Origin of the sequence: Burkholderia sp. BCC1999 (assembly GCF_905339975.1) — a bacterium.
In the GTDB taxonomy this organism is placed as follows: Bacteria; Pseudomonadota; Gammaproteobacteria; order Burkholderiales; family Burkholderiaceae; genus Burkholderia.
Window position 1 is genome coordinate 1 of the sequence record NZ_CAJPHP010000021.1, and the last position, 115,343, is coordinate 115,343.

98 protein-coding genes (1 of these 98 running past the window's edge) are annotated in these 115,343 nt (G+C 66.5%); 61 read left to right on the forward strand and 37 right to left on the reverse strand.

Translation table 11 applies throughout. The features are described from left to right. Positions 1–180, forward strand: a 180-nt coding sequence (locus tag U5809_RS26345) for a hypothetical protein (RefSeq protein WP_322088667.1), incomplete at its 5' end; no start/stop codon positions are given. A 45-nt stretch (positions 181–225) separates the two neighbouring features. On the opposite strand, the gene U5809_RS26350 is transcribed toward U5809_RS26345, so the two are convergent. The 4 genes from U5809_RS26350 to U5809_RS34690 all read right to left on the reverse strand — a co-directional run bounded on the left by U5809_RS26350 (position 226) and on the right by U5809_RS34690 (position 1,777). After that, positions 226–1,089, reverse strand: a complete 864-nt coding sequence (locus U5809_RS26350) for an alkene reductase (protein WP_322088739.1) — start codon at positions 1,087–1,089, stop codon at positions 226–228. Beyond that, a complete protein-coding gene (locus U5809_RS26355) occupies positions 971–1,300 on the reverse strand; it encodes a hypothetical protein (protein WP_322088668.1) in 330 nt (109 codons plus the stop codon). The genes U5809_RS26350 and U5809_RS26355 overlap by 119 nt, the downstream gene beginning before the upstream one ends. A gap of 126 nt (positions 1,301–1,426) precedes the next feature. Next, positions 1,427–1,639, reverse strand: coding sequence for a hypothetical protein (locus tag U5809_RS26360; RefSeq protein WP_322088740.1), 213 nt, complete (start codon positions 1,637–1,639; stop codon positions 1,427–1,429). 39 nt (positions 1,640–1,678) lie between these two features. Continuing rightward, the gene (locus tag U5809_RS34690) at positions 1,679–1,777 is read right to left on the reverse strand and encodes a Rieske 2Fe-2S domain-containing protein (RefSeq protein ID WP_415877962.1); all 99 of its coding nucleotides are present in this window, start codon (positions 1,775–1,777) and stop codon (positions 1,679–1,681) included. A 163-nt stretch (positions 1,778–1,940) separates the two neighbouring features. Between U5809_RS34690 and U5809_RS26365 the strand changes: the two genes are divergently transcribed. From U5809_RS26365 to U5809_RS26375, 3 genes are all read left to right on the forward strand, one after another. Beyond that, the gene (locus U5809_RS26365) at positions 1,941–4,949 is read left to right on the forward strand and encodes an ATP-binding protein (protein ID WP_322088669.1); all 3,009 of its coding nucleotides are present in this window, start codon (positions 1,941–1,943) and stop codon (positions 4,947–4,949) included. A gap of 223 nt (positions 4,950–5,172) precedes the next feature. Further along, positions 5,173–5,943, forward strand: coding sequence for an alpha/beta hydrolase (locus tag U5809_RS26370; RefSeq protein WP_322088670.1), 771 nt, complete (start codon positions 5,173–5,175; stop codon positions 5,941–5,943). 371 nt (positions 5,944–6,314) lie between these two features. Further along, positions 6,315–7,865, forward strand: a complete 1,551-nt coding sequence (locus U5809_RS26375; protein WP_322088671.1) for a phospholipase D family protein — start codon at positions 6,315–6,317, stop codon at positions 7,863–7,865. 7 nt (positions 7,866–7,872) lie between these two features. On the opposite strand, the gene U5809_RS26380 is transcribed toward U5809_RS26375, so the two are convergent. Beyond that, a complete protein-coding gene (locus U5809_RS26380) occupies positions 7,873–9,339 on the reverse strand; it encodes a PLP-dependent aminotransferase family protein (RefSeq protein WP_322088672.1) in 1,467 nt (488 codons plus the stop codon). A gap of 235 nt (positions 9,340–9,574) precedes the next feature. On the opposite strand from U5809_RS26380, the gene U5809_RS26385 reads away from it, so the two are divergent. Then, positions 9,575–10,225 (forward strand): pyridoxamine 5'-phosphate oxidase family protein, encoded by a 651-nt coding sequence (locus U5809_RS26385; RefSeq protein ID WP_322088673.1) that lies wholly within the window; start codon positions 9,575–9,577, stop codon positions 10,223–10,225. A gap of 57 nt (positions 10,226–10,282) precedes the next feature. On the opposite strand, the gene U5809_RS26390 is transcribed toward U5809_RS26385, so the two are convergent. The 7 genes from U5809_RS26390 to U5809_RS26420 all read right to left on the reverse strand — a co-directional run bounded on the left by U5809_RS26390 (position 10,283) and on the right by U5809_RS26420 (position 22,462). Beyond that, entirely contained in the window at positions 10,283–11,980 is a 1,698-nt protein-coding gene (locus tag U5809_RS26390) for a DUF3300 domain-containing protein (protein ID WP_322088674.1), read from the reverse strand. 450 nt (positions 11,981–12,430) lie between these two features. Beyond that, on the reverse strand, positions 12,431–14,263 hold the full coding sequence (locus tag U5809_RS26395; protein ID WP_322088675.1) for a S53 family peptidase: 1,833 nt from the start codon (positions 14,261–14,263) through the stop codon (positions 12,431–12,433). 626 nt (positions 14,264–14,889) lie between these two features. Then, on the reverse strand, positions 14,890–15,912 hold the full coding sequence (locus tag U5809_RS26400) for a HAMP domain-containing sensor histidine kinase (protein WP_322088676.1): 1,023 nt from the start codon (positions 15,910–15,912) through the stop codon (positions 14,890–14,892). Continuing rightward, entirely contained in the window at positions 15,909–16,601 is a 693-nt protein-coding gene (locus tag U5809_RS26405; RefSeq protein WP_322088677.1) for a response regulator, read from the reverse strand. Before U5809_RS26405 ends, U5809_RS26400 begins: the two co-directional genes overlap by 4 nt. Before the next feature lie 101 nt (positions 16,602–16,702). Next, a complete protein-coding gene (locus U5809_RS26410; protein ID WP_282511019.1) occupies positions 16,703–18,133 on the reverse strand; it encodes an efflux transporter outer membrane subunit in 1,431 nt (476 codons plus the stop codon). A 4-nt stretch (positions 18,134–18,137) separates the two neighbouring features. After that, on the reverse strand, positions 18,138–21,281 hold the full coding sequence (locus U5809_RS26415; protein ID WP_322088678.1) for a multidrug efflux RND transporter permease subunit: 3,144 nt from the start codon (positions 21,279–21,281) through the stop codon (positions 18,138–18,140). 20 nt (positions 21,282–21,301) lie between these two features. Then, positions 21,302–22,462 carry an efflux RND transporter periplasmic adaptor subunit gene (locus U5809_RS26420; protein WP_322088679.1) on the reverse strand — a complete coding sequence of 387 codons (1,161 nt, stop codon included), beginning with the start codon at positions 22,460–22,462 and terminating at the stop codon, positions 21,302–21,304. A 237-nt stretch (positions 22,463–22,699) separates the two neighbouring features. Between U5809_RS26420 and U5809_RS34695 the strand changes: the two genes are divergently transcribed. After that, positions 22,700–23,110 carry a hypothetical protein gene (locus tag U5809_RS34695; protein WP_415877963.1) on the forward strand — a complete coding sequence of 137 codons (411 nt, stop codon included), beginning with the start codon at positions 22,700–22,702 and terminating at the stop codon, positions 23,108–23,110. A 5-nt stretch (positions 23,111–23,115) separates the two neighbouring features. On the opposite strand, the gene U5809_RS26430 is transcribed toward U5809_RS34695, so the two are convergent. The 5 genes from U5809_RS26430 to U5809_RS26450 form a co-directional block, all read right to left on the reverse strand. After that, positions 23,116–23,727 (reverse strand): ankyrin repeat domain-containing protein, encoded by a 612-nt coding sequence (locus U5809_RS26430; protein ID WP_322088680.1) that lies wholly within the window; start codon positions 23,725–23,727, stop codon positions 23,116–23,118. A gap of 77 nt (positions 23,728–23,804) precedes the next feature. After that, positions 23,805–25,340 carry a catalase gene (locus U5809_RS26435; RefSeq protein ID WP_282511009.1) on the reverse strand — a complete coding sequence of 512 codons (1,536 nt, stop codon included), beginning with the start codon at positions 25,338–25,340 and terminating at the stop codon, positions 23,805–23,807. A 225-nt stretch (positions 25,341–25,565) separates the two neighbouring features. After that, the gene (locus U5809_RS26440) at positions 25,566–27,053 is read right to left on the reverse strand and encodes an efflux transporter outer membrane subunit (protein ID WP_322088681.1); all 1,488 of its coding nucleotides are present in this window, start codon (positions 27,051–27,053) and stop codon (positions 25,566–25,568) included. Between the two features lie 13 nt (positions 27,054–27,066). Then, the gene (locus U5809_RS26445; protein ID WP_282511003.1) at positions 27,067–28,653 is read right to left on the reverse strand and encodes an MDR family MFS transporter; all 1,587 of its coding nucleotides are present in this window, start codon (positions 28,651–28,653) and stop codon (positions 27,067–27,069) included. After that, complete coding sequence (locus tag U5809_RS26450; RefSeq protein ID WP_322088682.1) at positions 28,646–29,770, reverse strand: HlyD family secretion protein; 1,125 nt, start codon at positions 29,768–29,770, stop codon at positions 28,646–28,648. Before U5809_RS26450 ends, U5809_RS26445 begins: the two co-directional genes overlap by 8 nt. Positions 29,771–29,862: 92 nt before the next feature. Here U5809_RS26450 and U5809_RS26455 point away from each other — a divergent pair, with 92 nt between their 5' ends. Further along, positions 29,863–30,696 carry a CerR family C-terminal domain-containing protein gene (locus U5809_RS26455; RefSeq protein ID WP_322088683.1) on the forward strand — a complete coding sequence of 278 codons (834 nt, stop codon included), beginning with the start codon at positions 29,863–29,865 and terminating at the stop codon, positions 30,694–30,696. 26 nt (positions 30,697–30,722) lie between these two features. Here the strand turns inward: U5809_RS26455 and U5809_RS26460 are convergent, their stop codons facing one another. Beyond that, entirely contained in the window at positions 30,723–33,179 is a 2,457-nt protein-coding gene (locus U5809_RS26460) for a mechanosensitive ion channel family protein (RefSeq protein ID WP_322088684.1), read from the reverse strand. 327 nt (positions 33,180–33,506) lie between these two features. After that, positions 33,507–34,466 (reverse strand): LLM class oxidoreductase, encoded by a 960-nt coding sequence (locus U5809_RS26465; protein ID WP_322088685.1) that lies wholly within the window; start codon positions 34,464–34,466, stop codon positions 33,507–33,509. A gap of 1,178 nt (positions 34,467–35,644) precedes the next feature. On the opposite strand from U5809_RS26465, the gene U5809_RS26470 reads away from it, so the two are divergent. The 4 genes from U5809_RS26470 (at position 35,645) to U5809_RS26485 (ending at position 39,234) form a co-directional block, all read left to right on the forward strand. Then, a complete protein-coding gene (locus tag U5809_RS26470) occupies positions 35,645–36,541 on the forward strand; it encodes an NAD-dependent protein deacetylase (RefSeq protein ID WP_322088686.1) in 897 nt (298 codons plus the stop codon). Further along, positions 36,538–37,179, forward strand: a complete 642-nt coding sequence (locus U5809_RS26475) for a DUF938 domain-containing protein (RefSeq protein ID WP_322088687.1) — start codon at positions 36,538–36,540, stop codon at positions 37,177–37,179. The genes U5809_RS26470 and U5809_RS26475 overlap by 4 nt, the downstream gene beginning before the upstream one ends. A gap of 97 nt (positions 37,180–37,276) precedes the next feature. Further along, positions 37,277–38,689, forward strand: a complete 1,413-nt coding sequence (gene gndA / locus U5809_RS26480) for an NADP-dependent phosphogluconate dehydrogenase (protein ID WP_021160879.1) — start codon at positions 37,277–37,279, stop codon at positions 38,687–38,689. A gap of 200 nt (positions 38,690–38,889) precedes the next feature. Next, a complete protein-coding gene (locus U5809_RS26485) occupies positions 38,890–39,234 on the forward strand; it encodes a DUF4148 domain-containing protein (protein ID WP_011355774.1) in 345 nt (114 codons plus the stop codon). Positions 39,235–39,346: 112 nt separating this feature from the next. Here U5809_RS26485 and U5809_RS26490 read toward each other — a convergent pair whose 3' ends face one another. After that, positions 39,347–39,667: a hypothetical protein gene (locus tag U5809_RS26490; protein WP_322088741.1), complete on the reverse strand. Its 321-nt coding sequence runs from the start codon at positions 39,665–39,667 to the stop codon at positions 39,347–39,349. Positions 39,668–40,102: 435 nt separating this feature from the next. On the opposite strand from U5809_RS26490, the gene U5809_RS26495 reads away from it, so the two are divergent. Further along, the gene (locus tag U5809_RS26495) at positions 40,103–40,834 is read left to right on the forward strand and encodes a peptidoglycan DD-metalloendopeptidase family protein (RefSeq protein WP_322088688.1); all 732 of its coding nucleotides are present in this window, start codon (positions 40,103–40,105) and stop codon (positions 40,832–40,834) included. Between the two features lie 48 nt (positions 40,835–40,882). On the opposite strand, the gene U5809_RS26500 is transcribed toward U5809_RS26495, so the two are convergent. After that, entirely contained in the window at positions 40,883–41,521 is a 639-nt protein-coding gene (locus tag U5809_RS26500) for a Pr6Pr family membrane protein (RefSeq protein ID WP_322088689.1), read from the reverse strand. A gap of 227 nt (positions 41,522–41,748) precedes the next feature. Here U5809_RS26500 and U5809_RS26505 point away from each other — a divergent pair, with 227 nt between their 5' ends. The 5 genes from U5809_RS26505 (at position 41,749) to U5809_RS26525 (ending at position 47,378) form a co-directional block, all read left to right on the forward strand. Beyond that, the gene (locus U5809_RS26505; RefSeq protein ID WP_282510981.1) at positions 41,749–42,285 is read left to right on the forward strand and encodes a cytochrome b; all 537 of its coding nucleotides are present in this window, start codon (positions 41,749–41,751) and stop codon (positions 42,283–42,285) included. Between the two features lie 156 nt (positions 42,286–42,441). After that, the gene (locus U5809_RS26510) at positions 42,442–42,810 is read left to right on the forward strand and encodes a DUF2946 domain-containing protein (RefSeq protein ID WP_322088690.1); all 369 of its coding nucleotides are present in this window, start codon (positions 42,442–42,444) and stop codon (positions 42,808–42,810) included. Positions 42,811–42,893: 83 nt separating this feature from the next. Beyond that, complete coding sequence (locus U5809_RS26515; RefSeq protein ID WP_322088691.1) at positions 42,894–45,026, forward strand: TonB-dependent copper receptor; 2,133 nt, start codon at positions 42,894–42,896, stop codon at positions 45,024–45,026. Between the two features lie 219 nt (positions 45,027–45,245). Beyond that, a complete protein-coding gene (locus tag U5809_RS26520; protein ID WP_282510975.1) occupies positions 45,246–46,340 on the forward strand; it encodes a triacylglycerol lipase in 1,095 nt (364 codons plus the stop codon). Positions 46,341–46,343: 3 nt separating this feature from the next. Continuing rightward, entirely contained in the window at positions 46,344–47,378 is a 1,035-nt protein-coding gene (locus U5809_RS26525; RefSeq protein WP_322088692.1) for a lipase secretion chaperone, read from the forward strand. A 37-nt stretch (positions 47,379–47,415) separates the two neighbouring features. Here U5809_RS26525 and U5809_RS26530 read toward each other — a convergent pair whose 3' ends face one another. Further along, positions 47,416–48,936 carry a PLP-dependent aminotransferase family protein gene (locus U5809_RS26530; RefSeq protein ID WP_322088693.1) on the reverse strand — a complete coding sequence of 507 codons (1,521 nt, stop codon included), beginning with the start codon at positions 48,934–48,936 and terminating at the stop codon, positions 47,416–47,418. A gap of 108 nt (positions 48,937–49,044) precedes the next feature. Here U5809_RS26530 and U5809_RS26535 point away from each other — a divergent pair, with 108 nt between their 5' ends. The 5 genes from U5809_RS26535 (at position 49,045) to U5809_RS26555 (ending at position 55,150) form a co-directional block, all read left to right on the forward strand. Continuing rightward, positions 49,045–50,142 carry an ABC transporter ATP-binding protein gene (locus U5809_RS26535; protein WP_176045950.1) on the forward strand — a complete coding sequence of 366 codons (1,098 nt, stop codon included), beginning with the start codon at positions 49,045–49,047 and terminating at the stop codon, positions 50,140–50,142. A 77-nt stretch (positions 50,143–50,219) separates the two neighbouring features. Then, a complete protein-coding gene (locus U5809_RS26540) occupies positions 50,220–51,266 on the forward strand; it encodes an ABC transporter substrate-binding protein (RefSeq protein ID WP_282510965.1) in 1,047 nt (348 codons plus the stop codon). A 110-nt stretch (positions 51,267–51,376) separates the two neighbouring features. Next, positions 51,377–52,633 (forward strand): ABC transporter permease, encoded by a 1,257-nt coding sequence (locus U5809_RS26545; protein ID WP_322088742.1) that lies wholly within the window; start codon positions 51,377–51,379, stop codon positions 52,631–52,633. Between the two features lie 46 nt (positions 52,634–52,679). Continuing rightward, positions 52,680–53,516: an ABC transporter permease gene (locus tag U5809_RS26550; protein WP_282510962.1), complete on the forward strand. Its 837-nt coding sequence runs from the start codon at positions 52,680–52,682 to the stop codon at positions 53,514–53,516. A gap of 215 nt (positions 53,517–53,731) precedes the next feature. Next, positions 53,732–55,150, forward strand: coding sequence for an MFS transporter (locus U5809_RS26555; RefSeq protein WP_282510960.1), 1,419 nt, complete (start codon positions 53,732–53,734; stop codon positions 55,148–55,150). Positions 55,151–55,205: 55 nt separating this feature from the next. Here the strand turns inward: U5809_RS26555 and U5809_RS26560 are convergent, their stop codons facing one another. Next, on the reverse strand, positions 55,206–56,939 hold the full coding sequence (locus tag U5809_RS26560; protein WP_322088694.1) for a S53 family peptidase: 1,734 nt from the start codon (positions 56,937–56,939) through the stop codon (positions 55,206–55,208). A gap of 648 nt (positions 56,940–57,587) precedes the next feature. Between U5809_RS26560 and U5809_RS26565 the strand changes: the two genes are divergently transcribed. Genes U5809_RS26565 through U5809_RS26575 form a run of 3 tightly spaced genes read left to right on the forward strand, consistent with a single transcriptional unit; the run spans position 57,588 to position 58,770 of the window. Next, positions 57,588–57,911, forward strand: a complete 324-nt coding sequence (locus U5809_RS26565) for an ArsR/SmtB family transcription factor (protein ID WP_176046339.1) — start codon at positions 57,588–57,590, stop codon at positions 57,909–57,911. After that, positions 57,911–58,342 (forward strand): SRPBCC domain-containing protein, encoded by a 432-nt coding sequence (locus tag U5809_RS26570; RefSeq protein WP_322088695.1) that lies wholly within the window; start codon positions 57,911–57,913, stop codon positions 58,340–58,342. The genes U5809_RS26565 and U5809_RS26570 overlap by 1 nt, the downstream gene beginning before the upstream one ends. Further along, on the forward strand, positions 58,339–58,770 hold the full coding sequence (locus U5809_RS26575; protein WP_322088696.1) for a DUF1801 domain-containing protein: 432 nt from the start codon (positions 58,339–58,341) through the stop codon (positions 58,768–58,770). Before U5809_RS26570 ends, U5809_RS26575 begins: the two co-directional genes overlap by 4 nt. A 103-nt stretch (positions 58,771–58,873) precedes the next feature. Here the strand turns inward: U5809_RS26575 and acnA are convergent, their stop codons facing one another. From acnA to U5809_RS26600, 5 genes are all read right to left on the reverse strand, one after another. Further along, on the reverse strand, positions 58,874–61,591 hold the full coding sequence (gene acnA / locus U5809_RS26580; protein ID WP_322088697.1) for an aconitate hydratase AcnA: 2,718 nt from the start codon (positions 61,589–61,591) through the stop codon (positions 58,874–58,876). A gap of 52 nt (positions 61,592–61,643) precedes the next feature. Continuing rightward, the gene (locus U5809_RS26585) at positions 61,644–63,095 is read right to left on the reverse strand and encodes a bifunctional 2-methylcitrate dehydratase/aconitate hydratase (protein WP_322088698.1); all 1,452 of its coding nucleotides are present in this window, start codon (positions 63,093–63,095) and stop codon (positions 61,644–61,646) included. A gap of 23 nt (positions 63,096–63,118) precedes the next feature. Continuing rightward, positions 63,119–63,634 (reverse strand): hypothetical protein, encoded by a 516-nt coding sequence (locus U5809_RS26590; RefSeq protein ID WP_050011294.1) that lies wholly within the window; start codon positions 63,632–63,634, stop codon positions 63,119–63,121. Between the two features lie 239 nt (positions 63,635–63,873). Beyond that, positions 63,874–64,881, reverse strand: coding sequence for an HpcH/HpaI aldolase/citrate lyase family protein (locus U5809_RS26595; protein ID WP_322088699.1), 1,008 nt, complete (start codon positions 64,879–64,881; stop codon positions 63,874–63,876). Positions 64,882–65,068: 187 nt separating this feature from the next. Beyond that, positions 65,069–66,055, reverse strand: a complete 987-nt coding sequence (locus U5809_RS26600) for a malate dehydrogenase (protein WP_175841728.1) — start codon at positions 66,053–66,055, stop codon at positions 65,069–65,071. Between the two features lie 288 nt (positions 66,056–66,343). Here U5809_RS26600 and U5809_RS26605 point away from each other — a divergent pair, with 288 nt between their 5' ends. From U5809_RS26605 to gltA, 7 genes are all read left to right on the forward strand, one after another. Next, positions 66,344–67,168, forward strand: coding sequence for a GntR family transcriptional regulator (locus U5809_RS26605; protein WP_081051930.1), 825 nt, complete (start codon positions 66,344–66,346; stop codon positions 67,166–67,168). Between the two features lie 168 nt (positions 67,169–67,336). After that, the gene (gene sdhC, locus U5809_RS26610; protein ID WP_034185792.1) at positions 67,337–67,753 is read left to right on the forward strand and encodes a succinate dehydrogenase, cytochrome b556 subunit; all 417 of its coding nucleotides are present in this window, start codon (positions 67,337–67,339) and stop codon (positions 67,751–67,753) included. A 4-nt stretch (positions 67,754–67,757) separates the two neighbouring features. After that, entirely contained in the window at positions 67,758–68,126 is a 369-nt protein-coding gene (gene sdhD, locus U5809_RS26615) for a succinate dehydrogenase, hydrophobic membrane anchor protein (protein WP_174911332.1), read from the forward strand. Positions 68,127–68,129: 3 nt separating this feature from the next. After that, a complete protein-coding gene (sdhA, locus tag U5809_RS26620; protein ID WP_322088700.1) occupies positions 68,130–69,905 on the forward strand; it encodes a succinate dehydrogenase flavoprotein subunit in 1,776 nt (591 codons plus the stop codon). Between the two features lie 21 nt (positions 69,906–69,926). After that, positions 69,927–70,628, forward strand: a complete 702-nt coding sequence (locus U5809_RS26625; protein ID WP_006479352.1) for a succinate dehydrogenase iron-sulfur subunit — start codon at positions 69,927–69,929, stop codon at positions 70,626–70,628. A 12-nt stretch (positions 70,629–70,640) separates the two neighbouring features. Next, entirely contained in the window at positions 70,641–70,913 is a 273-nt protein-coding gene (locus tag U5809_RS26630) for a succinate dehydrogenase assembly factor 2 (protein WP_011355742.1), read from the forward strand. A 66-nt stretch (positions 70,914–70,979) separates the two neighbouring features. Then, positions 70,980–72,281, forward strand: a complete 1,302-nt coding sequence (gltA, locus tag U5809_RS26635; RefSeq protein WP_176045940.1) for a citrate synthase — start codon at positions 70,980–70,982, stop codon at positions 72,279–72,281. Positions 72,282–72,372: 91 nt separating this feature from the next. Here the strand turns inward: gltA and U5809_RS26640 are convergent, their stop codons facing one another. After that, on the reverse strand, positions 72,373–73,338 hold the full coding sequence (locus U5809_RS26640; protein WP_322088701.1) for an AraC family transcriptional regulator: 966 nt from the start codon (positions 73,336–73,338) through the stop codon (positions 72,373–72,375). A gap of 72 nt (positions 73,339–73,410) precedes the next feature. Here U5809_RS26640 and U5809_RS26645 point away from each other — a divergent pair, with 72 nt between their 5' ends. The 5 genes from U5809_RS26645 (at position 73,411) to U5809_RS26665 (ending at position 78,327) form a co-directional block, all read left to right on the forward strand. After that, positions 73,411–73,800, forward strand: coding sequence for a VOC family protein (locus U5809_RS26645; protein WP_322088702.1), 390 nt, complete (start codon positions 73,411–73,413; stop codon positions 73,798–73,800). Between the two features lie 110 nt (positions 73,801–73,910). Beyond that, positions 73,911–75,161, forward strand: coding sequence for a DUF1479 domain-containing protein (locus U5809_RS26650; protein WP_322088703.1), 1,251 nt, complete (start codon positions 73,911–73,913; stop codon positions 75,159–75,161). A gap of 209 nt (positions 75,162–75,370) precedes the next feature. Continuing rightward, positions 75,371–76,129: a dimethylarginine dimethylaminohydrolase family protein gene (locus tag U5809_RS26655; RefSeq protein ID WP_322088704.1), complete on the forward strand. Its 759-nt coding sequence runs from the start codon at positions 75,371–75,373 to the stop codon at positions 76,127–76,129. Positions 76,130–76,227: 98 nt separating this feature from the next. Beyond that, positions 76,228–76,692: an Lrp/AsnC family transcriptional regulator gene (locus U5809_RS26660; RefSeq protein ID WP_021158710.1), complete on the forward strand. Its 465-nt coding sequence runs from the start codon at positions 76,228–76,230 to the stop codon at positions 76,690–76,692. Between the two features lie 102 nt (positions 76,693–76,794). After that, positions 76,795–78,327, forward strand: coding sequence for an amino acid permease (locus tag U5809_RS26665; protein ID WP_322088705.1), 1,533 nt, complete (start codon positions 76,795–76,797; stop codon positions 78,325–78,327). A gap of 105 nt (positions 78,328–78,432) precedes the next feature. On the opposite strand, the gene U5809_RS26670 is transcribed toward U5809_RS26665, so the two are convergent. Beyond that, positions 78,433–79,347, reverse strand: a complete 915-nt coding sequence (locus tag U5809_RS26670; protein ID WP_322088706.1) for a LysR family transcriptional regulator — start codon at positions 79,345–79,347, stop codon at positions 78,433–78,435. A gap of 186 nt (positions 79,348–79,533) precedes the next feature. On the opposite strand from U5809_RS26670, the gene U5809_RS26675 reads away from it, so the two are divergent. Together U5809_RS26675 and U5809_RS26680 are read left to right on the forward strand one after the other, a co-directional pair. Further along, a complete protein-coding gene (locus U5809_RS26675; protein ID WP_322088707.1) occupies positions 79,534–80,919 on the forward strand; it encodes an MFS transporter in 1,386 nt (461 codons plus the stop codon). 15 nt (positions 80,920–80,934) lie between these two features. Next, positions 80,935–81,339 carry a DUF4440 domain-containing protein gene (locus U5809_RS26680; protein ID WP_322088708.1) on the forward strand — a complete coding sequence of 135 codons (405 nt, stop codon included), beginning with the start codon at positions 80,935–80,937 and terminating at the stop codon, positions 81,337–81,339. A gap of 15 nt (positions 81,340–81,354) precedes the next feature. Here U5809_RS26680 and U5809_RS26685 read toward each other — a convergent pair whose 3' ends face one another. Both U5809_RS26685 and U5809_RS26690 read right to left on the reverse strand, forming a co-directional pair. After that, complete coding sequence (locus tag U5809_RS26685) at positions 81,355–82,080, reverse strand: glutathione S-transferase (protein WP_322088709.1); 726 nt, start codon at positions 82,078–82,080, stop codon at positions 81,355–81,357. A gap of 121 nt (positions 82,081–82,201) precedes the next feature. After that, on the reverse strand, positions 82,202–82,522 hold the full coding sequence (locus tag U5809_RS26690) for a cupin domain-containing protein (RefSeq protein WP_322088710.1): 321 nt from the start codon (positions 82,520–82,522) through the stop codon (positions 82,202–82,204). Positions 82,523–82,887: 365 nt separating this feature from the next. On the opposite strand from U5809_RS26690, the gene U5809_RS26695 reads away from it, so the two are divergent. From U5809_RS26695 to asd, 7 genes are all read left to right on the forward strand, one after another. Then, positions 82,888–83,709, forward strand: a complete 822-nt coding sequence (locus U5809_RS26695) for a hypothetical protein (protein ID WP_322088711.1) — start codon at positions 82,888–82,890, stop codon at positions 83,707–83,709. Positions 83,710–83,741: 32 nt separating this feature from the next. Next, positions 83,742–84,500 carry a Tat pathway signal protein gene (locus U5809_RS26700; protein ID WP_322088712.1) on the forward strand — a complete coding sequence of 253 codons (759 nt, stop codon included), beginning with the start codon at positions 83,742–83,744 and terminating at the stop codon, positions 84,498–84,500. A 236-nt stretch (positions 84,501–84,736) separates the two neighbouring features. Next, a complete protein-coding gene (gene leuC, locus U5809_RS26705) occupies positions 84,737–86,146 on the forward strand; it encodes a 3-isopropylmalate dehydratase large subunit (RefSeq protein ID WP_282510881.1) in 1,410 nt (469 codons plus the stop codon). A gap of 3 nt (positions 86,147–86,149) precedes the next feature. After that, positions 86,150–86,296, forward strand: a complete 147-nt coding sequence (locus tag U5809_RS26710) for an entericidin A/B family lipoprotein (protein WP_282510878.1) — start codon at positions 86,150–86,152, stop codon at positions 86,294–86,296. 68 nt (positions 86,297–86,364) lie between these two features. Then, a complete protein-coding gene (leuD, locus tag U5809_RS26715; protein ID WP_175841754.1) occupies positions 86,365–87,015 on the forward strand; it encodes a 3-isopropylmalate dehydratase small subunit in 651 nt (216 codons plus the stop codon). 77 nt (positions 87,016–87,092) lie between these two features. Further along, a complete protein-coding gene (gene leuB, locus U5809_RS26720; RefSeq protein ID WP_282510873.1) occupies positions 87,093–88,160 on the forward strand; it encodes a 3-isopropylmalate dehydrogenase in 1,068 nt (355 codons plus the stop codon). A gap of 300 nt (positions 88,161–88,460) precedes the next feature. Further along, positions 88,461–89,582, forward strand: coding sequence for an aspartate-semialdehyde dehydrogenase (gene asd, locus U5809_RS26730; RefSeq protein WP_282510844.1), 1,122 nt, complete (start codon positions 88,461–88,463; stop codon positions 89,580–89,582). Between the two features lie 99 nt (positions 89,583–89,681). Here asd and flgE read toward each other — a convergent pair whose 3' ends face one another. Beyond that, positions 89,682–90,926: a flagellar hook protein FlgE gene (gene flgE, locus U5809_RS26735; RefSeq protein WP_322088714.1), complete on the reverse strand. Its 1,245-nt coding sequence runs from the start codon at positions 90,924–90,926 to the stop codon at positions 89,682–89,684. A gap of 837 nt (positions 90,927–91,763) precedes the next feature. Here flgE and U5809_RS26740 point away from each other — a divergent pair. The 12 genes from U5809_RS26740 to U5809_RS26795 all read left to right on the forward strand — a co-directional run bounded on the left by U5809_RS26740 (position 91,764) and on the right by U5809_RS26795 (position 105,046). Further along, positions 91,764–93,845 carry a FimV/HubP family polar landmark protein gene (locus tag U5809_RS26740; RefSeq protein WP_322088715.1) on the forward strand — a complete coding sequence of 694 codons (2,082 nt, stop codon included), beginning with the start codon at positions 91,764–91,766 and terminating at the stop codon, positions 93,843–93,845. Then, positions 93,845–94,657, forward strand: a complete 813-nt coding sequence (gene truA, locus U5809_RS26745; RefSeq protein WP_322088716.1) for a tRNA pseudouridine(38-40) synthase TruA — start codon at positions 93,845–93,847, stop codon at positions 94,655–94,657. The genes U5809_RS26740 and truA overlap by 1 nt, the downstream gene beginning before the upstream one ends. Then, positions 94,654–95,355 (forward strand): phosphoribosylanthranilate isomerase, encoded by a 702-nt coding sequence (locus U5809_RS26750; RefSeq protein ID WP_322088717.1) that lies wholly within the window; start codon positions 94,654–94,656, stop codon positions 95,353–95,355. The genes truA and U5809_RS26750 overlap by 4 nt, the downstream gene beginning before the upstream one ends. Before the next feature lie 54 nt (positions 95,356–95,409). Continuing rightward, positions 95,410–96,603: a tryptophan synthase subunit beta gene (trpB, locus tag U5809_RS26755; RefSeq protein ID WP_282510829.1), complete on the forward strand. Its 1,194-nt coding sequence runs from the start codon at positions 95,410–95,412 to the stop codon at positions 96,601–96,603. Between the two features lie 9 nt (positions 96,604–96,612). Beyond that, positions 96,613–97,464, forward strand: coding sequence for a DNA-methyltransferase (locus U5809_RS26760; protein WP_282510826.1), 852 nt, complete (start codon positions 96,613–96,615; stop codon positions 97,462–97,464). Positions 97,465–97,504: 40 nt separating this feature from the next. Beyond that, on the forward strand, positions 97,505–98,320 hold the full coding sequence (gene trpA / locus U5809_RS26765) for a tryptophan synthase subunit alpha (protein WP_322088718.1): 816 nt from the start codon (positions 97,505–97,507) through the stop codon (positions 98,318–98,320). Positions 98,321–98,382: 62 nt separating this feature from the next. Beyond that, positions 98,383–99,255, forward strand: coding sequence for an acetyl-CoA carboxylase, carboxyltransferase subunit beta (gene accD, locus U5809_RS26770; RefSeq protein ID WP_322088719.1), 873 nt, complete (start codon positions 98,383–98,385; stop codon positions 99,253–99,255). 99 nt (positions 99,256–99,354) lie between these two features. Then, positions 99,355–100,665: a bifunctional tetrahydrofolate synthase/dihydrofolate synthase gene (folC, locus tag U5809_RS26775; RefSeq protein ID WP_322088720.1), complete on the forward strand. Its 1,311-nt coding sequence runs from the start codon at positions 99,355–99,357 to the stop codon at positions 100,663–100,665. 29 nt (positions 100,666–100,694) lie between these two features. After that, entirely contained in the window at positions 100,695–101,522 is an 828-nt protein-coding gene (locus tag U5809_RS26780) for an SPOR domain-containing protein (RefSeq protein ID WP_282510818.1), read from the forward strand. Positions 101,523–101,528: 6 nt separating this feature from the next. Then, positions 101,529–102,023 (forward strand): CvpA family protein, encoded by a 495-nt coding sequence (locus U5809_RS26785; RefSeq protein ID WP_027782633.1) that lies wholly within the window; start codon positions 101,529–101,531, stop codon positions 102,021–102,023. A 51-nt stretch (positions 102,024–102,074) separates the two neighbouring features. Further along, on the forward strand, positions 102,075–103,607 hold the full coding sequence (gene purF, locus U5809_RS26790; protein ID WP_322088721.1) for an amidophosphoribosyltransferase: 1,533 nt from the start codon (positions 102,075–102,077) through the stop codon (positions 103,605–103,607). A 248-nt stretch (positions 103,608–103,855) separates the two neighbouring features. Next, positions 103,856–105,046 (forward strand): O-succinylhomoserine sulfhydrylase, encoded by a 1,191-nt coding sequence (locus U5809_RS26795; RefSeq protein WP_176045913.1) that lies wholly within the window; start codon positions 103,856–103,858, stop codon positions 105,044–105,046. Between the two features lie 122 nt (positions 105,047–105,168). Here U5809_RS26795 and U5809_RS26800 read toward each other — a convergent pair whose 3' ends face one another. The 3 genes from U5809_RS26800 to U5809_RS26810 are packed head-to-tail and all read right to left on the reverse strand — an operon-like array spanning position 105,169 to position 108,258. Beyond that, complete coding sequence (locus tag U5809_RS26800) at positions 105,169–106,125, reverse strand: NAD-dependent epimerase/dehydratase family protein (RefSeq protein WP_322088722.1); 957 nt, start codon at positions 106,123–106,125, stop codon at positions 105,169–105,171. Continuing rightward, the gene (gene gmd / locus U5809_RS26805; protein ID WP_282510812.1) at positions 106,112–107,158 is read right to left on the reverse strand and encodes a GDP-mannose 4,6-dehydratase; all 1,047 of its coding nucleotides are present in this window, start codon (positions 107,156–107,158) and stop codon (positions 106,112–106,114) included. The genes U5809_RS26800 and gmd overlap by 14 nt, the downstream gene beginning before the upstream one ends. 35 nt (positions 107,159–107,193) lie before the next feature. Next, on the reverse strand, positions 107,194–108,258 hold the full coding sequence (locus U5809_RS26810) for an acyltransferase (protein WP_322088723.1): 1,065 nt from the start codon (positions 108,256–108,258) through the stop codon (positions 107,194–107,196). Positions 108,259–108,750: 492 nt separating this feature from the next. Here U5809_RS26810 and U5809_RS26815 point away from each other — a divergent pair, with 492 nt between their 5' ends. From U5809_RS26815 to U5809_RS26825, 3 genes are read left to right on the forward strand one after another with little or no spacing between them, the layout of a single operon-like run. After that, positions 108,751–110,943 carry a hypothetical protein gene (locus tag U5809_RS26815; RefSeq protein WP_322088743.1) on the forward strand — a complete coding sequence of 731 codons (2,193 nt, stop codon included), beginning with the start codon at positions 108,751–108,753 and terminating at the stop codon, positions 110,941–110,943. Positions 110,944–110,969: 26 nt separating this feature from the next. Then, positions 110,970–112,436, forward strand: a complete 1,467-nt coding sequence (locus tag U5809_RS26820) for a flippase (protein ID WP_282510808.1) — start codon at positions 110,970–110,972, stop codon at positions 112,434–112,436. Further along, positions 112,433–114,907: a glycosyltransferase family 4 protein gene (locus U5809_RS26825; RefSeq protein ID WP_322088724.1), complete on the forward strand. Its 2,475-nt coding sequence runs from the start codon at positions 112,433–112,435 to the stop codon at positions 114,905–114,907. Before U5809_RS26820 ends, U5809_RS26825 begins: the two co-directional genes overlap by 4 nt. Positions 114,908–115,285: 378 nt before the next feature. Here U5809_RS26825 and U5809_RS26830 read toward each other — a convergent pair whose 3' ends face one another. After that, a protein-coding gene (locus tag U5809_RS26830; RefSeq protein WP_322088725.1) for an acyltransferase crosses the window boundary here: on the reverse strand, positions 115,286–115,343 show its end. It continues 1,121 nt past the right edge of the window; the window shows 58 of its 1,179 coding nt (coding positions 1,122–1,179); its start codon lies beyond the right edge, outside the window; its stop codon occupies positions 115,286–115,288.

Sequence of the window (115,343 nt, forward strand, 5' to 3'; positions counted from 1 at the left end):
GTCTGCGAATTCCGCTCCATGAGATATTTGATCGAGGCGATTGCCAGACGTGATGTCGACGGCGCCGCGACATTGATGGGCGCCCATGTCGTTAAGGCGAGACGTACACCGCTCGCGCTGATGGAGCAAGAGGCGCGACGCACACAAGCAGATTCGCCGGAAAACGTGACCTATCCATGATCTCGTGCGCGAGGCCTACGATGAGGTGTGAAACCTAAAATGCGGTTACATCGCGGAACGCGGTACCAACGGCGGATAGTCAGTGTAGCCGACGGCGCCTGGCGTGTAGACCGTCTGCGGATTGAAGTCCGCCAGCGGCGCATCGTCAAAGAACCGACGCACGAGATCCGGGTTTGCGATAAATGCGCGGCCGAAGGACACCGCTTCCCCGATGCCGTCGGTCAGCGCTTGTTGCGCCCGTGTTCGGTCGAATTCAACGTTGACAGTCAGCGGCCCGGAAAAATGACGCCGGCCGAGTGCATATGCATCGAGTCCGACAATCGGCGAACGGATGACATGAAGGTATGCGAGCCGCAACGGCGATACCGCGTCGAGAAGCGCGGCATATGTCTGCGCAGGATTCTCGTCGTGAGTATCGTTGAACGGGTGTCCCGGACAAATGCGGAACCCGACCTTGCCGCTGCCGATAGTCGACGCAATCTCTTCGGGCGTTTCGACCACGAAGCGCAGACGGCCATGCAACGCACCACCATAGCCATCGCGACGTCGATTGGTTCCAGTGGACAGAAACTGCATTGGCAGGTACCCACTGGTGCAATGCAGTTCAACACCATCGAAACCCGCGGATACCGCGTTGAGTGCAGCTTGTCTGTACTCCGCGATCACGCCCGGGATTTCGGCTGTCTCGAGTTCGCGCGGCGTCTCTACGTCGACCATGCCGTTTGAGTCCGAGTAGAGTTGCACGTCGGCACGGATGCTTGACGGTGCAACTGTTTCTGCATCTGTATCCTTATTGTAACGGGGCGCGATCCGGCCGACGTGCATCAGCTGCAGAACGATCTTTCCACCGACAAGATGAACGGCATCGGTGACGGTTCGCCAGCCGGTGATTTGCTCGGGCGTATGGATGCCGGCGTTCTGCAGTGGCCCTTGCCGTGCTTGCTCGGATGCGTACCTTCGCGATTATCAACCCGGTGCTCGCACGCTGTGCGTAAGAGGTGGCGTGCAATTCATGCGGAACGTCGCCGGCCCCTGCACGGCTGCGCGTCATCGGAGCCATGACGATTCGGTTGGCGAGTACCATGTCACCGAGACTCACGGGGGCGAAGAGAGTGGACATCAAAACGGTTCCTGTCAAGTTGACGGTCGACAGACGGCGGGTTGCGCGTTCGCATTCCGCTGTCCGTTGTGGCGATAGATGGCCTCGTTAGCCGGTCTCAGGCGAGGCGCGCAGCCCGAGCGCCGGCTATAGGTCGAACAGACGCGTCTTGGCTTGCTCCGGTACCGCATGCCAGATCCGCTTTTCCACGTCGAACTCGAAGATCGAGCGGTGGCGCCTGGATTCATGCAGGTCAGCGACGTTCGTATAAAACTGGTGGTACCACTCACGCAATTGCATGATCGGGCCGTCGGCGGCACAAAGAACGGGATTGTCGACGCGGGTCTTTCTAGCCCAGATGCGGACGTCGTCGTCGAAGGACCCGTCACCACGCCACTCTCAGTTGTGGAACGGACAGTCGATCGCGCTGCCCTTCACGTATCCATAGCTCAGGTCGGCGCCCATATGCGGGCAGTACCCCCCCGACTGGAAGGCCATGTTGAACTGCGCTACGATCCATTTCGACGAGAGACGTACCTGTGGCGGCACCTGAAATCGCAGGTGCCCGAAATTCTGCACACGCTTCACTTTCCGCGAAACGCCAATGCACGAGTTTTCCCCATTTCGTCTCGATGCGGCAAACCAGTCGTTGCTGCGCAATATGCCTGACGGGGAAACGCGGCGGATTCAACTTCGGCCCAAGGCCTTTTCAATCCTTCAATACTTGCTGGATAACGCCGGTCGGCTGGTCACGCACGACGAGCTGATGGAGCAGCTTTGGCGGAATACGCATGTCCAGCCCGAAGTGCTGGCAAGCCATATCCGCGATATCCGGGCGGCGCTTGGCGATGACGCGAGACGACCGACGTTCATCGAAACGGTTGCGCGCCGCGGGTATCGCTTCATCGCGAAGATCGGCGCGGCCGGACCCGCGACGACGAGTGACGCCAACGGCGCGGCCGTCCCTGCGCTTATCGGCAGGGACGCCCAGCTGCTGAAGCTGCAGCAGGCTTACGATGCCGCCGCCGCTGGCAAGCGGCAACTGGTGTTCGTCACCGGCGAGCCGGGTATCGGCAAGACCGCGCTCTGCCTGGCGTTCGCCCGCCGGCTTCGCGATCGTGAGTCGGTACCGCATGTCGCGTGGGGCCAGTGCATCGAGGGGTATGGCGTCACGGAACCGTATTTCCCGGTGTTCAAGGCCATTCACCAGCTGTGCCGGGCCGGCGGCGAGCCGGTCACGCAGCTGTTCGTCGACAACGCACCGACCTGCATCGTCCAGTTCCCGGATCTGGTCGGCAGGGAGCAGCGTCACGCGCTCGAGCGCGACGTCACGGGCGCGACCAGCGGGCGCATCCTGCGCGAGATGCTCGCGGCACTGGAAGCACTCGGGCAGTCGCGGCCGGTCGTTCTGATCATGGACGATCTTCAGTGGGTCGATCATGCGACCGTCGACGTGATCTCCGAATTCGCACGCAGGCATCATGCGGCGCGCATCCTGCTGATCTGCACGTTCCGGCCGCTGGAAGCGTTGCTGAACGAGCATCCGATCAAGCGGCTGAAAGAGGAACTCTTCGCGCACCGGTTATGTGACGAGATCGGCCTGACGGGGCTGACGGAAGGCGACATCGTCGAGTACCTCGGCCAGGTGGCGACGGACAACGGGCTGCGGCAACCGCTCGCGAACCTGCTGTTCCGGCGCACGGAAGGCAATCCGTTGTTCATGGTCGCTGCGCTCGAACACAGCGTCGAGCGCGGGCTGCTGGAAGATCGCGACGGGCGGTTGCGCCTGGGGCAGCCGGTCGACAAGCTGGCGCTGGATATTCCGCGAAGCTTGCGGACGGTCATCGAAGCGCAGCTCGACCACCTCGGCGTCGAGGGCTGGCGCGTGCTGGAAGCGGCCAGTGTCGCGGGTGCGGAGTTCACGCCCGCGATCGTGGCCTCCGCGGCGGGATATCCGGTCGAGCAGGTCGAGGAGGTGTGTCACCACCTCGCGCGTCGGCACCAGGTCATTCGCGTGGCGGGCACCGCGCATCGCGTGCGCGGCCCGGAGTCGCCGCGCTATGCATTCGTGCATGCGCTGTATCGCGAAACGTTGTACGAGCGGCAGGTGCCGGGACGGCGCGCGGCGCAACACCAGCTTGTCGGTCAGGCGCTCGAACGTCTTTACGACGGGCATCTCGAAGAACTCGCGGCCGAGCTGGCGATGCATTTCGAACAGGCCGCGGACTGGGCGTGTGCCGTCCGGTATCTGCGCATCGCCGCGGAGAATTCGGAGCGGCGCCATGCTCACCGCGAGGCGATCGCGCTGCTGTCGCACGCACTCGAACTGGTGAACTGGATCGCGCCGGAACCGCGGCGCGATGTCGAGCTGCAACTGCTCGAGAAGCTGGCGACCATCTACGTGGCGTCGTTCGATGCGCGGTGCGTCGACACCTACGAGCAATTGGCCGAGACGGCCTTGGCGTATGGACTGCCGGAGACTGGCGCGACGGCGCTGCTGAATCTCGCGACGTGCCTCTCGTGGGACGATGCGGAGCGGGCGCTGAAGGTCGCGGAGCGCGTGTATCGCATCGCGGAGCGTCTGCCCGATGCGTTCGCGCGACAGCGCTTTCAGATGAGCTGCCATTTCTGGCGCGTCTGGGCCGGCGGATGGAACGACCCGGAAGTCCGTCAGGTGCGGTGGATCTTCCGGGATCTGCAGCAGCATGACCGTACTGCGCTGGCGCGCGAGTCGATGGAGTACGGGATGATCCAGTGGGCGTCGTCCGAATACGACGAATCGTATCGATGCATCGCGGAAGGGCTGAACATGCTGACCGCGTCGCTCGAGGGGCAGAACCCGTACTTGAGCATTGCGTATCAGAAGGGGCAGTTCTATCTGCCGCGCGCGCTCTTGTTTCGCGGCGAGTGGGGCAAGGCGCTGGACGCCGTGGATGCGTCGATCGAGCTGGCCGACAGGAACGGCGACTCCTTCCCGGCGCAGATGCTTCGCCTGAGCCGATCGTGGATTCACTTCCATGCGATGGACTTCGACGAAGTCCTGGCGACCAGTGAACGGGTGGAGCACATCGGCGACAGTTTCGGCGGTAGCTACCTCGTTCGCCTTGGGCGGCTGCTGTCGGGCTCGGCCGATGTCTGCTCGGGAAACGGCGAGCGCGCGGCACGGACCCTTATCGCGGCGCGCGACGAAATGAACAGTCACCGCATCGTGCTCGACTGGTGTTTCCGCCTTCCGCTGCATGCGGCACTCGCGGAACTCTGGCTCTTGCGCGGGGATGTGCCGCATGCGCGTGAAGAGGCGAGCGACTACCTGGCACTCGCGCTGTCGACCGACGACTACGCGAATCAGGCGCTCGCGCTCGAAGTGAACGCGCGCGTGGCGCTGGCCGGTGGCGCACCATCGACCGCGCATGCATTCATCGTGCGGGCGATCGAGGCCGTGGAAGAACACGAGATTCCGCTGGCGACCTGGCGTGTCCACGCCACGGCCGCATCGCTGATCGCGGCCTCCGGGCAGCCTGTCGTCGCGCAGCGGCACCGCGAGCTCGCCCGGACCGCGATTCTGGCGCTTGCCGATTCGCTGGGGTCCCGGCCGGCGCTTCGGCAGACGTTCCTTTCGTCTCCGTTCATTGCCGGCGTCCTGGGCGAGGACGCGGTCGACGCCGCCTGACGGTCCGGTCCCGTCGGTCACGCCGGTTTTCAGAACTTCTCCATGGTAAGGACAGGACTTGCGGCCGACGCACGCCTAACGTTGTCGCAAGTGCGGCGGAGCGATGTCGCGCAATGGCAGTCATGCCATGTGCGATTGCCGGACTAGCGTTTCGTAGGAAGAAAACGCCGGTGTCGCGATTGCCGGCCGATGTTCGTCATCCCCAACCTGTTGGAGCACGAAAATGAAAACGACCTCGTCCGTAATGCGTGCCGCCGCCGTGCTGGTCCTTTCTGGTGCCGCGCTGGGTTCTCCTGCCGCGATGGCTGCGCCGGTCAAGAATGTCGTCCTCGTCCACGGCTTTTTCGCCGATGGTTCGGGCTGGCAGGCGGTATCGAAAATCCTGGCGCGCGACGGCTACAGGGTGTCCGTGGTGCAGGAGCCGGAGACGTCGTTCGAAGAAGACGTCAAGGCGACGACACGGGTGATCGACGCGCAGGACGGGCCGAGCATCCTGGTCGGCCACAGCTACGGCGGCGCGGTGGTGACGGAAGCTGGCAACGACGACAAGGTCGCCGGCCTCGTTTATGTGGCTGCATTCCAGCCCGATACGGGAGAAAGCCCGCTCGACCTGACCAAGAAGATGCCGCCGGCCTCGAAGTCGATCAAGCCGACCGCGGATGGCCACCTGTATATCGAGCAGGCGAGGTTCCATGAGGACTTCTGCGCCGATCTGCCGGCGGCCGAAGCGAATTTCATGGCGATCTCGCAGGTGACGCCTGCCGCGCAGGCGTTCGGCGTGCCGATCCAGCACGCGGCGTGGCGGACCAAGCCGAGCTGGGCCGTCGTCGCGATGGCGGACCGCGCGATCAATCCCGACCTGGAGCGCTTCATGACCAAGCGCGCGGGGAGTACGACGGTTGCGCTCGACTCGAGCCATGTGGCCTACATGTCGCATCCCGCCGAAGTCGCCAGGCTGATCGAACAGGCCGCAACGACGGCCGGCAAGCAGTGACGGGACGCGGTGCGCCGCCCGTGTCGTGACCGGGCGGAAGAGCAACGCATTCATCCGCGGCGCGCCGTGGCGCGCCGGAAACCCGCGGTGGCAACGTGCGTCGCGGGTTTTTCCTTGCATGTGTCCGCTTCAATCTCGCCGCGAGCGCTTCCGCCGCGTATGACGGCGGTATGTCGCGCGCCGGCCGGACATGTTGCAGCACCGCCACCGGGAAAACGCGGAAACGGTGCAGTGCCGATGGCAATCGAAGTATGCTGTGGCGCGGCACGGCCCGAGCGCGCTATGCGTCGCGCGCCGGGACTGCCGACCCGCGCCGCGCTCAATCCGGCGCCCAGAATAAACAGACTTCGCCGGGAGTGGGGGCGGTCATCATGACCATGCTGCGTTCGTGGGGTGCGATTCTCTCGTTGCTGGCGCTCGTTGCGTGCGTCAGCCTTCCGCCGCAGGCCGATCGCGCGCCGACGCATGCGTTCACCGATACGGAACACACGCGGCTGGGCGCCGCGTTCCGGCAGCAGGCCGCCGAGCATCCCGGACAGGACGCGTTTCACTTGCTGACCGATCCGGTCGACGCGCTGGACGCACGCGTGCTGCTGGCCGACCGGGCAGACCGGTCGCTGGACCTTCAGTACTACATCTGGCACGACGACCTGACCGGGCACGAACTGGCCGATGCGGTCATTCGCGCGGCCGATCGCGGCGTGCGCGTGCGCGCGCTGCTCGACGATCTCGGCACGAACGCGGACGACCGCAAGCTGCTCGAGATCAGCTCGCATCCGAACATCGAGATCCGGCTGTTCAATCCGGTGGCGACGCGCCGGTTCAAGAAGATCGGCACGGTGTTCGAGTTCGCGCGCGTCAACCGGCGCATGCACAACAAGGCGTTGATCGCGGACAACCAGGTGGCGATCGTCGGTGGCCGCAATATCGGCGACGAGTACTTCGGCGCCTCGTCGATGCTGGAGTTCGGCGATCTCGATGTCGTCGTCCATGGCCCGGCGGTGAAGGACATCTCGACCGAATTCGATACGTTCTGGAATTCGCCGTATGCGTATCCGATCGATACGCTGGTCGGGCACGATGCGGCGCCGGGCGGGCTCGATCGCGAGCGAGAGCGGCTGCGCGACTACCTGAGGGCCATGGAGGACAATCCGTACGTGCTCGAAGCACGGCAGCGGCTCGACCGGATCGTGCACGGGCAGGGCACCGAACTGTCGTGGGGGCACGCGACGGTGCTGTACGACGATCCGTCGAAGATCGCGCATGCGCCGAAGGACAGCGACGGGCACCTGTTGCCGAAGTTGCGTGCACTTGCGTTGCAGCCTCAGCATGACCTGCTGATCGTGTCGCCGTATTTCGTGCCGGGCAAGGACTTCGTCGAGCGGCTGCGCGCGTATTCGGCGCGCGGCGTGCGCGTGACGGTGCTCACCAATTCGCTCGCCTCGACCGACGTGGCGGCCGTGCATGCCGGCTATCGCCGCTACCGGAGCGACCTCGTCGCGGCCGGCGTGCGGCTCTACGAGCGGCGGCCATCGGGCGACAAGAGCATTTCGAAGGACGTCATCATCGGGTCGTCGCGTGCGTCGCTGCATGCGAAAACCTACGTGTTCGACCACCAGCGCATTTTCATCGGGTCGATGAATTTCGATCCGCGCTCGCTGAACCTCAATACCGAGATCGGTGTTTTCTGCGAGAGTCCGGCGATCGCATCGCAGGTTGCGAACGATCTGGAGTCGCGACTCGACCGGATCGCGTGGCGTGTCGAGCCGAGGACCGATGCGGCCGGGAAAGGGCGGCTCAAGTGGATTCAGACCGATGCGGACGGGAAGGTCACCGAAATCGATCACGAACCGGAAGTGTCGGCGGCGCGGCGGATGGAAGTCTGGTTTCTGGGGCTGTTTCCGATCGAATCGCAGCTGTGAGCGACGCTCAGCGGCGCGTGCGGCCGAGCCGTTCGATGACGGCTGCGAACTGCGTCGTTGCCGTCTCGATCGTCGCGTCGTCCAGCCCGGAATAGCCGAGCACGAAGCCGTTGTACGCGCGGCCGTCGCCGACGCGATAGTTGCTCAGCGGCTGCAGCAGCAGGCCATGCGCGGACGCGGCGCGCGCGACGTCGGTGTCGTGCAGCGGCGCCGCGAGGTCCGCGGACAGATGCATGCCGCCGGGGCTGTCACGCACGCTCAACGCGGTGCCGAAATGGCGGGCGAGGGCCGCTTCGAGGCTGCTGCGCCGGTCGGCGTAGAGTGACCTCATCTTGCGCAGGTGCCGTGCAAAGAGACCGGTGTCGATGAATTCGGCCATCGCGAGCTGGTCGGCCGAATGTCCGCGATGGACGAGTTCGCGCAGCGTTCGCGTGAAGCGTTCGACCAGGGCAGGCGGTACCACCATGAAGCCGAGCCGAAGGGCGGGAAACATCGTCTTGCTGAACGTGCCGAGATAGCAGACCGGCGCGTCGGGATCCAGGCCCTGGATCGCGGGCAACGGCTGGCCGCCGTGTCGGAACTCGCTGTCGTAATCGTCCTCGATGATCCATGCACCGCACGCGCGCGCATGCTCGACGAGCGCTGCTCGCCGTTCCGGGCTCATCAGCGCGCCGAGCGGGTATTGATGCGATGGCGTCGTATAGATCAACCGGGGCGGCTGGGTACGCCACTGTTCGCCCGTGGGCGCCATTCCTTCGTGATCGACCTCGATCGGCACGAGGTTCAGGCCGGTCGACTGGAAAGCCGTCCGGGCGCCGTTGTAGCAGGGATTCTCGAGCCAGCCGTATTCGCCGGGATTCGCGAGCATGCGCGCGCACAACTCGAGGCTGCCTTGCGTGCCGTCGGTGATGAATACCTGATTCGTGTCGCAGCGCACGCCTCGCGATACGCGGATGTATGCGGCGACCGCACGCCTGAGTTCGGGCAGCCCTTCGGCCGGGCCATACGCAAGGTGGGCAGGCTTGATGGTTTTCCACGCGCGCTCGATGCAACGACGCCACTGCGCAACAGGGAATTCGTCGAGCGAGGGCAGGCCGGGGACGAACGGCAGCATGCGTTCGGGCTCGGGATCGGCGTTCTCCAGCCCGTGCACGCGCGCCGACAGCTGAACCGCGGGCGGGCCGTCTTCATTCGTGGTGCTCGCGCTGCCGGATCCGCCCCATCGCGTGATCGTGCCGTTGCGCGTGGCGGCCACGAAGCCTTCTTCCGCCAGGCGTTCGTACGCATAGACCGCCGAATTGCGTGCAATGCCCAGCTCGGCCGCGAGCACGCGCGTCGACACGAGCCGCGTGCCGGGCGGAAGGTGCCCGTCGAGCAGCAGGCTGCGCAGGCTGCGGTACAGCGCTTCCTGCTGGCTGTGTCGGGTCGTGCCGTCCTGTCGGGAAAGCGACGAGATGAGCAGCGCGAGATCCATAGGCTGGTTCCAGAAATTTGCGTTGTGCTGGTTCTTTTGAAGATGCCACGCGCATCGTATCGTTCACATGTTCGCGGTACAGGCCAGAGCGCAAGGCGTTCCGGCGATCGTCGCGGCGCATTGCACGCGCGTATTTTGATCGATTTGACGCGCGACTGTCGACGAGCCCGGCGGCGGCGCGTTCGGCCGAGAATGCAGCGCGATACCGATTCAATTCATTTCGCAGTACATAAATATGAAAGACCAGACTGAAATTTCGCCGACACCACGTACAACCATTCGACGGCTCCCCGAGCTGGCCAGTCACGATCGCGCGATGCTCCACCGCATCGTGGACGAGGCCTACGTCTGTCACATCGCGTTCGGCGACGGACAGAACACGCACTGCATCCCGACCGCGCACTGGCGGCGGGGCGACGTCCTCTATATCCACGGATCCAACGGCAGCCGGATGATCAAGGCACTGGCGGCGGGCGCGCAGGCTTCGATCGCGATCACGTTGCTGGACGGTCTCGTGCTGGCCAGGTCAGCCTTCAACCATTCGATGAATTACCGATCCGCGGTGATCTACGGGCAGTTCGGTGGAGTGGATGGCAGTGAGGAAAAACTCGCGGCGCTGGATGCATTGATGGACAAGATCGCACTGGGCCGCAGGCATGAAGCGCGGCCGGGCAATGCGAAGGAACTCAATGCGACCAGCGTGCTGCGGATTTCGATGGACGAGGCGGCCGTGAAAGTCAGCGATTCGCTGCCGTCCGACAAGGAGGAAGATCTGGAACTCGTCGCCTGGGCCGGAATCCTGCCGCTGAAGATGACACGCGGTGCGCCGGTGCATGCCGACGGCAACGTGCCCGTGCCCGACTACGTGCGGAACTGGGCCGATTGAGTCGTGCATCGACGGCCGGCAGCGCGCATGCGGCGCTGCCGTGCCGCGGGGGGATGGCTACTCCGGACGATGTTCGTGCGATTCGTGCTCCGGGTGAGACTGGGCAGGGTGCGGATGCGCAGCCCCCGCGTGCTCGGGTGCCGGCTGCCGGGGTTGCGGTGCCGCATGTTCCTGCCGCGGCGCTTCGGCGTGTGGCTGCATTTCCTTGCGCTGTTGCTGCTGTGCCTCTTCGCGCTGCTGTTGCTGTTGCGCCTCGCTGCGTTGCTGCGCTTCCAAGCGTTGCTGCTGCTGGGCTTCGTTACGCTGCTGGGCCGCCGCGCGCTCCTGCTGTTGTTGCACCGCATTGCGTTGCTGCATCGCTTCGCGTTGCTGTTGCTGCGCGGCGTCGTGCTGCTGCGTTTCCTCGCGTTGTTGCTGTTGTTGCTGTGCCGCCATGCGATTTTCCTGCGCGGTACGCTCCTGCTGCATCGCCTGCTGCCGCTCGTCGTGCATCGCGCCGGGCGGATGCTGCGCCGCTGCCTCGGGATGCGGCGCGCTCGCGCGGTTCTGCGCGAATGCTTCAGGCGTGGGGCGTGTGCCGGGGCGCGCGTCGTTTGCGCCGAAATGCGGCATCGTCATCGGCGCGGCGCCCGCGCGCTGCTCGATGGCCTGTCCTCGCATCGGTTCGGCACCCGGCTGTACGGTGTTGCGTTCGATCGTCGTGTTGTTGGTGGTGACGTTGCCGCCGTAGTTGTTCGTGATGCGCGTGTTGCGGATGTTGGTGATGTTGTTGATCACGGTGGTCGACTTCGTCACGTACGTGGTGTGGTTGTACACCACGGCCGGGCGCTGCCAGCCGCCGTTCCACCGCGGGCCTTCCGGACGCGGCGCACCCCAGTTCATGCCCCATGCATGCCAGCCCCAGTCGTGGTGCCCGAAGATCGCGGCGCCGACGGCGATGCCGACGCCGAACGTGATCACGCTGGCCGCAACGACTTCGCCGGTGCTGTATGCGGGCGGACGGTACACGTAGCCAGGGTAGGCCGACACCGGCTCGCCGTAGACGACGGTCGGGTTGTACGACGGCACGTACACGACATCCGGCTGCGCGGACTCGATCTCGATCGCCTGCACGGGCGGCGGCACGATCGCCGGCCCGGCGTACACCACGGGCGCGTCGGTGGCCGGCGTATAACCGGTCGGCGCGGCCTGCGCGACTTGCGTGACGCGCATCTGGCCGCCCGAGCGCAGATGACCGGACGTCTGCGCGCGCTGGCGCATTACCTGGATCGCGTTCATCACGTCGGTCGGATCGTTGTAGTACGCCTGGCCGAGCGACGTGGTCCAGGCCGGGTTCGACGCCATTTGCGCCAGTACCGCGGGGAAGGCGGTCAGCGCCTTGACGGACGGGTCCCACGGCTGCGTATCGGCTGCGCTCGCGAGTGCCTGCCCCTTCAATGCCGGATTCTGCGTGACCCAGTTGTTGGCGGCCGTCACCTGGTCCGGATACGTTGCACCTGCAAGCACCAGTGCGACGAGCTTGTCGGGGAACAGCGCGATCGGCGCGACCATCTGGTAGAGCTGGTCGGCGCTCGGCGGCGTGTAGGCGACGGGCGTCGAGGCCGGCTGCGCCGCGGCGGCCGCGCTCGCATCGCTCGCCGGTGCGGCGGTGCTGCTGTCGCCGTTCTTGTTGCAGGCCGACAGGCCGAGCAGCGACACGATGAGGGACGACGCGATCAGCGTCCTGACGGGCCGGTAGGCGCGGTTGTTGTTCATGAGGTTCGTTCGGTGTGGTGGCAGCGTTGGCAGGCACGCGGGCTGTGCGATCGGCTTGGGCACTGTGCCGCGACCGTGCGCGCATGCGCCGACGGCATCGGCCGGAGCGGGCGGCAAGATCGTGTTCGCATGGTGGAAGTCTCGCGACGAATCGTCATATTCAGTTAAACGCACGACACGCGCGGAAGTGTCGGGGTGTTGTGTAACAGTGTGTGTACCTTGCAGTCCGTAAGCGGGCGGGCACCCGACGGGTAATCGATCTGAAAGTTGCTGGCGCAACGATTGCAAGGTCGGCGCGCGTATCGTGTCGCCGGATGCTCGCTTCGCGAGATTGCGCGGAATGCAGAAAGCCCGCGACGGCTTGCACCTGTCGCGGGCTTTTACGCGGTTGCGTGCGTTCCCGGGCGCACGCATTCGCGCGCACCCGGAACCGGGTCGGTCATCGGCTCATCAGCGCGCGAAATCCGACGTGCTCTGGATGAACGCGTTCAGCTTCGAGATGTTCACGCTGCCGAAGCCCGTCGTCGCGTCCCAGCCGGCCTTCGCCTTGTAGCCGTAGGTGCCGCTGCCGTTGTTGCCGGACGTGACGTCGTGCAGCAGTGCCGCGTTCGACGGGAAGTACTTGTAGATGCTCGAGGCGGGGAAACCCAGCGCATTGTTGTTGGCCGACTGCAGCCGCGCCCAGATGCCCGTGAAGATCGGCGCGGCGAGGCTCGTGCCGCCTTCGTTGTTCAGGTAGCCCGAGCCCCACAGCGTGTCGGACGTCTGGCCGTTCACCACGAGAATCGCGCCGGTGCGCAGGTCGGCGTCGAAGCCGACGTCGGGCAGTGCGCGCTTGGTCGATCCGGTCAGGGTTGACGACTGCCACGTCGGCGCGGCCTCGTACTTGCTGTACCCGCCGCCTGTCGACCACACGGTGCCCGGTTGCCAGCTCGGGTCGTTCCAGACGATCTCGCTGTTGTACGCGTTGGTCGACGTATTCGTGAACAGCGTCGTGCCGCCTACCGCGATCACGTACGGCGACGTGGCCGGTTCGCTCACCGTGTAGGTCGAGCGCGACGGCGTGCCGCTTGCGCATTCGTACGCGCCGTGGTCGCCGGCCGAAACGGAGAAGGTCTGCCCCTGCGCGACCGCCTGTTTGAAGATGGTGTCGTCGGTTGCCTGTGAGCCGGTGCTGTACGCCGACGATTCGCACACGCCGAGCGACACGTTGATCACCTTCGCGACGTTGTCGGTCACGACCCGGTTGTACGCGGCCGTGATGGCGGTGAGCGTCATCGACGGTGCGGCATAGAACACGACCTGCTTCACGCTGCCGCCAGCCGAGCCGACGATCGACTGGCTGTCGAGGTTCCACTCGACGGTGCCCGACGTATCGGTGTACGAACTGCCTGCCGGGCCCGTCTGCACGATGGTACTGCTGATCGTGCCGAGGCCGTTGTTCGCGGCGAACGTATTGAGGTCGCTCACGGTCTGTGACAGGTCGCCTTCGGAGATGATGCCGACCGTGGTCTGCGAGGCCGTCGGCGTGCCGTCGCCGCCGTAGATCGACGAGAACTCGGTCGGGTTGTGCGGCACCGCCGATGCGCCGGCCGGGATCGTCAGGTTACTGGTGTTGCCTTGCGGCTTGCTGCCGGCGCCGGTATGCATCAACTCGACGTTCTGCAGCCCGAGCACCGCGCCCACGATATTGCCGATCGCGTTCGGCACTTGCGCGGCGTCGGTATTCGCATAGACGTTGCGGCCGTTGCGCGTGAAGCGCTTGAGCGTCGTGCGGAACGCGGACTTGATGGTCGCCGCCGTGCCGGACGCGGATACCAACAGGCGGTTCGGTGCGACCACGATGTTCACGAAACCTTCCTTGCGCAGGTGCGAGACGACGGACGCGACCTGCTGGTCGGTCGGCGCATATTGCGCGGCGAACTGCGCGGGCGTGAGGAACTGCTTGTAGTGCGGCGAGCCGGGCGTATGCAGGTCGCGCAGGTATTGGTCGAGTTGCGTCTCGTTGCGCAGGTTCAGCCCGAGCACGATGTCGACCGATTCGCCGGGCGCCAGTTCGACGGCGGCCGTTGCAGCTGCCGCCGTGCTCGCGGCGGGCGCGCCGGCGGTACCGGCTTCGTTCTGCTGCACGAGCGGCAGGAATCCCTTGGTGCGCGTTTCCGTCCAGCCGGCCACTGGCGTGGCATGGGCGGTCGCCATGCCGAACGACGCGACGGCTGCGGCGGCGGATGCGAGCTTGACGATGCGAATGTGCTTTTGTTTCTTGTCTGCAACCTGATTCATTTGAATTACCCCTCCGGTTGAACATCGAACGGCACGAACAACAACGGTCGACGGCGATGCGGGTCATGCACCGCCGTGTTCTGTCGCGTGCATGCGGATGGCGCGGACGCGACAGGGCCTTTCGCCCGATCCGGAGAGATGGGTTTGCTCCGGGGGCGAAATACGGAAAACGTGATAACGGGAAGGCTGCGCTGCGAGGCAGCCGCGCCGGACTGGACGCGGGCGGGATTGCTAGAGCAACAGTTTCGTTGTCCTGCTCATTTGTTTCGGTCCTTCGGCCCGCTGCCGGATGACAGCTGTCCAATGATATGCATCGGGAAATTGCATGCGCCGGCGCGCGAAAGAATCAACCGGCGGCGAGCACTGCGGTGCGGCGGAAGCGAAAAAACGTAGGGCGGAATCGATTGCGTGGTGGGCAATCCGTCAGATTGCTTGCATCGGACGGTATCAAGAACGAAAGCGAAGTGTCAAACTTTTTTTGATTATATGAAACAAAATTAAATCGAATAAAGCGCAATGATTTTGAAAAGATCGACGGCATTTTGTAATGCTCGAAACCGACAAGAAGGGTAATGCCGGAATCGATTCGCCGATCCTTTCCGATTCGTTTCGTAATGGGTCGGTTGCTATCGAGGAAATGCTCGAATCGCCGGCGCGTGCCGCGGGATGTCGAATTCGAGGACGGCGTCTCCACCAAGCGATGCGAGTTGGCGGATCTGCCCGCCGTGGGCCTGGACAACCGCGCGCACGACGGACAGGCCGAGCCCGTTTTCGACGAATCGTCGCGAGCCTTCGTCTTCGATTCGGACGACGGCGCCCGCAGGGCGGTCCTCGACGAAGAGCTTCAGCCTCGCCGGTGCGGAATGGCGCCGCATGTCGTCGAGCAGCGCGAGAACGGCCTGGCGGATGCGCGCGCCGTCGCAAGTCACGACGGTCGCGGCGGTCGTCAGGTCGATGGCGAACCCCGCTTCACGAAACGCTTCGCGAACCGAGTCGATGGCGCTGGCGATTTCGCGGTCGAGCGCCGTCGAGCGCAGGTCGAGTATCAGCGCCTCGGGCTGTTCGGCAACCTGAAGGTCATCGACGAACCGGAACAGGCCGTCGACCTGGTGAAGCAGCGCGTCGCGTGACGAAGTGCCGGTTTCGTTGGCGAGCGCCTTGATAGCTTCGAGCCGGGATTCGAGTTCCGCGAGCGGCGTGCGCATCGAGCGACTGCTGCTTCCGGCGGCGGTTGCCGGACGGGAGGGAGTCCTATGTTTCAGTTGAAAGGTCATCGCATTGAAGTCCTCGATGAAGCGCGACAGGTCGGCCGTGCAGCCGTCGCGGGAAACCACGCGCACCGACATGTCGCCGGCGGCGATGCGGCCGGTGTTGTCGGCAATCGCGTCGAGCGCCGCGAGCGTGCGGCGCATCTGCCGGAGCAGATCGAACGCGGCTGCCAGCAGGCACACGAACAGCACCGTCGCGAGCACCAGGTAAGTGGACGCATTGCGGATCATGGCGCCGGCCGGTGCGTCGTGCGGCAACACGACCGGGTGACGCAACACGTCAAGGAGGAAGGCAACGGTACAGGCGGTCAGCACGGCGACGGTCGCGCCCAGGCCGATCGTCTGCCCGATGTGCCGGCCGGGTCTCGCCGGCAGCGTCATTGCACGCCCCGCAGCCGGTAGCCGACACCACGCATCACTTCGGGCATGCCCGGCGCGCCGGCCTGTTCGAGCTTCCTGCGCAGCCTGCAGATGTGGCTGTCGACCGTGCGCTCCAGCGCGCTCACGTCGGCCATGCACGCATCGAGCAGTTCGCCGCGCGTGAACACGCGGCTCGGCGATCGCGCCATGTGTGCGAGCAGCCGGAATTCGGTCAGCGTCAGCGTGATCGGTATCTCGGCGGAGTCCGTTCGCACGCGGGCCAGATAGCTGTCGGTGTCGATCTCCAGGGCACCGACGCGCAGCATGCGCGTGGTCGGCGGCGCGGCCGACCGGCGCAGGATCGCGCGCAGCCGTGCGACGACTTCAGCCGGGTTGAACGGCTTGACGATGTAGTCGTCCGCGCCGGCATGCAGTGCCTGCAGCCGGTCGAGGTCGCGGTCGAACGCGGTGAGGACGACGACGGGCGTATTGCCGCGCCGCCGCAGTTCGGTGAGCACGTCCCAGCCGTTCTTCTGCGGCATCTTCACGTCGAGCAGGATCAGGTCGGGCTTCAGATGCGGTTGCACGTCGAGCACCGCTTGCCCGTCGGCGACGCGGTAGGTGCGAAAGCCGTCGTGGGTCAGGTACACATCGAGGATCTCGGAGATGTCGGGCTCGTCTTCTGCAATCAGTATCAGGGAATTCGTCATGGAGTTTGCCGTGCGATGTCGAACAATCGGGGCAGCCCGTTGCCGGGCTGAATCGCGCCGCTCCGTCGCGCTGCTGCGCGGGGCGGAACGGCGCCGTTCGTTCAGTTCTGCACCACGCTCTGCGACGGCGCGACGTCCTTGTCCGTCAGCCCGCCACCGAGCGCCTTGTACAGCGCAACGGCGTTGCCGAGCTCGCTGCGACGCAGGTCGAGCAGCGCCTGCCGTGCCGAGTAGAGCTGCCGCTGCGAATCGAGCAGTTCCAGCCGTCCCTCGATACCCGCGCGATAGCGCAGGTTCGACAGGTCGGTGCGGCGTTCGGCCGAGCCGACCACGCGTGTTTGCGCTTCGATCTGGCGGCCGAAGGTTTCGCGTCCGGCGAGACCGTCGGCCACTTCACGGAATGCAGTCTGGATCGAGCGTTCGTACTCGGCGACCGCGCTCGACTTGCGCACTTCCGCGAGACGCAGCTCGGAACGCAGCCGGCCGCCCTGGAAGATCGGCACCGTGACCTGCGGCGCGAAGCTCCACGTGCGCTGGCCGCCGTCGAACAGGCTGCCCATCGCTGGGCTGAGGAAGCCGATCGACGACGTCAGCGACAGGCGCGGGAAGAACGCGGCGCGCGCGGCGCCGATATCGGCATTCGCGGCGACGAGATTCTGTTCGGCCTGCTGGATATCCGGGCGACGGAACAGCAGTTCGGACGGCAGGCCGGCCGGCAGTTGCGTCATCACCGGTTGCTGCCGAAGCGGCACCGGATCGGGCAGATCCTTCGGCAGCTCGGTGCCGACCAGCAGGCGCAACGCATTGCGTGCCTGCTCGACGGCGCGCGTGCGCGCCTCGAGATCGGCCGTGGCGCTTGCGACCTGGCCTTCGGCTTGCGCGATGTCGACGCCGCTCGCCTGATGTGCTTCCTTCAGGCGGCGCGCGAGATCGAGTGACTGCTGCCAGTCGGCGAGCGTGCGCTCGGACAACTGGCGCTGCTCCAGCGCGAGGCGTTCCGCGAAGTACGCGTCGGCGACGCCGCCGACCAGCGAGATCTGCACCGCGCGGCGGCCATGATCGGTCGCGAGGTAACGCGCGAAGGCCGCATCCGACTGCGACTTCACGCGGCCGAACAGGTCGATCTCGAACGCGCTGATACCGACGTTCACGCCGTACTGGTTCTGCGTCGTGCCGAACAACGGCGGACTCGACTGCGTGTCGTCCGACGTGCGCTGGCGCGTGAAGTTCGCGCCGGCGCCGATCGACGGCAGGCGCGCGGAGCGCTGGATGCCGTACTGCGCTTCGGCAGCCTCGACGTTCAGCGCCGCGAGGCGCAGGTCGCGGTTGTGCTCGAGCGCAATCTCGATCAGGCGCTGCAGGCGGCGATCGCCGAACATCGTGCGCCAGCCGAGATCGGCGGCGTTTGCCTTGAGGTCGGCGGCTGCGGCGGCCGTGTAGGCCGTCGGCACCGGCATCGAGGGCTTGACCAGCGTCGGCGCGAGCGAGCAGGCCGACAGGGCGAGGACGAGGGGAAGAATAAGCAATCGCATGGCATCAACCTTCCTGTCCGTGAGCCGGGGCAGCCGGCTGCTTGCGGGAGGCCCGCCATGCGCCGATACGCTCCTGGATACTCATCACGAACACAAAGAAAACAGGGACGAAGAAAATGGCCAGTACCGTGGCGGTCACCATGCCGCCGAACACGCCGGTACCGATCGCGTGCTGCGTTTCGGCGCTGGCGCCGGTCGCGATCATCAGCGGCACGACACCGAGGCCGAATGCGAGCGAGGTCATCAGGATCGGGCGCAGGCGCAGCTTCGATGCCTGCACGGCCGCTTCGATCAGCCCCTTGCCTTCCTCGCGCAACTGCTTCGCGAACTCGACGATCAGGATCGCGTTCTTCGCGGACAAGCCGATCACGGTGATCATCCCGACCTTGAAGAACACGTCGTTCGGCATGCCACGCAGCAGCACCGCACCGATCGCGCCAATCAGGCCGAGCGGCACCACCAGCATCACCGACAGCGGGATCGACCAGCTTTCGTACAGCGCGGCGAGCACCAGGAACACGACGATCATCGACAGCGCCATCAGCATCGGCGCTTGCGACGCCGACTGGCGTTCCTGCAGCGACTGGCCGGTCCACTCGACCGCGAAGCCCGGCGGCAGTTGCGCGGCGAGACGCTCCATCTCGGCCATGGCGGCGCCGCTCGACTGGCCGGGGGCGGCCGTGCCCGAGATACGCGCGGACGGGTAGCCCTTGAAGCGCACCATCTGCAGCGGCGTGTCGGCCCATACCGGGCGAACCACTTCGGACAGCGGCACCATGCCGCCGGCCGCGTTGCGCACATACAGCTTCATCACGTTGTCGATCTGCATGCGCGCCGGCGCATCGGCCTGGATGATCACCTGCTGCATGCGGCCCGCGTTCGGGAAGTCGTTCACGTAGGTCGAACCCATCGCGGTCGACAGCGTGTCGCTGAGCGTCGTGAACGACACGCCGAGCGCCTGCGCCTTCGCGCGGTCGATCTCGAGGCGGATGCTCGTGCCGGCGGGGAGGCTGTCCGGGTACACGCCGGTCACGACCTTGCTTTGCGCGGCGAGTTCGAGCAGCTTCGCTTCCGCTGCCTTGAGCGCTGCCGTGCCCTGGTTGGCGCGGTCTTCCAGGCGCATCGAGAAGCCCGAGCTGTTGCCGAGTTCGTCGATTGCCGGCGGCAGCAGGCTCATCACCGTGCCTTCGGTCACGCCGGCCATCGCCTGCTGCGCGAGCATGCCTTCCTCGAGCGTCGACGAGCCGCCGCGGTTCTTCCAGTCCTTCATCACGGACCAGTTGATCGCTGCGTTCGAACCCTGGCCCGAGAAGCCGTAGCCGATCACGGAAATGCTCGACTGGATTGCCGGACGCGAAGCAAGATGCTTCTCCAGCGTGTTGACCACGTCATGCGTACGCTCGGCGGTAGAGTCCGCGGGCAGCAGAAAGCTGGTGATGAAGTAGCCCTGGTCCTCGTCCGGCAGGAACGACGACGGCAGGCTGCGGAAGCCGAACACGAGCGCACCCGAGATCGCGACGAACACCAGCATCACGCGGCCCGTGCGGCCGACCAGGCGGCCGACGCGCGTCTCGTACCATTTCGTCAGGCGATCGAAGCGGCGGTTGAACCAGCCGAAGAAGCCGCGCTTCTCGTGGTGGCCCGGTTCGAGCGGCTTGAGCATCGTCGCGCACAGAGCCGGCGTGAGCGTCAGCGCCAGCAGCGCCGAGAACAGGATCGACACGGCCATCGACATCGTGAACTGCTTGTAGATCACGCCGACCGAGCCGCTCGCCATCGCCATCGGCAGGAACACCGCGGTCAGCACCAGCGTGACGCCGACGATCGCGCCGGTGATTTCCTTCATCGCCTTCGAGGTTGCGTCCTTCGGCGACAGTCCTTCCTCGGCCATCAGGCGCTCGACGTTCTCGACGACGACGATCGCATCGTCGACGATGATGCCGATCGCGAGCACCATGCCGAACATCGTCAGCACGTTGATCGAGAAGCCGGTCATCAGCATCACCGTGAACGTGCCGAGCATCGCGACCGGCGCGACGATGGCTGGAATCAGCGTATAGCGCACGTTCTGCAGGAACAGGTACATCACGAGGAACACGAGCACCATCGCTTCGAGCAGCGTGTGCAGCACTTTCTCGATCGAGATCTTCACGAACGGCGACGTGTCGAGCGGGATCGAGTAGGTCATGCCCGACGGCATCGACTTGCTCAGTTCGGCCATGCGCGCACGGATCGCGTCCGCGGTCTTCACCGCGTTGGCGCCCGGTGCGAGCTGCACGCCGGCGAGGGTGGCAGGCTTGTTGTTCTCGCGGCTCACGAACGTGTAGTTTTGCGAGCCGAGTTCGATGCGTGCGACATCGCCGAGCACGACCTTCGAGCCGTCCGCGTTCGCACGCAGTACGACCTTCGCGAACTCTTCCGGCGTCGTGAGCTGGCCCTGCGCGGTGAGCGGCACGGTCACGCGCTGGCCCGGCAGCGCAGGCAGCGCACCGAGGCTGCCCGGCGCGATCTGCACGTTCTGCTGGCCGATCGCGGTCGTCAGGTCGCTCATCGACAGGCCGAAATTGATCAGCTTCTGCGGATCGACCCAGATGCGCATCGCGCGTTCGGAGCCGAACTGCAGCACACGCCCGACGCCGTCGATTCGCCGCAGCTCCTCGGACACGCTGCGCGCCATGTAGTCGGCGAGCGCGCCTTCGTCGAAGCGGCCGTTGTCGGAGCGCAGCCCGATCAGCATCAGGAAGCCGGACGACGCGGATTCGACGATCAGCCCGTTCTGGCGTACCGCCGCCGGCAGGCGCGGCTCGACCGACTTGATCTTGTTCTGCACGTCGACCTGCGCCATCTCCGGATTGGTGCCGGGCTTGAACGTCACGGTGATCTGCGCGGAGCCGGACGTATCGGCCGACGATTCGAAGTACAGCAGGTTCTTGACGCCGGACAGTTCACGCTCGATGAGACTCAGCACGCCGTCGTTCATCGTCTGCGGCGTGGCGCCCGGGTAGCTCGCGGTGATCGTGACGGACGGCGGCGCGACCGACGGGTAGCGCGCGACCGGCAGTTGCGGGATCGCGATCAACCCGGTCAGGATGATGAAGAGTGCGATCACCCACGCAAACACCGGGCGACGGATAAAGAATTCAGCCATGACTGGAGGCTCCTCGTGACTCAGTGTGCGGACGCGGTGGCGGCCGCGTCAGGCGACTTCCAGTCGGTCGCGGCGGCCGGCGCGCCGTCGATCAGGCGTTCCATGCCTTCGACGACGATCTTCTGGCCGGCCTGCAGGCCCGACTTGATGCGGTAGCTGCGGTTCGTCAGTTCGCCGACCTCGACAGCCTTCAGATGCGCGGTACCCTTCGCGTCGAGCACCCACACCTGCGGCTTGCCGCCGGCGCGTACGACCGCCTGTTGCGGCACCATCACCGCGTCGGCGTAGTGCGCGCGCGGAACGCGGGCACGCACGTACATGCCCGGCAGCAACTGGCGTTTCGGGTTGTCGACCAGCACGCGCAGCAGCACGTCGCCGGTGCCCGGATCGACGTTGACGCCCGAGAACAGCATGCGGCCGCGCGCGTCGTAACGCGTGTCGTCGTCGCGCAGCACGTCGACCGGCAGGCCGTTGCCGTCCGGCGTTTGCGGTTGCGCCGCGAGGGCGCCGCGCAGCGATTCGAGCGACGCGGCCGGCTGGCGTACGTCGACGTAGACCTGGTCGATCTGCTGGATGCGCGCCATCGGCTGGCTGTCGCCGCTCGACACCAGCGCGCCTTCGGTCACGAGCGCCTGGTCGATGCGGCCGGCGATCGGCGCTTCCACGGTCGCGAATTTCAGGTCGAGCTGGCGGCGCGCAAGCGTCGCGCGGGCCTGCGCGACATCGGCGGCGGCCTGGTCGCGTTGCGAGACGGCGTCGTCGTACACCTGGCGGCTGATCGCATCGGCTTCGACGAGCGGCTTGAAGCGCGCCGTCTGTACCTTCGCGCGTTCGAGCGCGGCCTGCGCGCGCTGCAGCGATGCGGCGGCCGTGTCCATCTCGGCCTTGAACGGCGCGGGATTGATCTGGAACAGCGGCTGGCCCACGCGTACTTCGGTGCCTTGCTCGAACAGCCGGCGCTGCACGATGCCGCTCACCTGCGGGCGGATCTCGGCGACCCGCACGGCCGCGACGCGGCCCGGCAGGTCTTCCGTCACGTCGAGGCGCGTGGCGGCCACGGTCATGGCCGCGACCGGCGTGGCCGGTGCGGCGGCCTGCTGTTCGGAGGGCCCGCAACCCGCCAGCATCGCCGCCACCAGCGCGCATACGGCGCCGTAGCAGCATCGTTTCTGATTCTTCATAGCGACTCCAGGAAACGCAGGCAGCCCACTGCCTGCTTTGACGGGGCGGAGTTTGCGTGGATTAGTTGGCGTCTTTTATGCGGAAAGATGGAGATTCGATGGAGCTGGCGAAAGGAACCGAAATGAGGGTGTCAGCCGGCGTCGCAATGGTCGGGGGAAGGGGGGCGGCGCTGGATCGTGCGCGCGGTGTCGTCGGCATTCCGCCCGTCGGCCAGGTCAACGGGGATCGACTGCGACGTGACCGATAACGACCCGCTCGGCAAGGAAGTGCCCGCGATGTGGCGGGCCACGCTGGCCGGCTGCCGATGGACGCGACAGACGGACGGCCAGGCGGACGCCGCGGTGTTCCGGCTCGACGCGCGCGACGGCTCGCGCCGGCTTGGTGTCGCCGATCGCTATCAGGATCTGGCGCTGGCTGCGCGCGATATCGAAGCGGATCTGGGTAGCGAATGGGTTGCGCCATTGTTCGCGCGGTATGGAATCGCGCACCCCGATCCACAGCGGATCACCTTCTACCGGCTGCTCGACGAGTTTTTCCGAGCAACAAGAACAACGGCGAAGCGACTCGGCATTTTCCTGTCTCCGTGCGATGAAACCGACGGCACGATGGCACGGTGCATTCGCGTTGTTCAGACGGTTGATGCGTAGTCGCGCTACTGCGTGGCGCCGGCTTGCCGCAGTGCATCCGCGGCGTAGGTGTTGTCGTGCGTCAGCGCAAGCTGCAGCAGCGACTGCCCGCGCCGATCGACATGGTTCGGGTTCGCGCCGTGCGCGACGAGCAGCGGAATCAGCTCGAAGCGATTGAACAGCGTCGCGAACCCCAGCGCGGTTTCGCCGGCGCCGTTCGTCTGGTCGATCGGGCAATGCGTGTCGATCAGGCGACGTGCGATATCGGGTTCGTTCTTGAAGAGCGCACCCATCAGCGCCGTGTTGCCGTGACGATCGCCGGCGCATGCGTTGGCGCCGGCCGACAACAGGTAGTCCAGCGCGGCAGGCTGGCCGTCGTACGACGCGAGTATCACGGCCGTATAGCCTCGGCTGTCGGTGGCATCGACGGGATACCCGGCGTCGTGCAATGCACGCAGGATGTCGACGCGACCGACGCGTGCGGCATCGAACCAGTCGCCGTCATAGCGGCGCAGTGCGGCGGGATCGGCCTTGCCGTACGCCGGCCGGTCGGGCAGGTGCGCGCAGCCGGCGGTCGTGGCCAGCACCACGGTCATGGCGGCCGCGCGGATCGCGCGCGTGAAGCGTTCTGAGCGCATGGGAATGTCCTGATGAAGAGGTCGGGCCGACGTGCGCGGCACAAAGACGCACGTCGGCGGCGACCGGTGTCGCGCGATCAGTTCTCGCTCAGCTTCGCCGCGAGCGACTGCACTTGCTGAACGTTCGCGTGAACGGCCTGCGCGAGCCGCGTGCCGTAGTCGGCATCGGCCTTGTAGAAGTACGACAGCATCGCGTACTGGTTTTGCGCGTTCTTCACCTGGCCGAGATCGCCGGACAGCGCGGTGACGAGGTCGTCCTTGTCCTGCTGCGACAGGCCGCGGTAGTACTCGCCGGCCTGACGGAACAGCAGCTTCTTGCGGATCGCCTCCTGCTGCGTCGTGCCGCCGAGCGCCATACGCACGGACTTGTACTGCGGATCCTGCGCGAGCTCGTGTTGCGTCGACGGTTCGTAGTTCACCTCGCCCTTGCGGTCGCCCGCATTCATCTTGCCGTCCTGGTTGTTGTTGACCACCGGCACGACGGGGCGGTTGATCGGCAGGTCCATGTAGTTCGCGCCGAGGCGGTACATCTGCGTGTCGGCATACGCGAACAGGCGATCCTGCAGCATCCGGTCCTCGGACGGTTCGATGCCCGGCACGAGCCGCGACGGCGCGAACGCCGATTCCTCGGTCGACTGGAAGTAGTTGTCGGGCACGCGATTGAGCGTCATCGTGCCGATCTTGCGTTCGGGTACGCCGGTCCACACCTTCGTATCGTCCAGCGCATCGAAGTCGAAGCGATTCAGCTCCTTCGGCGTAAGCACCTGCACGTACAGATCCCATTTCGGGAAATCGCCTTGTTTGAGCGCGCCGTACAGGTCGTTCGTCATCATGTTCCAGTCGCGCCCGATCGATGCGGCAATCTCTTGCGGACGCAGGCCATGCACGCCTTGCTGGCTCTTCCAGTGGAACTTCACGTAATGCACGTCGCCTTGCGCATTGACGAACTTGAACGCATGCACCGCAAAGCCGTCCATGCGGCGATACGAATCGGGCATGCCCGCGTTCGTGTACAGCATCGTCAGCATGTGGGTCGCTTCGGGCGTGTGCGCGAAGAAGTCGAAGGCGAGGTTCGGGTCCTGCACGCCGGTCACGGCGCTCGGCTTGTTCGCGTGAACGAAGTCGGGGAACTTGATGCCGTCGCGAATGAAGAACACGGGCCAGTTGATGCCGACCATGTCCCAGTTGCCCTGCTGCGTATAGAACTTCACCGCGAAGCCGCGCGGATCGCGCGCCTGTTCGGGCGAGCCGCGATAGCCCATCACGGTCGAGAAGCGCACGAACACCGGCGTGCGGGTGCCCGGCGTGAAGACCTTCGCTTTCGTCAGGTCGGAGATGTCGGCGCTCGGCACGAACTCGCCGAAGGCGCCGGTGCCGCGCGCATGCACGACGCGTTCAGGAATGCGCTCGCGATCGAAGCGCTGCAGCTTCTCGATGAGCGCGGAGTCCTGCAGCAGCACGGGGCCGGCAGGGCCGGCCGTCTGCGAATTCTGGTTGTCGCCGACGGGGGCGCCGGTGTCGCGCGTGAGCTCGGCGGCGTATGGGGAAGCTGAGAGGGCAACGCAGATCGCGGCGACTGCGTGCCGCAGCACGCGATGGGAGGATGGGGACATGACGATGGAACTCCTTGAATCCGATCGGTGGTGGGGAAGCCGACTGAATTAGAAGAGATCGTCAGATGATTGGCTAATTGATATTCGATATGTTTTCGATAGCCGAAGTGTCGAAGCTGCGCGGGCCCGCTCGTTGCGGACGAAACGAATCGGTATTGTTGCGCTCGCAATGAGTTGTTGCGGCGTGCGCGATGCGGCGATCGTGCATCATGCGCGCCGGCGCCATCACCCCGCGTTCGCTTGCCAGCCGAGCCCGAGGCTCTTCTGCACCGACACGTAGTCCTTGATCAGCTCGGCTTGCCCCGCGATCACGTTCTGCTGTGCGGACAGCGCTTCGCGTTGCGTATCGAGCAGGTCGATCATCGACGCGACGCCCGCACGGTAGCGCTCGTCCATCAGCGAGCGCGAATGCACGGCCGACGTCTGCACCTTCGTCAATGCGACGACGTGCTCGCGCTGGTGCCCGTAGCGCTGCAATGCCGTGTTGGCATCCTGTAATGCGCCGAGCACGGCCTTCTGGTAATTCGCTTCCGCTTCGTCGCGCGACGCTTCGGCTGCTCGTACCGCGCCGCGCGTACGCCCGAAGTCGAGGATATTCCATTGCAGGTACGGCGCACCGACCCACGTGAAATTCTGCTTGCGGAACAGGTGGCCGGGGTCCGTCGCGCTGAAGCCGAGATCGCCGAGTAGCGTCACCTTCGGGAAATAGTCGGCCACATGCTCGCCGATCTGCGCGTTGCTCGACGCGAGCCGGCGTTCGGCCGCGCGAATGTCGGGGCGCTGCTTCAGCAGCGCGGCCGGATCGCCGATCGCGACGCTGCCGGGCAACGTCGGCAGCGGGGCGTCCGTTGCCGACAGCGCGGCGTCGAGCGCACCCGGCGCGCGGCCTGTCAGGATCGCGAGCCGGTCGAGCGATTCCGTCACCTGCGCATCGAGCGGGATCAGCGACGCGCGCGTGGTCTCGACCTGCGTCGTCAGGCGTTCGATGTCTACATCGGCCGCGACGCCGCGCGCGCGGCGCTGCTGCGTGAGTTCGAGCATCGTCTGCTGCAGCTCGGCCGTGCGCTGCGACAGCGCAAGCCGCTGCTGCTGGTCGCGCAGGTCGACATACGCGTTCGCGACTTCGGCTGCGATCGACACCTGCGTATCGGCGAGATCGGCGTCGACGGCTTCGGCCTGCGCGGATGCCGCTTCGACCGCACGACGTGTGCCGCCGAACAGGTCGACTTCCCAGGTCGCGTCGAAGCCCGCCGAATAGAGTTGCAGCGGCCCCGAGCCGCCCAGCGACGGCGACGTGCCGCCCGACTGGCTCGACCCGTTCGACGGCAGCAGCGAGCCGAGCGCGCTGACATCCGGTTCGCGCATGCGGATGGCCGCGGCGGTGGCCGACGCTTTCGGCAACTGGGCCGCGCGCTGTTGCGAGAGCTGCGCGCGCGATGCGCGCAAGCGTGCCTGTGCCGCGTGCAGATCGGGGTTGTAGACGAGTGCGGCGGTGATCAGGTCGTCGAGCTGGCGATCGTTGAGCGCGTGCCACCACGCGCTCGGTGCGGGCGCGGTGGTGTCGATGCCGGTGGCAGGCGCGCGCACGAAGGTCGGCGCATCGGGTGCGGCGGGCGCGCCGCGATAGTCGGGGCCGACCGTGCAGCCGGCGAGCAGGCACGCGGCCGCGCACAGCGTGAGCGCAGGGCGGCGGGGCAGGGGGAAGGGTTTCATCGCGTAAGACGGTTCAATGGCCGGACGACATCGGCTGCGGCCCGCGCGGCGTTCTCAGCAGCAATGCGAGCGGTACGCAGGCGAGCAGTGCGAGGCCCAGCAGGTAGAAGGTTTCGGAGTAGGTCATCACGACGGCCTGGATCTGGATCTGCTGCGCGAGTTGGCCGAGCGCGCGCATGTTCGAATACGCGAGGTCGCCCGTGTGGGCGAACCAGTTGGCCGCATAGGCCGACAAGCGTTCCTGCCCGATCAGCGAGTTCGCGGTCACCGATTCGCGGAGCGCGGCCGTATGGAAGGTCGTGCGCCGGTCGATCACGGTGCCGATGATCGCGAGCCCGATCGAGCCGCCGAGGTTGCGCGCCATGTTGTAGAGCCCTGCCGCATCGCCCGAGTCTTCGCGCGCGACGGCCGCCATCGACGCCTGGTTGAGCGGCATCATCGCGAGCATCTGCGCGACGCCGCGGATCAGTTGCGACCACACGAAATCGTGGCCGACGCTCTGCGCGGTCAGGCTGATGTCGAGCATGCAGCTCAGGCAGAACAGCAGCAGCCCCGAGATCACGAGGATGCGGAAATCGACCTTGCCGAGCAGGCGCGGCAGGATCGGCATCACGAGAAAGGCCGGCAGCCCTGACAGCAGCATGATCGCGCCGGCCTGCTCGGCGTTGTAGCCGGCGACGATCGCGAGGAACTGCGGCAGCAGGTAGGACACGCCGTAAAGGCCGGCGCCTACGGCTGACACGATTACGATCACGCTTGCGTAGCGCGGGTTGCGCATCAGCGACAGCCGCATGATCGGCCGCTTCGCGAAGCGCTGCGACAGCGCGATCAGGATCATCCCGGCGAGCGACACGAGGCTCAACGTGACGATCATCTGCGATTCGAACCAGCGTTCGCGCTGGCCTTCCTCGAGCACGACGGTGAGCGAGCTCAGCCCGATCGCGAGGCCGGCGATCCCGAGCCAGTCCGCGTTGAAGAACGAACCCCATTGCGGGCGGTCCGACGGCAGCCCGAACACCAGCAGCGCCATCAGCAGCAGGCACACGGGCAGGTTCAGGAAAAAGCACCAGCTCCAGTTCACGTTTTCCGCAAGCCAGCCGCCGAGCACGGGGCCGAACAGCGGCCCGAGCAGCACGATCAGGCCGAACAGCGTCATCCCGACCGGCAACTGCGACAACGGCAGCCGCGTGCGGATGATGGTCTGCGCGGTCGGGATCAGCGCACCGCCGGTGAAGCCCTGGCCGATCCGGCCGGCGATCATCATCGGAAGCGAATGCGACCAGCCGCACATCATCGAGAACGCGATGAAGAGCGCGGAGTTGGTCAGCAGGAAATTGCGCAGCCCGAACACACGCGTGAGCCACGCGGCGAGCGGGATCATCACGATTTCCGACATCAGGTAGCCGGTCGAGATCCACGTGCCTTCGGTGCCGGTCGCGCCGATTTCGCCCTGGATCTGCGGCAGTGCGGAGTTCGTGATCGAGATGTCGAGCGTCGCCATCAGCGCACCGAGCGCGCCGGCCGCGACCGCGATCCAGTCGGTCACGCTCGCGCGGCCTTCGTGCGGCGGCGCGGGCATCGTGGCGGGCGTATCAGCCATGGCGCTGCTCGTCGCGGGCCGAACGCGTATCGACGTCGACCGTCACCGACAGGCCCGGCAGCAGCATGCGCTGCGCACGCGCGTCCGCGGCGAGGCGGATGCGTACCGGCACGCGCTGGACGATCTTCGTGAAGTTGCCGGTCGCGTTCTCGGGCGGCAGTAGCGCGAACTGTGCGCCCGTGCCCGGCGCGAAGCTGTCGACGACGCCGGACAGCGCGCCGTCCGGCAGCGCATCGACGTGCAGTTCGACGGGCTGGCCGATGCGCATCTGGCCGATCTGCGTTTCCTTGAAATTCGCGACGAGGTAGATCGCATCGACAGGCACGACGGTCAGCAGGCGCGTGCCGGGCTGCACATATTGACCGACGCGCACCGTGCGATCGCCGACGCGGCCGGCGAGCGTGCTGCGCACGACCGTGTTGTCGAGGTCGAGCTGCGCCTGCGCGGCGCTGGCCTGGGCGGCCTCGAGCTGCGCGCGCGCCTGCTGGAGCTGCGCGGTAAACGATGCGATCTGCGTGCGGGCGGCGGCGATCGATGCCTCGTTCGCGGCGAGCGTCGCGGCCGCCTGGTCGCGCGTGCTCTTCAGGTCGGCCACGCGTTCGTGCGTTTCGGCGCCGGTCGCCGCGAGCGGTGCATAACGTGCGTATTCGTCGTTCGCGTGGCGTGCGTTGATCTGCGACACCTTCGCCTGCGCGTCGGCCTGTTCGAGATTCGCATGCTGCTGGCTGATATCGGCCTCGGCGCGCGCGATATCCGCGCGGCGGGCGTCGACGGTCGCGAGCGATTGCGCGAGCGCGACCTGGTACTGGCGGACGTCGAGCCGCACGAGCGGATCGCCGGCCTTCACGGCCTGATTGTCGCGCACATACACGTCGGTCACGTAGCCGGCGACCTTCGGCGCGGCGGTCATGCTGTCCGCCTGCAGGTAAGCATCGTTGGTGCTTTCGATGAAGCGGCCGACCGTCCACCAGCGGCCGAGCCAGACGGCGCCGCCGATGACCGCGAGCACGGCGACCACGAGCAGGATGCGCCGCTTCGATCCGACCTTTTCGTTGCGCGGCGTTGTTCCGGTTTCCTGACGATTTGCTTTCTGCGGCGGGTCTTGCAGCGTCGACATGCTGGCATCCAATTTATTCCGAGTGGAAGAATTATTCCAGTTGCTAGAATTGTGTCAAGTAGAATGTCGATCGATCGAATGACGAGGAAGGCATGAACGAAGCGAAGAAGCTGCGTCGCACGTCCGCGAGCGGCTACGCGCGCGGCGACGAAACGCGCCAGCGGATCATCGAAGCGGCGATCGAACTGTTCGGCGAACGCGGGTTCGCGGGCGCATCGACGCGCGAGATTGCCGCGATGGCCGGCGTGAACGCACCGGCGCTCCAGTACTACTTCGAGAACAAGGAAGGCGTTTACCGCGCGTGCGTGGAGACGATCGCCGAGAACGGCTGGGAGGTGTTCGCGCCGTCGGTCGGCCATGCGTGGGCGATGCTCGACGCGGACGCGGACGTCGATGTGCTGATCGATGCGTTCATCGGGCTGCTGCGTGCGTTGTCGGACCGGATGTTCACGGCGCCGAAGACGCTGAACCAGCGGTTGTTCTTCGCGCGCGAGCAGGTCGGCCAGGAGCCGGCGAGCGCGAGCGAAATCCTGATGAAGCGCATGCGCAAGCCGCTCAACGACGTGAGCGCCGAGCTGATCGGCCGCATCTCGGGGCGGCCGGCCGACGATCCCGTCACACGCTTGCGCGCGATGAGCCTGTTCGGGCAGATCACGGTGTTCCACATCGCGGAGCGTTCCGCGCTGCAGGTGCTCGAATGGGATGCGTTCGATGGCGAGCGAGCGGCGCTGCTGATCGAGACGATCGCCGACCAGACGCGCGTGCTGCTCGAACAATGGCACGCGCAGTGCGATGCGTCTGCCGCCGGCCCCGAGGCTGCCGCGAAGCGCAGGCCGCGTGCTGCGGCGAAACGCACGGCGAAGCCGGGCGCATCAACCTCCGCGGCGAACAACGCGCGGCGCGCGACCAAGCCCGCCGCACGTTGAGCGCGACGGGCCGCTAACCCTTCAAGTCAGTTCGGCTTGCGCGCCGGCTCGTCGTTTGACGGTGGCCGGGGCGCCGTTTCGGCGGCATTGCCGTTGCCGTCATGGCTGCCGTTCTCGCCGTTGCCGACCGGCCGCGATCCATCCGCATACGCGACGACGCTACGCTGCGGATTGGCGATCCGGATGCCGCGTTCGCGGAACGTTTCCGCGATCCGCCGGTTGAATTCGCGCTGCACGCTCCAGCGCGTCGAGTCCGTGCACTGCATCTGTCCGGCCAGCGCGAGCGCCGCGCCGTCGACCTGGTCGATACCCCAGTAGCTGAAGTCCGACAGGATGCCGTCATGGTATTTCGGATCGTCGCGCAATGCGGCGCCGATCTCCTTGAGCGTCGCGATCGCGCGATCGATGTCCTCGCCATAAGCGATGCTGACCTTGACGGCCGCGTTGCCGAGCCCGCGATTCGTGTTGTTGACGGTCGTCACCGAGCTGAACGGGATCGTATACAGCGACCCGTCGCCCGCGCGCAGCCGCACGGTGCGGATCGACAGGTATTCGACCGTGCCTGACACGCCGGCGAGCGTGACCCAGTCGCCGACCTGCATGGCGTTTTCCATCAGCAGGAAGATCCCGGTGATGAAATCCTGCACGAGCTTCTGCGAGCCGAAGCCGAGCGCGACGCCGAAGATGCTCGCGCCGGCCAGCAGCGGGCCGACGTTCACGCCGAGCTGGCTGAGACCCGTCAGCACGACGACGAGCGCGATCATCACGAACAGCAGCGAGCGCAGCATCGGCAGCAGCGTGCGCAACCGCGCCGCGCGCACCAGGTTGCCTTCGCGTGTCCAGCGCTGCAGGCGGCGCTCGATCGCGATGTTCGCGGCTTCCCATACGACGAGCGCGATGATCGCCGCGATCGCGATCGTCACCAGCGCCGATGCGAGCCGGTGGCCGATCGTGCCGGTCTCGAACGCGCGGAAGACCGGCACGCCCCAGATCTGCAGCAGCAGCACGAGCGTCACGATGCCGATCGCGCCCGATACGATCTGGCGCAGCAGCGGGTAGTAGCGGTACGCGTGCAGATGGACGAGCGTGCGGTCTTCGTCGCGGCCCTGGAACAGCCGCGCGAGCGCGCCGAACACGACGATCGACACCATCCGCATGCCGATCATCACGGCGATCGAGCGGCCGCCGAGCGTGATCAGCACGCGATAGCCGTTGTGGACGTCGAGCGCCCACACGAACCACAGCGCCATCACGACGAAGACCGACACGGGGGCCCAGGCATCCGCGAGCGCGTTGCCGATCACGGCGAAGCTCGGACGGTCCGCGCCGGCCGCGCGAATCCGCGCGGCGACCGGCTGGCGGCACTGCAGGATCAGCACCGAGATCATCACGTGCCCGACGAGCGCGACGGCTTTCAACAGTGCGACGTGACCGGCTTCGCTGAGGCCGAAGCTGGCGGCGATCTCGACCGCGGCCGTGCACGCGCCGACCACGATCACGATTCGTGCGATCGAGCGCTGCGCGAAATCGGCCCACGCGTCGCTGATATGCAGCAGCCGCAACTGCCGTGCGTCGGGCTGGAAGAACAGCCGGCTGACGATCGTGACGAGCCGGCAGATCACGTAGATGTCGATCAGCGCTTCGAGCGCGGATTCGATCGGTGTGCCCGCATCGCCGATCAGCGACATCGTCAGGCTCGCGACGCCGACGAACACGAGCAGCGGCACCACGCGCAGCGCGAGGCTGACGAGCGCGCGCGGCATCCGGTACAGCAGCGTGGTATGACGGCGCGCGTGGCCTTGACCCTGGGATGACGCCGGCGCGGCTTCGGCAGCATCGGTGGCGTCGGGCGGCGCGGATGGGTCCGGCGGCGCGTTGTCGTCTGGGGTGACGGAATCGGGCACGGTGGGGCGCGATGTGCCGGCGCGCCGTGCGGCCACTGCGGCCAGCGCACGTCGCAACAGCCGCTTCGCGAACCATTCGACGACGAGCGCGGGTACGAGCACGGCGAGCATGACCCAGATCGCGTGTGTGAGATCGGCGCGCTCGTCGGCGCGCACCAGCCTGTCATGCCACCAGCTGCCGACCGAACCGACATCGAGCAGCGAGCGCAGCGATTCCTTCAGCGCGCCGCCGATTTCGATGCTCCAGCGCGACCCCTGGCGGACGAGCATCGACGCGAGCCCGTTCGACGTGAGCGCGGTCGGGGCCGAGGTGGCCGATGCGCTGCTGGCCGCGGCCGCTTCGCTGGCGGCGACCGCGGGCGCACTCAATGCGCCGACGGCCGCGATCGCGCGCAGCGTCGTTTCGACCTGCGCGCGCTCGCGCGGATTTTCGAGCACATCGAGTGCCTGCTGGGCCTGTTGCGGCGTCAGCGCGGGCTTGGTGCCGGAGGCGGCCGATGCAGCGGCCGGAACGGGGGCGGCCGCATGGGCGGCCGACACGACGGCGGCAAGCAGCCAGCCGAGGAGGAAATGTCGCATGGAGTAGGCATGCGGGTGCGCATCGGCGCGCGGCCCGCCAGGCTGAACGATGGACGGAAGTTAACATGATCGCGATCGGAGCCGAATAGTTCCGTCGACGACTATTCGAATCGGGCATGCGCTAGGCGGCGCGGGCGTTTGCGTCGCGCTTGCGCAGGCAAATGTCTGACGCAGGCTCCGGCTGGTCCGACAGTCGGGAGGGCCCTGCTTGCTGAATCGTAAGGTGCTTGTCACGTCCGTTTGCAGTGGAAGGCGAGCAGTGCGTTGCAACGTGAGCAATCGCCCGGGCGTGTCCGATGCATCGGATAAATCTGGATTCCTGAAGAATCACGAATGTTCGCCGTGAAAGACCGGCAGCACGTACTCGGCGATTTCCTCGATGACCTCGCGCACGGGCCGGTCGGATCCCGGGTTCAGCGTGACATGATGCGTGCCCGCCGCACGCATGTCCTGCAGGATGTCGACCAGGGCGCGGCGCCCGGTTGCGTAGCCGAGCGAGAGTGCGCTGGCCGGTGCGTCGGGGTCCGTGGCGAGGTCGAGTCGCATCGATACGCCGAACGCGCGGAACTCGGGCGACGCGAGCCGATCGACCGCCGCACGCCACATCGAGTGGCGTGCGCGCTGCGTGTCCGGATCACGGTGGTACGTCATCCAGCCGATCGAGTGCCGCGCGATCCAGTCGACACTCTGTCCGCCCGAGCCGACCGCGAGCATCGGCACCGCGTCGTCGCCGCGCGGCAGCAGCATGAACTCGGGCGCGTCGGCCGGTGCTTCGTCGGGCAGTACGCGTGACGGCACGCCCAGTGCGGCTGCGACGACGTCCCAGTGCGCGCGATAGCGGTCGCGACGCGTTTCCGCATCGACGCCGAACGCCGCATATTCGGGTGGCCGGTCGCCGGAGCCGAGCCCGAGGATGAAGCGTCCGCCTGAGAGCGTTGCGACCGACAGCGCGCCTTTTGCGATGTGCAGCGGATGACGCAGCGGCAGCACGATCGCGCCGCTGGCCAGCGCGATCCGGCGCGTGCGCGCCGCCAGGGCGCCGAGCAGCACCCACGGGTCGAGATGGCCGACCGGGTCGGGGTAATCGGCGCTGTTCAACGGCACGTCGCGAATCCACAGCGCGCGAAAGCCGAGCGTATCGGCCAGTTCGGCGAGTTCGAGCTGCTCGTTGAAGTCGGCGACTATGTGGCCGCCGCGAAGCAGCGGCAGCGTGAGGCCGATCGACAGCTGTCCGTCCGAAAAGACGCGATGGGCGACGTCGGGGCGGGCAGGGGCTGGCGTGGTCATGTCGGATCCTTGGAGGCGATGCAAAGCGGATGCGCGGTGTTCCGTGTCCGAATGCTAGCGTGTTTGCGCAAGGCGCGAGCCGCGAGGCATGCGTTGTCCCCGGCGCTACGCGACCCGTATAGTCACGCCGCGCGATTGTCGCTGTCGTGTGTCGGACATGCGTCGGGAGGGGGTTCCGGTCAGGAGGTGACGGTCTGCCCGGCACCGGCAAGTCCGGTCGCGGCGGGCTGTCACTGTGGGGCGATTGTAAGACGATTGTCCGTGGCGCGCAGACGCAACGCGCCGATTTCGGCCGCAACGGGCCACTGCAGCCCGACGCCACGCATGGCCGGCCATCGCCGTGCCGGCGGGCGTTTCAGTTTCGAAACGTTCGCGCTTCCTGACGGTGCGCGATCCCTTCCGAGGACCTTGCGGGCGCCCGCGCGGCCTTGCGGCGCGACGCATGGTGCGCTCCTTGCATATCTGTACGGGCCGTGAGTGCGATCGCAGGGCGCAGTCGGCCCGACAATCGCTTCAGTGGGTCGGACGTATCGGAGACGGGGACAAGAGAATGAAAAGAGACCGAATCGCAACGTGGCGTGTTGCAAACATGAATCGCCGACCTGCCAGGGTATTCGCGTCGCCGTTGATTGCGGCGACGTGAGCGCGCGGCTTTCCGTTCCATCCGAGCAATCGGGTTCGTTCTGAACGACAACGTGCACGTTTGACGCACGAGGCCGACCGGCAACGGTCGGCCGTCGGGGATGAGCCCCGAATGCATGCGGATGGCTCCGGCCTGGATCCCGGATCGTCATGCCGTGGCGCAACGCGAGTCGTCGCGCAGCGGATGCGTTCGCGCGCCGCGCGTTGCGGCGTGGCGGACATGATCGGGATCGCACGGAAGCGCCGGCGTCGCAACGCAGCGCGCAGCATCGTGGAACACGCGTAGTCCAGGGGAAGCGTTCACCGGTGGCCGCATGGTGGACGTCGCAACTTTGTGCTGTCAGTTGATCCACTACCCCGATGGATCAATTGTTGAAGCGCCCATCGCCGAGTGGTGAATGGGCGTCTTTTTTTGTGCGCCGGTTTTGCGCGGGGGCCGCCGGCCGGATCGTGCGGCGTTCTGTATCATGTGTTGGCGCGCGGGCCGCTCGTGCGGTCGCACGGCCTGCCGGCGCGCCCGATCACGCGTTGCCAACATGAACGACAAAGCCTTGCACGACCCCTCAACCGCTGGCGTCGACCCGGCCGCGCTCGATGCGCTGCATGCGTTCGTCGAGCGTCATCCGCGCCTGCTCGTGCTCACCGGCGCGGGCATCAGTACCGATTCCGGCATTCCGGGCTATCGCGACCGCAACGGTCAGTGGATGCGCTCGCCGCCGATCCAGCTTCACGAATTCCTCGGCTCCGATGCCGCGCGGCGACGCTACTGGGCGCGCAGCATGATCGGCTGGCCCGTCGTCGGCCGCGCGCGGCCGAACGGGTCGCACGTCGCGTTGGCGCGGCTCGGCGGCGCGGGCCGGATCGAGCGCCTCGTCACGCAGAACGTCGACGGCCTGCACCAGCGGGCGGGCAGCGACGACGTGATCGAACTGCACGGCGGGATCAACGGCGTGACCTGCCTCGAATGCGGCGCGCACCATGCACGTGCGACGATCCAGGACGTGCTCGAAGCCGACAATCCCGAATTGCTGGGCGCGCAGGCCGAGCCGGCCGCGGACGGCGACGCGCACCTCGAATGGGCCGCGCTCGACACGTTCCGGATCCCGGCGTGCCCCGCATGCGGCGGCCTGCTGAAGCCGGCAGTCGTGTTCTTCGGCGAGAACGTGCCGCGCGAACGCGTGGCGCTGGCGTCGCAGGCGCTCGACGCGGCCGATGTGCTGCTCGTCGTCGGTTCGTCGCTGATGGTGTATTCCGGCTACCGCTTCTGCGTGTGGGCGCAGGCGCAGCAGAAGCCGGTCGCCGCGCTCAATCTCGGCCATACGCGCGCCGATCCGATACTGACACTGAAGGTCGAGGCGCGTTGCGCACCGGCGCTCGACGCACTGACGACCCGTCTGGGTCTTGGCGGCAACACCATGGAGCATGCATCGTGACCGGCGCTACCGCTTCACCCGATCCTTCCGCGCGGCTGTTGGCGCCGGCGGCCGAACGCAACCGCGGGCCGATCCTCGACGTGTTGCGCCGTGTGCTGCCGGCGAGCGGCAGCGTGCTCGAGATCGCGAGCGGCACCGGCCAGCATGTCGTTCATTTCGCGCAGGCATTGCCGGGCCTGCGCTGGCAGCCGAGCGATCCCGACGAACAGGCGCGGCACTCGGTCGCCGCGTGGATCGCGCATGCGGGCCTCGCGAACGTCGCCGGGCCGCTGGCGTTCGACGTGCGCGATGCATCGTGGCCGGTCGCGGCACTCGATGCGATCGTCTGCATCAACATGATTCATATCTCGCCGTGGGCCTGCACGGAAGCGCTGTTCGCGGGCGCGGCACGGGTGCTGCGGCCGGGCGGCGTACTGTTCCTGTACGGCCCGTACCGTCGCGAAGGCCGGCACACGGCGCCGTCGAACGAGGCATTCGACCTGCAGCTGCGCAGCCGCGACCCGTCGTGGGGCGTGCGCGATCTCGAGACCGTCGTCGCGCTCGGCCTCGATCGCGGGCTCGACTGCATCGAGGTCGTCGAGATGCCGGCGAACAACCTGAGCGTCGTGTTCCGGCTGCTGCCGCACGCGGAGCAATGACACGCAAGCGCGCATCGACGCCGGGTTTCCACTATCCTTTCGCCTGTGCGCGCGGCCCGGGTCGGGTCGCGCCCCGTTTTTTCCGGAGAATTGACTAATGGGCAAACAAGCAATCGGTGTGATCGGGCTCGCGGTGATGGGCCGCAATCTCGCACTCAATATCGAGAGCCGCGGTTACGCGGTGTCGGTGTACAACCGCAGCCGCGAGAAAACCGACGAACTGATCGCCGAATTCCCCGGCCGCAACCTGGTGCCGACCTATACGCTCGAGGAGTTCGTCGCGTCGCTCGAAACGCCGCGCCGGATCCTGATGATGGTGAAGGCCGGTGAAGCGACCGATGCGACGATCGCATCGCTCAAGCCGCTGCTCGAGAAGGGCGACGTGCTGATCGACGGCGGCAATACGCACTTCACCGACACGATCCGCCGCAACCAGGAACTTGCGCAATCGGGCCTGCACTTCATCGGCACCGGCGTGTCGGGCGGCGAAGAGGGCGCACTGCGCGGCCCGTCGATCATGCCCGGCGGTCAGCGCGACGCGTACGACCTCGTCGAGCCGATCCTCAAGCAGATCGCCGCGAAGGCACCGTCGGACGGCGAGCCGTGCGTCGCGTACATGGGACCGGACGGTGCGGGCCACTACGTGAAGATGGTCCACAACGGCATCGAATACGGCGACATGCAGCTGATCGCCGAAAGCTACTCGGTGCTGAAGGACGTCGCGGGCCTGACCAACGACGAGCTCGGCGCGGTGTACACCGAATGGAACCAGGGCGAACTCGACAGCTACCTGATCGAGATCACGTCGAAGATCTTCGGCAAGAAGGACGAAGAGACCGGCAAGCACCTCGTCGACGTGATCCTCGATCGCGCCGCGCAGAAGGGCACCGGCAAGTGGACGAGCCAGAACGCGCTGGATCTCGGCGTGCCGCTGCCGCTCATCACCGAATCGGTGTTCGCGCGCGTGCTGTCGTCGCTGAAGACCGAGCGCGTCGCGGCCAGCAAGATCCTGTCGGGCCCGGCCGCCGCGCCGTTCGACGGCGATCGCGCCGCGTTCGTCGAAGCCGTGCGCCGCGCGCTGTACCTGAGCAAGGTGATCTCGTACGCACAGGGCTTCGCGCAACTGCGCACGGCATCGGAAGAGTACGGCTGGAACCTCGATCTCGGGACGATCGCGAAGATCTTCCGCGCGGGCTGCATCATCCGCGCGCGCTTCCTGCAGAAGATCACGGACGCCTATGCGAAGGATCCGGCGCTCGCGAACCTGTTGCTCGATCCGTACTTCAAGGACATCGCCGCGAACTACCAGGCGTCGCTGCGCGATGTCGTGGTCGCCGCGGTGAAGGCCGGCGTGCCGGTACCGGCGTTCGCGTCGGCGGTCGCGTACTTCGACAGCTACCGTTCCGAGCGGCTGCCGGCGAACCTGGTGCAGGCGCAGCGCGACTTCTTCGGCGCGCACACGTTCGAGCGCACCGACAAGCCGGGCAGCTTCCACGCGAACTGGTCGTAACCGGCCCGCGGGAGCAGCATTGTTGCGAAAATCTATTCTCTGAATAGGGTTTTTCTATCCCGGATGCCGACATTGTTGGCTCCGGGGAAACAGTGTTTTCGTTCTTTCATGGTTTTCCCTAGGTGCTGCCGGGACTAAACTCTGTTCCATCGCTGCAGACATGGTGTGTGCGGCGGAGCAAAAAAATCCCGGAGGTAATCATGAAATCGCTGATCGCAACGTTCGCTGCAGCTGCCGTCCTCGCCGTTCCCGCCGTCTCGTTCGCCCAACAGAACGCGCCCGTCACCCGTGCACAGGTGAAGGCCGAACTCGTCGCCGTCCAGCAGGCCGGCTACAAGCTGGGCAGCGACCGCACGAACTACCCGGAAGGCATCCAGGCTGCTGAAGCCCGTCTGAACCCGCAACAAAACGTCGCTGCTGCCGACACGACCGGTTACGGCGCACAACCGGCCGCCGCGCAAGAATCCGGCGCACCGGCCAAGGCCAAGACCGGCTGGCAAGTCAAGCGTATCGCTGACGACGCCCCGATCTACAAGGGTCGTTAATGGTGCGGCCGCTTCGGCGGCCGGATCCGACCCCATGCAGTACAAACAGCCCGTCGTTCCGTTATGCGGAACCACGGGCTGTTTTCATTGGCGGCGCGTGATGCGCCGGCGCTCAATGCAGCGGGCGGCGGCCGCGCCCGATATCGCGGAACAGCGCTTCGGCCGGTTCCAGCACCTGCAGCCACGTTTCGTCGTAGCCGCTCAGCGTGTCGAGTGCGTCGCGCAGCCGTTCGATCGCGAGGACCGGCAGCTCGACGCTGTGGCGCGTGGCGCCCGTCATGTGCGCGACGCTCGCCAGCTGGACGAGCGCGTCGGCCGCTTCAGCGACATCGGTCGCGAACAGCAGGTGCCGGTTGAGCAATTCGATCAGGCTGCTGGAACCGGCGAAATCGTCGGCGTCGAGCTGCACGGAAAGAAACGTCGCGTTGTTCATTGTCATGCTCCTCGTTGTCATTGGATCGCGCGCTGCATCCCCGAGTATAGGCGGCGATCGAAGAGGGGAATGTGACGTGGACGAGATGGCCGGCGCGCGCGGCGGCGCGGGTGGAAAACCCGCGCCAGGCCCGCCGGACGGCCCGTGCGGCGCGGCTCGCAGGCCGTCGCCACACCCGTGCGGCGGTGCAAGATTGTTGCCGGAACGGGCAGCTGACGCAGTCCCGACCGCGACAAATGGTATCTTTGCCGGTCGGGACGACACTGAAAAGTGCGAAAAAGGGGCCGGTGAGCCCATTCGCACCGACGTTCCGCTGTGGAAACTGACGGCCGCGAGAGCGGTCGGATACTGGTTGGTCCGGCCGTTCGGCCGGACATCGTGCGGCGCACACCGGGGGGCGGTGGGCGCCGCCACGACGCAAATCCGGGAGGACCCTTGAGAGAAACTATTCCCATCCACGATGCGCTGACGCGCTGGTTGCCGCAGGCGGCGCTCATCGCCGCAGCCGTCGCGCTGTCGGGCTGTACGCTGACACCGTGGACTGACAGCTGGCAACCGGCGCGCCAGCCGACCTCGATGTCGGCTGCGACGCCGGGCGTGATCGCCGGCTATTACCGCGTGAACCCGGGCGATACGCTCGCGGGCATCGCGAGTGCCTACGGGCAACGCGTGCAGGACGTGGCCAGCTGGAACCACATGGCGCCGACCGACGCCGTATCGCCCGGCCAGGTGCTGCGCGTGGCGCCGCCGTCCGCCGCGCCGTCGCCCGGGCAGCCGCTCGCCGCGGCCGCGCCGGGCTCGCTCGCGTGGCCGGCAACGGGTATCGTCGCGACGCCGTTCGCGACTGGCAAGACGCGCGGCGTCGTGATCGCCGCATCCGGGCCCGACCATTCGGTGCGGGCCGCGGCGAACGGGCGCGTGGTCTACGCCGGGTCCGGCGTCAAGGCGTACGGTCCGCTCGTGATCCTGAAGCACGACAACGGCCTCATCACGGCCTACGGGCACAACGGCAAGCTGCTCGTCAACGAAGGCGACGCGGTGCGCCAGGGGCAGCCGGTCGCCGAAATGGGCACCGACGCGAACGGCCGCTCGACGTTCGAGTTCGAAGTCCGTCAGAACGGCAAGGTCGTCGATCCGATGAACTTCCTGCCGCGCAACGGCGGCTGACGGCCCGCAGTATTCCGTGTGCGCCGGGCGGCGCACACGCTCCCGCCTTCATCTCCCCTTGAGTGTCGCCGTACCGGACTGTCTCGCGTGATTGCCGAGCCAGCGGATGCCCAATGCGAGCGCCGCCGCGCCAAGCGCGATCAGCGAACACTGGATCGCGACCGGCAGGTAGCCGTGCGGCCGCGGATCGACGAACGGATAGGGATACCAGTTCTCCAGCGCACCGCGCACGAGCGTATAGCCGAGATAGACGACCGGAAAACCGAGCCAGGCGAACGCACTGCTGCGCGCGATCGGCCGGCGCGGCTCCACGTACAGCCAGTCGCACAGCATCACGAGCGGCACGATCCGGTGCAGCACCCAGTTGTTGAACGCCGGCGTGACATGGCGCAGCGCATCGAGCCGCGCCAGCAGGAGTTCGTAGACGATCGCGGTAATCAGCACGTACAGCACGGCCGCGCCACGCATCGATTCGTAGCGGGCCGACCCGGGGCGCGCGATGCGCCAGAGCCCCGCGGCCAGCATTGCAGCCGCGTAGAGGCTGCTCAGTTGCGTGAAGTAGCTGAGATAGTTGCCGAGATGGAAGTTCGGCAGGCGCCAGTAGTCGGCGACGCTGTGCAGCGTGGTGGACACCGCGAGCAACGCGGCGGTCAGCCGATAGGCCGCAACGAAGAACGCTTTGCTCATGATGCCCGCGCGCCGTCGCACCAAAGCTTCATCGTGCCACAGCCGTTTGCGCGCGCGATGCGGACTTTCCATATGAGGGACGCGCGCGGTGCGCGTCGACGATTCGTCAGATATTTGACCGTGTCGCGTAAAACCGGACGCCCGTGCGGCTACAATCCTGAAAGCTTGGCCGGGCGCAGAGCCGGTTGCCGCCCGCGCGCCACCCCGCATACCACACGAGACGAAGCATGAGAAACATCCTCGCGAAACAGACGCGCTACAGCTCGCCCGCGATCTTCTTCCACTGGGCCATCTTCGTGCTGGTGGCGCTGGCCTATCTCGCCATCGAGATTCGCGGCCCGAAGGGCAGCGACAGCCGCGTGTTCTGGATGAACGTGCACCTCACCGCGGGCACGTTCGTGCTGGTGCTGTCGGTGCTGCGCGTGCTGTGGCGCATCGTCAGCCGCGTGCCGGAAGCCATTCCGCAGGCGGCGCTGCTGCGCTGGCTGTCGAGGCTCGCGCATGTCGCGCTCTACGTGTTCATCATCGCGCAGCCGCTGCTCGGCATCATGATGATCAACCTGGGCGGCAAGCCGGTGTCGCTCGACTGGCTCGGCGTGTCGTTCACGCTGTTCGGCCCCGACAAGGCGCTGCGGCCGACGATCAAGGAAGCGCACGAGCTGATCGGTAACGCGTTCTACTTCGTGATCGGCCTGCATGCGCTGGCCGCGTTGTACCACCATTTCATCCGGCGCGACGACGTGCTGCGGCGCATGGCGCCCTGATCGCCACGTGCTTGGCATGCCTCACAGGCGGGGGCGCATGGTTGTGCTGACAACCATGCGCCCCCGGTCCGTTTACCGGCATGGGTGACTGTTCATCGCGTTGAACATTCGGTAACATCTCGGCTGTTTTTACATTCCGCTTACTCGTCGCCACGCATGCTGCACCGACATCGTCACCTGACCGCCTGGCTTGGCGTGCTCGCGATCTGGATCGCGATCGCGGCGCCGCTGGTGTCGCAGTGGCGCATCGCGCAGGCGGCCACGCCCGACGCCATCGTCTGCAGTACGGAGCATGGCGCGCATCGGTCGGCCGATGCGGGCCGCATGCACGATCACGCGCTGCATCTCGACGCGTGCGGCTACTGCGGCTTCTTCGCCCACAGCCCCGCGATCGGTGCACCTGTGGCTGCGTCGTTCGCTTCCATCCCCGCCGTTTCCGCGTCCACCGCCGCGCCGCCTGCCGTCGCGGTGCACGCCGACCGCTATCCGCGCGCGTATCCACGCGCACCGCCCGAGCGCGCCTGACGCGCTGTTATCCGTTCTTATTACCGCCGATATCCGTGCGGCCCGTCGCGGCCACGTGGAGGGCGTCACTCGGGCTTTCGATCATGACCAATTTCCAGTTGCGTGCGCCGCGGGCGCCACGCAATGTCTGTGCGCGGCGCGTGCCGCGAATGTTGAAACTTACCGTTCCCGCGCTCGCTGCGGGCGCGCTGGCAGCGAGTGCTGCGGCGGCTGAAACGGCGCGCGCGGACGTCGCGCCCGCGAACGAGTCGGCCGCGCTGCTGCCGCCCGTCGAGGTCGTCGCGGCGCCGCTGTCGACGCGGCTCGTCGTCGTCACGAATCCGAAGGCGCCGCGCCAGCCGCTGCCCGCCAGCGACGGTGCGGATTACCTGAAGACGATCCCCGGCTTCACGTCGATCCGCAGCGGCGGCACGAACGGCGACCCCGTGTTGCGCGGGATGTTCGGTTCGCGGTTGAACATCCTGGCGAACGGAATGCCGACGCTTGGCGCATGCCCGAACCGGATGGATGCGCCGACGTCGTACATTGCACCGGAAAGCTATGACAAGGTTACCGTCGTGAAGGGGCCGCAGTCGGTGCTGTACGGTCCCGGCGCGTCGGCCGGCACCGTGCTGTTCGAGCGCGTGACGCCGCGATTCGAGCGTCCGGGCATGCGTTTCGACGGCAGCCTGGTCGGCGGATCGTTCGGCCGCAACGACCAGAGCATCGACCTGACGGCGGGCACGCCCGACGTCTACGGCCGTGTGACCGCGAACCACGCGCATTCGCAGGACTACAAGGACGGCAACGGCAACACGGTGCCGTCGCAGTGGGACAAGTGGAACGCCGATGCGGCGCTCGGCTGGACCCCCGACGACCACACGCGCGTCGAGCTGACCGCCGGCACCGGCGACGGTTATGCGCGCTACGCGGGCCGCGGGATGGACGGGGCGCATTTCCGCCGCGAGACGGTCGGGCTGTCGTTCGACAAGCGGCACCTCGGCGACGTGCTCGACCGGATCGAGGCGCGCGTGTACTACAACGAGGCCGATCACGTGATGGACAACTACACGTTGCGGCAGCCCGACCCGACCAGCAGCATGCCGATGCGGATGGCGGCCGACGTGCGGCGCCGCACGGTCGGTGCGCGCGCGGCCGCGACGTTTCGTTTCGGCGACGACTTCAAGCTCGTGACGGGTATCGACGCGCAATCGAACCGGCTCGATTCGCGCTCGTCGATGGGGCAGCAGAACTACCGCGACCAACCGTGGGATGCGCAGGCGACGATGTGGAACGCGGGCGTGTTCGGCGAGCTGACGTGGTATGCGAGCGAAGTGTCGCGCGTGATCGGCGGCGCGCGCGTCGACTATGCGAGCGCTCGCGACAAGCGCGCGATGAAGAGCGGGATGATGATGAGCAAGCCGAACCCGACCTTCGACGACGATCGCTCGCGCGTGTTGCCGAGCGGCTTCGTGCGCTACGAGCGCGATCTCGCGTCGCTGCCCGTCACGTGGTACGCGGGGATCGGCCACGCGGAACGCTATCCCGACTACTGGGAACTGTTCTCCGCGACGCGCGGCCCGGCCGGTTCGGTCAACGCGTTCTCGGCGGTGCAGCCGGAGAAGACCACGCAGATCGACATCGGCGCGCAGTACAAGAGCGACCGGTTCGATGCGTGGGTGTCGGCGTATGCCGGCTATGTGCAGGACTTCATCCTGTTCAACTACGCGGCCGGCATGATGGGTCCGACCACGCAGGCGACCAACGTCAACGCGCAGATCATGGGCGGCGAAGCGGGCGTGTCGTGGCGGCCGGTGGCGCCGCTGCGTGTCGAGACGTCGCTCGCGTATGCATGGGGGCGCAACGTGGCAAGCGGCGATCCGCTGCCGCAGATGCCGCCGCTCGAGGCACGCATCGGGCTCGAATACACGCGCGGCGCATGGTCGGCCGGCGGCCTGTGGCGGATCGTTGCGCCGCAGCATCGCTATGCACTGAACGAGGGCAACGTGGTCGGCAAGGACTTCGGCCCGAGCGCCGGATTCGGCGTGCTGTCGCTGCATACGCAATACAACGTCAGCAAGACCGTGCAGATCTCGGTCGGCGTCGACAACGTGCTGAACAAGGCCTACACCGAGCACCTGAACCTCGCCGGCAACGCGGGCTTCGGCTATCCGGCGAACGCGCCGGTGATGGAGCCGGGCCGGACCGCATGGGTGCGCGTGAGCGCGAAGCTGTAGCGCGCGGCGCGTGTGCATTGCAGCATGCGCGCGTGTGAATGCAGCCCCGCCCGAACGGGCGGGGTACGTCAACCGATTAGAGAACCGTATCTAGTCAGGGCGCAAACGTTCGCGACTCGTGATTCACTCCCGCATTCGACGCACACGGTGCGCGCGATGCAGCGTGCGCGTCGATCCGGTGTCATTCGCACCGGCAGCACAATAATCAGGAGAACATGCATGGCCAGATCGATGCGTTCCAGGGTAATGGCAGGGGCAGTGGCATGTGCGATGAGCGTCGCACCGTTCGCGGGGACGACCGCGCTGATGACGCTCGCGACGACACACGCGGCGATGGCGGCGACCGCGCCCGCCGACAACTACGCGGCGACGCGTTATCCGATCATCCTCGTGCACGGGCTCACGGGCACCGACAAGTACGCCGGCGTGCTCGAGTACTGGTACGGCATCCAGGAGGATCTGCAGCAGCATGGCGCGACCGTCTACGTCGCGAACCTGTCGGGCTTCCAGAGCGACGACGGCCCGAACGGGCGCGGCGAACAGTTGCTCGCCTACGTGAAGACGGTACTCGCCGCGACGGGCGCGACCAAGGTCAATCTCGTCGGTCACAGCCAGGGCGGGCTGACGTCGCGCTATGTCGCGGCCGTCGCGCCCGATCTCGTCGCGTCGGTGACGACGATCGGCACGCCGCATCGCGGCTCCGAGTTCGCGGACTTCGTGCAGAGCGTGCTCGCGTACGATCCGACCGGGCTGTCGTCGACGGTGATCGCGGCGTTTGTCAATGTGTTCGGAATCCTGACGAGCAGCAGCCACAACACGAACCAGGATGCGCTCGCATCGCTGAAGACGCTGACGACCGCTCAGGCGGCGACCTACAACCAGAACTATCCGAGCGCGGGCCTTGGCGCACCGGGCAGCTGCCAGACCGGTGCACCGACGGAAACGGTCGGCGGCAACACGCATCTGCTGTATTCGTGGGCCGGCACGGCGATCCAGCCGACGCTTTCGCTGTTCGGCGTGACGGGTGCGAAGGACACGAGCACCATTCCGCTCGTCGATCCCGCAAACGCGCTCGACCCGTCGACGCTCGCGCTGTTCGGCACCGGCACGGTGATGATCAACCGTGGCTCGGGTCAGAACGACGGGCTCGTGTCGAAGTGCAGCGCGCTGTACGGCAAGGTGCTGAGCACGAGCTACAAGTGGAATCACATCGACGAGATCAACCAGCTGCTCGGCGTGCGCGGCGCGTATGCGGAAGATCCGGTCGCGGTGATCCGCACGCATGCGAACCGGCTGCAGCTCGCGGGCGTGTAATCGATGACGGCACGTGAAGGGCGCGCGCCGCTGGCGCGGCGCGCAGCAGTCTATGGTGTCGTGGGGCTGGCGGCGGTTGCTGGCGTCGCGACGTGGAGCGGGGCGGGGTGGCATCGCGGGTCGGGTGCCGCCGGTGACGCACCGGACGCGGCAGCGGCGGGCGGCGTGACGGCCGCCGCACCGCAGGCCGCCGTGCCGGCGAGCGCGGGTTTGCCGCCGTCGCTGGCCGGTTCCAGCGCGCCGCGGCTGCCGCTCGATGCCGGCGGCCATCTCGCGAAGTCGCGCGCGGTACGCGATTTCTTCGACTATTGCCTGACCGCGCAGAGCGACCTGAGCGCGGCCGCGCTCGATGCGTTCGTCGTGCGCGAGATTGCCGCGCAGCTCGACGGTACGGCTGCGCAGGCTGAGGCGCTCGACGTGTGGCACCGGTATCGCGCGTATCTCGATGCGCTCGCGAAACTGCGCGATGCCGGCGCGGTCGACAAGTCCGATCTGGGCGCGTTGCAGCTCGCACTCGATCAGCGCGCGTCGATCGCGTACCGCACGCTCGGCGACTGGAGCCAGCCGTTCTTCGGTGCGGAGCAGTGGCGGCAGCGCTACGACCTCGCACGGCTGAAGATCACTCAGGATCGCTCATTGACCGATGCCCAGAAGGCCGAGCGGCTCGCGGCGCTGGCGCAGCAGATGCCGGCCGACGAGCGGGCGGCGCAGCAGCGCATCGACCAGCAGCGTGCCGCGATCGACCAGATCGCGCAATTGCAGAAGAGCGGGGCGACACCCGATGCGATGCGCGCGCAGCTGACGCAGACGCTCGGCCCCGACGCCGCCGCACGCGTCGCGCAGATGCAGCAGGACGATGCGTCGTGGCAGCGTCGCTATGCGGACTACGCGGCGCAGCGTGCGCAGATCGAATCGGCCGGCCTGTCTCAGCAGGAGCGCGACGCGCAAATCGCCGGGTTGCGTCAGCGTGTGTTCACGAAGCCCGGCGAAGCCGTGCGCGCGGCATCGCTCGATCGCGCGGCCGGCGGCACGCAATGACGCGGGCGTCGCCGCGTGCGGCCGGTCTCGCGAGGCCTCATGCGGCGCGGGTGATGTCGCGCGGCAGATGCTGCTCGATGGTATCGGCGAGCGTGTCGAACGCGGGCCCGATGCCTTCGTGCGCGACGCACGCATAGCCGAGCAGCAGGCCCTGTCGCGCGGTGTCGAGGCTGCTGTAGTAGCTGGTCAGCGGGCGGACGATCACGCCCGCATCGAACGCGCTCTGCGTGACCGCGCGATCGTCGCACGCGTCAGGCAGGCCGAGCACCAGATGCAGGCCGGCCTCGTCGCCCATCACCGGGAGCGCATCGCCGAAGCGCGCGCGGATCGCGTCGATCATCAGTTGCCGGCGCTCGCCGTACAGCGTGCGCATTCGTCTGACATGTGAAGTGAGGTGGCCGTCCATGATGAATTCGGCGAGCACGGCCTGCTGCATCAGCTGGCCTTCGCGGTACAGCTCCGACAACCCGGTGCGGAACGTATCGACCAGATGCTCGGGCACGACCATGTAGCCCATCCGCAGCCCCGGGAACAGCATCTTGCCGAGGCTGCCGACGTAGATCACGCGGCCGCCGTCGTCGAGCCCCTGCAGCGACGCGAGCGGCCGGCTGCCGTAGCGGAATTCGCTGTCGTAGTCGTCTTCGATGATCCAGCAGCGGTGCTGGCGCGCGTATTCGAGCAGCATCCGGCGCCGCGCGAGGCTCATCACCATCCCGAGCGGGTACTGATGCGATGGCGTGACGAGCACGAGCCGCGGCGGATGCTGCATGTCGCTCGCACGCGGGTCGAGCCCTTCCTGGTCGACCGGCACCGGTGCAAGCGTGAGGCCGGCCGCCTGCAGGACGCTGCGCACGCCCCAGTAGCACGGCTCCTCGACCCACGCGCGATCGCCGATATCGGACAGCAGCCGCACCGCGAGATCGATCGACTGGTGGATGCCCGTCGTGATGATCACCTGGTCCGGCGAGCATTTGACCGAGCGCGCGACGCGCAGGTAATCGGCAAGCGCGCGCCGCAACGGCCGGTAGCCGCCGCCCGGCGCGTAGGTCAGCAGTTCGGGATTGGCTTCCTTCCACAGCCGCGCCTGCAGGCGGCTCCACGTGCGGCTCGGAAATTCCGACACGTCCGGCACGCCCGGCATGAAAGCACCCCACTGGCGTCGCGATACACCCGCGTGCTCGATCAGCTGCCGGCCGCGCGTCGACAGGCTGCCCTGCGCATCCGGCGGCGGTTCGTCGGCGGCTGACGGTGCCGGCGCGCTGCCCGGTGCGTGGATCGCCGCGGCGTCCGGCCGCGTATCGGCCACGTAGGTGCCGCTGCCGGTTGTCGTCAGCACGTAGCCCTCGGCCGTCAACTGGTCGTACACATGCAGCACGGTATTGCGCGCGATCGACAGGTCGCCCGCGAGCGTGCGCGAGCTCGGCAGTTTCGTCCCTGGCCCCAATTCCCCGGTCAGGATGGCTTGCTGCATCAGCTGCAGCAACTGCCGGTACATCGGCTCCGGCGAGCTGCGGTCGAGACGGGCGGAGAGCCAGTCGGCGACGATCACGGTATCCAAAGTGGTCCTACTTGGAATATTGAAATGGTTCCCTAGTATAGAACCGTGCGCGCCGTATAGTGGCTCGCATCTCATAATCAATTGTCGCGAAGCAAGGGGACAGCCACGATGAAGTCCGATGATGTGATCGTCAGCTTTCGCGGCGTGCGGAAGACCTACGACGGCGAAACGCTGGTCGTCAAATCGCTCGACCTCGATATCCACCGCGGGGAATTCCTGACGCTGCTCGGGCCGTCGGGTTCGGGCAAGACCACCTGCCTGATGATGCTTGCCGGCTTCGAATTCCCGACCGGCGGCGAGATCCGCCTCGACGGCGAGCTGCTGAACAACGTGCCGCCGCACAAACGCAACATCGGCATGGTGTTTCAGAACTACGCGCTGTTCCCGCACCTGACGGTCGAGCAGAACGTCGCGTATCCGCTGACCGTGCGCAAGTTGCCGGCCGGCGAGCGCGCGGAACGCGTTGCGCATGCGCTGAAGATGGTGCAGATGGAGCGCTTCGCGAAACGCTATCCGGCGCAGTTGTCGGGCGGCCAGCAGCAGCGCATTGCGCTGGCGCGCGCTCTCGTGTTCGAGCCGAAGCTGGTGCTGATGGACGAGCCGCTCGGCGCGCTCGACAAGCAGTTGCGCGAACACATGCAGTACGAACTCAAGGCACTGCACGAGAAGCTCGGCGTGACCTTCGTGTACGTGACGCACGACCAGGGCGAGGCGCTGACGATGTCCGACCGCGTCGCGGTGTTCGACAAGGGCATCGTGCAGCAGCTCGACACCGTGGACCGCCTGTACGAATCGCCGTGCAACGAATTCGTTGCCAACTTCATCGGCGACAGCAACCGGCTGCGCGGCACCATCGCGCGTGTCGACGGCGAATTCTGCGAGTTCCGGCTCGACGACGGCACGAAGCTCGTCGGCCGCCACATCGGCGAAGCCGCCGAAGGCGCGTCGGCTGTCGCGTGCATCCGCCCCGAACGCATGAGCCTCGCGGCCAACGGCCACGCGAACGGTGCCGCCGCGAACCGCCTGAGCGGCGAAGCGCGCAGCCTCATCTATTTCGGCGATCACGTGCGCATGCGCTGCGCGCTGCCCGGCCAGGACGAATGCTTCGTGAAGGTGCCGCTCGGCACCGGCGCGCTCGACGCGTTCTCGCCCGGCGCGCCGGTCTCGCTTGCATTCGCACCCGAACACCTGCGCGTGTTCGCGTGACCCCGGTTTTCCCGCTTTTTCCGCAGCACGTCGTCAACAACAAAGCCCACTTCCACCACGAGAGGAGAGGAACCATCATGAAACGAGCAAGCTTTACTGCGCGCCGCACGGCACTCGCGCTGGCACTGATCGCGTTCGGTGCATCGGCATCGGCTGCGGAACTCACGGTCGTCAACTTCGGCGGCGCGAACGGCGACGCACAGAAGGCCGCGTTCAACCAGCCGTTCGAAAAGGCAACCGGCAACAAGGTCACGGCCGTCGAGTACAACGGCGAGCAGGCGAAGGTGAAGGCGATGGTCGAGGCGAAGCACGTCAACTGGGACGTGGTCGAAGTCGAATCGGGCGACCTGAACCGCGGCTGCGACGAAGGGCTGTACGAGAAGCTCGACTGGTCGAAGATCGCGAAGAAGTCCGACCTGATTCCGGAGTCGCCGCAGGTGTGCGGCGTCGGCTTCTTCGTGTGGTCGACCGCGCTGTCGTACAACGCGGACAAGCTGAAGTCTGCGCCGACCGGCTGGGCCGATTTCTGGAACGTGAAGAAATTCCCCGGCAAGCGCGGGATGCGCAAGGGCGCGCGCTATAACCTCGAATTCGCGCTGATGGCCGACGGCGTCGCGACGAAGGACGTCTACAAGGTGCTCGGCACGAAGGCCGGCCAGGACCGCGCGTTCAAGAAGCTCGACGAGCTGAAACCGTACATCCAGTGGTGGGAAGCGGGCGCGCAGCCGCCGCAGTTCCTCGTCGCCGGCGACGTCGTGATGTCGACCGCGTACAACGGCCGCATCGATGCCGCGCAGAAGGAAGGCAAGAACCTGAAGGTCGTGTGGAACGGCAGCATCTACGATCTCGACTACTGGGCTATTCCGAAGGGTTCGCCGAACAAGGCGCTGGCCGAGCAGTACATCGCGTATTCGCTGACGCCGAAGCCGCAGCAGGCGTATGCGCAGCACATCGCGTACGGCCCCGCGAACATCGCGGCAATCAAGTCGCTCGACGCGAAGACGCTCTCGAACCTGCCGAACTCGCCGGCCAACGGCAAGAACGCGGTGCTGGAAGACATCGGCTTCTGGACCGACCACAGCGACGAGCTCGAGCAGCGCTTCACCGCATGGGCGACGAAGTAACCGGTCAGGCATCCTGAAGGTGTCCTGATGCAACCGGCCGCGCGACGCGTCGATCGTGTCGCGCGGCATTCCGCCGGAACGTGCCCGGCCGGAGAGAACCGTTGAATACGATGACGATCGCGCCTTCCTCGCCGTCGACCGCCGCGCTCAAGCGCGAGCTGAAGGCTGCCGAGGCCCGCAAGCGCACGATGGCGCTGCTGCTGGTCGCGCCGCTCGCGACTTTCCTGCTGCTGATCTTCGTCGTGCCGATCGGCACGCTGCTCACGCGCGCAGTGCAGAACCCCGAGATCGCAACCGCGTTGCCGAATACGGTCGCCGCGCTGTCGGGCTGGGACCGCAAGGCGCCGCCGGCCGACGCCGCGTATGTCGCGCTCGCGGCGGACATGACGAAGGTGGCCGACAGCGAGGCGATGGGTGCGCTCGCGCGGCGGCTGAACACCGAGATTCCCGGCTATCGCTCGCTCGTCGCGAAGACGGCGCGTGCGATGCCGCTGAAGGGCGACAACGACGCGGCGCTGACGCCCGCGCAGACGCGCGAGAAAATCGTCGATCTCGATTCGCGCTGGGGCGACGCCGCGTACTGGCAGGCGATCGCGAAGAACGGCAGCCAGGTATCGCCGTTCTACCTGCTTGCCGCGCTCGACCACAAGCAGGACGGCTTCGGCCACATCGTGCAGGCCGATCCCGACCAGTCGATCTATCTCGCGATCTTCGGCCGCACGTTCGTGATCGGCATCGCCGTCACGCTGTTCGCGCTGCTGCTCGGCTATCCGCTCGCGTACTGGATCTCGACGCTGTCGGAACGGCGCGCGAACCTCGTGATGATTCTCGTGCTGATTCCGTTCTGGACGTCGGTGCTCGTGCGCGTCGCCGCGTGGATCGTGCTGCTGCAGAGCGAAGGGCTGATCAACAAGGCGCTGATCGGTAGCGGGCTGATCTCGCATCCGCTGACGCTGCTGTTCAACCGCGTCGGCGTGTACATCTCGATGACGCACATCCTGCTGCCGTTCATGATCCTGCCGCTATACAGCGTGATGAAGTCGATCCCGCCGACCTACCAGCGTGCGGCCGTGTCGCTCGGCAGCCATCCGTTCGCCGCGTTCTGGCGCGTGTACGTGCCGCAGACCTATCCGGGCGTCGGTGCGGGCGCGCTGCTCGTGTTCATCCTCGCGATCGGCTACTACATCACGCCCGCGCTGCTCGGCGGGCCGAACGACCAGATGGTCAGCTACTACGTCGCGTACTTCACGAATGTGACGATCAACTGGGGCATGGCGTGTGCGCTCGGCGGGCTGCTGCTGGCGGCGACGCTCGTGCTATACGCGGTGTACGGGCGCTTCACGCGCACCAACGTGAGCCTCGGCTGAGCGCCCGGGCAGAAATACGTCACGAAACGGGAAGGGGATTCGGACCATGAAACTCGCCAGGCCGGTGTTCGCGCCGCATATGTCGTTCGTCGAGCGCGCGTGGTACGTCGCGTTGCGCGTGCTCGTCGTGCTGACGCTGCTGTACCTGATCCTGCCGGTGCTCGCGATCGTGCCGCTGTCGTTTTCGTCGAGCACGTTCCTCGTCTATCCGATCCCGGGCTTCTCGACGCGCTGGTACGAGAACCTGATCGCATCGGACGAGTGGCGGATGGCCGCGAAGAACAGCTTCATCGTCGCGCCGTCGGCGACCATCGTCGCGACCGTGCTCGGCACGCTCGCCGCGATCGGTCTCACGAAAGCCGACTTCCGCGGCAAGGGGTTGCTGATGGCCGTGCTGCTGTCGCCGATGATCGTGCCGGTTGTCGTCGTCGGCGTCGGCATGTACCTGTTCTTCGCGCCGCTCGGGCTCGCGAACACCTACACGGGGCTGATCGCCGCGCACGCCGCGCTTGGCGTGCCGTTCGTCGTGACGACGGTCGCCGCGACGCTGCAGGGCTTCAACCAGAACCTCGTGCGTGCGAGCCTGTCGCTCGGCGCGAACCCGGTGTCGACCTTCTTCCGCGTGACGCTGCCGGTGATCGCGCCGGGCGTGATGTCGGGTGCGCTGTTTGCGTTCGCGACGTCGTTCGACGAAGTGGTCGTCACGCTGTTCCTCGCGGGAGCGGACCAGACGACGCTGCCGCGCCAGATGTTCACGGGTATCCGCGAGAACATCAGCCCGACGATCGCTGCGCTCGCAACGATCCTGATCATCTTCTCGACGAGCCTGCTGCTGGCGCTCGAATGGCTGCGCGGGCGCAATGCGCGGCGCGCGGTGAGCTGATCCGTCACGCCCGGCACGAGGCGCCGCCGCGCATGGGGCGCGCGGCGCATTTTCTTTCATTTTGCTGACCGACGACGCGGCCGCCTGCACGTTCGATGCGGCTCTGCAACAATACGGGGCGCGGCGGCGCGCGTTCCGTGCGGTGCGACCGGAACGCCGCCGCGAGTCCAATCCGCGACGTGGCGCAACGCGTCGCTCGTCAGCCGAGCCTCATCTTGTCCGAATTCGCTACCCCCGCCGGCGCCCATGAGCCGGCCGTCAACTGGCGCGCGATGTCCGCGGTGCTGCTGGCCGTCGCGCTCGCGACGCTCGACACTGCGATCGCGAACACCGCGCTGCCCGCGATCGCCGCCGACCTGCATGCGTCGCCGGCCGCTTCCGTGTGGATCATCAACGCATACCAGCTCGCGATGGTCGCGACGCTGCTGCCGTTCGCGTCGCTTGGCGACATCGTCGGCCACAAGCGCGTGTATATCGCCGGGCTCGCGGTGTTCACGCTCGCATCGCTCGGCTGTTCGCTCGCGTCGACGCTGCCGATGCTGACGGCCGCACGGATCGTGCAGGGCTTCGGCGCGAGCGCGATCATGAGCGTCAACGTCGCGCTGATCCGCGGCCTGTTTCCCGCGCACCGGCTCGGACGCGGCGTCGGCTTCAACGCGCTCGTCGTCGGCGTGTCGTTTGCGGTGGGGCCGACCATTGCGTCGCTGATCCTGTCGGTCGCCGCATGGCCGTGGCTGTTCGCGGTGAACGTGCCGCTCGGCGTGATTGCGCTCGCCGTGGCGATTCCGTCGCTGCCGCAGACGGCGCGCGGCAAGCATGCGTTCGATCCGGTCGCCGCGCTGTTCAACGTGATCACGTTCGCGTCGCTGATCTTCGCGCTCGGCGAATTCGCGCAGCGCGGGCCGCTTTCGATCGTGTTCGCATCGGCCGCGGTTGCGCTCGCATTCGGCTGGCTGCTGATCCGCCGCCAGGCCGGGCACCCGGCGCCGATGCTGCCGGTCGACCTGTTTCGCCGGCCGGTGTTCACGCTGTCCGCGCTGACGGCCGTGTGCGCGTTCGCCGCGCAGGGGCTCGCGTTCGTGTCGCTGCCGTTCTATTTCGAAACCGTCCTGCATCGCAGCGCGGTCGAAACGGGCTTCCTGATGACGCCGTGGTCGGCGATCGTCGCGTTCGCCGCGCCGATCGCGGGGCGGTTGTCGGATCGTTATCCGCCCGGCCTGCTCGGCGCGATCGGGCTCGCGTTGCTGAGCGCGGGCATGGTGTCGCTCGCCGCGCTGCCGGTGTCGCCGAGCGTCGTCGACATCGGCTGGCGGATGATGCTGTGCGGCGCGGGCTTCGGTTTCTTCCAGTCGCCGAACCTGAAGGCGCTGATGTCGAGTGCGCCGCCCGAGCGCAGCGGTGGCGCGAGCGGGATCATTGCGACCGCGCGGCTGATCGGGCAGGCGACGGGTGCGGCGCTCGTTGCGCTGTCGTTCGGGATCGCGGGGCGCCACGGGCCGACGCTTGCGTTGATGCTCGGCGCAGGGTTCGCCGGGGCCGCGAGCGTTGCGAGCGGGCTGAGGCTGTTCGCGCCGTCGCATCGGGCCGGTGTGCCGGCCGCACCGGAACGCGCGAAGGAGCGGGCGGTGGAGTAGGCGTTATAAACCGGCGCGCGGCAAACGCTGCCGCGCGCCGGCCTTCATGCATCGATCAGAACCCGCCCGACTTGATCAGCTGGTTGAGGTTCGCGATGTTCAGGCTCCCGAAGCCGGTCGTCAGATCCCAGCCGGTGCCGGCCGTATAGCCATACCCCTGATATCCGTTGTTGCCCGACACGACGTCATAGCGCACGAGCGACGGGTTCGACGGAATGTCCGCATAGAAGTTGCCGGCCGGGAAGCCGAGGCCCGTGCCGTTCGCCGCGAGCAGGCGCGCCCAGAAGCCCGTGAAGATCGGCGCGGCGAGGCTGGTGCCGCCGATCTGCTGCAACTGGCCGTAGTTGTAGATGTACGCGCCGGTGCTTTGCGCGGCGTCGAACGACACGTCCGGCAACTGGCGGTTGCTGCCCGATTGCCACGACGGCGCCGGCAGGATCGTGCTGACGCCGCCGCCCGTCGCCCACAGCTTGCCGTTGCCGTCGAGGCCTTCGTTCCACACCGTTTCGTTCGAGAACGCGCCTGCCGACGTCGTGTAGAGCGTCGTGCCGCCGATCGCGAGCACGTGCGGCGACGCGGCCGGCCACGATACCGTGTAGTTCGCGCCGTCCGGATAGCCGCGATTGTTGCACTCGTACACGCCTTCGTCGCCCGACGACACCGAGAACGTCTGGCCCTGGGCGGCTGCCGTCGTGAAGATCTGCTCCTCGGCGTCGATCGTGCCGTCCGCATTCGCGTCGGTCTCGCACCAGCCGAGCGACACGTTGATCACCTTCGCGGTGTTGTCCGACACCGCGCGGTTGAACGCCTGCGTGAGCCCCGTGTTGCCGCTGGCGTTGAGGTCGGCCATGTAGAACACGAGCTTGCCGACCTGGCCGCCGGCCGAGCCGACGATCGACTGGCTGTCGAGATCCCATTCGCCCTGGCCGTCCTGGTCGTCGGTGTAGCTGCCGCCCGAGCCGTTGGTCTGGACGGTCTGCGTCGAGACCGCGCCGTAACCGTTGCTCGACGTGAACTGCTTCAGGTCCTGCAGCGTTTGCGACACGCCGCCGATCGTGATGATGCCGACGGTCACGCCGGCCGCGGTCGGCACGCCGGTCGCGTTGTAGAGGCCGGGGAATTCCTTCGGATAGTGGCCCGTCGCCGTGCCGGCCGCGAGCGCCTGCGGCTTCGCCACGTTGCCGATGCGCAGCATCGGATGCGCACGCGCGACGCTCTGCAGCCCGAGCACCGAGCCGACGACGTTGCCGAGCGCGCTCGGGACCTGCGCGGTCGATGCGTTCGCGAAGCCCGAGCGGCCCGCGTACTCGAAATGCACGAGCGACGTGTTGAATGCGGTCTTCACGGTGCCGGCAGTGCCGCGCGCGGAGACCAGCAGGCGGTTAGGCGCGACTTCGACGTTCACGAAGCCGCTCTTGTGCAGATAGTCGACGACCGACTTCACCTGCGCATCGGTCGGCGCGTAGTTGGCGAGGAACTGCTCGTGCGTCAGGTAATGACGGTAATGCGCGCTGCCGGGCCGGTTCACGTCGCGCGCCAGTTGCTTGAGTTGCGCCGCATTGCGCAGCTTCAGGCTGACGACGACGTTGGTCGTTTCACCGGCTGCCAGTTCGAGCGACGGCGCCGCACTGCGCGCCATCAACTGCGGGCCGGTCAGAAAGGCCTTCGTATGGGTATCGACCCAATCCGTCGTCGCATGCGCCGCAGCGGCAGCGAACACGAACGGTGCCACGCACGCCAAGCGGCGGGGCGACGGAAGGGGCAGGGCGAACCAGGCATTCCTTTTCATCGGGAGTCCTTTTTTAGGAGAGGCGACGTTACTGGAACCCCCGGCCCTTGTGGGGCCGCGAGCGGTGACGAGCGTAGGGCGTCGGTGTCGTTCGGGTAGCTGCCAGTTTCCACAGCTGTCAGTTCTGACATCGACGCGTGCCGATGCAGGCGTGGTGCCGGACACGGCTGCGATATCGCGTGCGGCGAACGGAACCGGTTCGTGGCACGACAGCGTGGCAACGCGTGACGTTGGTACGCACGAGTTGATCGTCGCGACGTCGAAACGCGCGCGATCGCGGAGCGGAAGGACGCGCGAATACGTGGCGTTTGCGTGTCCGTTGCCGCGCACCGAGTCGCACTATGTGGTCAAGCGAAGCGATGCGGCAGGAACGGATCCGCGCGTGCACAAAAAAGGGGCCGGTCAAACGCAAGCGTTTCCCGAACTGTGGAACGGCCCACCGGGCAGTCTTGCAGGCGGCTTTCGGATCGCGTGTCGCGATTGTGGATTAGAGGGAATGCTCGAATTCCGCGGCGGGCGCGAGCCGGCGCGACGCACACCTTTACCGCTCAGGATCGGACGATACCGTCCATGAAATTCCGCCTTGACGTGCGCCGTTCAGCAGATATTCTTCAATCCATAACCAACGGGTTATGGATTTTGGACGACATGCAGAACGCTCACGACATGCTTTTCAGGACGCTTGCCGATCCGACGCGCCGCGCGCTCTTCGAGCGGCTGTGCGCGGACGGCGAGTTGACGGTTGCCGCGCTGACGGCCCATGCGGGCGTCTCGCAACCGGCCGTGTCGAAGCACCTCGGTGTACTGAAGCAGGCCGGGCTCGTGAATGACCGTCACGAAGGCCGGCAGACGCACTACAGCGCGCAGCCGCAAGCGCTGGCCCCGCTGATCGACTGGACGAGCCAGATGGCAGGCTTCTGGCAGAACCGGTTCGATGCCCTCGAAGATCTGCTCAAAAGGATGGATCAATAATGAACCAAGCCACGACCGAAACGTGCTCCGTCGTCGTCGAACGGGACCTGTCCCATCCGCCGGAGAAGATCTGGCGCGCGCTCACGCAACCGCACCTGATCGAGGCATGGCTGATGCAGAGCGACTTCGAGCCCGTCGCGGGCCGTGCGTTCAGCTTCCGTGCGGACTGGGGCTCGGTCGACTGCACGGTGCTGGCGATCGAGCCGCCGCACACGCTGTCGTACACGTGGGCCGCGTACGGCCTGGAGAGCGTCGTCACGTGGACGCTCACGCCGACGCCGGCCGGCACGCACCTGCGCATGGAGCAGGTCGGTTTCCGCGCGGATCAGGAACAGGCGTACCGCGGTGCGCAGCACGGCTGGGTACGGTTCTTCGAGTCGCTCGAACAGGTGCTGGCGCGCCCCGATGAAGGCACGGAGGCCCGCGCATGAGCACAACGGACCTCACGCCGTCGGAGCGCATCGATGCGCTGATTGCAGGCATTGCCGACTGGCGCGGCAAGACGTTCGCCGACCTGCGTCAGACGATCCTCGCTGCGCAAGAGGGCATCGTCGAGGAATGGAAGTGGATGGGCAGCCCCGTCTGGTCATGCGACGGGATGATCGCGGTGGCGAACGCGCACAAGGGCAAGGTGAAAGTGACCTTCATGCACGGCGCGCAGCTCCCCGATCCCGACCAGCTGTTCAACGACGGCCTGGACGGCAATGCGCGACGCGCGATCGATTTCTTCGAGGGCGACCGGATCGACAAGCGGGCCCTGAAGACGCTCGTGCGGGCGGCGATCGAATACAACCGCACGCATCTGAAGAAGAACGCGCGAGGGGCGGCGGCGAAGGCGCGCGGAGAGAAGGCGGCGTAGGGCGACGTAAGGCGCAGGCAAAAAAAGCCCGACACGAGGTCGGGCATCCAAATCGGCCGCAACCGCCCGCGAGGCGGCTGCGGCACCTGCAAAAGCAGGGCGCTTACGCTGCGAGCAGCGAGCGCAGCACGAACGGCAGGATACCGCCGTGCTTGTAGTAGTCGACTTCGATCGGCGTATCGATGCGCAGCAGCACCTGCACGCGCTGCGATTCGCCGTTCTTGCGGTTGATCACGAGCGTGACGTCCTGCTGCGGCTTGAAGTCGTCGCCGAGGCCTTCGATGTCGTACGTCTCTTCACCGGTGATGCCGAGCGACTGGATGCTGTCCGAGCCCTTGAACTGCAGCGGCAGCACGCCCATGCCGACCAGGTTCGAGCGGTGGATCCGCTCGAAGCTGCGTGCGATCACGGCCTTCACGCCGAGCAGCTGCGTGCCCTTCGCGGCCCAGTCGCGCGACGAGCCCGTGCCGTACTCTTCACCCGCGAACACGACGGTCGGCGTGTCTGCGCCCACATACTGCATCGCCGCGTCGTAGATCGACTGCTGTTCGCCGCTCGGCTGATGGATCGTCAGGCCGCCTTCGACGCGCGAGCCGTCCGCCTTCGCCGGGATCATCAGGTTCTTGATCCGCACGTTCGCGAACGTGCCGCGCATCATCACGTCGTGGTTGCCGCGGCGCGAGCCGTAGCTGTTGAAGTCGGCCTTCTGCACGCCGTTTTCCTTCAGCCACTTGCCTGCCGGCGAGTCTTCCTTGATCGAGCCTGCCGGGCTGATGTGGTCGGTCGTGACCGAGTCACCGAAGATGCCCAGTGCGCGCGCGCCCTTGACCGTCGGGATCGACGCAGCCGGTTCCATCGAGAAGTCGTTGCCGAAGAACGGCGGCTCGGCGATGTAGGTCGACTTCGGCCAGTCGTAGACCTGGCCCGATTCGCCCTCGATCTTGCTCCAGAGGTCGCCCTTCTTGGTCAGCTTCGAGTAGTTGTCCTCGAACTTCTTCGGATCGAGCGCGAACTTGAGCAGCGCGTGGATTTCGTCGCTCGTCGGCCAGATGTCGCCGAGGTAGATGTCGCGGCCGCCCTTGCCCTTGCCGACCGGTTCCGTCATCAGGTCGCGCGTGATGTTGCCGGCGATCGCGTACGCGACGACCAGCGGCGGCGACGCGAGGAAGTTCGCGCGGATGTTCGGGTGGATACGCGCTTCGAAGTTACGGTTGCCCGACAGTACGGCCGCCGCGACGATGTCGTTCTTCGTGATCGCTTCGTTCAGTTCCGGCGTCAGGTCACCCGCGTTGCCGATACAGGTCGTGCAGCCATAGGCCGCGACTTCGAAGCCGAGCTTCGACAGGTAGGGCAGCAGGCCCGTCTTCGTCAGGTACTCGGTGACGATGCGCGATCCCGGCGCGAGCGAGGTCTTGATCTTCGGATCGACCGTGAGGCCGGCTTCGACGGCCTTCTTCGCGAGCAGGCCGGCGGCCAGCAGCACGCTCGGGTTCGACGTGTTCGTGCACGACGTGATCGCGGCGATCAGCACGTCGCCGTTCTTGACGTCGACGTTGTTGCTCGTCGTGTACTGCGTGTTCAGGTCGTCCGCCTTCTTCGCGAAGCCGTTTTCCGCGACCGGCTTCGAGAACAGGTCGGTGAACGTCGACTTGACGTTGCCGATCTCGATGCGGTCCTGCGGGCGCTTCGGGCCGGCCAGCGACGGGGCGACCGTCGCGAGATCGAGCGTCACGACCTTCGTGTAGTCGATGTCGCCGGCCTTCGGGATGCCGAACAGCTTCTGTGCCTTGAAGTAGTTTTCGAACGCGGCGATTTCCGCCTTCGTGCGGCCCGTGCCTTCGAAGTAGTCGATCGTCTTTTCGTCGACCGGGAAGAAGCCCATCGTCGCGCCGTATTCCGGCGCCATGTTGCCGATCGTCGCGCGGTCCGGCAGCGACAGCGACTTCGTGCCTTCGCCGAAGAACTCGACGAACTTGCCGACGACCTTCTCCTTGCGCAGCATTTCCGTGATCGTCAGCACCAGGTCGGTAGCCGTCACGCCTTCGCGCAGCCTGCCCTTCAGCTCGACGCCGACGACGTCCGGCGTCAGGAAGTACACCGGCTGGCCGAGCATGCCGGCTTCCGCCTCGATGCCGCCCACGCCCCAGCCGACCACGCCGATGCCGTTGATCATCGTCGTGTGGCTGTCAGTGCCGACGAGGGTGTCCGGGTAGTACACGGTGTCGCCGCCGTCCGCCTTCTTGTGGACGCCGCGCGCGAGGTATTCGAGGTTCACCTGGTGGACGATGCCGACGCCCGGCGGCACGACCTTGAACGTGTCGAAGGCCTGCATGCCCCACTTCATGAACTGGTAGCGCTCGTTGTTGCGCTGGAATTCCAGTTTCATGTTCAGGTCGAGCGCGTCCTTCTGGCGGAAGTAGTCGATCTGGACCGAGTGATCGACGACGAGATCGACCGGGACCAGCGGCTCGATCTTCTTCGGGTTCTTGCCCGTGCGCTCGGCGACGCCGCGCATGGCCGCGATGTCGGCAAGCAGCGGCACGCCCGTGAAGTCCTGCAGCACGACGCGCGACACGACGAACGGAATCTCGTCGACGCGCTTCGCGGTCGGCTTCCAGTTCGCGAGCTGCTCGATGTGCTCTTCGGTGATTTTCTTGCCGTCGTAGTTGCGCAGCACGGACTCGAGCACGATACGGATCGACACCGGCAGGCGTTCGATCTTCGTCTTCAGTTCCTTGCCGAGCTGCGGCAGCGAGTAGAACTTGCCTTTGCCGGAACCGCTGTCGAATTCCTTGAGGGTCTTGTGGAGATTGTGGGCCATGGTGATTTTCCTGGGTTTAAGGCTAGGAAACAAAGAGTCCTGTAGATGACGGCTATATCACATACAAGTCGACGTACTCATCGACCGGCATCGCTTCGAGCTTTGCCTGGTCCAGCGACACGTCGAGAATCGCTTGTTGCTGCTTTGCCGGGAAACGGCGGGCGAGGTTGGTCCGGAACTTCTCGACCAGGAGCGGGATGCCGTCGGTGCGGCGCCGCCGGTGGCCGAGCGGATATTCGACCGCCACTTCGGCAAGCTTCGATCCGTCCGTGAACTCGATCGTCAGCGCATTCGCGATCGATCGCTTGTCCGGATCGTGATAATCCTTCGTGAATTGCGGATCCTCGACGCATACGGTCTTCGCGCGCAGCGCGTCGATGCGGGGATCGGCGGCGGCCGAATCTTCATAGTCGGCCGCGGTCAGCCGGCCGAACAGCAGCGGCACGGCGACCATGTACTGGATGCAGTGGTCGCGGTCGGCCGGATTGGCGAGCGGGCCCTGCTTGTCGATGATGCGGATCGCGGCCGCATGCGTGCGGATCGTGATCTTGCTGATGTCGTCGGTCGTGCGGCCGGCGGCGGCGAGCTGCGCGTGCAGCTGCAGCGCGGCCTCGGCGGCCGTCTGCGCATGGAATTCGGCGGGGAACGCGATCTTGAACAGCACGTTTTCCATCACGTACGTGCCGTACGGGCGCTGGAAGCGGAACGGCTTGCCGTCGAACAGCACGTCGTAGAAGCCCCAGGTCTTTGCGGTCAGCGCCGACGGGTAGCCCATTTCACCCGTTTTCGCGATCAGCGCGAGGCGCACCGCGCGGGACGTGGCATCGCCGGCCGCCCACGACTTGCGTGAGCCCGTATTCGGTGCGTGGCGGTAGGTGCGCAGCGCCTGGCCGTCGACGAACGCGTTGGATACCGCGTTGATCAGCTCGTCGCGCGTGAGCCCGAGCAGCCGGCCGACGACGGCCGTCGACGCAACCTTCACGAGCAGCACGTGATCGAGCCCGACCGCGTTGAATGAATTCTCGAGTGCGAGGCAGCCCTGGATCTCATGGGCCTGGATCATCGCGACCAGGACGTCGCGCATCGGGAGCGGCTTCCGGCCGGCCGCGACGGCCGTACGGGAGAGCCAGTCGGCTGTCGCCAGGATCCCGCCGAGATTGTCGGACGGATGACCCCATTCGGCGGCGAGCCAGGTGTCGTTGAAGTCCAGCCAGCGGATCATCGCGCCGATGCCGAACGCGGCCTGGACGGGATCGAGCTGGAAGGACGTGCCGGGCACCTTCGCGCCGTTCGGCACGATCGTGCCGGGCACGACGGGGCCGAGCAGCTTGGTGCAGGCAGGGTAGGACAGCGCCTCGAGTCCACATCCGAGCGTGTCGATCAGGCAATGACGCGCCGTCTCCAGCGCGAGCGCGCTGTCGATGCCGGCGTTCAGCACGTAGTCGACGATATCGACGAGTACCGTATCCGGAGCAGGGCGGACGTTGGAGACCGGGGCGGACATCGAGGGGCCGAGGGGGAACGCGCTTAGTTCGTTGCCGGCTTCAGCTCGTTCGATTGCGTCGGCGCTGCCGTGCCTTGTGCCATTTCCGGCGTCACGCATTCGTCCGCGAGGCGCTCGCCGCCGTTTGCGTCCGAGAACAGCATGGCCTTGGTCGGGATCACGACCAGCTTGAAGCCAGCTGCCGGATCGTAGAACGTGTCGGCGCCCGTCGTCGTGGCCTGACGCGGCAGCTTGTAGTTTTTCTTCGCCCAGTGAACCGTGACCACCTGGTCGCGCTTCATGTCACCGGCGAGGTCGAACGACAGACCTTCCTTGCAGGACCACTTGACCGCGCCGTCCGGTACCGGATCGACCTTGGCGGCCGCACGTGCCTGTGCCTTCTTGCTGCGCGGGATGATGCGCTTGGCCGGCGCCGGGCGCTTGGCGGTTGCCTTCTTCGCGGTCGTCGTGGCCGTACCCTGGGCAAACGCGCTCGGAGCCGACACCAGCATCGTGGCGGACAAGGCGCCGATAGCGGTAGCGATCAGGAGTTTCTTCATGGAGTCAGAACCTTTCGATAATCAGTTGACAAGGGCCGGCAATCGAAACTGCCGGCCGGTTTGAAACTGCACGCGCCCCGAAAGCGCGCAGCGGCCGCTATTTTCACCTATTTGGCCGCGTACATATCAGGTTTTCGGGCTCCGTTACGTTTTTTGTCGTTTCGCAAACCTCTGTCCGGTTTGCGCATCGGCGAATGCATGAAATTCGTGTATCTGGCGTATCGGCCGGCGGCGCGCGCTTACGGTGCGGTGCCTGCGGCGGCCGGGCCGAACAGCGGCGCGGCCTCGGCCGGTACGGGCTGGCCGGTGGCGCGCGCGCGGCGCAGCACCGACCAGTAATAGCGATAACTCGCGCGATCGTGCAGCGTATCACCGTGGCGCGTCGGGCCCCAGTCGGCGGCCTGCGCGGCCAGCAGGATCTCGGCGGCCAGCGCGACCTCGTCGGTGCGCGGTGCGAACGCGTCGACGATCGGGCGGATCTGCGCGGGATGGATGCTCCACATGCGCGTGAACGCGAATTCGTCGCGCGCGCGGCGCGCATCGCCGGCCACGACGCTCATGTCGCGCACTTCGGTCGTCACGTTGTGCGACGGCGTCTTGCCGTGCGCGTGGCAGGCCGCGGCGATTTCCAGCTTCGCGCGGCGCACGAGCGGGTGTTCGAACTGGCCGGGCGAGCGCATCGCGGAATCGGGAATCGCGCCATGGTGCGCGGAGACGAAATCCATCAGCCCGAAGCTCAGCGTGCCGACCGTCGGCAGCGCGGCGAGGGCGGCGGCCTGCGCGAGCGCGCCGTGCGTCTCGACCAGCACGTCGACCGGGATCGGCTGCGCGATGCCGAGCTCGCGGCGCGCGCCTTCGATGAACGCGGTCATTTCGGCGGCGTCGGCCGCGTTCGCGATCTTCGGGAGCGTGATGTAGGCCGGTGCGCGCGCGGCGCGCAGCACGATGCGGACGTCGTCGCGCCAGTGCGGGTGGGAAAAGTCGTGGATCCGGACGCCGACGCGGCCGAAGCGGTTCTCGTCGCTGCCGAGCAGGTCGGCGACGAGGGCCGCATGCGCGGCTTCCTGGCCGACGGCCGCGCCGTCCTCGCAGTCGAACGTGATGTCGAATACGGGACCCAGTTCGGCTTGCAGCGCGAGCGATTTGCGCATCAGCTTTTCGCTGCCCGCGTAATGATCGCAGCAGGGCAGGATCGCGGGCGGGGACGCCCCGTCGTACAGCACTTGTGCAGGAGTGAGCGCGGCCATCTCTTCGACGTCAGGGGAGCGTGTCAGCGTGGAGAAAATCGGATTCGGGCAGGTTCTGGGCCGGTGCGCGGCGGGCGCGGGGCGGCAAAACGTGCGCGAATCGGATCGTTCGGCGGGGCCGGCGGCTGGCGCCGGCCCGGGCCGGAACCGGGTGGCCCGAGGGCCGCCCGGCAAGGGCGCGTGATGCTTAGTTCTTCAGCAGGTGGGCGACGCCATCGCGCTCTTCGAGCAGCTCGGCCAGCGTGCCGTCCATCTTCTCGCGCGAGAACGCGTCGATTTCCAGGCCTTCGATGCGCTTGTATTCGCCGTTTTCGCAAACGACCGGCACACCGTAGATGATGTCTTCGGGGATGCCGTACGAGCCGTCCGACGGGATGCCCATCGTGACCCACTTGCCGTTCGTGCCGAGCACCCAGTCACGGACGTGGTCGATCGCAGCGTTGGCTGCCGACGCTGCCGACGACAGGCCGCGCGCTTCGATGATCGCCGCGCCGCGCTTGCCGACGGTCGGGATGAACGTGTCGCGGTTCCACACGTCGTCGTTGATCAGCTTCAGCATCGATTCGCCTTCGGCGGTCGCGAAGCGGAAGTCCGGGTACATCGTCGGCGAGTGGTTGCCCCACACGGCGAGCTTCTCGATCGACGCGACCGGCTTGCCCGACTTCGCGGCGAGTTGCGACAGCGCGCGGTTGTGGTCGAGGCGCAGCATGGCCGTGAAGTTCTTCTTCGGCAGATCCGGCGCCGACTTCATCGCGATGTAGGCGTTCGTGTTCGCCGGGTTGCCGACGACCAGCACCTTCACGTCGCGGCTGGCGACTTCGTTCAGTGCAGCGCCCTGAACCGTGAAGATTTCAGCGTTTGCCGACAGCAGGTCCTTGCGCTCCATGCCCTTCGAGCGCGGACGTGCGCCAACCAGCAGCGCGACGTCTGCATCCTTGAATGCAACCTTGGGATCGTCGGTGATCACGACGCCCGCGAGCAGCGGGAACGCGCAATCGTCGAGTTCCATCACGACGCCTTTGACGGCGCCTTGGGCTTGCGGGAGGTCGAGCAGTTGCAGGATGACCGGCTGATCCTTGCCGAGCAGGTCGCCGTTCGCGATGCGGAACAGCAGGGAGTAAGCGATTTGACCTGCGGCGCCGGTGACGGCAACGCGCTTTGCGGGCTTAGCCATTGAAAATCTCCAGGACGGGTGAAGCGTTGGACGCTAGCGAAAACGCCATTCTATGCGCGTTGTGCGTAGCGTTGCATTGAAGCAGGGCGGAGGACTCGCGATGGCAGACGCGGTGAACCTGGAGACGGCCGTGGCACGTAGCCGGGGACGCGCTGTTGCACCCGCGAACCCTTGCTCGACCGGGAGTGTAGGAGCCGTCCGGCTCAAAGTCAAACGGTATCATATGTCTTATATAAGACAGATGTTTTGCGGAAATTGAGTGGACTTAAAAGTCCGGTTTGTGATGAAATGCGCGCCATGACATCGAACCAGGCGAATACCGCGAATCAGACCGGCGCAGGCAGCCCAGGGCAGCCGGGCGCGGGCGATCCCGCACCTTCGCCTGCGGCGCCGCCGTCGCCGACGTTCAGCCCGTTATACCAGCAGATTAAGTCATTGATCACGCAAAGTCTCGAAACCGGTGAATGGAAGCCCGGCGAGATCATCCCGAGCGAAGTGGAGCTCGCGGCCCGCTACAAGGTCAGCCAGGGCACCGTTCGCAAGGCGATCGACGAACTGGCCGCCGAAAACCTCGTGGTCCGGCGGCAGGGCAAGGGTACTTTTGTTGCAACGCACAACGAGGATCGCGCGCAATTCCGCTTCCTGCGTCTGCTGGCCGACGACGGTGCCGAACACCCGCACGTGAGCCGCCTGCTCGAATGCCGCCGCCTGCGTGCGCCGGCCGAGATCGCGCGGCAGCTCGACCTGAAGCCGGCCGATCCGGTCGTGCAGGTGCGCCGCCTGCTGGAGTTCGAGAACGAAGTGACGGTGCTCGACGAGATCTGGCTGCCGGGCGCGATGTTCCGCGGGTTGACGTTCGAGCGGCTGAGCGAGTACAAGGGGCCGCTCTACGCGATGTTCGAGACGGAGTTCGGCACGCGGATGATCCGCGCGACGGAGAAGATCCGCGCGGTCGCGGCCGAGCCGTCGGTGGCCGACCTGCTGCATGTGCCCGCGGGTTTTCCGTTGCTGTCGGTCGAGCGTGTGTCCTATACATACGGAGACCGGCCGGTGGAAGTGCGTCGCGGCTGGTATGTCACAACCGGGTACTACTATCAGAATGACTTGAGTTGAGCAGTTTCGGCTCAGGCCGAGTGCTTCGCGATTCCCACGCTCGCGAAGCATGTTTCGGGCCGCCTTTGTTCTTGTTCGCGCAACTATCCAGAGCAGACTTTCGCTGCAGCGCGATATAAAAAGGCGCTAAAATCGCGGATTAGTGTGACAACATAGTAGGGGTCTAGCATGACTGATGCAGTAAGAAAGCCGAGGCCGGAATACCGGAACATCGGATTCGGCGATATCACGATGAAATATCGCATGCCGCTGGCAGCGATATTGTCGATTCTCCACCGAGTCAGCGGCGCGCTGCTGTTCTTGTTCCTGCCGTTCCTGCTGTTCCTCTTCGACCAGAGCCTGACGTCCGAGCTCAGCTTCGAAGTCTTCAAGGCTTTCCTCTCCAACATCATCGTCAAGCTGATCGTCCTCGCACTGTCGTGGGCCTTCTTCCACCATTTCTGCGCCGGCATTCGCCACCTGCTGATGGACGTCAACCACGACGCCGTCACGAAGGAAGGCGGCAAGCGGACGGCAGTCGTCGTCTTTGTCGTCTCGATCGCCCTGACGATCGCCATGGCACTCAAACTGTTCGGAGCATTCTAAGAAAATGGCAGCCAATAACCGAATCGGCTCGAAGCGCCTCGTCGTCGGCGCTCACTACGGCCTGCGCGACTGGCTTGCGCAGCGCATCACCGCCACGATCATGGCAGTCTACACGGTCATCCTGCTCGCCCTGTTCTTCGGCGCGCACGATTTCTCGTACGAAGGCTGGGCATCGATCTTCGCCGCGCAATGGATGAAGCTCGCAACCTTCGTGATGCTGCTTTCCCTCTTCTACCACGCATGGGTCGGCGTGCGCGACATCTGGATGGACTACGTGAAGCCCGTCGGTGTGCGCCTGCTGCTGCAATCGCTGACCATCGTCTGGCTGCTCGCATGTGCGGGCTACGCCGCGCAGATTCTCTGGAGAGTGTAAAGAATGGCTGCAATCAAATCCAACCTCCCGCGCCGCAAGTTCGACGTGGTGATCGTCGGCGCGGGCGGCTCCGGCTTGCGCGCGGCGCTGCAACTGTCGCGTGCGGGCCTGTCGGTCGGCGTGCTGTCGAAGGTGTTCCCGACGCGTTCGCACACGGTGGCCGCGCAGGGCGGTATCGGTGCATCGCTCGGCAACATGAGCGAAGACAACTGGCACTTCCACTTCTACGACACGATCAAGGGCTCCGACTGGCTCGGCGACCAGGACGCGATCGAATTCATGTGCCGTGAAGCGCCGAACGTCGTGTACGAACTCGAGCACTTCGGCATGCCGTTCGACCGTAACGCGGACGGCACGATCTACCAGCGTCCGTTCGGCGGCCACACCGCGAACTACGGCGAGAAGCCGGTCCAGCGCGCTTGCGCGGCCGCCGACCGTACCGGTCACGCGCTGCTGCACACGCTGTACCAGCAGAACGTCGAAGCGAAGACGCAGTTCTTCGTCGAATGGATGGCGCTCGACCTGATCCGCGATGCGGACGGCGACGTGCTCGGCGTGACGGCCCTCGAGATGGAGACGGGCGACGTCTACATCATGGAAGGCAAGACGACGCTGTTCGCGACGGGCGGCGCAGGCCGGATCTTCGCGGCATCGACCAACGCGTTCATCAACACCGGCGACGGCCTCGGCATGGCTGCGCGCTCGGGCATCGCGCTGCAGGACATGGAGTTCTGGCAGTTCCACCCGACCGGCGTGGCCGGCGCGGGCGTGCTGATCACCGAAGGCGTGCGCGGCGAAGGCGGTATCCTGCGCAACGCGAACGGCGAGCGTTTCATGGAGCGCTACGCGCCGACGCTGAAGGATCTGGCGCCGCGTGACTTCGTGTCGCGTTCGATGGACCAGGAAATCAAGGAAGGTCGCGGCGTCGGTCCGAACAAGGATCACGTGCTGCTCGACCTGTCGCACATCGGCGCCGAGACGATCATGAAGCGTCTGCCGTCGATCCGCGAAATCGCGCTGAAGTTCGCGAACGTCGACGCGATCAAGGAACCGATCCCGGTCGTCCCGACGATCCACTACCAGATGGGCGGCATCCCGACCAACATCCATGGTCAGGTCGTCGGCACGTCGCGCGATCACAAGGAGCCGGTCAACGGTTTCTACGCAGTGGGCGAATGCTCGTGCGTGTCCGTGCACGGCGCGAACCGCCTCGGCACGAACTCGCTGCTGGACCTCGTGGTGTTCGGCCGTGCGGCCGGCAACCACATCGTCGAGCACGTGAAGAACCAGAAGGAACACAAGCCGCTGCCGGCCGACGCAGGCGAATACTCGCTGGCGCGCCTGGCGAAGCTCGACAAGTCGACCTCGGGCGAATACACGCAGGACGTCGCGAACGACATCCGCGCGACGATGCAGAAGCACGCAGGCGTGTTCCGCACGTCGGCACTGCTGAAGGAAGGCGTCGACCAGATGGCCGGCCTGGCAGCGCGCGTGGAAAACATCCACCTGAAGGACAAGTCGAAGGTGTTCAACACCGCGCGCGTCGAAGCGCTCGAGCTGGAGAACCTGATCGAAGTGGCTCGCGCCACGATGGTGTCGGCGGAAGCACGCAAGGAAAGCCGTGGCGCGCACGCTCACAGCGACTACGAACACCGTGACGACGAGAACTGGCTGCGCCACACGCTGTGGTACAGCGAGGGCGATCGCCTCGACTACAAGCCGGTTCAAATGAAGCCGCTGACGGTCGAATCCGTGCCGCCGAAGCCGCGCACGTTCTAAGCCGAGTCAAAGGAATCCGAAATGGCAAAACGCATTTTTGAAGTCTACCGCTACGATCCGGACAAGGACGCAGCGCCGCGCATGCAGACGTACGAGCTCGAGATCCAGCATGAGCGCATGCTGCTCGACGCACTGGTGAAGCTGAAGGCACTGGACGAGACGCTGTCGTTCCGCCGTTCGTGCCGTGAAGGCGTGTGCGGTTCGGACGCGATGAACATCAACGGCAAGAACGGTCTCGCGTGCCTGACGAACCTGAACGACCTGCCGCAGAAGATCGTGCTGCGTCCGCTGCCGGGCCTGCCCGTCGTGCGCGACCTGATCGTCGACATGACGCACTTCTTCAACCAGTACCACTCGATCAAGCCGTACCTGATCAACGACGCGCCGCCGCCGGAGAAGGAACGCCTCCAGTCGCCGGAAGAGCGCGACGAGCTCGACGGCGTGTACGAGTGCATTCTGTGCGCGAGCTGCTCGACGTCGTGCCCGAGCTTCTGGTGGAACCCGGACAAGTTCGTCGGCCCGGCCGGCCTGCTGCAGGCTTACCGCTTCATCGCGGACAGCCGCGACACGGCCACCGGCGAGCGTCTCGACAACCTGGAAGACCCGTACCGTCTGTTCCGTTGCCACACGATCATGAACTGCGTCGACGTTTGCCCGAAGGGCCTGAACCCGACGAAGGCGATCGGCAAGATCAAGGAACTGATGGTCCGCCGCGCGGTTTAAGGCCGGGTTGCAATGAGCGACGATTCGCATCAATCCGACCCGCACCGCCGCGCGCGCCTTCGCTGGCGCGCGCGGCGGGGTCTGCTGGAAAACGACATCATCTTCGAGCGTTTCTTCAGCAGATACGAGCATGACCTCACCGATGCAGACGTAGGCGCGTTGTCGCGCCTGCTCGATCTGAGCGACAACGACCTGATGGACTTGCTCCTCGCGCGCAAGGAACCAGAAGGCGACCTAGACAGCCCGGACATTCACCGGCTGTTGGAGATGCTGCGCAACGTGTAACGCCAATGTGTGACACGTTGTGCCCGTTATCGAATCCCGTTTCTTTATTTCGATTGAGGATGTGCCATGACTCCGTCTGATGTTAAAGCCACGCTATCGTTCAGCGACAACTCGCCGAGCGTCGAACTGCCGATTTACAAGGGCACGATGGGCCCGGACGTAATCGACATCCGCAAGCTGTACGGCCAGACCGGCAAGTTCACGTACGACCCGGGCTTCATGTCGACGGCAGCTTGTAATTCGGCGATCACGTACATCGACGGCGACAAGGGCGAGCTGCTGTACCGCGGCTACCCGATCGACAACCTCGCGCAAAACGCGGACTTCCTCGAAAGCTGCTACCTGCTGCTGAAGGGCGAGCTGCCGAACGAAGCGCAGAAGAAGGAATTCGTCGACACCGTCACGAAGCACACGATGGTGCACGAGCAGATGCACTTCTTCTTCCGTGGCTTCCGCCGCGACGCGCACCCGATGGCGATCCTGGTCGCCGCAGTCGGCGCGCTGTCCGCGTTCTACCACGACTCGCTCGACATCAACGATCCGCGTCACCGTGAAGTGTCGGCGATCCGCATGATCGCGAAGCTGCCGACGCTCGTCGCGATGGCGTACAAGTACAGCATCGGCCAGCCGTTCGTGTATCCGAAGAACTCGCTGTCGTACAGCGCGAACTTCATGCACATGATGTTCTCGAACCCGTGCGAAGAGTACAAGGTCAACGACGTGCTCGTCCGCGCACTCGACCGCATCCTGATCCTGCACGCCGACCACGAGCAGAACGCATCGACGTCGACGGTCCGCCTGGCCGGCTCGTCCGGCGCGAACCCGTTCGCATGTATCGCGGCCGGTATCGCGTGTCTGTGGGGCCCGGCGCACGGTGGTGCGAACGAAGCCGCGCTGAACATGCTCGAGCAGATCGGTTCGCCGGACAACATCCCCGAATTCATCAAGCAGGTGAAGGACAAGAATTCGGGCGTGAAGCTGATGGGCTTCGGCCATCGCGTGTACAAGAACTACGATCCGCGCGCGAAGCTGATGCGCGAAACGTGCTACGAAGTGCTGAACGAGCTGGGCCTGCACGACGACCCGCTGTTCAAGCTCGCGATGCAGCTCGAGAAGATCGCGCTGGAAGACGAATACTTCGTGTCGCGCAAGCTGTACCCGAACGTCGACTTCTACTCGGGCATCGTCCAGCGCGCGCTGGGCATCCCGACGTCGATGTTCACGTGTATCTTCGCGATGGCACGTACGGTCGGCTGGATCGCACAGTGGAACGAAATGATCGGCGATCCGGAGCAGAAGATCGGCCGTCCGCGTCAGCTGTTCATCGGCGATACGCCGCGCGAAGCGAAGCCGATCAGCGCACGTTAAGTCGTGTGCCGCGCGAACGGCCGGCAGGCCGGTCGCGTCGGGCAAAACGCAACGCCAAGACACCCCGACGGGTCCGCCCGTCGGGGTGTTTTCATTGGTGCGCCGGATCGGTGCGGCGCTCCAGCGATGGCGGGCGTGTGTCGAGTGCCGGCGCTTCGTTGTCGGGCGCGTGGCCGTGCCGCAGAAAGAACTGCCGGTATGCGTTGGGCGTCATCCCGCGCGCGGCGAGGAACTGGCGGTTGAAGTTCGCGGTATTCGGAATGCCGCAGCGCGCGGCCGCCGTCGCGATCGGCCAGTCGGTACCGACGAGATGACGGCACGCGTGCGCAAGCCGCAGCCGCTGCACGTAGCGCCCGACGCTTTCGCCGAGATGCCGGACGAACAGGCGCTGCAGCGTGCGTTCGGACAGGTGCGCGGCAGCGGCGAGCGCGTCGATGCGCAGCGGCTCGTGAAAGTGCCGGTCGATCGCGTCGAGCACGCGGTCGAGGCGTTCGGCTTCGGGCGCGGCTGTGTCGACGGCCGGCGCCGTGCCGTCGGGCCGGTCGTACGCATGCGCGGTGGCGAGCGGCTCGCCACCGGCTTGCGCGAGATCGGCGAGCGTGTCGAGCGTGGCCGCGAGCCGTGTGCGCGGCGACGGATCGAGCAGCTGCGGCAGTCGGGCGCGCATCGCACGGGCGGCTTCCACGTCGAAACGCAGGCCCGGCGCCGCGCGTCGCAGCAGCGAGCGCAGCGGCGCGTATTCGGGGCAGCAATCTGCCAGCCGCCGTACCCAGTCGCCGTCGAACCAGACGACGAGCGCGACTTCGGGCGCCTCGCGATCGATTCGCGCGTTCGACGACCACGTATGCGGCAGGTTGGGCGGCACGAGCACGAGGTCATCGTCCGCGTAGCGCGAGACGTGATCGCCGATGAAGCGCTGGCCGCAACTGTTGAGCGTCAGCGTCAGTTCGTACTCGGGATGGCGATGCCACTCGAACGGGATGCGCGCGAGCTGGCGGCGATACACGCGGATCGAACAGCCGGGCGCGAACGTCACGTGCTCGTACTGCGGTTTCATCGCAGCCTCCGGGTGAGGGCGGGCACCGCGCCGTGGCATGATCGAGAGCATTCGTCACGACGGAGCGATGCGATGTTTTCACATGTCTGCGTGGGCGTCAGCGATACCGCACGCGCCTACGATTTCTACGCGCCGCTGTTCGCGGAACTCGGGCTGCGCCTGAAATTCCGCGAGCCGGACGGCTGGTCGGGCTGGATGCCGGCCGACACGGATCGGCCGCTGTTCTTCTTCGGCCAGCCGCTCGACGGTCGCGCGCCCGCACCGGGCAATGGCCACACGATCGCGTTCGCTGCGCCGACCCGCGCGCATGTCGATCGCTGCCACGCGCTTGCGCTGCGGCATGGCGGCACCTGCGAAGGGCCGCCGGGCCTGCGGCCGGACTATCACCGCGACTACTACGGCGCCTATTTTCGCGATCCGGACGGCAACAAGCTCTGCGTGGTCTGTCATCGCCCGGCGTAACGTGCATTTGTCAGGATTGTATCGATAGTTGGCCGGATAGGGGTGATGGCGGGCGCGTGCCGGCCGTACGCTGACAGCACATCACGACACGCTTCAGCGAGGAGACCCCGATGCAACTGACGATTGACGATCTGCCGGCCGCGATCCGCGCGGCGAAACGGGTGCTGCGCGCCGACCTGCCCGGTTATGCGGCGTCGTTCCGCGAGCTGGAGGGCGACATCGCGCGGCAGGTCGATGCGATCCGCCGTGCGCACGCGCACGGCGATGACGTGATTCCGATCGTGCCGTTCGCGGATATCGCGGGCGGAGCCGTCGATCCCCGCGCGATTGCCGCGATTCGTACGCATGGCGCGGTCGTGATTCGCGGCGTGTTCGATGCACGGCAGGCGAGCGACTGGAACGACGAGATCGGCGCGTATCTGGACGCGAACCGCTTCGCCGACCGGTTGAATGCGCGCGCGGAAGACCGCTATTTCGGCAATCTCGCATCGGGCAAGCCGCAGATCTACGGCGTCTACTGGTCGAGGCCGCAGGTGGCCGCGCGCCAGTCGCCGGCGCTGACACAGGCGCGCGTGTTCCTGAACTGCCTGTGGCGGCATGCGGATGCCGCACGCATGCATTTCGATCCCGACCAGGTGCCGGCCTATGCGGACCGGATTCGCCGCCGGCCGCCCGGTTCGTCGTCGCTGGGGCTGTCGCCGCACGTGGACGGCGGCTCCGTCGAGCGCTGGCTCGGCGCGAACTTCCGGCAGGTCTACCGTCACGTGCTGGCCGGGCGCTGGCTCGACTACGATCCGTTCGATGCCGCGTTCCGTCCCGACGTGGAGGAGATTCCGTCGCCGGCCGTCTGCTCGATGTTCCGCACGTTCCAGGGCTGGACCGCGCTGACGCCGCAGGGGCCCGGCGACGGCACGCTGCAATTGATCCCGGTCGCGAACGCGATGGCCTACGTCGTGCTGCGCGCGCTGCAGGACGATGTCGACGACGACGATCTGTGCGGCGCGCGTCCCGGCCGTGCGCTGTCGATCCGGCCCGAATGGCATGCGCTGCTGCTCGACGCGCTGGTGCCGATACCGCACATGGAGCCCGGCGACGCGGTGTTCTGGCACGGCGACGTCGTGCACGCGGTCGAGGATGCGCATCGCGGCAGCGGCGACAGCAACGTGATGTACATCGCCGCGGCACCGGGCTGCGCGAAGAACGACGCGTACCTGCAGCGCCAGCGGTCCGCGTTCCTGCGCGGCGAGAGCCCGCCCGATTTCCCGGCCGACCATTTCGAGGTCGAATTCGACGGGCGCGGCGGGGAGGGCGATCTGACGGCGCTGGGCCGCGCGCAGATGGGGTTCGGGCCCGGCGCGTAACGGCCGCGCCGCGTGAGCGGGCGGCCGTTCGCGATGCGGCGAACGACCGTTTGCCGAATCCGCTGCGTGCCGCGCGCAATTCGACGCAATCGGCTGTCAGCGGAGTCGAAATCGACACGAATTGCGCAATTTGGCTTCCGATAATGGTCCGGACACAGCGCCGCCGGCCCTTGCGCCGCAAGGGTGCGGCGCAGATCATGGAGGAGTCGATGCAATTCACGCAAGCGATCGTTCGCCGTCCCGCGCCGTCCTGCGGCGCGGGCCTGACCACCGCCGAACTCGGCGCGCCCGATTACGACAAGACGCTCACGCAATTCCACGCATACTGCGACGCGCTGCGCACGCTCGGCGTCGAGCTGACCGAACTGCCGCCGCTGGACGCGTTCCCCGATTCGCACTTCGTCGAGGACACCGCGGTCGTGACGCCGGAATTCGCGGTGATCACGCGACCGGGCGCACCTGCGCGGCGCGGCGAGACGGTGCATATCGAAGCGGCGCTCGCCGCACATCGCGACCTGCTGCCGATGCAGGACGGCCGCCTCGACGGCGGCGACGTGATGCAGGTCGGCAAGCGCTTCTACATCGGCCTGACGGGCCGCACCGATGCCGAAGGCATTGCCGCGTTCGAATCGCTGGTGTCGCGCTACGGCTACTCGGTCGTCGCGGTGCCGGTCGGCGCCGGCCTGCACCTGAAGTCGGTCGTCAACGCGCTCGGCGACGACACGTTGCTCGTGACCGAAGCGCTGGCCGCGCATCCGGCGTTCGCCGACTATCGCCGGATCGCGATCTCGGCCGCCGACGAATACGCGGGCAATACGCTGCGCGTGAACGGCACGCTGATCACGCCGGCCGGCTATCCGCGCGTCCATGACGCGATCGCATCGCTCGGCATGCCGCTGCACGTGATCGACACCAGCGAGTTCCGCAAGATGGACGGCGGCCTGACCTGCCTGTCGCTGCGGTTCTAGCCGATTGGCGCGCGGCCGCTTCGGCCGGATAATGTGGCCCCCGCGCGGACAAGGCGACGTTCCGCGCACCAGCCACGATCCGACCGGAGCGAACGCGGATGACCGACAAGAAGATGCAGCTCGACAAGATCGATCTCCGGATCCTCGATATCCTGCGTACCGACGGGCGGATTTCCTACCGGAAGCTGTCCGAGCTCGTGAACCTCACGCCGCGGCCCTGCCAGGCGCGCGTGGAGCGGCTCGAGGCGCTCGGCGTGATCGAAGGCTACCGGGCGGTGATCAAGGCGCCGCGCGCGACCAAGCCGATCGTCGTGATCGCGCAGATCGTGCTGGCCGACCACGGGCGTTCGCAGGCGCCGTTCGAGGACGAAATGCGCGCAAATCCGGCCGTGCTCGATTGCTGGCTCGTCAGCGGCACGTTCGATTTTCTCGTGCGGCTCGCGTGCGAGGATCTCGACGAGTACCGGCGGATCGCGAACGTGTGGCTGGAAAGCCCGCGGTTCCGAATCGAGAAGATCGTGACCACGGCCGAACTGCAGGCGATCAAGCGCAGCGTCGTGTGATGCGGCCGGCCGGGCAGGGCCGGTTTCGAGGCGAATGACCAGGCTGGTCGATTTGGAATCCGAATCAAATCGGCTGACCCGAATCCAATCAGGGTGAACACTATGGATGCTATGCAAGCGGCAGTGGAGACGGCCGCGCCGTCCGGGACGACGCTCAAGCGCCGTCTGCAGGGCCGTCACATCGCGATGATCGCGATCGGCGGATCGATCGGCACGGGGCTGTTCGTCGCGTCGGGCGCCTCGGTCGCACAGGCGGGGCCGGGCGGGGCGATCGCCGCGTATATCGCGATCGGGCTGATGGTGTACTTCGTCGTCACGGGCCTCGGCGAGATGGCCGCATTGATGCCGGTATCGGGTTCGTTTGCGACCTACGGCGAGAAGTACGTCGACGAAGGTTTCGGCGTCGCGCTCGGCTGGACCTACTGGTACAGCTGGGCCGTGACGATCGCGATCGAGCTGGTCGCCGCGCAGATCGTGATGCGCTACTGGTTTCCGACCGTGCCCGGCATCTGGTGGGGCGCGGGCTTCCTCGTGCTGATCTTCCTGCTCAATACGCTGTCGGTGCGCGGCTTCGGGGAATCGGAATACTGGTTCTCGCTGATCAAGGTCGTCACCGTGGTCGCGTTCATCGCGGCCGGGCTGTTGATCGCCGCCGGTCTGATCGGCACCGGGCATCCGGTCGGCTTGCGCAACTTCACGACGGGCGACGCGCCGTTCGTCGGCGGCGTGCACGCGATGATGAGCGTCGCGCTGATCGCAGGCTTCTCGTTTCTCGGCACCGAGCTGGTCGGGATCACGGCCGGCGAATCGGAGAATCCGCGCAAGACGATCCCGCGCGCGGTGAAGCAGATCTTCTGGCGGATCATGCTGTTCTACGTGTTCGCGATCTTCGTGATCGGCCTGCTCGTGCCGTACACCGACCCGAACCTGCTGAAGAGCGACGTGACCGACATCGGCGTGAGCCCGTTCACGCTGGTGTTCAGCCACGCGGGCTTCCCGCTCGCCGCCGGTGCGATGAATCTGGTGATCCTGACGGCCGTGCTGTCGGCCGGCAATTCCGGCACCTATGCGGCGACGCGGATGTTGTACAACCTGGCAGCGGAAGGGCGCGTGCCGGCGATGTTCGCGACGCTGTCGCCGGGCGGTGTGCCGCGCAACGCGCTGTACGCGACGATGGCCGTCGGCGGGCTGTGCTTCCTCACGTCGCTGACCAACAACCAGAGCATCTATCTGTGGCTGCTGAATACGGTCGGCATCACGGGCTTCATCGCGTGGCTCGGCATCGCGGTGTGCCATTACCGGTTCCGCAAGGGCTTCCTGAAGCAGGGCTACCGGCTCGACCAGCTGCCGTACCGCGCGAAATGGTTTCCGTTCGGGCCGCTGTTCGCGATCGCGATCTGCATCGTGATCTCGCTCGGGCAGGACTACCAGGCGTTCTTCGCGGCGCGCATCGACTGGATGGAAGTGTTGTCGATCTACGTGTGGATTCCGCTGTTCGTCGCGATCTGGTGGGCGTACCGCCGTGCGCACAAGAGCCGGCTCGTGCGCTACGAGGAGATGGACATCGGGCCGTGGCTGACGCGTTCGGTCGAGGCAGTCGATGCGACGGCCTCGCAGCACGGGCACCCGCACTGACTGCGCGGCACTGAAAGCGCGGCAACCGAAGCCGGTCGTGTCGTACGGCCGGCTTTGCCGCGGCGGCCCGCGCGCAGCGACGCGCGCAAACCGCGCAAACCGCGCTCAGTGCACGTGCTGCAATTGCTCCTTCATGAAGTCCACCCACGCGCGCACTTTCTGCGGCACGTGCCGCGTCGCGACGTACAGCGCGTAGACGTTCTGCTGCGGAAACCGGAAGGCGGGCAGCGCATCGACCAGTGCGCCACTGTCGAGATCGTCGCGCACGAGCCATTCGGGCAGCAGCGCAACGCCGCTGCCCTGGCGCGCGAGTTCACGCAACACCGATGCATTGTCGACGACGACGCGAGGCTTCGTGGCCGGTCGAAACGCATGTTGGTTGCCCGCGCGATCGGTGAGCGTCCATTCGGCGATCCGCTCGAGCCGGCTGTGACCGAGCTGCGGCAGGCGGGCGAGGTCGCCGGGCGACACCGGTTGCGGGAGCCCGGCCTTCGCCGGCAGGTCGGGCGCCATCACGGCGAGCACGTCGTAGGTAGCAAGGCAGGCGCCGCGATAGGGCAGGTCGCGAAAGTGCTCGTGGCGTCCGAGCCGGATCGCGACGTCGAAGCGGTCGCGCACGAGATCGGCCTGCGACGTGTGCGTTTCGAGCCGCACGCGTAACGCGGGATGCTGCGCGGTGAACGCATGCAGCATCGGTGCGAGGACGCGCGCCGCATACTCGACCGTCGACGTCACGCGCAGGATGCCCTGCATCCCGCCATGCTCGCCACGCACCTCGTCGATCGCACCTTCGGCTTCTTCGAGCACGCGCAGGCAGCGCTGGTAGAAACGCTCGCCTGCGTCGGTCAGCTCGACACGCCGGGTCGTCCGCGTGAGCAGCGTGACGCCGAGCTCGGCTTCGAGCTGCTTCACGTTGAAGCTGACGGCCGCCCGCGCCTGGTTCAGCGCGGTTGCGGCGGCCGTGAACGAACCGGCTTCGACCACGGCACGGAATACGGCAAAACGATCGAGGCTCACCATGGTTGGGGCGTGGGTCCTGTCTATGCGTTGGATCGCTCGAAGGGTACCCGAATGTGCGTCCGGGTGCGGCGTCGTCGCGGCGTGATCCGATTGTCAAAAAATTTCGACGGGACCCGTCGAATCCGGCCGCTTACCGATGTCCGCGCCGGCTTCTACACTGCGGCGTTTCGTGATGTTCCCGCCGCCATGTCAGACCGTTCCAGAATCGCCGCCGTCTACCTGCTCGGCTTCGCGATCGACCTCGCGAACATGTTCATGCTGAACGCCGCGTATCCGGCGCTGCAGCGCGAACTGCACGCGTTGGTCGCGCAGCTTGCGTGGGTCGGCAACATGTATGTGCTCGGCCTGACCGTCGTGATTCCGTTCGGCACATGGCTCGCGCGCCGCTGCGGAGAGCGGCGCGTGTTCGCCGCATCGTTGCTGCTGTTCGGGTTCGGCAGTGCCGGCGTCGGCGCGTCGCCGTCGATCGAGGCGCTGCTCGCGTGGCGGCTGGTCCAGGGGCTCGGCGGCGGGCTGCTGATTCCGGTCGGGCAGACGATGGCCTATCGCGCGTATCCGCCGCAGGCGCGGGCGCGGCTCACGTCGATCGTGATGATGGTCGCGCTGCTCGTGCCCGCGGTCTCGCCTGCGATCGGCGGGGCAATCGTCGATCGCGGGTCGTGGCGCGCGATCTTCTTCGCGATGTTGCCGATCGCGGCCGCGACCTGCGCGCTCTCGTTCGCCTGGTTGCCGCGCGACGGCGTGCGCGACCGGCCGCCGCGACTCGACTGGCCGGGGCTCGGCCTGAGCGCGGCCACGCTCGTCGCGCTGCTGCTCGGGTTGACCGCGGCGGGGCAGCCCGGCGGCGCGGGTTTCACGGTCGCGATGCTGGCCGTCGCGGTCGTGACAGGCGCCGGCTATGCGGCGCATGCGCGTCGTGCCAGGTCGCCCGTCGTCGACCTGCGCCTGCTCGCACAACCGTTGCTGCGGGCCGGCGTGGTGGTCTATCTGTGCGTGCCGGGCATCTTTACAGGCGTCAACCTCGTCGCGTCGCTCTACCTGCAGAACGCGCTCGGATTGAGCGCTGCGCATGTCGGTGCGCTGATGCTGCCGTGGGCGATCGCGGCGTTCTTCGCGATCGCGACCACGCGCCGCTGCTTCGCACGCCACGGCGCGAAGCCGTTGTTCGCATACGGCATCGCGATCGATTGCGTTGGCATCGCACTGCTCGCGACGCCGTGGGCCGGCGTCGAAGCCGTGCGCATCGCGGCATTCGCGGCGATGGGGTTCGGCGCGAGCCTGTGCACGAGCACGTCGCAAAGCGCGGCGTTCGTCGACGTGCCCGCCGACCGGATGGGCGACGCGAGCGCGCTGTGGAACATCAACCGCCAGTTGAGCTTTTGCGTCGGCGTGGCCGTGCTCGGCAGCGCACTCAATGCGTTGCTGGCGTTCGACGCGGGCGGTCCGTCGCTCGCGCCGTACCGTTGGTGCTTCGGGCTGGCGGTCCTGCTGACCTTGCTGCCGCTCGGCCTGATCGCACGGCTTCCCGCACATCATGCGCCGCTCGCGCAACCCGCTTCATCCCACTCGTGAGAACCTGAGAGCCTTATGAATTTGCCGAACCCGTATTTCAAGGAAGTCGTCGATACCGTTGCCGACATCGCGTGCTGGTTGTCCGGCTGTGCCGGCCCCGAGCGGCTCGCGACGCTGATGGCGCGTTTCTCGCCGGAATTTTCGATGATCACGATGTCGGGCACGGTGCTCGATTACGCGGGCGTCGATGCGCTGTTTTCACACGGTCACGGCGCGCGTCCCGGGCTGGTGATCGATATCGACGAGTTGCGCGCGCATGCCGTGTGGGCCGATGGCGCGACGATCGGCTATCGCGAGGCGCAGACCGACGCGCAAGGGCGACGCACGATGCGGCGCTCGACGGTCGTGTTCCGGCGCGAGGCGGATGGCTTGATCGTGTGGCGCCATCTGCATGAGACTGCGGTCGCTGCGCAAGCGTGATCGGTCACCGCACCGCTAGGTGTCCAGCTCCGGATAGTGGCGGAAAATCCCCATGTCGTTGAACGGGATGCGGCGCGCCGACACGAGATAGCGCGCGACGGGCGGGTGCTGCGCGACGCGATCATGCAGTGCGACGAGCGCCGCGACTTTCCGCTCCGCGCGCTTCATCGCCTTCGGAAACGCATAGCGCAGGCCTTCGAGCAACTGGAACATCGACAGGTCCGCGTAGCTGAGCGCGGTGCCCGCGAGATAGCCGCTGTCATGCGGATTCTGTCCGAGCACGCGATCAAAGTAGCCGAGGAATTTCGGCAGCCGGTTCTCTAGGAAATCGGCTGCACGCTCGGCGGCTTCCGCCTTCTGGTCCTCGTAATACAGGCCGCTGGCGATCGGGTGATGCGTGTCGTGGATCTCGGTGACGAAATCGGCGACAGTCAGCTGGAGCTGGTGCACCCACAGCCGGCCGGCTTCGTCGTCGGGTGCGAGCCCGAGCCGCGCGCCGAGAAACAGCAGGATGTTCGCCGTCTGCCCGACGACCACGTCGCCCGCCTTCAGGAACGGCGGCGCGAACGGCACGCATTCGGCCTTCGTGCTGTCCATCATGCGCATCATCGCCGCCACGCCCATCCCGCGCCCCGATTCGCGCGCGACATCGACATAGTCGGCTTCGGCTGCCTCGAGCGCGAGCCGCACGTACTCGCCACGGCCCTGGATCTCGGGCCAGTAATAGAGTTCATATCGCATGCTGCCTTCCTGTTCGTTGAACCGGATGCCGTCGGCATCGTGACGACCGGGCGGCCGCGCGCCGCCCGTTGCGAATAGACAGTCTAGGCGATCGCGGGAAAAGCGCCGCGCGCATCATGCGTCACGCGCGTTCGCCGCCTTCCGGGCCGTAGAAGAACACCCAGGTCGAGAAATCGTCGGAGAAGCCGACGAAGCGATGCGCCGCGAATGCGGGGACGAACAGCGTGTCGCCGGCCGCGACGTCGCATTCGCGCCCGTCGACGACGAAGCGCGACGTTCCGGTGGCAATCACGTAGATCTCGTCGCGCGTGTGTGGCGTTTGCATGTCCTCGACGCGCGGCCGGTACAGCTCGACGTCGAGCGTGCCGTGGCGAAACAATGTCGTGAACAGCGTGCCTTCGTCGTCGAGGCGCGCGAGCGATTCGTTCAGGCCGAGCTTCATCGTGGTGGGCTCCGGGTCCGGATCGTGGGGACGTGTATTGCGCCATCGTAGCGCGGGTGGCGATACGTCGAAACCCCGTGCCGGTCGCGAGCGTGCCACCGGCGAAACAAATGGGCGATTCGCTCACCGCATGTGAAACTAGATCGCCCGCCGGCGAAACGACGCGGCAATCGAACGGATTCGACCGGTGTTTTCACCGCAATTTAACCAACGCCGCCTAGGATCGCGCTTCGTCGATCGGTGGCGCGCCGCGATTCCGGTTCACGCGAACTCGCCCGATTGCCTTTCCCCTTGAACCTGCGAATGCCATTGACCCTGCCTGTCGCCAGGCGCGGTTGTCATTCGCATTACTGCGTATCGTGCTCATGAGTCAGCATTCCCCCGCTTCGTCCCGAAGAAAATTCCTCGCCGCCGCGCCAGCCGTCGCGGCGTCTTCACTGCTGAGCGCATGCGGTGGCGACGACGTCACGTCGGCGCCGATCACCGACAGCGCGCTCGCCGCGCAGATGTCCGCGAAGCTGAACGCGCAGCTCGGCGATGCGGCGGTCGTCAACGCGATCGTCCCGGCGATGACCGATGTCGGCTTCACGTGGGACCTGCCGACGGTGCCGGCCGCGCAGATCGGCGCGATCGTCGCGTACAGCTTCGGCAATCGTCCGAACGCGGCGAGCGGCAACACGTCGAGCACCGGCGGCAACCAGTCGGCGCTGCCCGATCCGGGGCCCGTGAACGAAGCGCTCGCGGACGCCGTGTACCGCATCCGTCAACTGAAGCCCGTCAAGGTCTATGCGCAGTGGGAAATCGCGCGTTTCCTCGTGTCGAAATACGGAATGGGCGCCGACGTGCTGTCGTCGGTCGAACCGGTGATCGCGACCGACGGTTCGATCGTGTACCTGAGCACCGCAGGCGTCGCGGCCGTGGCCGTGTCGCGGGCGGGCGGGGCGGCGGCGATGGGCGCCGTCGCGGTGGTTGGCCACCGCGATCACGCGAAGCGCTGCATCCAGACGTCGCAGCAGGCGGGCATGAAGGCGGCTGCCGTTGCCGAGGTAGCGCTGCCGACGACGTACGACCCGCAGTCGGGCCAGCCGTGGACGCGCAACCGCAGCCTCTACCTCGTGCACGACATGTATGCGCAGATGCTGACGCGCGCGGTGACCGCAACGATGCAGGCCTTCCCGAAGGGCTGACGCCTTCCGCTTCCCATACGACTCTCATGACCATGAATACCCGTCGCCATTTCCTGGCTTCCACCTCCGTCCTTGCCGCGGCGTGCGCGGCCGCCACGCCCGTGTTCGCGAGCGACGCGCCTGCCAGCGATGCAGAACTGCAGCGCCAGATGCTCGGCAAGCTGACGAACGAGCTGAACGATCGCGCGACCGCCACCGACGAAACCGGCTATCTGCTCGACACGTTCTTCTCGTGGACGCCGCCGACCGTCGCAGTGGCTTCCATCAATACGATCGCCGCGTTCAGTTTCGGCAACCGCGCCGGGGCATCGGCCGCAGCACCCGTACCGGGCCCCGTCAACGAGGCGATTGCGGACGCCGTGTTCCAGCTTCGGCAGAAGGTCGCGGCGCCGATCTTCGCGCAGCAGGACATCGCCAGCGTGCTCGCGTCGAAATACGGTCTGACGGCCGGCGTGACGTCGATTGCGACACCTGCGCTGGCGGCCGGCAGCCCGATACCGACCCCTGACGGCGTCGTCGCCGCAATCGTCAAGCAGGCCGGCTCGGCCGCGGCGCTCGGCAAGGTCGGCGTCGTCACGCATGCGGATCAGGCTTCGCTCGCCGTGCGCGCGTCGAATACGGCGGGGATGCAGGCGGCGGTGCCGGCAGGCTTCGCGCTGCCGTCGCTCTACGACGCGTCCGCGCAGATGGCGGCCATGCGGCGGCGCGACCTCTACCTGCTGAGCAACGCCGGCATGCAGCTCGCGATGCTGCGGCTCGACCTGATCAACCGCGAGTACCCGAACGGCTGACGCCGCCGGCCGCGGGGCGCGGCGCGAGATCCGGGCGACGCGTCCGCGCGATCGTCGTCCGCCCCGGATCGAGCGTGCCCCGTTTTGCCGGGTAATGCCGATACAGGTATTGCGACTACCAGCCAAACCACTGTTTTTAATGGGTTTTTTCGTATCCGGCCTGCGCCGGGACGCGTGCTGCGTGGCATAATCGACCACATCCGCAAGGCTTGTAGTCACAACGACCCCGCATACCCATGGCACAGACTCTCTACGACAAACTGTGGAACACCCACGTGGTCCACGCCGAGGAAGACGGCACGACCCTGCTCTATATCGACCGTCAGCTGCTGCACGAAGTCACGAGCCCGCAGGCGTTCGAAGGGCTGAAGATGGCGCAGCGTCCGGTGTGGCGCATCAGCGCGAACCTCGCCGTGTCCGACCACAACGTGCCGACCACGGACCGCAGCCACGGCATCGCCGATCCCGTCTCGAAGCTGCAGGTCGACACGCTCGACGCGAACTGCGATGCGTTCGGCATCACGCAGTTCAAGATGAACGACGTGCGCCAGGGCATCGTCCACATCATCGGGCCGGAACAGGGCGCGACGCTGCCGGGCATGACGATCGTGTGCGGCGATTCGCACACGTCGACGCACGGCGCGTTCGGCGCGCTCGCACACGGCATCGGTACGTCGGAAGTCGAGCACGTGCTCGCGACGCAAACCCTGCTGCAGAAGAAGAGCAAGAACATGCTCGTGAAGGTCGAGGGCACGCTGCCGCGCGGCTGTACCGCGAAGGACATCGTGCTCGCGATCATCGGCAAGATCGGCACGGCAGGCGGCACGGGCTACGCGATCGAATTCGGCGGCTCGACGATCCGCGCGCTCACGATGGAAGGCCGCATGACGGTCTGCAACATGGCGATCGAAGCCGGCGCGCGTGCGGGCATGGTCGCGGTCGACGATACGACGGTCGATTACCTGAAGGGTCGCCCGTTCGTGCCGACCGGCGCGGAATGGGATCAGGCCGTCGAATACTGGCGCCAGTTCAAGTCGGACGACGGCGCGCAGTTCGACCGTGTGGTCGAGCTGAATGCAGCCGAGATCGTCCCGCAGGTCACGTGGGGCACGTCGCCGGAAATGGTCACGTCGATCGACGGTCGCGTGCCCGATCCCGAGCGCGAGAAGGATCCGGTCAAGCGCGACGCGATGGAGCGCGCGCTGGCGTACATGGCGCTCGAGCCGAACACGCCGATCGAATCGATCAAGGTCGACAAGATCTTCATCGGCTCGTGCACGAACGCGCGAATCGAAGATATCCGCGCGGCCGCGTATGTCGTGAAGAAACTGAACCGTCGTGTCGCGTCGAACGTGCGGCTCGCGATGGTCGTGCCGGGCTCGGGCCTCGTGAAGGCGCAGGCCGAGCGCGAAGGGCTCGACAAGGTGTTCACCGATGCCGGCTTCGAATGGCGCGAGCCGGGCTGCTCGATGTGCCTCGCGATGAACGCCGACCGGCTCGATCCGGGCGAGCGCTGCGCGTCGACGTCGAACCGCAACTTCGAGGGCCGGCAGGGCGCGGGTGGTCGCACGCACCTCGTGAGCCCCGCGATGGCGGCAGCCGCGGCGATCGAAGGTCACTTCGTCGACATTCGCCAGCTGGGGTAACGCGTGACGACATCGAAGGTCATTGCGCGGCTGGTTGCCGCGCTGGCGCTGGCGGGGCTAGGGTTCGGCCTCGCGGGCTGCAATACCGTCCAGGGCTTCGGGCAGGACGTCAACGCCGCCGGCAGCGCGATCAAGCGCGCCGCGGAATGACGCGGCCCGCCGAGGATTTGTCGATGTGCGCCGGCTGAACGCCGGCCCTTCAACCGGATAGACGGATCATGGAAAAATTCACTGTACATACCGGCGTCGTGGCGCCGCTCGATCGCGAGAACGTCGACACCGACGCGATCATCCCGAAGCAGTTCCTGAAGTCGATCAAGCGCACGGGCTTCGGTCCGAATGCGTTCGACGAATGGCGTTACCTCGATCACGGCGAGCCGGGCCAGGACAACTCCAAGCGTCCGCTGAATCCCGACTTCGTGCTGAACCAGCCGCGCTACCAGGGCGCATCGGTGCTGATCGCCCGCAAGAACTTCGGCTGCGGCAGCTCGCGCGAGCACGCACCGTGGGCGCTGCAGCAGTACGGCTTCCGCGCGATCATCGCACCGAGCTTCGCGGACATCTTCTTCAACAACTGCTACAAGAACGGCTTGCTGCCGATCGTGCTGACCGAGCAGCAGGTCGATCACCTGTTCAACGAGACGGTTGCGTTCAACGGGTTTCAACTGACGATCGACCTCGACGCACAGGTCGTGCGTTCGGGCGACGGCCGCGAGTATCCGTTCGAGATCACCGCGTTCCGCAAGTACTGCCTGCTGAACGGCTTCGACGACATTGGCCTCACGCTGCGCCATGCGGACAAGATCCGCCAGTTCGAAGCCGAGCGGCTCGTGAAGCAGCCGTGGCTCAACACCAAGCTGGTCGGCTGATCGTGCCTTTCGGGCGGGCGCGCCAGCGGCGCGTTCGCCGGCCTGCCTCATAAAACCTACCCAGTCAGGAATTTCGCATGAAGATTGCAGTGCTGCCCGGCGACGGCATCGGTCCGGAAATCGTCAATGAAGCGGTGAAGGTGCTGAACGCACTCGACGAGAAGTTCGAACTCGAACAGGCGCCGGTCGGCGGCGCGGGCTACGAGGCGAGCGGTCATCCGCTGCCCGACGCGACGCTGAAGCTCGCGAAGGAAGCCGACGCGATCCTGTTCGGCGCGGTCGGCGACTGGAAGTACGACTCGCTCGAGCGCGCGCTGCGCCCCGAGCAGGCGATCCTCGGGCTGCGCAAGCATCTCGAGCTGTTCGCGAACTTCCGCCCGGCGATCTGCTATCCGCAACTCGTCGATGCATCGCCGCTTAAGGCCGAACTCGTCGCGGGCCTCGACATCCTGATCGTGCGCGAACTGAACGGCGACATCTATTTCGGCCAGCCGCGCGGCGTGCGTGCGGCGCCGGACGGCCCGTTCGCCGGCGAGCGCGAAGGCTTCGACACGATGCGCTATTCGGAACCGGAAGTGCGCCGCATTGCGCACGTCGCGTTCCAGGCGGCTCGCAAGCGCGCGAAGAAGCTGCTGTCGGTCGACAAGGCGAACGTGCTCGAAACGTCGCAGTTCTGGCGCGACATCATGATCGACGTGTCGAAGGAATACGCGGACGTCGAGCTGTCGCACATGTACGTCGACAACGCGGCGATGCAGCTCGCGAAGGCGCCGAAGCAGTTCGACGTGATCGTCACCGGCAACATGTTCGGCGACATCCTGTCGGATGAAGCGTCGATGCTGACGGGCTCGATCGGCATGCTGCCGTCGGCGTCGCTCGACAAGAACAACAAGGGCCTGTACGAACCGTCGCACGGTTCGGCGCCGGACATCGCGGGCAAGGGCATCGCGAACCCGCTCGCGACGATCCTGTCGGCCGCGATGATGCTGCGTTACTCGCTGAATCGTGCGGAGCAGGCCGATCGCATCGAGCGCGCGGTGAAAACGGTGCTCGAACAGGGTTACCGTACGGGCGACATCGCCACGCCGGGCTGCCAGCAGGTCGGCACGGCAGCGATGGGTGACGCGGTGGTCGCGGCGCTGTAACGCGATGCGGCACCGATAATGTAGAAAGGGCGCGAACGGGCCGCGAAAATCGGCCGGTTCGCCCACGGTTGGCCGTTGTGCGGGCCACCGGCTTTGTGTAGACTCGAACGATGGCGCTGATTTCCCTGATCTCCCCGGTCCTGAAACTCCACGGCAACACTGCCCGTGTGGGTGCGCGCGCCATCGTCATCACGAAAACGATCATTAAACGCTGATCGCCGTCGTGCCCGCCTGTTTCCCCGCGCGGTCACGCGGGGACGGAAATGGCGGGGAAGCTCCATTCAAAGCAAAGGGTTAGTCATGAACGTAGGTCTCGTAGGTTGGCGCGGCATGGTCGGCAGCGTCCTGATGCAGCGCATGCAGGAAGAGGGCGATTTCGACCTGATCGAACCGGTGTTTTTCAGCACCAGCAACACGGGCGGCAAGGCGCCGTCGTTCGCGAAAAACGAGACTACGCTCAAGGACGCGACCAACGTCGACGAGCTGAAGAAGTGCGACGTGATCATCACGTGCCAGGGCGGCGACTACACGAACGACGTGTTCCCGAAGCTGCGCGCGGCCGGCTGGAACGGCTACTGGATCGACGCGGCATCGTCGCTGCGGATGAAGGATGACGCAGTCATCATCCTCGATCCGGTCAACCTCGACGTGATCAAGGATGCGCTCGTCAAGGGCACGAAGAACTTCGTCGGCGGCAACTGCACGGTCAGCCTGATGCTGATGGCGCTCGGCGGCCTGTTCCGCGAGAACCTCGTCGACTGGATGACGGCGATGACCTACCAGGCCGCATCGGGCGCGGGCGCGCAGAACATGCGCGAACTGCTCGCGCAGATGGGCACGCTGAACGGTGCGGTGAAGGAGCAGCTCGCCGATCCGTCTTCCGCGATCCTCGACATCGACCGCCGCGTGCTGGCCGCAATGAACAGCGACGCGATGCCGACCAGCAACTTCGGCGTGCCGCTGGCCGGTTCGCTGATTCCGTGGATCGACAAGGATCTCGGCAACGGGATGTCGAAGGAAGAGTGGAAGGGCGGCGCGGAAACCAACAAGATCCTCGGCAAGCCGGCAATGGGCGAGCCGGGTTCGATCCCGGTCGACGGCCTGTGCGTGCGGATCGGCGCGATGCGCTGCCACTCGCAGGCGCTGACGATCAAGCTGAACAAGGATGTGCCGCTCGACGAGATCAACGGCATCCTCGCGTCGGCGAACGATTGGGTGAAGGTCGTGCCGAACGAGCGCGAAGCGTCGATGCGCGACCTGTCGCCGGCGAACGTCACGGGCACGCTGACGGTGCCGGTCGGCCGCCTGCGCAAGCTCGCGATGGGCGGCGAATACCTGTCGGCCTTCACGGTCGGCGACCAGCTGCTGTGGGGCGCGGCCGAGCCGCTGCGCCGCATGCTGCGCATCCTGCTCGACAAGTAAATCCGCTTGCGTGTCCGGCCCGCGGGCTGGACTGCACACGAAGACGCGCCGCGTCGGCCCTGGGTTCAGGGCTGGCGCGGCGCGTTTTTCATATGCGGGTCAGCGCATGCTCAGCAGCGTCTGGTCGACGGCTTGCTGTGTCTTGATCGTCTGCGCGTTCGCTTGGTAATTGCGCTGCGCGGTGATCAGGTTGACGAGCTCGGTCGTCAGGTCGACGTTCGAGTTCTCGAGTGCGCTGCCCTGCAGCGTGCCGTGGTTCGTGCTGCCCGGCGCGGAGACTTGCGGCACGCCCGACGCGGCGGTTTCGACATACTGGTTCCCGCCGACGTTCACGAGCCCGTTCGGGTTGTTGAAATTCGCGAGCGCGATCAGGCCGAGTACCGCGCTCTGGCCGTTCGAGTAGTTGCCGGTCAGCTTGCCGTCGGTGCCGATCGAAAACGTCGTCAGCGTGCCGCTCGCGAAGCCGTCCTGCGCGAGATTGGTCACGCCGTCCTTGCCGCCGTACTGCGTCGTGCCGCCCAGGTCGAGCGTCAGGTTCTGCGGGTTGGCGCCGCCCGTCGTGTTGGGAATCGAGAACGCGAACTGGCCGAGGCTTGGAGTCGGCTGGCCGGTCGTGGCCGACGTCGTCGAGCTGATCCGGCCCGACGTATCGAACGTGACGGTGCCGAGATTCGTCGGCGTCTGGCCCTGCACGCCCGCGTACGCCTGCCACGTGCCGGCCGCGCTCTTCGCGAAATACATCGTGACCTGGTGCGAGCCGCCGAGCGTGTCGTAGACCTGGATCGACGAGTTGTAGTTGTACGTCGTGCTGTCGCTCGCGTTGAACGGCGTCTTGGTCGGCACCTTGTCCTGCGAGTTCAGGTTGAACTGGCCGGTAATCGTGTTCGTCGCTCGCGGCGCGATGTTGTTGGTCGGCGCCTGGAGCGCCACGGTCTGCGCGGTGTTGATCACGCCGCCCGCGCCGGCCGCGTAGCCCATCAGGTTGCGGCCTTGCGAGTCGACGATGGCGCCGTACTTGTCGCGATGGAACGTGCCGTCGCGCGAGTACGTGGTCACGCCGTTGCTCGACATCTGGAAGAAGCCGTTGCCGTTGATCGCGACGTCGAGCGACGATTTCGTCGTGTTGATCGTCCCCTGGCCGAAATTCCGCTGCACCGACGCGAGCTGCGTGCCGATGCCGATCTGCGTGTTGGCCGACGTCGCGACCGAATTCGCGTACATGTCGGCGAAGTTCGCGCGCCCCTGCTTGAAGCCAACCGTGTTTGCGTTCGCGATGTTGTTGCCGATCACGTCGAGATTGCTCGACGCGCCGGTCAACCCGCTCAAACCCTGCTGATAGCCCATGTTCGATCCCCGTAACGAGCTGGTGAGTAAATGCAGCCTTGCGACTGCGCTGACTTCTGGCACTGCACGGCGTCAGCCCGGCCGATCGCGCTCCCGCCTTTCCGGCGTGGGTGAACGCAAAGGTCGAATTGCACCGATTCCTGTTTGAAGGCGATCGTATCGACGGCGATTATTTCGTCTGTGTAATTTTGTGTAATGTAATTGAATTGCTGTCGAAATGAATGCTTTTGTATGAGCAATGGATCGTGGGGTGCGAGTCGAAAGCCTTGTGGGGTGTGGCTTTGATGGGGGGAATGCGCAATTCTCCGATAAGAGAGGGGAATTGCCTTCTTATCGATAAATTGAAATTGATTTGAGTGGGATTGGCCATCCGTCAGGTTTTTTTTGATTATCGGCGGCTAATTCATTAACGGCAGGCCGCGCGAATTGTTGAGCCGACGTGTGTGATTTCGCGGTCGAGATCCAACGCCGCAGGCGCCGGTGGGCAATGCCGCCCGGGGCGTACGCGACAGCCGAGCCATTCGTTCCGGAAGCGATGATGTCGCGATGTCTTTCATCCATGGGGCGGGTTGGTTCGATCAATCCGGTGTGCCGGCCACCGGGTGCGGACCCGGGGAGGCTGCGGCCCTCCGAGCTCCGGGCGGCAGCGCCCGGTTGCACCGGCCGGCGACGAATTCGGCCCGAACGCGATCGCGTGAAGTAAACTACGCGGTTACGACGCACAGACCAGCCGAAAGCGTCGCGTTCCGCGCGACGCTTTTGCATTTCTGCGGCAACTTTATTGACGCCTTCAACCGCGAATCCGAGCCGCGCCCGCGCGCGGCGATAGAGCCAACGATGTCCCGAATTTCCTTGTTTCCGCGTCAGTCCCGTCTGTCGCGCGCCGTGCGTGGCGCGCTGGCGATCCTGGCGCTTGGCGCAGCCGCATCGGCCTGGGCCGTCGGCACCGTCGAACTGCCGGCGTCGGCTGCCGGCGGCGCCGCACCGCTCACCGTGACGGTCCAGCCGGGCCAGTCGCTGAACGACATCGCGAAAGCCGCCACGCAATCGCACGATCCCGGCGTGCTCGCGCGTGCCGGCCGCGCGCTGTTCGACGCCAATCCGCAGGCGTTCATGAAGCGCGACGCGAGCCGCCTGAAAGTCGGCGCGACGCTGACCGTGCCCGCGCTCGACGCAACCGGCGCGGCACTCGTGCCGGCCGGTGCCGTCGCTGCATCGGGTACGGCGTCCGCGTCCGCGCCTGCCGCTGCATCCGGCAGCGCCGCGGAAGCGCAGCATGGCGCGTACGCGCCGCATCCGGGGTCGGCCGTGCAGTCGGCACCGGTCACACCGGCCGTCCACGCGGCTCCGGTGAGTGGCGCGAGCGTTGTGACGGCAGCGGGGGCGTCGGCTTCGGTCGGCGCTTCGGCGGCGCACGGTGCGTCGGCGGCCGACAGCCTGCAGCCGGCGGCACCTGCTGCAGGCGCAAGCGGTCCGCATGTGTGGAGCGGGGCGATCCAGTCGGCGCCGTCGTCCGCGAGCGAGGCCGCGGTCCAGCCGGTGCCGGGCAGCCAGGTTTCGGGTTCGCACGAACCGGCTGGTGCGGCGCCCGCCACGGGCGCGTCGCAGCCGCGACCGTCGAGCCTGCAGCAGTTGCTGGCGCTGAAGAACCGCGTGCTGATGGAGTTGCAGAAGCACGGCATCGGCAAGCCGGGCACGACGAACGACGTCGCACCGGTGCCCACGCCGGCACCCGCCGTGCCGCGCCCGGCCGCGAACGATGCCGGTGCGTCGGCAGCCGCGTCGACAGCAAGCGAAGCGGCGTCCGGCGTCGCTGCCAGCGCGGCGCAACCGGCATCGGTGCCTGCTCAACCGGTTGCACCTGTCGCGACGCCGGTGCGCCGTACCGAGCAAATGGACTGGCGTCCTGCCGCCGTGGCCGGCGCAGCCGTGATCGTGCTCGCGGCCGGTTTTGCGTGGCGCAAGCGCCGGAAGGGCCGCGGAGCGGGCGATGCGGGTGTGGCGGCAACCGCGGCAGGTGCTGCCGTGACCCCGGAAGCCGAAGCCGCGCCGTCGATCGACCGCGAGCTGCCGATCCTGCCCGAGATGCCGGTCGCGCGCGACGCGGCGTCCGATCAGTACCTCGCTGCGGCGACGGCCGCTGCGGCCGAAACGGTCGAGCCGACTGCCGTTGACGCGGCGTCGACGCCGGAAGTCGCGAAGCCGCATGACGAGCATCCCGAATTGCCGGCCGCGCAAGCGGCAGTGCCGCTCGCGAGCGACGCAGCGCCGGTTCCCGTTCCGCACGATGCAGAACCGGCAGAAAAGGCCGCCGCCAAGCCGGCCGACACGCCTGCCGCGCCTTCGACGACCGACGCGCAACACGCGACGCTGATGCAGAACGCAATCAGCGCGCTCAGCAGCCTCGACATGCCGTTGCCGCCGCGGACGTCGGGCGGCGCGCCGCTGACACCGGACGAGCTGTCAGCGCGGGCAGGGCAGTCCGATGCCGACAAATTTGCAACTAACGGTCAAATCGCATCGCACCCGCCGATTGGCTCGAACCATCCGGCCCACGAACATCCGGCCGACCAGGACGACGAGTACGATTGGGATCCGGATGCGGCGACGCCCGCCGGCCATGCGGTCAGCGCCCCTGCGCTGTCGTCGCTGCCGTCGCTCGGCGGCGCGCAGTTCGGCGCGCTGAAGCTCGATTTCGATCTCGACCTGCCGTCCGCGCCGGGCGCCACGCTGCCCGCGCTGACGGCGGACGAACTCGCCCGGATCGCGCGCAACAAGCTCGATCTCGCATCGGAGTACGTCGAACTGGGCGACCTGTCCGGCGCACGGACGCTGCTGCAGGAAGTGGTCGACGCGAACGACACCGCGACGCGCGACGATGCGCGCGCGCTGCTCGCGAAGCTGGCGGACGAGGCGTGATGCGGATCGCACTGGGCGTCCAGTACGACGGCGCGGCGTTCTGCGGCTGGCAGGCGCAGCCGCACGGCAAGACCGTGCAGGACCGGCTCGAGCATGCGCTGGCCGAGTTCGCGCGGGTGCCGCTGCATACGACGGTCGCCGGCCGGACCGACACCGGCGTGCACGGGCTCGGGCAGGTCGTGCACTTCGACACCGATCTCGATCGCGAGGTGTTCTCGTGGGTGCGCGGCACCAACGCGTTCCTGCCGTCGACCGTGTCGGTGCAATGGGCGAAGCCGATGCCGGACACGTTCCACGCGCGGTTCTCCGCGTTCGAGCGCACCTATTACTACGCGCTGTACGTGCATCCCGTGCGCTCGCCGATGCTGGCCGGGCGCGCGGGCTGGATTCACACGCCGCTCGACGACGACGCGATGCGCGCCGCCGCCGCGCACCTGATCGGCGAGCACGATTTCTCGTCGTTCCGGTCGTCGGAATGCCAGTCGAAGACGCCGGTCAAACACCTGTATCAGATCGACGTGCGGCGCGCGGGGCATTTCATCCATTTCCGCTTCCGTGCGAACGCGTTCCTGCATCACATGGTGCGCAACCTGATGGGCTGCCTCGTCGCGGTCGGGCGCGGCCGCTATCCGGCCGACTGGCTCGCCGACGTGCTGGCCGGGCGCGACCGCAATCTCGCGGCGCCCACGTTCATGGCCGACGGGCTGTACCTCGCCCACGTCGGCTACCCGGCGGAATTCGCCGTCCCGCCCGCGCAGCTCGGCAGCGTGCCGTGGAGCAGCGTCTGGGCCGATCTGGACCCTCAATCATGACGGATCACGCCGTGTCTTCCCCGACTCCCGCCGCCACCGGCCTGCCGCCGCGCACGCGCATCAAGCTGTGCGGGCTGTCGCGCCCCGAGGACGTGCTGCACGCGGCGGCGCTCGGCGCCGATGCGATCGGCCTCGTGTTCTACCCGAAGAGCCCGCGCGCGGTGACCATCGCGCAGGCGGCCGAGCTGGCGAGCCTCGCGCCGCCGTTCGTGTCGGTGGTCGGGCTGTTCGTGAATGCGACCGAGGCCGAGATCGAGGCCGTCGTGCGCGACGTGCCATTGACGATGCTGCAGCTCCACGGCGACGAGACGCCCGAGCAGTGCGACGCGCTCGGCCGCGCGGCACGCCTGCCGTGGCTGCGCGCGGTGCGCGTCGGCCCCTCGACGCAGCCGTCCGATTTGGTAGAATCGGCTCTTCATTATTCGAAAGCGCGCGGCCTCCTGTTCGACACCCTGGTGCCGGATTATGGCGGTAGCGGCAAGGTCTTCGATTGGTCTCTTATTCCCGCAGAGCTCGCGCATCGGGCCGTTTTGAGTGGTGGCTTGAGCGCGCAAAACGTCGGTGATGCGATCCGCCAGTTGCGTCCGTTTGCTGTCGATGTCTCGAGTGGCATCGAAGTGGAGGGCGCAAAGGGCGTGAAGGATCACGCCCGGATGGCGGCGTTCGTACGCGCAGTGCGCGAAGCGGACGCCCGGTGATGCAAGCGGTGCGGCCCCGAAAGCGGGGCGCACCGACCGATCGAGAGAGACACCATGTACAACCTTCCTGATGATCGCGGCCACTTCGGCCCGTATGGCGGCGTGTTCGTCGCCGAGACGCTGATTCACGCGCTGGACGAACTGCGCGCGGCGTATGAAAAATTCCGGACCGATCCCGATTTCGTCGCCGAATACGAGCGCGAACTGAAGTATTTCGTCGGCCGTCCGTCGCCGATCTACCACGCGCAGCGCTGGAGCGAGATGCTCGGCGGCGCGCAGATCTACCTGAAGCGCGAGGACCTGAACCACACGGGCGCGCACAAGATCAACAACGTGATCGGCCAGGCGCTGCTCGCGAAGCGCATGGGCAAGAAGCGCGTGATCGCGGAAACCGGCGCCGGCCAGCACGGCGTGGCGACCGCGACGATCTGCGCGCGCTTCGGGATGGAGTGCATCGTCTACATGGGCGCCGAGGATGTGCGCCGGCAGGCCGCGAACGTGTACCGGATGAAGCTGCTCGGCGCGACGGTCGTGCCGGTCGAATCGGGCTCGCGCACGCTGAAGGACGCGCTGAACGAAGCGATGCGCGACTGGGTCACGAACATCGAGAGCACGTTCTACATCATCGGCACGGTCGCGGGTCCGCACCCGTACCCGATGATGGTGCGCGACTTCCAGCGCGTGATCGGCGACGAGTGCAAGGTGCAGATGCCCGAACTCGCGGGCCGCCAGCCCGACGCGGTGATCGCCTGCGTCGGCGGCGGTTCGAACGCGATGGGTATCTTCTATCCGTACATCGACGATAAATCGGTGCAGCTGATCGGCGTCGAAGCGGCCGGCGACGGCCTCGACACCGGCCATCACGCGGCATCGCTGATCGCCGGCAGCCCGGGCGTGCTGCACGGCAACCGCACGTACCTGCTGCAGGACGACAACGGCCAGATCATCGAGACGCATTCGGTATCGGCCGGCCTCGACTATCCGGGCGTCGGCCCCGAACACGCCTGGCTGAAGGACAGCGGCCGCGCGCAGTACGTGCCGATCACCGACGACGAGGCGCTGAAGGCCTTCCACGATTGCTGCCGGATCGAGGGGATCATTCCCGCGCTCGAGTCGAGCCACGCGATCGCGTACGGCGTGAAGCTCGCGCCGACGTTGCCGAAGGACAAGATCCTGCTCGTCAACCTGTCGGGCCGCGGCGACAAGGACATGCACACGGTCGCCGAGCGATCGGGCATCGACCTCTGACCCCGACCGATGCGTGATCTGATCGAAGAGCCGGGCGGCGGTGCCGCGAGCGAGGCGGAGGCGGTTCAGCCCGCCGCCGCGGTGCCGCGCGCGCTGCCGTCCGGTATCGAACTGCATAACCGCGATTTCCTGACCGATGCCGTGCACCTGCCGGATGCGTCGATCGACCTGATCGTCGCCGATCCGCCGTACGGGCTCGGCAAGGACTACGGCAACGACTCGGACAAGCGTTCGGGCGACGATTTCCTCGCGTGGACGCGCGAGTGGCTCGAGCTCGCGATTCCGAAGCTGAAGCCGAGCGGGTCGATGTACATCTTCTGCACGTGGCAGTACGCGCCGGAAATCTTCAGCTTCCTGAAGACGCAGCTCACGATGGTCAACGAGATCATCTGGGACCGGCGCGTGCCGAGCATGGGCGGCACGACGCGCCGTTTCACGTCGGTGCACGACAACATCGGCTTTTTCGCGGTTTCCAAGGCGTATTACTTCGATCTCGATCCGGTCCGCATCCCGTACGACGCCGATACGAAGAAGGCCCGCTCGCGCAAGCTGTTCGAGGGCAGCAAGTGGCTGGAGATGGGCTACAACCCGAAGGACGTCTGGTCGGTCTCGCGCCTGCACCGGCAGCACGCGGAGCGCGTCGATCATCCGACCCAGAAGCCGCTGGAAATCATCGAGCGGATGGTGCTCGCAAGCTGCCCGCCGGGCGGCCGCGTGCTCGATCCGTTCATGGGCAGCGGCACGACCGCGGTGGCCTGCGCACGGCAGGGGCGCGACTTCGTCGGCTACGAGATCAACGAAAGCTATTGTGCGATCGCGCACGAGCGCGTGAACGCGCTCGCTGCGCCGGCGTGCGCGTGAATCGCGCAGCCGCGTCGCCGAAGCATTGAGGAAAATTGCCATGTCCCGTATTCAGCAAACCTTCGCCGCACTCGCCGAACAAGGCCGTAAGGGCCTGATCCCGTTCATCACGGCCGGCGACCCCGATCCCGCGAAAACCGTCGAATTCATGCACGCGCTCGCCGCAGGCGGCGCGGACGTGATCGAACTCGGCGTGCCGTTCTCGGACCCGATGGCCGACGGCCCCGTGATCCAGCGCTCGTCGGAACGCGCGCTCGCGCGCGGCGTCACGTTGAAGAGCGTGCTCGCCGACGTGAAGCGCTTTCGCGAAACCGACCCCAAAACCCCCGTCGTGCTGATGGGCTATGCGAACCCGATCGAACGGATGGGCGTCGACGCGTTCGCGGCCGAGGCGCACGCGGCCGGTGTCGACGGCGTGCTGGTGGTCGACTATCCGCCGGAAGAGGCGGGCGTATTCGCCGAAAAGATGCGCGCCGCGCAGATCGATCCGATCTTCCTGCTCGCGCCCACGTCGACCGACGAACGCATCGCCGACGTCGGCAAGATCGCGAGCGGCTACGTGTATTACGTGTCGCTCAAGGGCGTGACCGGCGCGGGAAATCTGGATGTTTCGAGCATTGCGGGTAAAATCCCGGCCATCAAGTCGCGCGTGCCGGTTCCGGTGGGCGTCGGCTTCGGTATCCGCGACGCTGAAACGGCGCGCGCGGTGGCCGAAGTGTCGGACGCCGTCGTGATCGGCAGCCGCCTCGTGCAGCTGCTCGAAAGCGCTGCGCCGGATGCTGCCGCCGCCACGCTGAAGGCTTTCATCGCCGAGCTGCGTGCCGCCCTGGACGGCGCGGGCAAGACGGCGCGATAAACACAACACAGGAAGCGGGCGGGCCAAGCGGCCCGTCCCGCCACGGAACAGGAAACCATACGATGAGCTGGCTCGACAAACTGTTGCCGCCGAAGATCAAGCAGACCGACCCGAAAAGCCGCAAGGGCATTCCGGAAGGCCTGTGGGTCAAGTGCCCGTCCTGCGAGGCCGTGCTGTACCGCAACGACGTGGACGCGAACCTGCACGTGTGCCCGAAGTGCGATCACCACATGCGCATCGGCGCGCGTGAACGCCTCGACGGGCTGCTCGATCCGGAAGGCCGCTATGAAATCGGCCAGGAAATCGTGCCGGTCGACACGCTGAAGTTCAAGGACAGCCGCAAGTACCCCGATCGTCTGAAGGAAGCGATGGACGAGACGGGCGAGACCGACGCGATGGTCGTGATGGGCGGGGCGATCCACACGCTGCCCGTCGTCGCGGCCTGCTTCGAGTTCTCGTTCATGGGCGGCTCGATGGGTTCGGTCGTCGGCGAGCGCTTCGCGCGCGGCGCGCAGAACGCGCTGGAACAGCACGTGCCGTTCATCTGCTTCACGGCGTCGGGTGGCGCACGGATGCAGGAAAGCCTGCTGTCGCTGATGCAGATGGCGAAAACCACCGCGATGCTGACCAAGCTGTCCGAAGCGAAGCTGCCGTTCATTTCGGTGCTGACCGACCCGACGATGGGCGGCGTGTCGGCGAGCTTTGCGTTCCTCGGCGACGTCGTGATCGCCGAGCCGAAGGCGCTGATCGGCTTCGCCGGCCCGCGGGTGATCGAGCAGACGGTCCGCGAGAAGCTGCCGGAAGGCTTCCAGCGCGCCGAATTCCTGCTGAAGACGGGCGCGATCGACATGATCGTCGACCGTCGCAAGCTGCGCGACGAGATTGCGCAACTGCTCGCGCTGCTGCAGCGACAGCCGGCCGACGCGCTGGCTTGACCGGCGCAAGGTGTGAACTCTGCGCGTCGCCTGGCTTCAGCGTCAGGCGGCGCGCTTCGTTTTTTGGCGTAGTGGCGGTACCGATCCAGATTTGATCCGATGAGCATTTTTCCCACTCTCGACGCGTGGCTTTCGCACCTCGAACGCGCGCACCCGGTCGGCATCGACATGGGCCTGACCCGTATCGGGCAGGTCAAGGCGGCGCTGCAGCTCGAATTCGCCTGCCCCGTCATCACCGTCGGCGGTACGAACGGCAAGGGCTCGACCTGCGCGTTCCTCGAGACGATCCTCGTGCGCGCGGGCTACAAGGTCGGCTGCCATACGTCGCCGCACCTGCTCGAATTCAACGAGCGCGCACGCGTGAACGGGCAGAACGTCACCGACGCCGAACTGCTGCCTCACTTCGAGGCAGTCGAAGCCGCGCGCACGTCGTTGCCCGAGCCCGTGTCGCTCACGTATTTCGAATTCACGACGCTCGCGATCCTGCACCTGTTCGCGTCGCGCGGGCTCGACGCGGTGATCCTCGAAGTCGGCCTCGGCGGCCGGCTCGATGCGGTCAACATCATCGATACCGATTGCGCGATCGTCACGAGCATCGACATCGATCACACCGAATATCTCGGCGACACGCGCGAGAAGATCGCGTTCGAGAAGGCCGGGATCTTCCGCGCGGGCACGCCGGCGATCTGCGGCGATCCGGCCGCGCCGCAAACGCTGATCGACCACGCCGAAGCGATCGGCGCCGACCTGTGGCTCGTCGGCCGCGATTTCCGCTACGAGGCGCAGGCCGGCTCGGAGCGCCAGCAGTGGAGCTACCTCGGCCGCGAGAAGCGCTATCCGGCGCTCGCGTATCCGGCGCTGCGCGGTGCGAATCAGCTGATCAATGCATCGGCCGCGCTCGCCGCGCTCGAGGCGCTGCGCCCGGTGCTGCCGGTGTCCGCGCAGGACATTCGGCTCGGGCTCGCCAACGTCGAGCTGCCGGGGCGTTTCCAGGTGCTGCCCGGCAAGCCGGCGATCGTGCTTGACGTCGCGCACAACCCGCATGCGTCGGCCGTGCTCGAGCAGAACCTCGGCAACATGGGCTTTTTCCCGTACACGTATGCGGTGTTCGGCGCGATGCACGACAAGGACATCGACGGCGTGCTGCAGCACCTGAAAGGCGAGATCGACCACTGGTGCGTGACCGACCTGCCGCTGCCGCGCGCGGCCTCCGCGGAGCAGCTCGAAGCCGCGCTGCGCAAGGCCGGCGTGGAGGAGGGGCCCGATTCCAGCGTGACGCGCTACGCGTCGCCTGCAGAAGCGTTTCGCGATGCACTAAAAAGAGCATCCGAGAATGATAGAATCGTGGTTTTCGGCAGTTTCCATACGGTTGCCGGCGTGCTGGCCTACCGTAAATCGCAGCAACACTGACTGACGGGCAGTTTCGGACTCAGCCATTCATGGGAATTTTCTCCTTCGGCAAAAAAGACGACGACGCGCCCCCGCGGCGCGGCGGTCGCACCGGGACCTCCCGGAACGTGCGCACGGAGCGCACCACTGAACGCGTCGAGCGCCGCTCGCGCCGCACCGAGCGTCCGGAATCGGACGCGCTGCTCCTCGATCCGACCCTTCCAGAAAAGCAACGCGCACGCCGTCGCCTCGTCGGCGCGATCGCGCTCGTCGTGGCAGCCGTGATCGTGCTGCCGATGGTGCTCGATTCGCACCCGAAGCCGGTCACGGACGATATCGCGATCGACATCCCGAACCGGCCCGCGCACCAGGCGGTCGCGCCGCGTGACGACGATGCGTCCGACGTGCAGGCAGGCGTCGCGCATGACGAACCGCCGGCCTCCGACACGGCCGTTGTGGCCGCACCGGCGCCGGTGCCGGCGCCCGCACCCAAGCCGGCCGCGAAACCCGATACGACGGCCACGGCGAGCGTGACGCCGCCGAAGCCGGCCGCCCCCGTGACGAAACCGGCAGCGCCGAAGCCTGCGCCCGCGACCGTCGCGAATGCCGACGCCGCGAGCCCGGACAGCGGCGACGCATCGTCGCCGGCATCGCCGGCCGGTGCGCGCTTCGCGGTGCAGCTCGGTTCGTTCAAGGACGACGCGACGGCCCGTTCGTGGGCCACCAAGTTGAAATCGGCGGGCGTGCCCGCATATGTCGAGCATCGCAAGCAGTCGGATGGCAGCACGGCTACACTGTTGCGTGCGGGCCCGTTCGCGGATCGCTCGGCGGCCTCCGCCGCGATCGCGAAGGTGCGCGAAGCCGGTCTGACGCAATAACGCACGATGCTGACGGCTTTCGACTACGCTGTATTGGCGGTGATCGTGTTGTCGGCGCTGCGCGGTGCGTGGCGCGGCTTCGTGTCGGAGATATTCGGGCTGATCGGCTGGATTGCGGCGATCGTGATCGCGGGCCGCTACGTCGGGCTGGTCGTGCCGTACATTCCGGCGAACTGGCCGGGCGGCGCGCTGACGCAATGGGTGATCGCTTTCGCGCTGCTCGTGATCGGCGTCGTGCTGGTCGCCGGTGTCGCCAACGCGCTGCTGTCGCGGATCGCGCAGGCGAGTGGCCTGGGCGGCGTCGACCGCTCGCTGGGCATGATGTTCGGGCTCGTCCGCGGCTGTGTGCTGGTGGTGCTGCTGGTCGCGGCGGCCGGGCTGACCGAACTGCCCAAACAGGATTTCTGGCGCAATGCGCTATTGCGTCCTTTCGCCGAACAGGGCGTGCACGAGCTGAAGCAGCTCCTGCCCGACGGCATGGCCCAGTACGTACGCGTGTGACGACGCGGCCGGGCAGGACGGAACCGATTTTGTCATTCTGAAGGACATGCCATGTGCGGCATCGTAGGCGTTATCTCCCAATCCCCGGTCAATCAGCTGATCTATGACAGCCTGCTGCTCCTGCAGCATCGCGGTCAGGATGCGGCGGGCATCGCGACGGTGGACGGCAGCAATTTCCACATGTACAAGGCGAACGGCATGGTGCGCGACGTGTTCCGCACGCGCAACATGCGCAGCCTGCCCGGCACCTACGGCATCGGCCAGGTGCGCTACCCGACGGCCGGTTCGGCGTCGAGCGAGGCCGAAGCGCAACCGTTCTACGTGAACGCGCCGTTCGGGATCATCCTTGCACACAACGGCAACCTGACGAACTGGCAGCAACTGAAGGACGAGATGTTCCGGATCGATCGCCGGCACATCAACACCAATTCCGACAGCGAAGTGCTGCTCAACGTGTTCGCGCACGAGCTGCAACTGTCGACCACGGGCCTCGAGCTCGACCCGGCCTCGGTGTTCAAGGCGGTCTCCGGCGTGCATCGCCGCCTGCAGGGCTCGTATGCGATCGTGTCGCTGATCGCCGGCTACGGCCTGCTCGCGTTCCGCGATCCGTTCGGCATCCGCCCGCTGTGCATCGGCAAGCTCGAAACGGAACACGGCACCGAGTGGATGGTCGCGTCGGAGTCGGTGGCCGTCGAAGGCATCGGTTTCGAATTCGTGCGCGACGTGCAGCCGGGTGAAGCGATCTTCATCGATCCGGCCGGCAACTTCCACAGCCAGCAGTGCGCGGAGCAGCCGACGCTGAATCCGTGCATGTTCGAATACGTGTACCTCGCGCGTCCGGATTCGTGCCTCGACGGCGTGCCGGTCTACAACGTGCGCCTGCGCATGGGCGACTATCTCGCCGAGAAGATCAAGCGCGAACTGCCGAACGTGCCGATCGACGTCGTGATGCCGATTCCCGATTCGTCGCGCCCGGCCGCGATGCAGGTCGCCGCGAAGCTCGGTGTCGAGTATCGCGAGGGCTTCTTCAAGAACCGCTACGTCGGCCGTACGTTCATCATGCCGGGGCAGGCCGTGCGCAAGAAGTCGGTGCGCCAGAAGCTCAACGCGATGAGCATCGAGTTCAAGGACAAGAACGTGCTGATCGTCGACGATTCGATCGTGCGCGGCACGACCTCGCATGAAATCGTGCAGATGGCGCGCGATGCGGGCGCGAAGTCGGTGATCTTCGCGTCGGCGGCGCCGCCCGTGAAGTTCCCGAACGTGTACGGCATCGACATGCCGACGCGCGGCGAGCTCGTCGCACACGGCCGCACCGACGAAGAAGTCGCGAAGATGATCGGCGCCGACCACCTGATCTACCAGGACGTCGACGACCTGCGCCGCGCGGTGCGCGACATCAATCCGAAGCTCGAAGGTTTCGAGGCATCGTGCTTCGACGGCAACTACATCACCGGCGACGTGACGCCCGAGTATCTCGATGCGATCGAGCGTGCGCGTCTCGCGCCGGCGTCGCAGGCCGATCGCGATACGGCCGGCGACACCGAGCGTTCGCAGATGAACCTGCAGCTGTCGGTCGAGTGACACCGGCGCACGCTTGCGGAGAAGCGTGATAGGATGTGGCCTTGCGTCGATTTGATATCAGCTTGCGGACGCGGGGCGACTTCCCAAAACAGCTAAAGCGAAGGCCGGTGGCAACCGGCCCGAGTCGATCGCTGTCGTACCGCACCTAAGCCCGCTGATGCAGACGCATAGCGGGCTTTTTGTTTTTTTGGCCTGGTTTTGATCTGGCCTGCGCGTCGCGCGTGGCCATCGGATACGGAAAACGGAACATGGACGACTCCCTCAACTTCGACACGCTTGCCGTGCGCGCAGGCACGCTGCGCAGCGACTTCAACGAACACTCGGAAGCGCTGTTCCTCACGTCGAGCTTTTGCTTCCAGAGCGCGGCCGACGCGGCCGAGCGCTTCGCGAATTCGGAAGACTACTTCACCTATTCGCGCTTCACGAACCCGACCGTCACCATGTTCCAGGAGCGTCTCGCGGCGCTCGAGGGCGGCGAGGCATGCATCGCGACGGCGTCGGGGATGGCCGCGATCATGTCGGTCGTGATGTCCGCACTGCAGGCCGGCGACCACCTCGTCAGCTCGCGCAGCCTGTTCGGCTCGACGCTCGGGATGTTCTCGCAGATCTTCAGCAAGTTCGGGATCACGACGACCTTCGTCGACCCGACCGACCTGAACGCATGGCAGGAAGCCGTGCGGCCGGAAACGAAGATGTTCTTCCTCGAGACGCCGTCGAACCCGCTGACCGAACTCGCCGACATCGAGGCGATCGGCAAGATCGCGAAGGCCGCGAACGCGCTGTTCGTCGTCGACAACTGTTTCTGCAGCCCGGTGCTGCAGCAGCCGCTGAAGCTCGGCGCGGATGTCGTGATGCACTCGGCGACGAAATTCCTCGACGGCCAGGGCCGCGTGCTCGGCGGCGCGCTGGTCGGCTCGAAGGAATTCATCATGGGCAAGGTGTTCCCGTTCGTGCGCAGCGCGGGCCCGACGCTGTCGGCGTTCAACGCATGGGTGCTGCTGAAGGGGATGGAGACGCTGTCGTTGCGCGTCGAGAAGCAATCGGCGAACGCGCTGGAGATCGCGCGCTGGCTCGATTCGCATCCGGCCGTCGCGCGCGTGTTTCATCCGGGGCTCGAATCGCACCCGCAGCACGAACTCGCGAAGCGTCAGCAGAAGGCGGGCGGGGCGATCCTGTCGTTCGAGCTGAAGGGCGATACACCCGAACAGCAGCGCGCGAATGCATGGCGCGTGATCGACAACACGAAGCTGATCTCGATCACCGGCAACCTCGGCGACACGCGTACGACCATTACGCATCCGGCGACCACCACGCACGGCCGCATCACGCCGGAAGCGCGCGCGGCGGCGGGGATCACCGAAGGGCTGATCCGCTTGTCGGTCGGCCTGGAGGATGCGGGCGACCTGCGCAAGGACCTCGCGCGCGGGCTGGAAGGCTGAGCGCGGCATGTCACGCATGTCGTGACGTGATTTGACGTGAAGATGGAAGAAGGGCCGTTCGCTTGCGCGAACGGCCCTTCTTTTTCGTGTCGATGAAGTCGCGCGGCGTGGCCGGTGCGACGTCAGTCAGCGTGCGTGTCGTTGCGCATCGCATCGACCATCCATCGCAGCGTTTCGTCGAGCGGCGTGACGGGCAGCTCGCCCACCGTGCGCCGCAGCTTGTCGCGCGACCCGGAGAGGCGCTTCACCTCGTTGTGCCGCACGAAACGCGGATCGATCGTCACGTCGATCACGTAACCGGCGATGCGCGACAGCATCGCCAGCACTTCCTTCAGCGAATATGCGCGCTCCGAGCACACGTTGAACGTCTCGCCGGCCGGCGCGGCTTCGACCAGCTTCAGATAGGCGGCCGTCACGTCGCGCACGTCGGAGAAATCGCGGCTCACGTCCAGGTTGCCGAGCGAGATCCGCGGCGCGTTGCGCGCGTAGTGCGCGACGAGCTTCGGCAGCAGGTACGCGTCGCTCTGGCCGACACCCGTGTAGTTGAACGGCCGCGCGATCACGATCGGCAGCCGGTCGGCCCACAGCTTCGCCGCATATTCCATCGCGAGCTTGCTGACCGCGTAGTCGTTTGCCGGGGCCGGCGCGACGGTTTCGTCGAGCACACCGGCCGTCGAATTGCCGTAGATGTTCGCACTGCTTGCCAGCAGCACCGCCGCAGGGCGGTGATCGAGGCCCGCGAGCGCGGCCAGCAGGTTGCGCGTGCCGACGATGTTGACCGCGTAGGTTTGCGACGGCTCATCCTGTGCGACATGGGCGCGCGCGGCGAGATGCACGACCGCATCGGGTCGTGCGTCCGCCGCGGCTGCGCGCATGGCATCGGCGTCCAGCAGGTCGACGGGCAGCAGCGTGCAGTGCGCGAACGCCGGATCGTCGGGGCGCGGCACGCCGGGCGCGACCGTGCCCCAGACTTCATAGCCGGCCGCCTGCAGGCGTTCGGCCATGTAGCGGCCCGTGAAGCCCGTCAGGCCCGTGACGAACGCACGGCGCGACGGGCGGCCGGTTTCAGAACGTGTCATGGTGTTGATTCCGCGTCAAATCCGCTTCGACCATCATCTGGCAAAGTTGTTCGAGCGTCGTCTCCGGTACCCAGCCAAGTTTGGCTTTAGCCTTGTCCGCGCAGCCGATCAGCAGGTCGACCTCGGCAGGGCGGTAGAACTTCGGGTTCACCTGGACGAGCACGTTGCCGGTCGCCGCGTCGAGGCCGCGTTCCTGCTCGCCCTTGCCGGTCCATTCGATCTGGTAGCCGGCCGCCGCGAACGCCATCCGCACGAAGTCGCGCACGGTCTCGGTACGGTTGGTCGCCAGCACGTAGGTGTCGGGTTCGTCGGCCTGCAGCATGCGCCACATGCCTTCGACGTATTCGAGTGCAAAGCCCCAGTCGCGCTTCGCATCGAGGTTGCCGAGCTCGAGGCGCGTCGCCTTGCCCAGCTTGATCTTCGCGATCGTGTCGGTGATCTTGCGCGTGACGAACTCGCGGCCGCGCAGCGGCGACTCATGGTTGAACAGGATGCCGCTGCTGCCGAACAGGCCGTAGGACTCGCGGTAGTTCACGGTCATCCAGTGCGCGTACAGCTTCGCGACGCCGTACGGGCTGCGCGGATAGAACGCGGTCGTTTCGGTCTGCGGAATCGCCTGCACCTTGCCGAACATCTCCGACGTCGATGCCTGGTAGAAGCGCGTCTTCGGGCTCACGACACGGATCGCCTCGAGCAGGTTCAGCGGGCCGATGCCGGTCACTTCGGCGGTCGTCGCCGGCTGGTCGAACGACACGCCGACGAAGCTTTGCGCGGCGAGGTTGTACAACTCGTCGGCCTGCGTGCGTTCGAGCAGGCGCAGGCTCGAGCCGGCGTCGGTCAGGTCGTGTTCGACGAGCGTGAGGTTCGGGTGCGTGTCGACACCGAGCTCGGCGATGCGCCAGAAATTCACCGAGCTGGTGCGGCGGTAGGTGCCGGTGACCTCGTAGCCCTTGTCGAGCAGCAGCTTGGTCAGGTACGCACCGTCTTGCCCCGAAATCCCGGTGATGATGGCCTTTTTACGAGTTTGGCTCATGGCGTTGTCCTGGTAGAAACGATGGATGGTGAAATTCAGGCGGTCGTGCCGGCGGCAGCCGGAAGCGCGCGGCGTGCGGGGCCGCGCGTCAGGCGCCGTTCGAAGCCGTACCAGCTCAGGGTCGCGTAAGCGAGCGTGATCGCCAGCGCGAGCGCGGCCGTGACGAAGCGGTTCAGGTGCAGCGGCCAGAGCGCGTACAGCACGCTCAAGTGGATCAGGTACACGGTGTAGCTGACGGTGCCGACGTAGACGAGCATCGGGTTGGTCAGCACGCGTTGCACGAGGCCGCGGCCGCGCAGCGCGATCACGACGATCGACGTGCACAGCAGCAGCGAGATGCTGTAGAGCGCCGCATTCGACAGCGGCGTGTTGGCGGCGCGGAAGCGCGGGAACGACAGGTGCAGCCAGCCGAGGATCGCGAGCGACACGAGCGCGCCGACGATCGCGAGCGGGTAGAACGGCTCCAGCGCGCGCCGGTCGCGGCGCAGCACGATCGCGAGCAGCGCGCCGGCCGCGAGCAGATCCATCCGGAACGGCGTCAGGTAGTAGATCGGCCAGAACGAGTCGAACCACGGCGTCGCGATCGCACGCAGCACGGGGGCTGCCACGACCAGCGCGGCGGCGACCCACAGCAGCGCACGCTCCGAGCACCACAGCACGACGAACGGCCAGAAGATATAAAACTGCTCCTCGACCGCGAGCGACCACAGCACGTTCAGGCTGTCGTGGCCGATGCTGCCGAGCGATAGCCCGATGTTGGTCGAGAAAAACGCAAACCACGGCCAGTGCGGCAGCCAGCTCGCGCCGAACAGGATCGTCGACACCACCAGCAGCAGCACGTACGGCGGCAGGATGCGGCGCACGCGGCGCGCATAGAAGTGGCTGAAGTACGACTGCCCGCGCGCCTTGCGATCGAGCAGGATGCCGGTGATCAGCAGCCCGCTCAGCACGAAGAACAGGTCGACGCCCATCCACAGCGGCGCTTTGAGCGCGTGCTGCAGGAACACGGCGCCCACCGCGATCGCGCGCAGCCCGTCGAGCTGCACGATGCGGCCGTGTTGCGGCTGGGTCAGGTCAGCGGGTCGCGAGATGCCTGTCATCGCGCCGCTCCTTCGAGACGCGCGGCGGGGGCCGCGGCGTGTCGCACATCCGATGCGTGAACGTAATGCATGCCATTAAATGAAATATCGAGTCGAAATCGATTCTAGGGAAAAGAAATCGGCAAAAAAACGCGCGTCATTTATCTGACGGAAAACATTCAAATGTCGATTATTCCGGTCGCGAGATGAAAGGTTGGCGCCCGGACAGCCCTGACAGGCGGTGCGGAGCGGCATTTTCTACGTGATGGCGAGCGAAATGCGGTCGTTATTGCCGTTTCCGGATGCGATTTTCTGCCTGTTCCGGTTCGATATTTCAGCCAGAAACATCCCCAAATATTTCCAAATTTCTTGTGATTATTTTTGCTTGTAACCTGCATCGCGACGTTTGAAACCCATTAAGCGACAGGGCGCGCCGGCGGCAGTCCGCGGCGACGCCGGTCGCTGTTGCATCAAGTCTGGAGAAGCGCATTGCGACGTCTGATTCTGGTAGGCATGACGGTAAGCGCGGCGCTGCTGACGAGCGCCGCGCCGGCCGAAACGGTGTTGCCCGCGACGACGTCGTGGATCGGCAACACGTTCGGCTATGGAGACGGCAGCTGGACGCAGATCGACATCCGCGCGATTGCGGTGACGCCTGAAGGCAAGGTGTATACGAACGCGCCGTGGGACGAGAGCGGGGCCGAGGCGAGTGTCTACCAGGACGGGAAGATGCTCGGCTTCGCCGGCGGCACGCACGGTTGGGGCAATCTCGGTGGCAACGCGATCGCCGTGAACAGCAAGTACGCGTATGTCGCGATCGGCGTCGGCAACGAGCGCGGTCACCTGCAGTCGCCCGGCATCTGGCCGGACAAGGGCAAGCAGTGGTTCGGCATCTCGCGGCGCACGATCGGCGACATGAAGCAGCCCGCGCCGTTTCGCGCATCGCCGCAGGTCGCACCGGGCGGGCGCGCCGATGCCGGCCGCGCGCGGATGGCCGCGAGCTTCATGATGATGAACGAGGTGCCGGCCCCCGCGCGCTCGGAAGTGGGCGAGGCGAAGGCGGAAGTGGGCGGCCTCGCGGCAGACGACAAGACGCTGTTCGCGACGAATCCGTCGCGCGACGTCGTGGATGTCTACGACGCCGAGACGATGCAGCAGAAGGGAACGTGGAGCGCGCACGAGCCGGGCCGCATCGCGCTCGCGGGTGACGGCACGCTGTGGCTGCTGACCGATACGCTGAGCGGGCCCGCGCATCTCGTGCACGTGCGTGCCGACGGCCGCAAGCTCGACGACGCGCCCGCGCTGCCGGAAGGCACCGACGCGGTGGATGTGGCGGTCGACGCGAAAGGGCGCGTGCTCGTCGCGGACAACGGGCCGCGCCAGCAGATCCTGATTTTCTCGAAAGGCGGCAAGGGCTATGCGCAGTCGGGCACCTTCGGCGAGCGCGGCGGCATCTTCGCGGGCCCCGTGCCGGGGCGGCCGGGGCCGCAGCGCTTCAACGGGCTGACGGGCGTCGGCGTCGACCGCGCGGGCAACATCTATGTGTCGATGAACGGCATCGGGCCGCGCCACGACACGCTCGGCGCCGGGCTCGGCGCGGTGCTCGAAAGCTACACGCCGGACGGCAAGCCGCGCTGGCAGGTGCAGGGGCTGCTGTTCGTCGATGGCGCGTGGCTCGACCCCGCGCGGCCGAACAGCGTGTACACGGGCAACAAGCGCTTCGAGCTCGACCTGTCGAAGCCGCCGGGCCAGGACTGGAAATACGTCGGCTTCCTGTCGAACCGCTTCAAGTATCCGGACGACCCGGTGTTCCATACCGACCAGTGGCCGGGCATGCCGATCGCGCGTCGCCTGGACGGCCGCACGTTCCTGTACCTGACCGACATGTACGCCGATCACCTGAAGATCTACCGCTTCGACGCGAAGCGCGACGGCGAGGTCGCGATTCCGTCGGGCCTGATCGCGGGCCGCGCGCGGCCGGTCGACAAGGTGCCGAACAAGCCGCCGGGCGGCGACTGGCTGTGGCGCGACGCGAACGGCAACGGCCGGATCGATGCCGACGAGGCCGAGATCAACACGACCGGCAAGGCGAAGGCGGGCGGCTGGGGCTGGTGGGTCGACACGAAGGGCGACATCTGGCGCACGAGCGACGTGCGCGGCATCCACCGCTTCCAGTACGGCGGCGTCGACAAGGCCGGCAACCCGATCTACTCGTACGACAAGGTCACGACCTACCCGATGCCGCAGCCGTTCACGCAGCTGCGCCGCGCGATCTACGAGCCGCAGACCGACACGCTGTACGTGACCGGCTACACGGCCGACGCGCCGCCCCAGCCGGGCATCAACAAGGAAGTGGGGCGCGTGCTGATCCGCTTCGACAAATGGTCGACGGGCTCGCCGGTCGTGCGCTACCAGGTGGCGCTGCCGTGGAAGCTCGATGCGAAGCCGATCTTCGACCTGATCGGGATCACGGTCGAGGGCCGCTACATCTTCACCGTGGAGCCGGTCGGCAAGATCCACGTGTACGACAAGGACACCGGCAAGGAAGTGGGCGTGATGAGCCCGGGCGCCGAGGTCGGCAAGGCATCCGGCTGGGTCGACGTGCCGTTCGGCATCAGTGCGTTCCGGCGCGAAAACGGCGAATACCTCGTGTTCGTCGAGGAAGACGCGCGCGGCAAGGTGCTGATGTATCGCTGGAAACCGTGACGAACGGCGTCACACAAGGCATAAGCATGGACAAAGGCATACTCAAGAACGTATCGATCAACTTCGTCGGGCTGATCCTGCCGACCTTCGTGTCGCTGGTGACGGTGCCGGCTTATATCCACGCGCTCGGCGTCGAGCGCTATGGCGTCGTCAGCCTCGTGTGGACGCTGATCGGCTATTTCGGGATCCTCGATCTCGGGATGAGCATGGCCGCGCAGAACCACATCTCGAAGGCGCTCGCGAGCGGCAACGCCGACGAAAGCGCACGCGTGTTCTGGAGCGCGTTCTGGTTGAACCTCGGCACCGGCATCGTGGGCGGGCTGCTGATCTATTTCGGCGCGTTCATCTATACCGCGTACTTCACGAAGGTCTCGGCCGCGATGCAGCACGAGGTGTATCTCGCGCTGCCGTGGCTCGCGCTCGCGATTCCGCTCGCGAACGTGTCGTGGGTGTTCGCCGGCGCGATCAACGGTGCCGAGCGGTTCGGCGTGTTCAACACGAACCAGACGATCGGCACGTTCCTGTTCCAGCTGCTGCCGCTCGCCGCCGCATGGTGGATCGCGCCGAACCTGCAGACGGTGCTTGCCGCGGCCGTCGTCGCGCGCCTGATCGCGGCGGTGATGCTCGGCCAGGCCAGCATCAAGGTGCTCGGGATCCGGCGCATCGATCCGCCGCAGTGGGGTACCGCGAAAGGGCTGTTCAACTTCGGCGGCTGGATGCTGATCGCGAGCACCACGAGCATGATCGCCGACACGCTCGACCGCGTGATGCTCGGCGCCGGCATGGGGGCGAAGTTCGTCACCTACTACACGGTGCCGCAGAACCTCGTCACGCGCCTGAACATGCTGCCGAACGCGCTCGTGCGCACGCTGTTCCCGCGCTTGTCGGCGGTGGGCCGCGATCATGCGGACACGCTCGCGCGCCAGTCGCTCGAATTCCTGAACGGCGTGTTCACGCCGGTCGGCATCGTCGCGATCTTCGCGCTTGCGCCGTTTCTCACGCTGTGGGTCGGCTCGGATCTCGCCGCGCATTCGGCGCCGGTCGGCCGCGTGCTGGTGATCAGCGTGTGGCTCGTCGGCCAGGCGAGCGTCACGCGGATCCTGATCCAGTCGCAGGTCAATCCGGCGCGCGCGGCATTCGCCGGGCTCGTCCAGATGCCGTTCTTCGTCGGCGGCCTGTGGTTCGGCATCCATCACTTCGGACTGGTCGGCGCGGCGGTGGTCGTCGCGGCGCGCGCGTTCGTCGACTACGGCGTGCTGCTGTACCTGTCGGCGATCCGGATGCGCGCGATCGTGCTCGACATGCTCGCGCACCTCGCGTTCCTGCTGGCGAGCCTGTTCCTGGCGCAGGCATGGCCGGGGCTCGGCGAGTCGATCGGCATGTGCGCGATCGTGCTCGTACTGAACGTCGCGTGGTCGCTCACGATGACGCCTGGGCTGCGCGCGCTCGTGCGCGACCTGTTTGTCCGTCTCAATGCGAGGAAAACCGTATGAATCGCGATCTGGCGGAACACGCCGTATTGAATCTCGCCACGGCCGATGGCGCCGTGGCCGAAGCCGGCGATGTCGCCGCCCTGCGCCGGCCCGTGCCGGCCGGGCGCGCCAGCGCGCGGCAGCCGTCGCGCGCGCTGCGCGTGGCGATCGTCCACGACTGGCTCGTCACCTATGCCGGCGCCGAGCGCGTGCTCGAGCAGATCGTCGCGTGCTTTCCCGACGCCGACCTGTTCAGCCTCGTCGATTTCCTCGACGACCGCGCGTTCGTGCGCGGCAAGCCGGTGACGACGTCGTTCATCCAGAAGCTGCCGTTCGCGCGCACCAAGTACCGCAGCTACCTGCCGCTGATGCCGCTCGCGATCGAGCAGCTCGACGTGTCCGAGTACGACCTCGTGATCTCGAGCAGCCACGCGGTCGCGAAGGGCGTGCTGACGGGGCCGGACCAGGTGCACATCAGCTATGTGCATTCGCCGATCCGCTATGCGTGGGATCTGCAGCACCAGTATCTGGAACAGTCGAACCTCACGCGCGGGCCGAAATCGCTGCTCGCGCGGATGATCCTGCACTACATCCGCAACTGGGACACGCGCACCGCGAACGCGGTGGACGGTTTCGTCGCGAACTCCGCGTTCATCGCGCGGCGCATCAAGAAGGTCTACCACCGCGACGCGGCCGTGATTTTCCCTCCGGTCGACGTCGACGCGTTTTCGCTGAACGCCGAGAAGGACGATTTCTACCTGACCGCGTCGCGGATGGTGCCGTACAAGAAGATCGACCTGATCGTCGAGGCCTTCTCGCGCACACCGGAGCGCAAGCTCGTCGTGATCGGCGACGGCCCCGAGATGCAGAAGATCCGCGCGAAGGCCGGCCCGAACGTCGAGATCATGGGCTACCAGCCGTTCGCGGTGCTGCGCGACCGGATGCGGCGTGCGAAGGCGTTCGTGTTCGCGGCCGAGGAGGATTTCGGGATCTCGGTCGTCGAGGCGCAGGCTTGCGGCACGCCGGTGATCGCCTACGGCAAGGGCGGTGCGCTCGAAACCGTGCTCGACCCGCAATCGGACCTGAACCCGACCGGGCTGTTCTTCGACGAACAGACGCCGCATGCGATCGTCGCGGCCGTCGACGATTTCGAACGCGCGCCGCAGCGCTTCACGCCGACTGCCTGCCGCACGAACGCGGAGCGGTTTTCCGCCGATACGTTCCGGCGGCGCTTCCTCGATTATGTCGAGGCGGCGCTGCCCGGCTCGACCGCGCAGCGCGGCACGGCGATCGCGCCGATGCCGGCCGCGCGCGGCCCCGCGACGCTCGTGCTCGACCAGAGCGGCGTGCTCGGCGGCGCCGAGCTGTCGCTGCTCGAGATCATGAAGCACATGCGCGCGAACGCCGACGTGCTGCTGTTCGACGATGGCCCGTTCCGCGCGGCGCTCGACGAGATCGGCGCGCGAGTCGACGTGGTCGACCAGGGCGCGCTGGCGGGGGTGCGCAAGCAGGGCGGCGTGTCGCTCGGCGCGGTGAAGCAGCTCGTGCGGCTGGTGCGCGATGTCGCGCGCCGCGCACGCCGTGCCGAAGTGATCTACGCGAATACGCAGCGCGCAATGGTGGTTGCGGCGCTGGCTGGGCGGATCGCACGCAAGCCGGTGGTCTGGCACCTGCGCGACATCGTCAGCACCGACCATTTCGGCAGCAAGCAGTTGCTCGCGATCAAGTACTGCGCGCGGTTTGGTATCACGCGCGTGATCGCGAACTCCGACGCATCCGCGCAGGCGTTCCGTACGCTGACGGGCTTCACGCCGCAGCACGTCGACGTCGTGTTCAACGGCATTTCTGCCGAGCCGTTCGATGCGCTGGAAGGCGTCAGCCAGGCCGCGCTGCGCGCGCGTCTCGGGTTGCCCGAGCACGCGTGGCTCGTCGGTTCGTTCAGCCGTCTCGCACGCTGGAAGGGGCAGCACGTGCTGCTGGAGGCGGCTGCGCGGCATCCCGACATGCACGTGGTGCTGGTCGGCGCGCCGCTGTTCGGCGAGGACGAATACGCGGCGCAGCTGCACGAGTACGTCGCGCGACACGGGATGGACGATCGCGTGCATTTTCTCGGGTTCCAGCGCGACGTGGCCGCCTGCATGACGGCGGTCGACGTCGTCGCGCATACGTCAATCACGCCGGAGCCGTTCGGGCGCGTGATCGTCGAAGGGATGCTCGCGCGCCGGCCGGTCGTCGCGGCTCGCGCGGGCGGCGTCGTCGAGATCATCGAGGACGGCGACAACGGGCTGCTCTGCGAGCCGGGCGATGCGACCGCGCTGGCCAACGCGCTGGATACGCTGAAGCGCGACGGTGCGCTGCGCGAGCGGCTCGTCGCGAGCGGGCGCGCGACGGCGGTGCGACGGTTCGGCACCGAGACCTATGTGGAGCGCGTCGAGAAGATCCTCTCGGATACGGCGAAGGCCGCGAAGGCTGCGAAGTCGAAGAAGCAGTAGCCGTCGCCGGCGTGCGCCGGCGGGAAACGAGCCCCCACGCGGCGTTACGCCGCTTGGGGGCTTTGCTTTTCAGGGTGCCTGGTTTGTCGGGCGAATGGCGGGCAGGCGGTTTGCGCGGTGCGGGAGGTGTGTGCGGTGCGAGGTGTGCGGTGCGGGATCGACCGATCGCATTTCGATGACGATCCTGAAGCGACGACCCGCGCCGGGGCAGTCATGTGGCGGAAACAGGCCGGAGGCGGCCCACGCGGGCCGTAGCGCCGTCGGACGGCAGCGGGCTGCCCAACCCCGCGCAACCCGGCATGCAACCGCGTGCCGACCATGAAAAAGCCCCCGCGCGGCCCAACACCGCACGGGGGCTTCGACAGCCTGCCGATCGCGTCAGATGGCCCGTTCGGGCGCCGGCGCGACGACGCGGGCCGGGCGCGTCGGCTTGAAG

What these genes read in the sequence shown, in the direction of transcription:
- U5809_RS26355 (WP_322088668.1), bottom strand. Translation starts at nt 1,300, where the DNA reads ATGTCCACTCTCTTCGCCCCCGTGAGTCTCGGTGACATGGTACTCGCC.
- U5809_RS34690 (WP_415877962.1), bottom strand. Translation starts at nt 1,777, where the DNA reads ATGGCCTTCCAGTCGGGGGGGTACTGCCCGCATATGGGCGCCGACCTG.
- U5809_RS26365 (WP_322088669.1), top strand. Translation starts at nt 1,941, where the DNA reads ATGCCTGACGGGGAAACGCGGCGGATTCAACTTCGGCCCAAGGCCTTT.
- U5809_RS26370 (WP_322088670.1), top strand. Translation starts at nt 5,173, where the DNA reads ATGAAAACGACCTCGTCCGTAATGCGTGCCGCCGCCGTGCTGGTCCTT.
- U5809_RS26375 (WP_322088671.1), top strand. Translation starts at nt 6,315, where the DNA reads ATGACCATGCTGCGTTCGTGGGGTGCGATTCTCTCGTTGCTGGCGCTC.
- U5809_RS26380 (WP_322088672.1), bottom strand. Translation starts at nt 9,339, where the DNA reads ATGGATCTCGCGCTGCTCATCTCGTCGCTTTCCCGACAGGACGGCACG.
- U5809_RS26385 (WP_322088673.1), top strand. Translation starts at nt 9,575, where the DNA reads ATGAAAGACCAGACTGAAATTTCGCCGACACCACGTACAACCATTCGA.
- U5809_RS26390 (WP_322088674.1), bottom strand. Translation starts at nt 11,980, where the DNA reads ATGAACAACAACCGCGCCTACCGGCCCGTCAGGACGCTGATCGCGTCG.
- U5809_RS26395 (WP_322088675.1), bottom strand. Translation starts at nt 14,263, where the DNA reads ATGAATCAGGTTGCAGACAAGAAACAAAAGCACATTCGCATCGTCAAG.
- U5809_RS26400 (WP_322088676.1), bottom strand. Translation starts at nt 15,912, where the DNA reads ATGACGCTGCCGGCGAGACCCGGCCGGCACATCGGGCAGACGATCGGC.
- U5809_RS26405 (WP_322088677.1), bottom strand. Translation starts at nt 16,601, where the DNA reads ATGACGAATTCCCTGATACTGATTGCAGAAGACGAGCCCGACATCTCC.
- U5809_RS26410 (WP_282511019.1), bottom strand. Translation starts at nt 18,133, where the DNA reads ATGCGATTGCTTATTCTTCCCCTCGTCCTCGCCCTGTCGGCCTGCTCG.
- U5809_RS26415 (WP_322088678.1), bottom strand. Translation starts at nt 21,281, where the DNA reads ATGGCTGAATTCTTTATCCGTCGCCCGGTGTTTGCGTGGGTGATCGCA.
- U5809_RS26420 (WP_322088679.1), bottom strand. Translation starts at nt 22,462, where the DNA reads ATGAAGAATCAGAAACGATGCTGCTACGGCGCCGTATGCGCGCTGGTG.
- U5809_RS26430 (WP_322088680.1), bottom strand. Translation starts at nt 23,727, where the DNA reads ATGCGCTCAGAACGCTTCACGCGCGCGATCCGCGCGGCCGCCATGACC.
- U5809_RS26435 (WP_282511009.1), bottom strand. Translation starts at nt 25,340, where the DNA reads ATGTCCCCATCCTCCCATCGCGTGCTGCGGCACGCAGTCGCCGCGATC.
- U5809_RS26440 (WP_322088681.1), bottom strand. Translation starts at nt 27,053, where the DNA reads ATGAAACCCTTCCCCCTGCCCCGCCGCCCTGCGCTCACGCTGTGCGCG.
- U5809_RS26445 (WP_282511003.1), bottom strand. Translation starts at nt 28,653, where the DNA reads ATGGCTGATACGCCCGCCACGATGCCCGCGCCGCCGCACGAAGGCCGC.
- U5809_RS26450 (WP_322088682.1), bottom strand. Translation starts at nt 29,770, where the DNA reads ATGTCGACGCTGCAAGACCCGCCGCAGAAAGCAAATCGTCAGGAAACC.
- U5809_RS26455 (WP_322088683.1), top strand. Translation starts at nt 29,863, where the DNA reads ATGAACGAAGCGAAGAAGCTGCGTCGCACGTCCGCGAGCGGCTACGCG.
- U5809_RS26460 (WP_322088684.1), bottom strand. Translation starts at nt 33,179, where the DNA reads ATGCGACATTTCCTCCTCGGCTGGCTGCTTGCCGCCGTCGTGTCGGCC.
- U5809_RS26465 (WP_322088685.1), bottom strand. Translation starts at nt 34,466, where the DNA reads ATGACCACGCCAGCCCCTGCCCGCCCCGACGTCGCCCATCGCGTCTTT.
- U5809_RS26470 (WP_322088686.1), top strand. Translation starts at nt 35,645, where the DNA reads ATGAACGACAAAGCCTTGCACGACCCCTCAACCGCTGGCGTCGACCCG.
- gndA (WP_021160879.1), top strand. Translation starts at nt 37,277, where the DNA reads ATGGGCAAACAAGCAATCGGTGTGATCGGGCTCGCGGTGATGGGCCGC.
- U5809_RS26485 (WP_011355774.1), top strand. Translation starts at nt 38,890, where the DNA reads ATGAAATCGCTGATCGCAACGTTCGCTGCAGCTGCCGTCCTCGCCGTT.
- U5809_RS26490 (WP_322088741.1), bottom strand. Translation starts at nt 39,667, where the DNA reads ATGAACAACGCGACGTTTCTTTCCGTGCAGCTCGACGCCGACGATTTC.
- U5809_RS26500 (WP_322088689.1), bottom strand. Translation starts at nt 41,521, where the DNA reads ATGAGCAAAGCGTTCTTCGTTGCGGCCTATCGGCTGACCGCCGCGTTG.
- U5809_RS26505 (WP_282510981.1), top strand. Translation starts at nt 41,749, where the DNA reads ATGAGAAACATCCTCGCGAAACAGACGCGCTACAGCTCGCCCGCGATC.
- U5809_RS26510 (WP_322088690.1), top strand. Translation starts at nt 42,442, where the DNA reads ATGCTGCACCGACATCGTCACCTGACCGCCTGGCTTGGCGTGCTCGCG.
- U5809_RS26515 (WP_322088691.1), top strand. Translation starts at nt 42,894, where the DNA reads ATGACCAATTTCCAGTTGCGTGCGCCGCGGGCGCCACGCAATGTCTGT.
- U5809_RS26520 (WP_282510975.1), top strand. Translation starts at nt 45,246, where the DNA reads ATGGCCAGATCGATGCGTTCCAGGGTAATGGCAGGGGCAGTGGCATGT.
- U5809_RS26525 (WP_322088692.1), top strand. Translation starts at nt 46,344, where the DNA reads ATGACGGCACGTGAAGGGCGCGCGCCGCTGGCGCGGCGCGCAGCAGTC.
- U5809_RS26535 (WP_176045950.1), top strand. Translation starts at nt 49,045, where the DNA reads ATGAAGTCCGATGATGTGATCGTCAGCTTTCGCGGCGTGCGGAAGACC.
- U5809_RS26540 (WP_282510965.1), top strand. Translation starts at nt 50,220, where the DNA reads ATGAAACGAGCAAGCTTTACTGCGCGCCGCACGGCACTCGCGCTGGCA.
- U5809_RS26545 (WP_322088742.1), top strand. Translation starts at nt 51,377, where the DNA reads ATGACGATCGCGCCTTCCTCGCCGTCGACCGCCGCGCTCAAGCGCGAG.
- U5809_RS26550 (WP_282510962.1), top strand. Translation starts at nt 52,680, where the DNA reads ATGAAACTCGCCAGGCCGGTGTTCGCGCCGCATATGTCGTTCGTCGAG.
- U5809_RS26560 (WP_322088694.1), bottom strand. Translation starts at nt 56,939, where the DNA reads ATGAAAAGGAATGCCTGGTTCGCCCTGCCCCTTCCGTCGCCCCGCCGC.
- U5809_RS26565 (WP_176046339.1), top strand. Translation starts at nt 57,588, where the DNA reads ATGCAGAACGCTCACGACATGCTTTTCAGGACGCTTGCCGATCCGACG.
- U5809_RS26570 (WP_322088695.1), top strand. Translation starts at nt 57,911, where the DNA reads ATGAACCAAGCCACGACCGAAACGTGCTCCGTCGTCGTCGAACGGGAC.
- U5809_RS26575 (WP_322088696.1), top strand. Translation starts at nt 58,339, where the DNA reads ATGAGCACAACGGACCTCACGCCGTCGGAGCGCATCGATGCGCTGATT.
- acnA (WP_322088697.1), bottom strand. Translation starts at nt 61,591, where the DNA reads ATGGCCCACAATCTCCACAAGACCCTCAAGGAATTCGACAGCGGTTCC.
- U5809_RS26585 (WP_322088698.1), bottom strand. Translation starts at nt 63,095, where the DNA reads ATGTCCGCCCCGGTCTCCAACGTCCGCCCTGCTCCGGATACGGTACTC.
- U5809_RS26590 (WP_050011294.1), bottom strand. Translation starts at nt 63,634, where the DNA reads ATGAAGAAACTCCTGATCGCTACCGCTATCGGCGCCTTGTCCGCCACG.
- U5809_RS26595 (WP_322088699.1), bottom strand. Translation starts at nt 64,881, where the DNA reads ATGGCCGCGCTCACTCCTGCACAAGTGCTGTACGACGGGGCGTCCCCG.
- U5809_RS26600 (WP_175841728.1), bottom strand. Translation starts at nt 66,055, where the DNA reads ATGGCTAAGCCCGCAAAGCGCGTTGCCGTCACCGGCGCCGCAGGTCAA.
- U5809_RS26605 (WP_081051930.1), top strand. Translation starts at nt 66,344, where the DNA reads ATGCGCGCCATGACATCGAACCAGGCGAATACCGCGAATCAGACCGGC.
- sdhC (WP_034185792.1), top strand. Translation starts at nt 67,337, where the DNA reads ATGACTGATGCAGTAAGAAAGCCGAGGCCGGAATACCGGAACATCGGA.
- sdhD (WP_174911332.1), top strand. Translation starts at nt 67,758, where the DNA reads ATGGCAGCCAATAACCGAATCGGCTCGAAGCGCCTCGTCGTCGGCGCT.
- sdhA (WP_322088700.1), top strand. Translation starts at nt 68,130, where the DNA reads ATGGCTGCAATCAAATCCAACCTCCCGCGCCGCAAGTTCGACGTGGTG.
- U5809_RS26625 (WP_006479352.1), top strand. Translation starts at nt 69,927, where the DNA reads ATGGCAAAACGCATTTTTGAAGTCTACCGCTACGATCCGGACAAGGAC.
- U5809_RS26630 (WP_011355742.1), top strand. Translation starts at nt 70,641, where the DNA reads ATGAGCGACGATTCGCATCAATCCGACCCGCACCGCCGCGCGCGCCTT.
- gltA (WP_176045940.1), top strand. Translation starts at nt 70,980, where the DNA reads ATGACTCCGTCTGATGTTAAAGCCACGCTATCGTTCAGCGACAACTCG.
- U5809_RS26640 (WP_322088701.1), bottom strand. Translation starts at nt 73,338, where the DNA reads ATGAAACCGCAGTACGAGCACGTGACGTTCGCGCCCGGCTGTTCGATC.
- U5809_RS26645 (WP_322088702.1), top strand. Translation starts at nt 73,411, where the DNA reads ATGTTTTCACATGTCTGCGTGGGCGTCAGCGATACCGCACGCGCCTAC.
- U5809_RS26650 (WP_322088703.1), top strand. Translation starts at nt 73,911, where the DNA reads ATGCAACTGACGATTGACGATCTGCCGGCCGCGATCCGCGCGGCGAAA.
- U5809_RS26655 (WP_322088704.1), top strand. Translation starts at nt 75,371, where the DNA reads ATGCAATTCACGCAAGCGATCGTTCGCCGTCCCGCGCCGTCCTGCGGC.
- U5809_RS26660 (WP_021158710.1), top strand. Translation starts at nt 76,228, where the DNA reads ATGACCGACAAGAAGATGCAGCTCGACAAGATCGATCTCCGGATCCTC.
- U5809_RS26665 (WP_322088705.1), top strand. Translation starts at nt 76,795, where the DNA reads ATGGATGCTATGCAAGCGGCAGTGGAGACGGCCGCGCCGTCCGGGACG.
- U5809_RS26670 (WP_322088706.1), bottom strand. Translation starts at nt 79,347, where the DNA reads ATGGTGAGCCTCGATCGTTTTGCCGTATTCCGTGCCGTGGTCGAAGCC.
- U5809_RS26675 (WP_322088707.1), top strand. Translation starts at nt 79,534, where the DNA reads ATGTCAGACCGTTCCAGAATCGCCGCCGTCTACCTGCTCGGCTTCGCG.
- U5809_RS26680 (WP_322088708.1), top strand. Translation starts at nt 80,935, where the DNA reads ATGAATTTGCCGAACCCGTATTTCAAGGAAGTCGTCGATACCGTTGCC.
- U5809_RS26685 (WP_322088709.1), bottom strand. Translation starts at nt 82,080, where the DNA reads ATGCGATATGAACTCTATTACTGGCCCGAGATCCAGGGCCGTGGCGAG.
- U5809_RS26690 (WP_322088710.1), bottom strand. Translation starts at nt 82,522, where the DNA reads ATGAAGCTCGGCCTGAACGAATCGCTCGCGCGCCTCGACGACGAAGGC.
- U5809_RS26695 (WP_322088711.1), top strand. Translation starts at nt 82,888, where the DNA reads ATGAGTCAGCATTCCCCCGCTTCGTCCCGAAGAAAATTCCTCGCCGCC.
- U5809_RS26700 (WP_322088712.1), top strand. Translation starts at nt 83,742, where the DNA reads ATGAATACCCGTCGCCATTTCCTGGCTTCCACCTCCGTCCTTGCCGCG.
- leuC (WP_282510881.1), top strand. Translation starts at nt 84,737, where the DNA reads ATGGCACAGACTCTCTACGACAAACTGTGGAACACCCACGTGGTCCAC.
- leuD (WP_175841754.1), top strand. Translation starts at nt 86,365, where the DNA reads ATGGAAAAATTCACTGTACATACCGGCGTCGTGGCGCCGCTCGATCGC.
- leuB (WP_282510873.1), top strand. Translation starts at nt 87,093, where the DNA reads ATGAAGATTGCAGTGCTGCCCGGCGACGGCATCGGTCCGGAAATCGTC.
- asd (WP_282510844.1), top strand. Translation starts at nt 88,461, where the DNA reads ATGAACGTAGGTCTCGTAGGTTGGCGCGGCATGGTCGGCAGCGTCCTG.
- flgE (WP_322088714.1), bottom strand. Translation starts at nt 90,926, where the DNA reads ATGGGCTATCAGCAGGGTTTGAGCGGGTTGACCGGCGCGTCGAGCAAT.
- U5809_RS26740 (WP_322088715.1), top strand. Translation starts at nt 91,764, where the DNA reads ATGTCCCGAATTTCCTTGTTTCCGCGTCAGTCCCGTCTGTCGCGCGCC.
- truA (WP_322088716.1), top strand. Translation starts at nt 93,845, where the DNA reads ATGCGGATCGCACTGGGCGTCCAGTACGACGGCGCGGCGTTCTGCGGC.
- U5809_RS26750 (WP_322088717.1), top strand. Translation starts at nt 94,654, where the DNA reads ATGACGGATCACGCCGTGTCTTCCCCGACTCCCGCCGCCACCGGCCTG.
- trpB (WP_282510829.1), top strand. Translation starts at nt 95,410, where the DNA reads ATGTACAACCTTCCTGATGATCGCGGCCACTTCGGCCCGTATGGCGGC.
- U5809_RS26760 (WP_282510826.1), top strand. Translation starts at nt 96,613, where the DNA reads ATGCGTGATCTGATCGAAGAGCCGGGCGGCGGTGCCGCGAGCGAGGCG.
- trpA (WP_322088718.1), top strand. Translation starts at nt 97,505, where the DNA reads ATGTCCCGTATTCAGCAAACCTTCGCCGCACTCGCCGAACAAGGCCGT.
- accD (WP_322088719.1), top strand. Translation starts at nt 98,383, where the DNA reads ATGAGCTGGCTCGACAAACTGTTGCCGCCGAAGATCAAGCAGACCGAC.
- folC (WP_322088720.1), top strand. Translation starts at nt 99,355, where the DNA reads ATGAGCATTTTTCCCACTCTCGACGCGTGGCTTTCGCACCTCGAACGC.
- U5809_RS26780 (WP_282510818.1), top strand. Translation starts at nt 100,695, where the DNA reads ATGGGAATTTTCTCCTTCGGCAAAAAAGACGACGACGCGCCCCCGCGG.
- U5809_RS26785 (WP_027782633.1), top strand. Translation starts at nt 101,529, where the DNA reads ATGCTGACGGCTTTCGACTACGCTGTATTGGCGGTGATCGTGTTGTCG.
- purF (WP_322088721.1), top strand. Translation starts at nt 102,075, where the DNA reads ATGTGCGGCATCGTAGGCGTTATCTCCCAATCCCCGGTCAATCAGCTG.
- U5809_RS26795 (WP_176045913.1), top strand. Translation starts at nt 103,856, where the DNA reads ATGGACGACTCCCTCAACTTCGACACGCTTGCCGTGCGCGCAGGCACG.
- U5809_RS26800 (WP_322088722.1), bottom strand. Translation starts at nt 106,125, where the DNA reads ATGACACGTTCTGAAACCGGCCGCCCGTCGCGCCGTGCGTTCGTCACG.
- gmd (WP_282510812.1), bottom strand. Translation starts at nt 107,158, where the DNA reads ATGAGCCAAACTCGTAAAAAGGCCATCATCACCGGGATTTCGGGGCAA.
- U5809_RS26810 (WP_322088723.1), bottom strand. Translation starts at nt 108,258, where the DNA reads ATGACAGGCATCTCGCGACCCGCTGACCTGACCCAGCCGCAACACGGC.
- U5809_RS26815 (WP_322088743.1), top strand. Translation starts at nt 108,751, where the DNA reads ATGACGGTAAGCGCGGCGCTGCTGACGAGCGCCGCGCCGGCCGAAACG.
- U5809_RS26820 (WP_282510808.1), top strand. Translation starts at nt 110,970, where the DNA reads ATGGACAAAGGCATACTCAAGAACGTATCGATCAACTTCGTCGGGCTG.
- U5809_RS26825 (WP_322088724.1), top strand. Translation starts at nt 112,433, where the DNA reads ATGAATCGCGATCTGGCGGAACACGCCGTATTGAATCTCGCCACGGCC.